We start from the raw sequence: 99,281 nt of genomic DNA, 5'->3' as shown, positions 1-99,281 counted from the left end.
GGCGCGCCTGGCGGACCCGCCATCTGCCGGAGCAGGACCCGCAGACACTGCTCGACGAGGCCACCCAACGCCAGCTGGATGCACGCCAGGCCGACCTCGACGCCAGACGTGAGGCCAACCGGCCGCGGCTGGAGGCCGCCCAGCAACGCCGCGATGGCGCCCTGCACGCCGTGCGCGACGATGATCGACGCCGGCAGCGCCAACGTGACGGCCTCGAGGCCCTGGAAAGGGCCAGGGCCGAGCATCATCGCTGGGGCCGCATCGCCGAGCTGATCGGCGCCACCGACGGCAAGACCTTCCGGCGCATCGCCCAGGCCTGGAACCTGGAGCGCCTGATCGACGAGGCCAATGTCCACCTGGCGGGCCTCAGCCGGCGCTACCGTCTGGTGAGAGGGGGCAGCCCGCTGGGGCTCCTGGTGATCGATCAGGACGTCGCCGACGAGCGTCGCTCGGTGCACTCGCTATCCGGCGGCGAGACCTTTCTGGTGTCACTGGCCATGGCGCTCGGGCTCGCTTCGCTGGCCTCGGGGGAGCTGGCCATCGAGTCGCTGTTCATCGACGAAGGCTTCGGCAGCCTCGACCCCCAGTCGCTGGCGCTGGCCATGGACGCCCTCGACGGCCTCCAGGCCCAGGGCCGACGGGTCGGGGTCATCTCCCACGTCCAGGAGATGCATGAGCGCATTCCGGTGCAGATCCAGGTGCATCCCGCCGGCAATGGCGAGAGTCGGGTCGCGCTGTCCGACTGAACCCGGTCCGCCCCGCACGTCGCTGTTGGGCGACCCAGTCTTGGGCGAACCAGTCTTGGGCGGTTCCTGTCTTGGGCGGACCAGTCTTGGGCGATCCGGGAGAGCGGCGTGCTCGGGCGGTAACCCGGGGCGATACGCTGGGGCGCGTCGCCTGGCCATGGTACATTGACGCTCCTTGTGACCTCAGTCGACGGAGCCTTCATGACCGCACACGACCTGCTCAAGACCCTGGTGGGCTTTGCCACCGTGTCTCGGGATTCCAACCTGGAATTGATCGCCTTCGTCGAAGAGTGGCTCGACCGCTACGGCGTCGATCACTGGCGGGTCGAGAGCGACGACGGTTCCAGGGCCAATCTGCTGGCGCGCATCGGCCCGGCGGTCGAGGGCGGTGTGGTGCTCTCGGGCCATACCGACGTGGTGCCGGTGGTGGGCCAGCCATGGACCAGCGATCCCTTCACCCTGACCGCCGGCGAGGGCGACAATGCCGGGCGCCTGTACGGTCGCGGCACCTGTGACATGAAAGGCTTCATCGCCTGCGCCCTGGCCGAAGTACCGCGCTGGAGCGAACTGGAGCTTGAGGTGCCGATCTGGCTGGCGCTGTCCTACGACGAGGAAATCGGCTGCGTCGGCGCCCCGCGCATGATCGAGACGCTGATGGCCGAACACCCCCGCCCTGCCGCCGTGGTGGTCGGCGAGCCGACCCTGATGGAGCCGGTGGTGGCCCACAAGGGGGCCAGCAACTTCCGTACCACGGTGATCGGACGCGAAGCCCACTCGAGCCAGGTGTATCAAGGGGTCTCGGCGATCCACGTCGCCGCCCGCCTGGTCACCCGCATCGAGGACGTGATGGCGGAGCTCAAGGAAGAGGGTCGGGTCGACGAGGCCTTCAGCGTGATCCACTCGAGCCTGCACGTGGGCAAGATCGAGGGTGGCACCGCCATCAACATCATGGCCAGGCGCTGCAGCTTCGAATGGGAAATTCGCCACCTGCCCACCGATGACGCCAAGGAGCTGCTGGCCCGGGTCGAGGCCACCGCCCGCGAACTCGAAGCCCGCATGCGCCAGCGCGCCCCCGAGGCCTCGATCACCACCGAGGCGCTCAACACCACCGTGCCGGCCCTGGCCGATCGTGACAACAGCGAGGCGCTGGGCCTGTGCCGCGAACTGCTCGGAGACAGCCCCGACGGTGCCGCCGTGGCCTACGCCACCGAGGCCGGTCAGTTCCAGCTCGCCGGCCTGCCCACGGTAATCTGCGGCCCCGGCAGCATCAGCCAGGCCCACCAGCCCGACGAATACATCGAGCGCGAACAGCTCGACGCCGGCAGCCGCTTCATGGTCGCCCTCGGTGATCGCCTCACGCGCGGCTGAATCTACACCTGCAAGCGCCCCTGGATTCCCCTTTTCGAGCCAAGACCGTGACCCACACTGCTTCAAGCCCGGCGAGGCCTGTTGAGCCGCCTCGCCTTGCCATCTTCAAGACCGGCGACAGCTTCGCCGATGTCGTCGCCGAGCACGGCGACTTCGAGGACCTGTTCAGCGCACGTCTCGACGGCTTTCGTCGTCGTGGCGGCGTCATCGAGGTGATCGACGTTCGCCGCCAGCCGCTGCCGGCAATCTCTGATCAGGACGGGGTGATGGTGACCGGGTCCCACGCCATGGTGTCCGACCGGGAAGCCTGGAGCGAAGCGCTGAAACCCTGGCTGAGGGAGGCACTCGACCACGGCCTGCCACTGTTTGGCGTGTGCTATGGCCACCAGCTGATGGCCGAAGCCTTCGGCGGCAGCGCCGGCTACCACCCCCGGGGGCGAGAATGCGGCTCGCGTACCCTCACGCTGACCGAGGCCGGTCGCGGGGACCCGCTGTTCGGTGCGCTGCCCGATGCTTTCGCCGCCCAGCTGACCCACGCCCAGAGCGCCCTGTCACGCCCCGAGACCGCCACGGTCCTGGCGGCCAACGACCATGACCCCAACCAGGCCCTGCGCTATGGCCCTGCCCAGTACAGCGTGCAGTTCCACCCGGAATTCACCGTCCAGGTGACCGCAGCCTACCTGGCACACCAGCGCGATATTCTTGTCGCTCAGGACGAGGACGTCGAGGCACTCGAGCGGTCTGTGGTCGAGACCCCCGAGGCCAGCAGCCTGCTGGACGCCTTCGCCCTGACCCTGTTCGATCGGCGAAGCTAGCCAGACGAGACATCTCCAGGCAAGCAGGTCGCCTGGCGCTGGGCGATACGCGGCGCGGCACCCTGGTGCGGCGTTGCCTCGCGTTGCGGCTCCAGTGTCAGGCGGCAGCGCTCCCGCGGGCTCGGCCCCCAGCGAAGCTGATAGCCGCGGTGTGCATCGATTCCCCTGACCACTGCCATGCGCCCCTGACCCAGCACCGCCAGCACGTCTCCATCGGCGTCGATCAACTGCGCGCCGAAAGGCGCCGGCGTGGTCACCCGCACCAGGGTCGGCGCCCCCACCAGGGTGTCGTAGGTCAGCCTGACGATAGCGCCTCGGCGAGGCGCTACTCGCCTGGCATTGCCCTTGATCTCGACGCCATCGGTCATGCCGGAGGGATCCAGCGCCACCCGGTTGTAGCGGTAAGGTGTCAGTCCGCTGATCGCCCCCTTGCCTCGCCCGTCCAGCAACACCTGGTCATGTTGAGAAATCGCCGCGCCCTTGGCGCCCGGCGCCTCGATGACCGCCATGGTCTCGCCTTGATCCCGTGTCAGCACCAGGCCACCCGCATAGGCAATGGCGGTGCCATCGGCGCTGGCGCTGTAGCTGCGGTAGTCATCTCCGGCGCTGAGGTTGAGGCCAAGACGTACCCTGGAGGTGTCCATCCCCAGGTTGCCGCCATAGCTTGAATCGTGCGACCGGTCATCACGGCTGTGATTGACGTAGACACCATAGTTCAGCGCGCCGCTGTCGCCGCTGAGGTTCAACTGGCCCGAGCGATGATCGCCCCGATGGGCCAGATTGGAGGTCAGTTGCAGGTGGCCTCCCAGCGGAACGCTGAGATTGAGGTAGAACTCGTTGGTGTAGTCGCCTTCGGTCTCGCTACGGCCTGCGGTGGCGCTCAGGGTGCCCCAGGAGAAGCCACGACTGACACCGACCTGATAGGTGGTCGCGTCCTCGCGATCCCAGTAGTCGGCGCTGATGCCAGAGGCAAAAAGCCTGGTGCCGCCGGCCAGGGTCTGGGTCAGATTGACCTCGAGACGTTGGCGTTCACGGTCCCGTGGTGAGGATGTCGTTGCATCATCGCGCAGCAGCGCAACGTCCGAAAGGCTCAGATAGTGCTGACTGGAAAAACGGTAGTTGACCACCGACAGCTCGGTGTCGGTGGGATCAAAACGGGTGTTGTAGCTCACACGAAAGCTCTCGCCACGCGGGCTCTCCGGCTCACCGCTCAGCGCCTCCAGGTGATTCGCCCGGGTCATGGTGGCATCCAGCGCGAAGGCGCCCAACAGGGTCGACACGGCGCCACCGGCAAGCCCCGCCATATAGTCCTCGGCCAGGATGGCGCCGGAGTATAGCGTCAGCCGATTGCTGACCCCGCGTCGGTATTCGGCCTGAACGAACCGGGGCAGGTCGACGAGGCCGTCATCCCGATACTCCCCCAGGGTCAGGTGGAAGCGATGGGCGCCGGGTCGCAGCAACTGTGCCACCGAGGTATAGGGCAGCACGAAGGCGCGCTCGCTGCCGTCGGCTTCGGTAATGGTGACCTCAAGGTCGTCAGCCACATTGGTGGCGTAAAGGTCGTCGATGGCAAAGGGGCCGGGCGTCACGCTGGTCTCGTAGATGACGTCCTCCCCCTGACGGACCGTCACCCTGGCGTTGGTGCGAGCGGTGCCTCGCACTACCGGGGCGTAGCCCCGCCGGGAAGGAGGCAGCATGGCATCGTCGCTGGCGAGCTGGACGCCGGTGAAGGGTATCGACTCGAATCCCATCCCGGAGGTCTGATACTCGCCGATGACCAGGTCGGCCTGCCAGGGCGTCACGTCGTGGCGCAGGTAGGTGTTGGTGACATGATAGTGGGCGGTCTCGCCACTGGCGTCATCGAGACTGGCATTGTGACGAAGCTGCCAACCGCCGAGGTTCACCCCGGCGTTGATCCCGAGTCGATAGTCCTCACGGGACTCCTGCCCGTCGCGCTCGCCACGGAAGGCATTGCTGTTGTAGCGAACAAAGGCGCCATTGATGCCGTCCTGCCACGCCTCGGCCGGCACCTTTCCCCTGACGCGATGCCGCAGATAGGCCTGGGGCACGCTCAGTTCAAGTCGCATGTTCGCCGAGTCGGTCGAGCTATCGACGTAGGGATAGCGAGCGGCCAGATCGACGCACTCGCGGCCTGAGTCGCCTCCCCCTGCCGCGGGCTTCAGCGGCAGGCGCTTTATCGCATCAAGCGACAGACACAGACGCGTCCCTTCCGGGTCCTCACCGATCGTCACCGTCTCGCGACCGAACGCCTGGCCATTGACCAGAACGTCGAGTTCATAGCGACCAGGGGGGACCGTCATACCCTGCTCGAAGCGGGTCAGGTCCATGCCCTGGAGTGATCCTTTCAGCAGCTTGGCGTTGAAGGCGTACTCGACCCGGCGCTCGGACGCACCGCCGGTCACCCTGCTACCGTCGTCGGCCCGGGCGGACAGACCGGCGTCGGTGACGAGGGACAGCCCCAGCGCAATGAGCACAGACAGGCCTCCGTGCCGCCGCAAGCCTCGAACCTTGCCGGCTGCTGTGCCAGACAGACGTTTCACAGCTCGAATCGGCGCCGCTGCGTCACCCCGTAGTCATTGATCCAATCGAAGAAACCCTGGGAGGTTGCCAGCGGTTCGATGCCGAAACGGCGGGAGCTCTGGGCCGGGATCAGGCTGCCACGAGCCGTGACCTGGTGCTCTTCGTTGCCTAGCCCGACCCGACGAAGCGACACACTGTAGGGGCTCTCATTACGGGCCACCAGCGTCCAGCGGCCTGGCCCCCGCTCAAGCTCCCAGTGAAGCTGCTCGGCGGCCTGCTCGGGGGAAGCGGCAAGCCCGACGGGTCGATAGAACAGCTTGATGCGGGTGCGGTATGCCAGCTGCAGCACGTTTCGGTCCGGCGCCGCCTGGGTGGCGGGCACCTCCAGCACGTTCAACCAGTAGACAGACTCGCGATCGACAGGCGCCACCTCGCCCAGATAGGCGATCCGAATCGCCTGTCCTCCATGGGCATTGATGCGTGTCACCGGCGGTGTCGTCAGAAACGGCACCTCGACACTCTCCGGCGTGGAGTCCGGGTCGCCACGATCGATCCACACCTGCACCAGCGACGGCGTATCGCCCGCATTGGTCAGCGCGACGCTCACATCCCTGGCATCGGCGGGGTAGATCACCCGGGTGCCCGAAACCACCACACTGGCATCGACACGACTGACAAGGCTGCAAAGCGCCACCAGCGCCAACAGCGCCACTCCCCTTCCCCACGACTCCCGTACACGCATGATCCCTATGCCTTTCTGTAGCCTTTATGAAGCCTTGCCAGACGCCCTACCTCCGCGCACTTCTGCCAGTGCGGGCGGACTGCGAGATCTATTGGTAGTTCAGGGTATACACCGCTGAGGTGCTGACGGTCCCCGCGACGGCGTCCGCGCCACTGGCGTAATAGCGCGCGGTGTAGCGAAGTTGAGTCGCCGTGGTGTCGTCGGCCAGATCCATCGCGGTGGCATCATTGGCGATCAGATTGATCACCTTGTTGGTATGGTCGAGCAGTTGTATCTCGACGTTCTTGGCGCCGCCGGTACCTGCGGTATTCACCAGATAGCCGGTGGCGGCATCGACATTGGTAGGCTCGAAGTACGGCTTCACATTGTCCACGGCAGCGGAGCAGTTCATGTCGATGGTGAAGGAGGTGTCACCCGCCGTCTCACCGCTCTTCAAATCGCTGACACTGACCGTGGGAAGCACCACAGTGCCATCCCCGGTTCCCGCATTGTTGACCTTTACCGTACAGGTCGTGGCAAGCACCTTCCCGGATATCGTGATGGTGCCGGTGGCGGCGTATCCATTGCCTGCCAGGGTAAAAAGCATGACGCCAAGCAGCCATCCCTTGCCTGTTTTCCGTTCCATGTCCCGTCGCTCTCCATTGCAATCATGCCTTCAGCCCGGCCGGGACAAGAGAGACCCTGTCACCGCACCTGGATGTTACACTTTGCAACATTATGTCGTGCTTCGACCATCAGGAGCGGCAGCATCGGGTCAGAGGTTGACGTAGGTCAGGCGGGGAGAAAGTCGACATGCAAGGGAATGGGATGAACATCGGGCCCGATCCCCGGGAGCCAACGCCCAGGAAGCCAGCGAAACATGCACACGCAAACGGGCCGGTGGATATCCACCGGCCCGTTCACGAAACTTGCCTTGTCGTGATCCGATGCGTCATCGGATCAACAGGGGCCTTGTACCAGCTGTCGGCTCAGGCCCCTGGCACCTCGATCAGGCGCGCGACTGGCGACGCACAGGCGCCTCGTCATCGCGACGACGACGGGGAGCACGCTCGCCGCTGCGCTCGCCACCACGCTCAGCGCGATCACCGCCACGGTCTTCGCTGATTTCCAGCGGACGACCGGCCACACGGGCACGTGCCATCTTGGCCAGGATGCTGGCCGGCAGACCATTGGGCAGCTCCACGGTGGAGAAGCCGTTACGGATGTCGATGCGGCCGATACGGGCGCCTTCGATACCACCTTCGTTGGCCAGGGCTCCGACCAGTTGGCCAGGCTTGACGCCATCCTTGTGGCCGACGGAGACGCGGTAGCGGGTCATGCCTTCGCTGGGTCCACGGCTCTCGCGGCGACGCTGCGGCTTGCCGTCACGCGGGGCGCGGTCATTGCGCTCCTTGCGCGGCGCCTGCAGGCGACCGATGGGTGCCTCGTCGGCGCGCGCCATGGCGGAGAAGGCACAGGCCAGCTCGATGGGATCGTAGCCTTCCTCGACCAGACGCTCGACCAGAGCACGCTGCTCTTCGGCACCCTTGGTGACGGAGGCGATCACGCGCTGATGGAAGACGTTGTCGCGGTGGGCACGAATGGCGGCCTCGTCGGGCAGCTCCATGACCGCCATCTTCTGGCCGGTGGCCTGCTCGAGCCAACCTACCTTGCGGCCTTCACGGAAGCCGGCGAAGGTGATCGCCACACCGTTGCGGCCGGCACGGCCGGTACGGCCGATGCGGTGGGTGTAAGCCTCGGCATCCTGGGGCAGGTCATAGTTGATGACGTGGGTGATGCGCGGCACGTCGAGACCACGAGCGGCCACGTCGGTGGCGATCAGCACATCGACCTTGGCGCGCTTGAGGCGAGTGATGGTGCGCTCGCGCAGGCTCTGGTCCAGATCACCGGACAGGCTGGCGACGTTGACGCCACGCGCAGACAGCTGCTCCATCAGAGTGGTACAGGCGGCACGGGTGCGCACGAACACGATGGCGGCGTCCACCGGCTCGACTTCAAGGATGCGCGACAGCGCTTCCAGCTTGGCGCCACCATCGACGCGCACCAGGCGCTGTTCGATGCTCTCGGCGGTGGTGGTACGCGCCTCGATGGCGACCTTGACCGGATCCACCAGGTAGCGATTGACGATGCGCTCGATCTCGGTGGGCAGGGTCGCCGAGAAGAACACACGCTGGGCGTTCTCGGGGGTATCGGCGACAACACGCTTGACGTCGTCGATGAAGCCCATGCGCAGCATCTCGTCGGCTTCGTCCAGCACCAGAGCGTTGAGGCCGGAAAGCTTGAGGCTGCCACGATCCAGGTGATCGATGACGCGGCCGGGGGTACCGACCACTACCTGGGCGCCACGACGCAGCGCGCTGAGCTGCTCACGGTATTCCTGGCCGCCGCACAGGGTGGCGACTTCCAGACCCTTGAGGTTCTGGCCGTACTTGCTGAAGGAGACGGCTACCTGCTGAGCCAGCTCGCGGGTCGGTGCCAGTACCAGCACCTGGGGCTCACGCCGATCGAGTTCAATACGAGACAAGATGGGGAGCGCGAAGGCAGCGGTCTTGCCGGTGCCGGTCTGGGCCTGGCCCAGCATGTCGCGGCCTTCCAGCAGGGCTGGAATGGTCTGCGCCTGAATGGGCGAGGGAGTCTCGTAGCCCAGGGTCTCGATGGCGGAGAGAACGGCAGGCAGCAGGGCCAGATCACCAAAAGACGGTGAAGCGACAGTCGTCGAGGTCATGAATCACACCTTGGTAGGCCGGGGTTACCGGCAAAATAACGTGGTTGGCGTCCCTGACGCGCCCGTATTCGGGGCGAACAGAAATACGTCGCTCTACTCGTGGTAGAGCAAGGTCAACAAGTCTGTTGTCAACATTCGGAGTCGGGGACGCCGGTCGCACCTGGCATCGGCTCACGCAACTGCGTGGAGCCATCGTGGCGACCGTTTGCACCGCGGGCGTCGGGATCGACGTCGGGTGCTCCATCTTCACAATTCGAACGCGTCTTGCGCGTTGCAGCATCTGTTTGAACTCTCGAGGCCGCTTGGGCGTCGGAGGTCGCTGCGTCATGATGGTGGGGTCAACACATGCGAGGAGGGCGCATGCTACCATCGACTCATGGCTCTGACCAGCCCTTTTATGATCGAGCCCCCTTTTTCTGCCCCGGAGACACCAATGCCCCAACTATGGGTCGACGCCGACGCCTGCCCCAGAGTCGCTCGCGACATCATCGTCCGCGCCGCCGAACGCACCACCACCCAGACCTGGTTCGTCGCCAACCACCAGATCCCGTTGCCCAGTTCGAAGTGGGTCAAGGCCATGGCGGTGAGCCATGGCTTCGACGCCGCCGACAACGAGATCGTCAGCCGCATCGCACCCGGTGACCTGCTGGTCACCGCCGATCTACCGCTGGCACTGGAGGCGCTGGACAAGGGGGCCATGGTAATGACCAACAGAGGCGAGACCCTGGATCGCAACAACATCAAGGCACGCGTACAGATGCGCGACTTCATGGAGACGCTGCGTGCCAGCGGCGAGCACACCGGCGGCCCCAAGGGCTACTCGGACAGTGATCGACGGGAGTTTGCCAACGCCCTCGATCGCTGGCTGGCCAGGCACGCACGCTGATCGAGCCGCCCGGACCGGCTCACGAGCCGGTCCCCTCCCCCACCCACGGCTCACCAGCGGATCCTCTCCGCCAGCGTCTGACTCAGCCCTGGTAGACGCCTTCTGAGGCCAGACGCTCTCTGTCGTGGTCCCGATCCAGTCTCAGCACAGGCCCCAACGGCACGATGGCGTTGGGATTGATGGTGTCGTGGCTCATATAGTAGTGGCGCTGGATATGATCCAGGTCCACGGTCTCGGCGACACCCGGCCACTGGTAGAGCTCGCGCAGGTAGTGCGACAGATTGGGATAGTCCTCGATGCGATAGAGGTTGCACTTGAAGTGGCCATGGTAGACGGCATCGAAACGCACCAGGGTGGTGAACAGACGAATATCGGCCTCGGTCAGCCAGGCTCCGGCCAGATAGCGATGATTGGCAAGCCTCGCCTCGAGCCTGTCGAGACAGGCGAACAGCGCCGAGACGTGACGTTCGTAAACCGCCTGATCGGAGGCAAAGCCCGCCTTGTAGACACCATTGTTGATGTTGTCGTAGACGTCGGCGTTGATCTCGTCGATGGTCTGGCGCAGGAACTCGGGATAGAAGTCGAGACGATTGCCGGTCAGCTCGTCGAAGGCCGAGTTGAACATTCTGACCAGTTCGGCCGACTCGTTGTTGACGATGCGCTTGCGCTGCTTGTCCCACAGCGCCGGGACGGTCACCCGACCGGTGTAGTGAGGGTCGGTCAGGGTGTAGAGCTCATGATGAAAGCTCACGCCGTTGATCGAGTCACCACTGGAGCCTTCGGCCTCGTTGTAGCTCCAGCCCTTGTCGCCCATCAGCGGACTGGTGTGGGAGACGTCGATCAGCGCGTCAAGCCCCTTGAGTCGGCGCATGATCAAGGTGCGATGGGCCCAGGGACAGGCCAGACACACGTACAGGTGAAAACGTCCCGCCTCGGCCTTGATGCCTGGCTGGCCATCGGGGCCCGGCGCGCCATCGGCGCTGACCCAGTCTCGCAACTGGGCGGACTCTCGCACGAACTCGCCGCCGGTACTCTCGGTGTCGTACCACTGGTCGTGCCAGACCCCATCGATTAACAGTCCCATACGGTCTCTCCCGTGAAGCGCCTTGGAGAGCCCAGCATACGGTGGAAAGAATCGACTACAAGCGCACATTTTGCCGCCAACCTTTCGATTCTTTCGAACCCATTGCCTCCGATGTGCCCAGACCTCAGCAACTGCAGTCCCGGACAGCCTGGCGCAGATGCTCCGCCATGGCCCTGGTGGCGGGTCCCGCCCGGTCGGCGTCGCGATGATACAGCTGGATGGGCACCTCACGCGTACCGCCGGCCTGCAGCGGCAATGGCTTGAGCCGGCCACTGGCCAGTTGGTCGCGAATGCGGGTCTTGGGCAACCAGGCAAACCCCAGCCCGTGCTCGAGCATCTCTACCGAGGTGGCGATATGGCTGACGGTCCAGCGCTGCTCGGCCTTGAGCCAGCCCGAATCGCGCGACGCCCTTTGCGACGAGTCCCTCACCACGACCTGGCGATGGTGCTCCAGATCCCTGAGGTCCAGCGGCCTGCTCATGGCATGCAGAGGGTGGTCCGGGTGAGCGACCGCGATAAAAGGCACGCTGACCAGGGGTTCGCCCAGGTAGCCCGATGTGGTCACCCCTGACACCACCAGGTCGGCTCGGCCATCCTCGAGCATTTCCACACCACCATTGAGTACCGACTCGTGCAATTGCAGCCTGACTTGCGGAAGAGCGCTGGAGAAAGCTTCCATCGCCTTGGCCAGTACGTTCGAGGGAAAGATCTGGTCGATGCTCAGCACCACCTCGGCCTCCAGGCCTTCCCGCAGTCGAGCGGCGATATCCACGAGCGCGTCGGAGCTCTCCAGCAGCTGGCGGGCACGGCGCAGCAGCAAGGCCCCTTCCTCGGTAAGCCGAACCTGGCGCCCCACCGGCTCCAGCACCTTGACCCCCAACTGCTCCTCCAGCTTGTGCACTGCATGGTTGAGGGTCGAAGGGCTCTTGTGAACGGCTTCGGCGGCCCTGGCAAAGCCACCGTGATCGACCACGGCGGCGAGCATCTGCCACTGTGCGAGCGTGACACGCGACATGCTTGAATCCTTTTGACGATATCCATTGAGCATGCCAGCCGACGGCGCCAATGGCACGACTTGCCATCGATGAAAGTCACGATACGCCCCTAGCGCGCGGGGCCTTCTACGGTGCCAGGCCAGTCATTGGACTTATATCAACAAAATGAGACTTATCGTCCTTCAGGGGGAGTAGAAAGCACTACGACTTACCGGGGGGTTGCATTTGTTCAACGCTAAGGGTCCAATGAAGAACAGTTAATAAACAGCGTTCGAACAAGGTTTTGTCACAGCTTCATCCATTCCTGGCGCCCCCGGTCACATAAACCACCGGGCGATGCGCCATCCGCTGTATGGCCATACAGTCTAGGCATACCATACTTCATGGGGTATGGTGCAATAGCCTATATATTTACCTTCATCAATTTTTCTATGGCCCTTTTACCATGATGCGAATCCTCCATTCGCTGCCCCGCACGCACAAGCTGCTGCTGTTACCCGTTGCCACCATGGTCACCGTGCTGGGCGCCCACAAGATTGTCACCACCTACGAAGACGTCCAGCGAGGCAATGAATCGCTGGAGTCAGTTCTGGTTCCGCTAGGAGAGTCTGCCTCGCCGGAACTGCCATCGCTGAACTTCGAGCGAACCCAGGTCGCCGAAGCCATCGACCTGGCGCTGGATGCCACCAGCCAGCACATCCCGATTTCCCAGCTCAAGGCCAGCGAAATCGTCGACATCGACTTCGTCGACGAGGCCCACGCCGACGTCAAGTTCGAGAACGCCATGCGTTCATCGTCGGGACTACCTCCTCTTACCTTACAATCCTCTCGCACGCTTCCTGGCGCCGCTGATTCATCCACCGCGGCGCCAGTTGCGTTGGACGGCAATCCGCAGCCGCCCGCCTTCAAGCTCGACGAAGGCTCCCTGCATATCGCCGTGGTGCTTGGCACCGTGGCCAGTGGGCTGCTGGAGCAGCAGTCACTGGACGTCGCCAGCGACGCCACTTCCTATGAGGATGTCAGCGAAGACGAGCTCGAACTGTTCGATGAAGGCCCGATCGTGCTCGAGGAAGAGATTGCGGCCAACGAGCCGTTCGTCCCGACCTGGCAGACCTATCGCGTCCAGCAGGGCGACACCTTTGCCGAAATGGCCGAAAAGACCCTGGGGCTGGGCTACAGCGAGGTCATGGCGCTGCTCGAGGACCTGCCCGACCAGAACGTGCTGACCCGCTGGCGCGTCGGTAACACCTTCGAGTATCAGCTTGGCGAGGACGGTCGACTGCTGGCGCTGCGCATCATGAAGAACGTGCGCGACGGCTACCTGATCGAACGCCAGGATTCAGGCTTTGACGTGGCGACCATCGAGCGTGCCGGCGAAGCCTCACAACGCCTTTACGCCGGCACCGTGAGCGGCAGCTTCGCTCGCTCCGCCGAGGCCGCAGGCCTGAGCCGTGCCGAAGTCTCGGAGATGGCGCGGGTGCTCGAGAAGAAGCTCGACTTTCGCCGCGACACCCGTCGCGGAGACAGCTTCCGGGTACTGGTCGAGTCCGACATCATCGACGGCCAGCGCCTGGACCCCCGCGTGCTGGCGGTGTCCTACGACGGCGAGCGCATGGACCTGACGCTGGTGCGCAATCCCGAGGACAACAACTTCTACACCCCCGAAGGCCAGAGCCTCGACCCGGCCTTCAACCGCTACCCGTTCTCCGGCAGCTACCGCATCAGCTCCAACTTCAACCTCAACCGCCGCCATCCGATCACCGGCCGCGTCAGCCCGCACAAGGGCACAGACTTCGCCATGCCGATCGGCACCGGCATCGAGACCCCGGCCAATGGTCGCGTGGAAAAGGTCGGCAACCACCCGGCGGCGGGTCGCTATATCGTGATTCGTCACGACAATGGCTACAAGACACGCTACCTGCACCTGTCGCGCCCGCTGGTCAGCACCGGACAGCGCGTGACCATGGGCGAACGGATCGCCCTGTCGGGTAACACCGGTCGCAGCACCGGACCTCACCTGCACTACGAGGTCATGGTCAACAACAATCAGGTCAATGCGATGCGCGTGGCCCTTCCGGAAAACCAGAGCCTGTCCGGTCAGGCGCTGGCCTCCTTCCAGCAGGAAACCGGCCCCACCCTGGCCGCGCTTCAGACCGCCAAGCCCGGCTCCGAAGTGGCGCTGGCCAACGACCTGGCCGCCGACAGCGACATCTGATGCTCCGCTGCGGTTGATCACGACAAGGCCCTGCGACAAGCCCCTGCAACAAGGCCCTGCTGCGACACAGCAGGGCCTTGTCGTTTCAGCCCAGGAGACTGGGGCAGAGGGGACAGCGGCACACGAGAGACAGGTGCAGAGAAGACAGGCTCGATCGGTTCGGCGTCAGGCGCGCCCGCGCCAATAGTCCATGCGCCGGACCAGCTGGTCCTTCCAGTGTTGCGCCAGGGCTTCGACGCCGTGCAATTCGGCCATGGTATCCAGGGGCGCCCTGCGGTCTTCCAGCACCCGCCAGCAGGCCTCCACGCTCCACCTTTCATCACCGCGCTCGACCACCTCGATGACAGGCCCCGGAGCAATCCATCCTTCCTCCAGCACGCGGTAGAGCCAGCCCATCCGGGCCTCCTGCATAAAGGCCCGCGCCAGTCCCGGCTGGCCGGTACGGGCATCGACCTTGGCACAGGGTTGCCTGGGCTGGGTCACCTGCACCAGCGCTTCGCCGATGCGATAGACGTCACCGATACGCACCTCACGCTCATCGGCCCCTTGGCTCGCAATATTCTCACCCAGCACGCCGGCCTCCAGCGCCACACCGGCGTCGGGATAGCGCTCGCTCCAGCGGGGATAGTGATCGGCGCAGTAGTGACACAGGGCGCGGTCCACCCCGCCGTGGTCGACCTGATTGGCCTGGCTGTCGTTGGAAAGCCCCAGTCGGGATAGCCATTGAGGCTCAGCGGCAGCGACCTTGTAGATACCACTCTTCTCACCGAAGCCCGGCAGCATCTGGGGCTCGCTGATATAGGGCCCCCTGACATTTGAAAATTCCATCCTTGCCCCCATCCTCCTTCTCTTGTCGCTATTCGCCGCCCATGCTTGAGCGCTTGTCGTGCTCCTTGCCCCTGCTTGCGAACGCCGCCTGGGAATCCTCCGGCTCCGCTGGACGCCCTGCATCAAGACGCACCGATATTCAGCCGCCACGTGCGCCTTCATACATGACCATCCAGGCGACGCCGAAGCGATCCTTCACCAGGGCAAAGCGCTCGGCCCAGAAGGTTTCCGACAGGGGCAACATGATCTCTCCACCTTCAGCAAGCCCGGAACAAAGCCGTTCGGCTTCTTCGCGTGAGTCCACTGAAAGCGCCAGAGAAAAGCCCTGAGGCGCCTCCCCAGAGGCGTCCGACCCCATCAGCACATGACCCGCCACCTCGATCTGCATATGCATGATGTGCTCTGGTGACGGTGTGCCCGCTTCCCCGCATCCAGCATCAGGTGCATCGGCGGGCATGTCCCTGTAGCGATGAAGCTCGCTCACTCGGCCGTTCATCAGCTCGGCATAGAACGCCAGGGCCTCTTCACACTGGCCGTCGAAAAACAGGTAAGGGTAGATTTGCATGAGCTTTTCCTGATGACTCAACGACGTTCTTTCGATGCTCGGGTCGGCGGTCCGAAGGACTGGCGCCGGACGTCATCAAGATAGCCCAGAAATCACTTCGACGAGGCGTAGTAGTCGTCCAGCAGCCGCATTCCCTGCTCGATGTCGGCGGTCACCGCGCGACAGAAGGCGTCCCTGTCCCCCCGGCGCAGCGCCTGGGTAATCTCACGATGGTGATCGTCGGCGATGGCGGAGCCGCCCCAACGCGTGCAGATAAAGCCCATGCTGGGACCGTATTGCTGCCATAGCTGCTCGACCAGCGGCAGCAATACCGTCGAGCCGCTCAGCCGGTAGATCAGAAAGTGAAAGGCGTGATTGCCACGCATATAGCTCTTGAGATCAGCAGCTTCGATGGCTCGATTGATGCCATCGTCCAGCGCCTCCAGGGCGTCGATGTGCTGGTGCTCGATCGCGATAAAGGCTTGCCGGGCCAGCTCGGTTTCCAGCCGCCTGCGGGCGAACAGCACCTCGGTGAAGCGCTCCCGGCTCAAGTGCGGCACGATGATCTTGCGGCTGTCGACAAACTGCAGAGCCCCCTCGCTCACCAGCCAGCGCAGCGCCTCCCGAGCAGGCATGGCGCTGGTGTCATAGCAGGCGGCGATGCCGCGGATCGAAAGCACCTCGCCCGGACTGAAGGCCCCTTCGCACAGACGACGCCTCAGGTCCTGGTGAATTCGGGTCGAGGCGGTATCCGGCAGGTAGGGCGGAGGCGATGGTTCCGTGCCGATCGGCGCGACCATGGCGTCATCGCTATTGTCAGTATGAACGTCGGTCATTGCGCTTCCTTGTCACTCCTCTGTCCATTCCTCTCAGCCATTCCGCTCTTTATTCCCTTCTCCATTCCGCTCTCCATTCCTTTCTGCCATTCCGCTCTCTATTCCCCTCGCCATTCCCCTCGCCATTCCTTTCTCCACTTCACTCCTCACGCCAACCCACTATAACTTTTCTATCACTCCCCTTTTGCTTCTTTTGCCGGCCGCCCGTCGACCGCTCGTCTGTCACCATCGGCGGAAAACCCGACAGGCCGCTGGCCTGCCACCATCACGGCGATATCTACCTGCGTCTGGCGTCAAGACTAGCCCATCGCGATGACGATAGCCCACGCCGAGACGCCGCAGCCTGGGCCGCCCAGGGTCGAATTCGCATCTTGTGCGCATCTGCAAGCCCTGCTAGTGTGATCACAACATGTGATCACACCAATAACAAGCTGCCATCGTTTAGGGAGTCGTCATGAGCGAACCGCGCTGCGCGTCCTACTACGCCGCGACCATCCACGAAGAAGCCGAATACCCCAGGCTCGAGGGCGAGCATCGGGTCGACGTTGCGGTGATCGGAGGCGGCTTCACCGGCGTCAACACCGCGCTGGAACTCGCCGAGCGTGGCTACCGGGTAGCGCTGGTCGAGGCCAACCGGATCGGCTGGGGGGCCAGCGGTCGCAATGGCGGTCAGGTCACCGGCAGCCTGTCGGGGCAGGATGCCATGCTCAAGCAGCTCTCCGGCCCGCTAGGGCGAGAGGCAGCCGAGAACTTCGTCTGGGATCTTCGCTGGCGAGGCCACCGCATTCTGCGTCAGCGTGTCGACAAGTACGCCATCGCCTGTGACCTGAAGTTCGGCCACCTGCACGCCGCCTACCGACCGAGCCACATGGCCGAGCTTAAGCGCGACGTCGAGGCGGCCCAGGGCCACGAGATCGCCCGGCACCTGAGTTTGCTGGACGCCGATCAGACACGCGAACTGGTGGGCACCGAGCTCTACCATGGCGCGGTGCGCAACGACTACAACATGCACCTGCACCCGCTGAACCTCTGTCTTGGCGAGGCCCGCGCCCTTGAGGACCTGGGCGGCTTGCTGTTCGAGGACACCCGGGTCACCGAGATTCGCCACGGCACTACCCCCTGTGTCGTCACCGAGCGTGGCCAGATCCACGCCGACAGCGTGGTGCTGGCCGGCAACGCCTATCACCGGCTGGAGCGCAAGGCGCTCAAGGGCAAGCTGTTCCCCGCCTCTCTCGGCATCGTCACCACCGCCCCGCTGAGCCGGGAGCAGCAGGCCGCGATCAATCCCCAGGACCTGGCGGTCTACGACACCCGCTTCGTGCTCGACTACTACCGCCTGACCGCCGACGGTCGCCTGCTGTTCGGTGGCGGCGCCAACTATTCCGGCCAGGACTCAGCGGATATCGGCGCCGAACTGCGCCCCCGGCTCGAACACACCTTCCCGCAGCTCAAGGGCATCGCGCTCGACTACCAGTGGCAGGGCAAGGCGGGCATCGTGATCAACCGCATCCCTCAGCTCGGCAAGCTGTCACCCAACGTCTTCTACGCCCAGGGCTACTCGGGCCACGGCATCGCCACCTCGCATATCGTTGGCAACATCATGGCCAGGGCGGTCAGCGGTCAGCTGGAGGAGTTCGACCTGTTCGCCGACATGCGCCACTGGCGCATCCCGGTCAGCGAGCGCCTCGGCAACGGCCTGTTGGCCGCGGGCATGTGGTACTACCAGTTGCGCGAAAAACTGCGCTGAGCGTCCGCCGCCGACTCGCCGTCGGCAGCTCGATATCGACCGGACCTTTCACCATCAACGACGCCAACATCAACGACAACCAATAGCTGTCACGCCACGCTCCTGATCGACGCGACCCACGGCCATCGCCAGGTCGCTTCACCAACAACAATGATCGTCCAGGAGGACATCCATGGAAGCGTTTTTCCCCGCAGGCGGCTGGCTGGTGCTGCTGCCCACCGCCGTTGTACTGCTGCTGGCACTGTGGAGCCGTCGCGCGCTCGAGCCGCTGGTGGCCGGCGCCTTCGTCGGCACCCTGTTGATCGAGCCGACCAGCGCCCTCTCGACCCTGTCGGAGAGCCTGCTCAACGTCCTGACCGACGAGGACGTGGCCTGGGTGATCGCGGTATGCGGGCTGATGGGCTCGATCATCGCGCTGCTGCTGAAGTCCGGCGCCTCGCGTTCCTTCGCCGAAAGCCTGTTGCGCTACATCACCAGCAAGCCCCGGGCGCTGCTCGGCTGCTGGTTCATGGGCATCGTGCTGTTCGTCGACGACTACCTCAACTCCCTGGCGGTCGGCACCTCGATGCGTCAGGTGACGGACCGCTTCAAGACGTCACGAGAGATGCTGGCCTACGTCATCGACTCCACCGCCGCACCGATCAGCGTACTGATCCCGATCTCGACCTGGGCGGTGTTCTTCGGCGCGCTGATCGAAAAGAACGGCCTGGCCGCCGACGGCCAGGGAGTCTGGACCTATATCCAGGCCATCCCCTTCATGTTCTATCCGTGGATCGCGGTGGCCATGGTGCCGCTGGTCGCCTACGGCAAGATTCCGCTGTTCGGTCCGATGAAGCGCGCCGAGCAGCGCGCCCAGCTCGAGGGTCGCTGCGTGCCGCCCGGCGCCGAGCACATCGATGAAGAGATCGCCCACCTGGCGGCCAAGGACCAGACACGCAGCAGCGTCTGGATGTTCCTGCTGCCGATGATGTCGCTGGCCTTCTTCACCTGGTACTTCGATCTCGATTTCCTGATGGGCATCTTCGTGACCCTGGCCGGCATGATCGTGGCCTTCATCGGCCTGAAGAAGCTGACCCCCGGCGAGACCTTCGACAACATTCTGGAGGGCTTCAAGTCGATGCTGGATGCCCTGGCGGTGCTGGTGGCGGCCTTCATGTTCAATGACGTCAACACCACCCTGGGACTCAACGAGTACATCATCACCACGGTCGAACCGCTGATCAACGCCCAGATCCTGCCCTTCATCATCTTTGCGCTGATGGGCTTCGTCTCCTTCGCCACCGGTTCCAACTGGGGCGTGTTCGTGATCATCCTGCCCATCGTCACCACCCTGGGCCACAATCTGGGCGCCGACATGACGCTGGTGATCGGTGCCACCCTCTCGGCCAGCACCTTCGGCAGCCACGCCTGCTTCTATTCGGACGCCACGGTGCTGACGGCCCAGGCCAGCGGCTGCACGCCCTTCCAGCACGCCTTTACCCAACTGCCCTACGCGGCCCTGGCCGGCTTGCTGGCCGCCGCCCTCTATCTGGTACTGGGATTCATGTGATGACGAAAGCGGAGTCCAACGACGCCATCTTCTGGTCACACCGAGACAACGGGCGAGTCCCACTCGCCCCCCTCTCCATTGCTGAACAGGCCATCGATGAACAGGCCATCGGTGAACAGACCGGGGATAAACAGGCCATCGATGAACAGACCGGGGATGAACAGGCAGACGTGGTCATTGTCGGCGGCGGCTTCACCGGCCTGTGGACCGCCTATCACCTCAAGCGTCTGGCCCCGGAGAAGGACATCCGGGTACTCGAGGCCAGGCGCTTCGGCCACGGAGCCTCCGGGCGAAACGGGGGCTGGGTGGTGGGCAACCTGGCGGGCCTCGAGCGGCACCTGAAGGGCCTGCCCCTGGCCCGGCGCCAGGCGCTGTGCGAGCTGCTGTCCGCCAATGTCGACGAGATCGGCGCGACCCTCTCGCAGGAAGCCATCGACGCCGACTTCCACAAGGGCGGGGCGCTCTACGCGGCGGCCCGCTACCCGGCCCAGGAGGCGCTCCAGCGGGACTACCTCGCACACCTGTTGGAACTCGGCCATCGCCAGCATGACTGCCGCTGGCTGTCCGCCGACGAACTCAGCGACCGGGCCCGCTTCCGCCGCCCCTTCGGTGGCATCTTTCATCGTCAGGTCGCCACGCTGCACCCGGGCAAGCTGATCGATGGGCTGGTCGCGCGACTCGCGGCCATGCAGGTCAGGCTTTACGAACAAAGCCCGGCGACGAGCATCGACGACGGCAAGGTGACCACGCCCCAGGGCAGCATCCGCGCGCCGATGATCGTGATGGCCACCGAAGGCTACAACACCCTGCCCCAGCTACGTCCCCATCTGGTGCCGGTCTCCAGCCTGGTGATCGCCACCGAGCCCTTGAGTCAGAGCCAGTGGGACGCCATTGGCCTGGCACAGCGACCGACCTTCGCCGACGCCAGCCGGTTGATCAACTACGGCCATCGCAGCCGCGATGGTCGCCTGATCTTCGGCGCCAGGGGTCGCTACCGCTTCAACGCCCGTCCGCGTCACCAGGCCTCCATCACCCAGGGCGACATCCAGATGCGCAAGGCGCTGCTCCAGGATCTGTTTCCCGACCTCGGCGAGGTCGATATCAGCCACGGCTGGGGCGGCACCCTGGGCCTCTCGCGCAGTTTTCGCCCCCACGCCCTCATCGATCGGCGAGCCGGCATCGCCACCGCCGGCGGCTATGCCGGCGAAGGCGTCGCCGCCAGCCACCTGATGGCACGCACCCTGGCAGAGATGCTCTGTGGACAGGACACACCGCTGACACGGGCCCCCTGGGCCTTCGATGGCTGTGCACTGGACCAGGTGGTTCGTCGCTGGGAGCCCGAACCCCTGCGCTGGCTGGGCGCCCAGACCATCACCCTGAGCTACGCCACCGAGGAGGCCCTGGCGTCGCGTGAGCGCCACCTGCCGCTGATCGGCCCGGCGCTGAGCCGACTCAACGACCGTTTTGCCGCCGTGATCGAGTAGACAGCGACAGCCGCGATGCAGGCCGCACACTCGTCACCTTGCCCCGGAACTGCCAAAGGAGACTCCGCCATGTTGATCGTTCATAGCGACGCCACCCGCGACCGTCGCACTCTCACCGAGCTGTTTGCCGGCCAACTGGTCGCGCCCTTCGAGTGTCCCGAGCGGGTGGACTACATCATCGAACGCGCCAGGACCGAGTCCATCGGCGAGATCCGCGGCCCCGACGAGCATGGACTGGAGCCGGTGCTGGCCATCCATGACGCGGACTACATCGACTTTCTGCGGGTTGCCTGGCGCGACTGGCAGGCGGCCGGCTACGAAGGCGAAGCGATTCCCAATATCTGGCCGACACGACGGATGCCCGGCGGCCCCATACCCCGCCATATCGAGGGCCGTCTTGGCTACTACGCCCTGGCCGGAGAAACCTCGCTGAACGCCGACACCTTCGAGGCGGCTCTACTCAGCAAGGACATCGCCCTGACCGCCCTGGACCAGGTACTCGACAGCGGCGCGCCGGCCTTCGCCCTGTGCCGACCGCCCGGCCATCACGCCGCGCGGGACCAGTACGGCGGTTACTGCTTCATCAACAATGTGGCGGTATCCGCCCAGCGGGCACTGGACCAGGGCCACCAGCGGGTCGCCATCCTCGACATCGACTTCCACCACGGCAACGGCACCCAGGACATCTTCTACGAGCGCAGCGACGTGCTCACTCTCTCGCTGCACGGCGACCCCATGGACGAGTTTCCCTACTTTCTCGGCTTCGCCAACGAGACCGGACGAGGTGACGGCGAGGGCTACAACGTCAACTACCCCCTGCCCAGCGGCACCGACTACGCCCGTTGGGCGCAGGCGCTGGATGACGCCATCGCGCGCGTCAGGGACTTCGCCCCGGACATGCTGATCATCGCCCTCGGGGTCGACACCTTCGAGAACGATCCGATCAGCTCCTTCACCCTGCAAAGCGACGACTATCTGGACATCGGCGCCCGCCTCAAGCGCATCGGACTGCCCACACTATTCGTGATGGAAGGCGGCTACGCGGTGGAAGAGATCGGGGTCAATGCGATCAACGTGCTCAAGGGCTTCGACAACGCCTGAGCCCCGGCACACGGCACAAGACACAAGGAACAAGGCTCAAGGCACGACCGATTCGACGAAAACGCTCGACGCCCCGTACGACATCAGTAGGTCGCTTGTCCCGGACGGGCGTCGGCGCCACGCGAGCACCGCCGGTTTTCCATACTGATTTGCCACGGGGACCGTGCACGGTTCGGCGAAACGTCTCCCCCGACGCAGCCGCCAGACCGCATCGACGACGGCAACCTGGAACGGGCGGTAAACCACGCCCTGAGCAGCGCTCAGAACAACAACAGCAACAACAGGAACCGACCCATGACACAACAACGACGTTCCAGCCTCCCCGAGGCCCCCGACGGCCAGGACAGCGGCCTCAAGCGCATCCTTGGCCTGCCTGCCCTGGTGTTCTTCGGCCTCGCCTACATGGTGCCCCTGACCGTATTCACCACCTACGGCGTGGTCACCGAAACCACCGGCGGCCATGTGCCCATGGCCTACGTGATCACCCTGGCGGCGATGTTCTTCACCGCCTACAGCTACGGCAAGATGGTCGAGCACTACCCTACCGCCGGCTCCGCCTACACCTACACACGCCGCGCCTTCGGTGGCCGTGTGGGCTTCATGGTGGGCTGGGCGCTGCTGCTCGACTACATCTTCCTGCCGATGATCAACTACCTGGTGATCGGGATCTACATGAAGGAGGTCTTCCCCGCCATCGATCAGGGCGTCTGGGTGGTAGGAGCCATCGTCGCCGTGACCGCACTGAACATCCTGGGCATCAAGCTGGTGGCCAAGATGAATCTGATCATCATCGGCTTTCAGTTCGTCTTTCTGGCCACTTTCATCGCCATCTCGCTGAAGGTCATCGCCGGTGGCGAAGCCCCCTCGCTGCTGGCGCCCTTCCACAGCGAAGGGCTCCAGTGGACCACCATCGTCGGTGGTGCCGCCATCCTGTGCCTGTCGTTTCTTGGCTTTGACGCCGTCTCTACCCTGTGCGAGGAAACCCGCGAGCCCAAGCGCGACATCCCCCGCGCCATCATGCTGTGCACCCTGATCGGCGGCGGCCTGTTCATTCTGGCCTCCTGGGTCGGGCATCTGGTGTTCCCCGACTATCACAACTTCGGCAGCGCCGACTCGGCCGCGGTGGACGTGATGCGCCGCGCCGGCGGGGGCTTTTTGGTCGCCTTCTTCACCGCTGCATATGTAGCAGGCTGCTTCGCCTCGGCCATGGCCGCCCAGGCCAGCGTCTCCCGGATCCTGTTCGCCATGGGCCGCGACCAGGTCCTGCCCAAGGTCTTCGGCAAGCTCAGCCAGCGCTACGGCACTCCGCTGGGGTCGACCCTGATCGTCGGCGCCATCTCGCTGATGGCGCTGGTCATCAGCCTGGAGCTGGCCGCCACCATGATCAGCTTCGGCGCCCTGGTCGCCTTCTCCTTCGTCAACCTTTCGGTGATCAAGCACTACCTGGTGGATGAGCACCTGATGCAACCCAAGAACCTGCTGCGCTACGGCGTCATGCCAAGCGTCGGCTTCCTGTTGACCATCTGGCTGTGGTCGAGTCTGTCGCTCAACACCTTCCAGGTGGGCCTCACCTGGGTCGCCGTCGGCTTTGCCTACCTGCTCTATCTGACCCGCCTGTTCAAGGTCGAAGTACCGGACCTGGAGCTCAAGGAAAACTGAGCGCTGACCGCGGCGCCTCCGATCAGAGCGTCGCGGTTTACAGCCCCTGCCCACAGCGCCGACATCCCGGGATGTCGGCGCTCTTCTTTGGCGCACCACAAACCTTGCAAGATCGCGCATCGAGGCATCGCATCGACCTTTTTTCCGGCCGTGTTGTGGCAAGGCACAGCCATGAAGAGCACCGCTGCAGGACTGCCCTAAGGTAAGAGACAGCTATCGAGAGTCCCTTCCCATGGAGAGCCCCGCCCATGACGCTACGCCTGCCCACCCTGATGCTGCTGACACTTGCCCCGCTGTCCACCTGCCTGGCGGCAGAAACGATCTACGTGGTCACCAACAAGACCGAAGGCAACTCGGTCGCCGCCTTCCATGCCGACGATGACGGCACGCTTTCCCTAGCCTCCGAGTATCCCACCGGGGGCCTTGGTACCGGTGATCTGGAGATTCCGGCTCTGGAGAAGAACCCTGACCACCCGCTGGCCAACGGCGATGACCCCCTGATCTCCGCCAACGCCATCGCGGCCTCCGCGGACGGCGGCTGGATGGTGGCGGTCAACCCAGGCGACGGTACCCTCAGCCTGATGAACCGCGCCCCCGACGGCAGCCTTCAGGCCGTCAACAGCGTGACGGCCTCGGACCGTTTCCCGATTTCTGTCGCCATCCACGGCCACCTGGTCGCCACCGCCAGCGTGGGTGACAGCAATCAGGCTGGCTCCATCGCGCTGTATCGCCACACCCCCGAAGGACTGATCGCGATCCAGGGCAGCCGGCGCGACCTGGGCGCCCGCCCCTCGACCATCGCCTTCTCGCGTTCCGGAGCCTTCGTCATCGTCAACGAGCTGGTGACCGGCAAGATTCACAGCTTTGCGGTCAGTGACGATGGTCTTTCCGCCGATCCGATCGCCAGCGTGGACAGCCCGCGTGCGCCGGCCGAACGCTTCCACGCCATACCGGTGGGCTTCGCCATCGGCCAGGGGGACCAGGGCGAGACCCTGCTGATGTCGGAGGCACGCTTCCTGACGCCGGAGTTCGGCCTGCGTGAGGAGGCCGACAAGGTACCCCAGAGCCCGCTCTACAGCTGGCAGACCAGCTCGGTCTCGAGCTATGTGCTGGATGATCAGGGCGGACTTACCCTGAAGACCGCCGACGCCCTGACCGGCGCCGCCATGGAAGGAGGCGAGTTCGCCAACTGCTGGGTCGCGCTGAACGCCGACGGCGATACCCTCTACACCGCCAACGCCCTGTCGAGTTCCATCAGCCGCTACAGCGTCAAACCGGACGGCAGCATCGCCCTCGAGGATGCCACCGCCTACAAGGACGACGGCGAATTGCTGTTCTTCTCGGACATGGCGCTGAGCCCCGACGGCGACACCCTCTATCAGCTGGTCGGCAACACCGGCCAGGTGATGGCCTTCGATGTCGCCGAGGACGGTGGTCTATCCCTGCGCACCAGTGCAGGCGGACTGCCGGAGCTCGGCAGCTACGGCCTGGTGGTGCTGGAAGACGGCTAGCCTTGTGGCACTGGAAGACGGCAGATACGGCGACGCCTGGAGCACTGCCCGAATAGTCGACGAGCGCAGGCACTTTTCAGACAAGCCCTAGCGAAAGTGCGGATTCAGCCTGCCAATTTCGTAGAGATCGTGAAGGTAGACGTCCAGCTTGTAGACCAGGTGGGTGGCGACGATCAACAGCGCGATCAACGAAAGCAGGATGGCGGGATCGTTGGCCCAGGCGAACGCCGGTGAGCCCAGTCGATAGCCGATGGTATAGACGCTGAGCCCACCCAGCCCCAGCACCGATAGGCACAGCGCGATGATCACGATGATCAGGGTGCCACGCAGGTCCCGGCTCGGCGGGCGGGTCGTCCAGCTGGCCAGATGGCGGACCATGATGCGCCCATTGGTGACGATCTGGCGACGGCGGCGTAGCAGCATGGCGGCATTGACCGGCTCGTCGTCCCGGGAAAAGGCCGCCAGCGCTACCCTGGGGTCGACGCGGCCATCGAAGCGCTCGTTCACCGCCCGGGCAAAGGCCTCGCGATCACCGGTATTCCTGGCCTGCTCGGCCAGCCGCGACAGCTCCTCAAGCGCCTCGGCGTCCATTCCGGGACGCTTTTCGAAGTCGGCAAAGTGCTGCTCGTAGTAGATGTAGTAGACCTGATAGATCGACAACAGCACGGCCGCGTAGATCATCACGTAGAGGGCGATATCTGACATGCGTTTCTCCCTGTCCCTGGCGGTAGGCCGTCGGGACACACGATCCCGAAGCGGCACAAAGATCCCCATTATCTGAATCTTTTATTATGGCCGGTAGCGGGTGTTTTGCCGCACCCTTGTCGGCCACCTTGTGACATAAGCAAGAGCCCCCGACGGGCATCCGACGGGGGCTCTTGCTGCAATGGCGTTGTTTCAGGGCAGGAGCCGAATGTTCGGCTCCCCTCCCTGCTCGCCTATTGTGACGCCTGATCCGGCAGCTTGTAGGCCATCACGTAGTCACCGATGGTGGTGCCGATCGAGCCATGCCCCCCGGCCACCAGCACGACCATCTGCTCGCCCTGGCTGTTGAGGTAGGTCATCGGCGTGGCCTGGCCGCCGGCTGGCAGCCGCGACTCCCACAGCTGCTCGCCGGTGGTCAGGTCGTAGGCACGGAAGTAGTCGTCCACGGACGCCGCCAGGAAGGCTACTCCTCCGTCGGTGATGATCGGACCGCCGATACCCGGCACCCCCATCTCGAAGGGCAGCGGCAGCGCTGTCATGTCTTCGATGGTACCGTTCTTGTGCTGCCAGGCGACCTCACCGGTACGCAGGTCGGTGCCGGCCACGTAGCCCCAGGGCGGCTGCTGGCAGGGAATGCCCAGCGGCGACAGGAACGGCTTCATCTCCACCGCGTAGTCGGCACCGGCGTTCTCGTTGAGCCCCTGCTCACCCTGGTTGGTCTCGCCGAGTTCGGCGCCGTCCTTGGGCACCAGAGTGCTGGTGAAGGCCAGATACAGCGGCATGCCGAACATCACCTGGCGCTTGGGGTCCACCGCCAGGCTACCCCAGTTGAAGACGCCGAAGTTGCCAGGGAAGACGATGGTGCCCTGCTCGGACGGCGGGGTGTACTGACCCTCGTAGCGCAGCGAGCGGAACTGGATACGGCAGACCATCTGGTCGATCAGGCTGCCTCCCCACATGTCGGCCTCGCGCAGCTTCGGCGGACGGAAGCTCAGGGCAGACCTGGGCTGGGTCGGTGCCGCGTAGTCGCCTTCGATGGTGCCCTGCGGTGCCGGCTCCTCGGTGATCGGGAAGATTGGCTCGCCGGTGGCGCGGTTGAGGACGTAGACGTCCCCCTGCTTGGTCGGCACCACCAGCGCGGGCTGCATGCCCTCGTCGGTCTCCAGGTCGACCAGACTCGGCTGCGCCGGGGTGTCCATGTCCCACAGGTCGTGGTGGACGAACTGCTGGACCCACTCCACCTGGCCGCTGTCCAGACGCAGCGCCACCACCGAGGTGGCGAACTTCTCTTCGGCCTCACTGCGGAAGTGGCCGAGCTGGTCCGGGGTCCGGTTGCCCATCGGGAAGTAGATCAGCCCCAGCTCTTCGTCGGCGCTGGCCACCGCCCAGCTGTTGGGGGAACTGGTGGCGTAGGTCTCGTCCTCGCCGATCGGCGCGGTCTCGTCCGGGTTGCCGGAATCCCAGTTCCAGCGCAGCTCGCCGGTCCTGGCGTCGTAGGCGCGGATCACGCCGGAGGGTGAATCGACGGCGTAGTTGTCATTGACCGCCCCGGCTACCACCACCAGGCCATTGGCCACCACGGGGGGCGAGGTCGAGTAGTAGAAGCCGGACTGGGTGAACGGCATGTTGTGCATCAGGTCCAGTTCGCCGTTGTCGGCGAAGTTGGCGCAGCGGGCACCGGTGGCCGGATCGACGGCCAGCAGGCGCGCATCGGAGGTCGGCATGAACAGCTGGGCGTCGCACTGGATCGGCTCCAGCGCCTCGGCCGGCTGGCTCGCCGCCGCGACGTCGAGGCTATCGCCATCGCCGGATGCCGGCGGCAGGTAGGAGACGCCACGACAGGTCTGGTGCTGGCGTGAGCTTTCCGCCGGCACCTTGGCGTCATACTGCCAAAGCTTCTCGCCGCTATCGGCGTCAAGCGTCACCAGCCAGTTGTGCGGCGTACACAGAAACAGCGCATTGCCCACCTTGAGTGGCGTGGCCTCGTAGGTGGTCTCCCCGACGTCGTCAGGGCCCTTCCTGTCACCGGTCTGATACTGCCAGGCCAGTTCCAGTTCGCCGACGTTATCCTGGGTGATCTGGTCCAGCGGCGAGTAGCGCTGACCCAGGTTGCTGCGACCGTAGGCGTGCCAGCTCGCCTCCGGCGAATCGCCAAGCTCGGGTGACTGGACGATCTCGTCCTCGTTGAGTCGCCCCTCGATGCGATGGGCATCCACCGCCAGACTACCCAGCAGGCCTACACCCAGCACCGCCCAGACCGGCAGCAGCACCGCCGTACCCAGGCGCTTGCCGGCACGCGACGGCCACAGCAGCGGAATGGCTAGCAGCATCAACAGGCCCATGCGGGTGGCCAGCGGCCACCAGTCGTAGCCGGATTCCCAGAGGGCCCAGGCGGCCGTGGCGATAAGCAGCCCGGCGTAAAGCAGCTGCGCCGGCACGCGACGGGAGCGCGCCATGGCGCCCACCGCGATCAGCACCAGACCGGCCAGGGCGTAGTACCAGCTTCCACCCAGGGTGACCAGCCATGCGCCGCCCCCCAATAGCGAAAGCCCCACCAACAACAAGATGAGGGAGTAGATGATCATGATCCAAGGTCCTTGCGCTGAATCGTTTAAGTGGCCGGCATGTTAATTGATTAGCATGAGAATTAACATGCCGGTGCACAGCTTCAGTGTAGGCCCTCTTCTTGTAATACAGGCAAGTTGCCTGCGTCTTTTCAGGGCACGGCCAAGGCGACCCGGAGTCACCCTGGAAGGCGACAGCGCCTCAGCAGAGGCTCTCGCAGCGCTGCGGACGATCCCCCATCCTGGCCAGTCCTTCGTGCAATGCCTCGAGCTCGGCCCGTCGCCCACGGGCGCCGGCTTCGAGACAGTCGAGCGCCCAGTCGGGCAGCTCGGCGCTCAGCCGGTAGTGGACCCACTGGCCATCGCGACGATCCTGGAGCAAACCACAGCGACGCAGCTCTGCCAGGTGGCGTGACACCTTGGGTTGCGACACCTCGAGCACCGCGGTCATTTCGCAGACGCAGAGCTCTCCTTCCCGCAGCAGCAACAGCATGATCGACAGGCGCGTCTCTTCCGACAGGCACTTGTAGAGGCGTAACGGGTCCAGCGACATCATCGGCGTTTCCTGTTCATCTTTGCCTGTTCATCTTTTTTCCCTGGGCAGCGGCTTTCTTCGTTCAGCGCCACGGGGTTCCTCCGCGGGCCGACTATCCTAGGCTCTGTCCGAAAAGTCGGCGAGCGAAGGTTAGACAAGGCAAAAATCGGTGAGACAGCGCAGTTTACGGGGTGTAAATGAGCATGTTGATCCGATTTTTAACGCCGTATTACCGAGCGTAGGCACTTTTCAGACAAGCCCTAAGCGGGCCTTGCCTCGTCGTCAGCGGCTGCGGGCTCAGGCTGACCATCGCCGGGCAAGGCCAGTGCCATCAGGGCGCTGGCCAGCACCAGCGCCGCCGACACCCACAGGCAGGCCGACAGCCCCTGGCTTTGATACAGCCAGCCCGACAGCAAGGTGCCGAGCAGGCGCCCCATGGCGTTGGCCATGTAATAGAAGCCCACGTCCATGGAGGCACCCTCGGCGCGGGCGTAGTGCACGATCAGGTAGCTGTGCCAGCTCGAATTGATGGCGAACAGCACCCCGAACAGCAACAGGCCTACCACCAGCCAGCCCACCTGAGCCAGCGGCAGCACCGCCAGCAGGGCTGGCAGCCCCGCCAGGGCCAGCGCCCAGAATACCGTCGTGCGTCGCTGGCTTCCTGCCATCAGCGAGGTCAGCCGGGGCGCCTGGGTCTGGACACCCCCGTAGCCGATCACCCAGATCGCCAGCAGCCCGCCCACCGTCCAGTGGCTCCAGCCATGCTGGTCATAGAGAAACACCGGCAAGGCCACCACGAACCAGACATCCCGGGAGGCAAACAGACACAGGCGCGCGGCCGACAGGACATTGATCGCGCGGGACTTGGAAAATATCTCGGAGAACTTGGGCTTGCGCTTCGCGCGCCCCAGATCGGCCTTGAGGCGAACCAGCGAGAGGACCAGCACCGCCAGCAGCATCACCGCCATGACGATGACCGCACCACGAAAGCCGATCAGCGTCAGCAGCAGGCCGCCGAGGAAGAAACCGGCTCCCTTCAGCGCGTTCTTGGAGCCGGTCAGGATCGCCACCCAGCGATACAGGGTGGAGTTTGCCGAGGCACTCTCGGCGGGCACCAGTACCTTGACCGCGCTCTTGGCACTCATCTTGTTGAGGTCCTTGGCGATGCCCGACAATGCCTGGGCCGCCATGACCCAGGCCACGCTCAGCGCCGAGGACGGCACCATCAGCATGGCCAGCGCCACGATCTGCAGAGCGAGTCCCAGGTTCATGGTGCGATTGAGCCCCAGCCGTGCCCCGAGCCAGCCCCCCACCAGGTTGGTGATCACCCCGAAGGCTTCGTAGAACAGGAACAGCATCGCCACCTCGAGGGGCGAATAGCCCAACTGGTGGAAGTGCAGCACCACCAGCATGCGCAGGGCGCCGTCGGTAACGGTAAAGGCCCAGTAGTTGCCGGTGATCAGCAGGTACTGGCGGATTTCGAAGGGCAGCGCCTTCACCCGCGCCATCAACGATTCAGCCACGACCCACCTTCAGCGCCAGCTCTGCGGTGCGGTTGGCGTAGCCCCACTCGTTGTCGTACCAGGCGTATAGCTTGAGCTGGGTGGCGTTGACCACCATGGTCGACAGCGCATCGATGATCGAGCTGCGCGGGTCGGTGCGGTAATCGATGGACACCAGCGGGCGCTCCTCGTAGCCGAGAATGCCGGCAAGCTCCCCTTCGGCGGCCTCGCGCAGGGCGGCGTTGACCTCATCCACCGTCACCTCGCGTTCAAGTTCGAAGACCATGTCGGTGAGCGAGGCATTGGCCAGCGGCACGCGTATGGCGTGGCCATTGAGCTTGCCCTCGAGCTCGGGAAAGATCGCGGTGATCGCCTTGGCCGACCCGGTCGTGGTCGGGATCAGGCTCATGCCACAGGCCCGCGCCCGACGCAGGTCCTTGTGAGGCGCGTCGAGGATGGTCTGGGTGTTGGTGATGTCATGCACCGTGGTCATGGAGCCATGACGGATACCGAAACGCTGTTGAATCACCTTGACCACCGGGGCCAGACAGTTGGTGGTGCAACTGGCGGCGGTGACGATGCGGTGACGCTCGGGCTCGTAGAGATCGTCGTTGACCCCCATGACCACGTTGAGCACGCCCTCCTCCTTGACCGGCGCGCTGACCACGACGCGCTGCACGCCCTGGTCGAGATAGGCCTGAAGCCTGTCCAGGGTCTTGTGCTTGCCAGAGCATTCGATCACCACGTCGCAGCCGGACCAGTCCGCGTCGGCCGGAACGCTTGCTCCGCTGAAGGCCACCGCGCGACCGTCGAGGTTCAGCTGCTCGCCCTCGCCATTGATCCCGCCCTCAGGCGAAAAGTGGCCGTGCACCGAATCGAACTCCAGCAGGTGGGCGAAGGTGGCGGCGTCACCACCGGGATCGTTGACGCGAACCAGGTCGACCTCCCCGGCGGCGATACGCGGCCACAGACTGCGAACCACCAGGCGGCCGATCCGTCCGAAACCATTGATACCGATACGTAGTGTCATGAAAGTCTCGCTTTAGAAAGTGAGTATCGCGCCTCGGCACCCGCCAGGCTCTGCCGACAGAGGGTTGCGCCATCAATCGTCGGCCAGGTGGCGGGCGCGATCACGATCCTTGATCTGCAGCCACAGCATCAGGCGCACGCGGATTTCCTGAAGCGCCTGGGCGTAGGCGTTGTCACGCTCGATGCCACGGGGATCGCGGATATCCCAATAGAGATGCTCGTCGCGACTGCCCTCCCAGTCGCGACAGGTTTCCTGGGCCTTGTCGCAAAGCACGATGACGGCATCGAAGTGCTGTCCCTCAAAGCTGTCGAGGGACTGACTGGCGAGCCCCTCGGTGCTGATGGACTGCTCCTTGAGCGCGGCCAGCGTCTTCTGATGCGGCTCGTCCGGCTCGGTACCGGCGCTGAAGGCATCGAAGCGATCACCGGCCAGGTGGCGCAGCAGCGCCTCGCCCATCAGCGAGCGAGCGGAATTGGCGTGACACAGAAACAGCACGCGTTGCTTGCGGGACTCTTGTGACATCGTCATCGGGGGCGCCTCAGGATATATGGAATTTCATATATACGAGACAAGGATGTCAATTCCGTGACCGTTTCGCGTCCACCACAAGGAATCGACGGCAGGCGCCAGTATCAGTGGGCGGCGACCGAGGCCTGGCGCCTCAGGCGCACGATGGTGATGATGTTGGTGGCGAAGATCAGCGTCTCGGCCAGAGTGCCACCCAGCGAACCTGCCAGCAGATTGCTGATGATCCAGCAGAAGGCGGCGCCGGCCAGTACCAGACGCATCGCCACCCCTCTGAGCATGAACATGGCAAAGGTGCCAAGCAGCCCTGCCGCCAGGGCAGGAAGATCACGCGCATCGCTCCAGGTCAGCGCCGCTACCAGCAAGGTGGCGAGCAACATGCCAAGCATGATCGCCAGATTGCCGGGAAAGCGTCGCGCCAGAGCGATGCGCAGGATGATCAGGGCCGAGATCGACGCGGCTACCCAGCTCCCCAGCAGGGCAAACTGGGTCGCGAAGGCCAGGTTGGCTCCCAGCAGCAATACCAACAGCTTGTCGTCATGCCGGCTGGCGAAGCCGATCACACAGAGCGTGAGCGCCACCAGGCTGACGGCCTGCCCGGCGAGCCATCGCAGCCCCATCTCCTCCATGCCAAGCCCCCAAGCGATCGAAAAAGGATCGGTCATCCTAGCACGGCTGTTGCGCTGTGCCGGGCAGGCAGGCAAGCGACCGAGCCTGTCCGCATGCGTGGTGACGACGCGCGAAGGCTGGCAAGGCCGCTGCCCTCGCACTAGGCTAAACCGAACTTTGCTACGCGTAACCGCCCATGCCCCTCTCGGACTTTCCCTGCGACCAATACCTTGAGCGTATCGGCCTTGTGCAACCCGTCGAGGTGTCTGCCGAGTGCTTGCGCGCGCTGCATCGCGCCCAGCTCACCTCGCTGCCCTTCGAGAACTTCGATATCTGCCTGGGCTGCGGCGTGGATGTCAGTGCTCAGGGCATTCTGGCCAAGCTCATCGGTCAACGCCGGGGCGGCTACTGCTTCGAGCTCAACGGCCTGTTGCTGATGGCACTTGAGGCCTTCGGATTCGAGGCCAGGGCCCTGTTGGGACGTGTGCATCTGTCGGGAACCCCCACCGGGCGCAGTCATCAGGTATCGCTGGTGACGCTGGACAAACGCCAATGGCTGGTCGACGCCGGCTTCGGCACCAATACGCCCCGGGCCCCGATCCCGCTGACCCCGGACACCCCGCTCCACATCGGAGACCAGACACTACGACTGGTGGAGAACGCTCGCTACGGGATCATGCTGCAATCATTGATGGGAGCCCAGTGGGTCGACCTCTATAGCGTCGATTTCACCACGGTCTGCGAAGGTGATATTCAGATGGCCAATCACTTCACCTCCACCTGGCCAGGCCTGCACTTCACCACCTCGCGCATGGCCGCGCTGGCCACCCCCGAAGGCCAGATCAGCCTTTCCGACTTCACGCTGAAGATCCGACGCGGGGACACGACAAGCGAACAGCTCCTGCCCCCGGGCGCGGCCTATCTGGCGGCGCTTGAAGAGCACTTCGGGATCGTGCTGGAGGCGAGCTACGAGGATCTCGCCCCACTCTAGGGCTTGTCTGAAAAGTGCCTGCGCTCGGTAATACGGCGTTAAAAATCGGATCAAAATGCTCATTTACACCCCGTAAACTGCGCTGTCTCACCGATTTTTGCCTTGTCTAACCTTCGCTCGTCGACTTTTCGGACAGCGCCTAGTCGATCCCGCTGTCGATCTCTCGATCGATCCCGCAGTCGCTCCTGCTTCCACGCTATCAGAGGTCGACCGGGTCTTGTGTAGGGTTGGGTTGGGTTGGGTTGGGTTGGGTTGGGTTGGGTTGGGTTGGGCTGGGCTGGGCTGGGCTGGGTTGGGCTGGGCTGGGAAAAAGAGAAAATCCGACATGGCGCCGTGGTCAGTGCCCTTAACCCCTCGCGACAGTCGCCAACAGGCCCCATTCCGTGTTGAACTATGCCCCGAGCCTTTGTCTGCCAATGGATTTGGAAAGGAGCCTGCCGTTTATGTTCAATCGCCTTGCGTCCGGCCTGCGTGCCGCCGGTGTGCTGAGCCTGCTGGCGCTGTCGCCGCTGACCTTCGCCCAGAGCACCGGTAATGCCGGACCCGCCGTCAACACCGAAACCTTCCAGTCCTGGGAGGTCAACTGCCCGGTCAACCCGTCCGACGGCTCCTGCTCCATGACCCAGCTGGTCAATGGTGCCGATGGCGAGCCGGTCCTTCGGGTCGTGGTCGGCAACCCTGCTCAGCTGGACGGTTCTGCCATGACCTTCCTGGTTCCGCTGGGCGTACGTCTGGCCCCAGGCCTGCAGCTCAAGGTCGATACCAATGAGCCGGTGGGCATGCCCTACCAGGTGTGTGTGCCCCAGGGCTGCCGTGCCGACATCCCGCTGCAGCCGCAACTGCTCAACCAGTTGAAGGCCGGCAGCACCGCCACCGTCAGCATCGTCAACCCGCGCGGCCAGCGTCAGGACCTCAACGTGTCGCTGATGGGCTTCAGCGCCGCCAAGGATCGCGTCGACCAGAACTGATCGATCCTTCACGCCACCCGCCTTCGGGTGGCGTGTCCCTAACCTCTTTCCCCTCCTGTCTCTTCTCCCCACCTGTCGATTTTCTGCCAGTCGCATTGTTACCGATCTTGCGCTCGCGCATTCCTTTGGCCCCTTCTCCCCGCTGGCGTTTTCGGTCGGCAGAGCCGAGGCCGTGCTACGGCACTCGTGCACCTAAGTACGCTTAGCCAAGGGCGCCGACTTCGGCCCAAAGTGGAACAATAAGTTGCAGGTAAATTGCCTATGATCAGCTGCAGGGGCAAAGCCTCGACCGTGACACGCTAAGGCAACGGCAAACATGGCGACAACGACCAGTGCGGCGCCAGTGAAGAGCGCAGCGATATCGCAAGCGCATCGACACTAAAGAGCGCAGCGCCAACAAAGAGCACAGCGCCAACAAAGAGCGCATCGACAACAACAAGCACCAGGAGGTGAACGGTGATAACCCTGACGATCAACGACCAGCAGCATGAACTGGACGTGCCCGAGCAGATGCCGCTGCTGTGGGCGCTGCGCGATGTGGTGAATCTGACCGGCACCAAGTTTGGCTGCGGCATGGGGCTGTGTGGCGCCTGCACCGTTCACCTGGACGGCGCCGCCGTGCGCTCCTGCGTCACGCCGGTAGCGGCGGCCGCGGGCAAGCGCGTGACCACCATCGAGGCCATGGCCACCGACGCTGTCGGCAGCAAGGTGCAGGAGGCATGGCTGGATGTCGGCGTGGCCCAGTGCGGCTACTGCCAGGCCGGCCAGATCATGAGCGCAACCGCCTTCCTCAAGGACAACGCCAACCCCAGCGACGATGACATCGCCAGCGCCATGGGGGGCAACATCTGCCGCTGCGGCACCTACAACCGGATCCGTACCGCGATCCATCGTGCAGCCGGACAGGAGGAGCAGGCATGAACCGTACCGTCGATACGCTGCTGCTGGCCAACGTCAGCCGCAGACGCTTTCTCCAGGGACTGGCCGCCGGAAGCGCGCTGGTGGTAGCCGCCCGCTGGGACCTGGCCGCCGCCGCCGAGGACAAGCAGTACGGCGCCGCCGGCATGGCCTACGGCTGGGTCGACAATCCCAACGTGTTCATCCAGATCGACGAGGACGGCAGCGTCACCGTGACCAACCATCGCGCCGAGATGGGCCAGGGCATCCGTACCAGCCTGGTGATGGTGGCCGCCGATGAGCTGGGTGCCGACTGGAGCAAGGTCAAGGCTACCCAGGCACCGGGGGATTCCGACACCTACGGCAACCAGGACACCGACGGCTCGCGCAGCATGCGCCACTGGTTCGATCCCATGCGGCGGGCCGCCGCGTCGGCCCGTCGGATGCTGGAACAGGCCGCCGCCCAGCGCTGGGACGTACCTGTAGACGAATGCCAGGCCGGCGTCCACGTCATCGTCCACACGCCTAGCGGGCGCGAACTCGGCTTCGGCGAGCTGGCGGCGGCGGCCAGGGAGCTCGATATCCCCTCTCGAGACACCCTCTCGCTCAAGCCAGAAAGCGAATGGCGACTGATCGGCAAGTCCCTCGGCCCCAGCCACGACAGTGATAACGGCAACCTCGAGCGCGCCCCTGCGGTGGATGGTGAGGACATCGTCAGCGGCAAGGCCGTCTACGGCGGCGACATGCGCCTGCCGAACATGGCCTACGCGGTGATCGCGCGCCCCGATGTGCTGGGTGCAAGCGTCGCCAGCGTCGATGACAGCGAGACGCTCAAGATTCCCGGGGTGATCAAGACCGTCAGGCTCGAGGGCACCTCCCAGCCGTCGTCCTTCCACCCGCTCGGCGGCGTGGGGGTGATCGCCGACAACACCTGGGCGGCCATCGAAGGACGCAAGGCGCTCAAGATCCAGTGGAATACCGAAGGGCTCGACGCCAACGCCGGCTACGACACCAAAAGCTACCGCGAGATGCTCGAGCAGCGCGCCGATTCCCCCGGCAAGGTGCTCAGAGCCAGCGGCGATATCGAGGCGGCGCTGGCCGACGCCGAGTCCCGCCACAGCGCCACCTACTACATGCCTCACCTGGCCCATGCCACCATGGAACCACCGGTGGCCATCGCCCGGGTAAGCGCAGACGGTGCCGAGACCTGGGCGCCGGTGCAGGACCCGCAGAGCGCCCGCGACCAGGTCGCCGAGCAGCTCGGCATCGACGGCGCCAGCGTCAAGGTCAACCAGACGCTGCTGGGCGGCGGCTTCGGGCGCAAGGCCAAGCCCGACTTCGTGGTGGAGGCGGCGCACCTGAGTCGTGCCCTCGACGGCCGCCCGGTGCAGCTTCAGTGGACCCGCGAGGACGACCTTCACCACACCTACTTCCACGCGCTGTCGGTGGACCGCCTGGAAGCCGGTCTTGGCAGCGACGGCAAGGTCCAGGGCTGGCGTCATCGCACCCTGGCGCCGACCATCATGTCGATCTTCCAGGACGACCCCAGGTACAAGGCGACCTACGAACTCGGCATGGGCCTGACGCCCCTGCCCTTCGACATTCCCGCGCTATCGCTGGAAAACGGCGAGGCCCCGGCGCACAAGCGCATCGGCTGGTTCCGCTCGGTGGTCAACCTGCCCCACGCCTTTGCCATCCAGAGCTTCGTTGCCGAACTCGCCGCAGCCGCCGGACGCGATCATCGCGACTACCTGCTGGAACTTCTGGGGCCGGCGCGCGAGATCGACCCGCTGGCCGTCGGCGCCACCTGGAACTACGGCGAGGACCCGGAGCGCTATACCATCGATGTCGGTCGCCTGCGTGGCGTCATCGAGCGGGCGACCGAGGAAGCCGACTGGGGCAAGTCGTTGCCAGAAGGCCGCGGCCAGGGCCTGGCGGTGCATCACAGCTTCTGCTCCTACACCGCCATCGTGCTGGACGTGGAGGTCAACGATCAGGGCAGTGTGATCGTCCACCAGGCGGACGTGGCCTTCGACTGCGGCCCCAGGGTCAACCCCGAGCGCATCCGTGCACAGATGGAGGGCTCGGTGGTGATGGGCATCGGCATCGGCCTGCTGAACGAGATCAGCGCAAGCGGCGGTCGCATCGAACAGGACAACTTCCACCAGTACCTGCTGCCACGCCAGGCCAACGCCCCGCGTGAGGTGCGTGTCCATCTGGTCGACAATCCCGATGCGCCGATGGGCGGCGTGGGTGAGCCAGGGCTTCCCCCGGTGGCGCCGGCCCTGACCAACGCCATCTTCGCCGCCTCCGGCAAGCGCATCCGGGAGCTGCCGGTGGGCAACCAGCTGAAGAGCTGACGTCCACCGAGGTGAGCCCCCTTGCGCGGTGACGTCCGCGCAAAAGCGAGCGGCCAGGCTACCCTGAAAGGGTCGCCTGGCCGCTTTTTTACCGCCATTCCTTGACCGGACGGCTACCTCAACGTGAACGCACCTCGGTCCATAGCTGCTGCAGCATGGTCAGCGATTCCCCCTCGATCAGCGGCGTGGTCACCAGGTGACCGCTGGTCTCGGGATCGAGCCTGGAGGCCTCTCGCAGCGCCTCGTCGACCATCGGCAGGGCGGCCTCGTTGGGGGTTCTGTAGTAGGCATAGTTCGCCGCCTTGGCGGCATTTTCCGGACGCATCATGAAGCTGATGAAGTCCTGGGCCAGCTGCGGATGAGGGGCTCTCGCCGGCACCACGAAGGTGTCCATGCCGAGCTGGGCGCCTTCCTCGGGGGCGAAGAAGGCCAGATCACCATAGATCTCGGGAGAATCGGCCTTGCGGTAGTCCACGTCGCCGCTGTAGGTCACCGCCACTGCGCTGACGCCTCGGGCCACCTGCTCCACCGCCGCGGTACTGTCGACGAAGCCGGTGAAGTTGCCCCGCTCCAGGGTCTGGCTGACCAGCTTGGCGGCGTTGATCCAGGCCTCCTGACCGACGCAGTCGAACCCAGCTCCCTGGTAGGCGCAGGCCATGCCGAGTGATACCTGGGGATCGCCACCCAGCAGCGCGAAGGGCTGGTCGGGATTGATCTCGGGGTCGAACAGCACGCTCCAGGAGTGCGGCAGCTCGTCGAAGGTGCTGGTGTCGTAGACGATACCGGTAACGCCCCACAGGTAGGGCACGCTGTAGCGCTCTTCGGGGTCATAGGGCGGCTGACGGAAGGCTTCCATCAGATCCTCTCGCCCCTGCTGGATGCGCGGGTCGTCGAGCTCCCTCACCAGGCCGGCGTCGATCAGTCGGGTGACGTAGTAGTCGGTGGGCACCACCACGTCGTATTGAGCGTCACCACCGGCGGCCAGCTTGGAGAACATCTCGGCGTTTGAGGTGAAGTAGTTCTGCACCACCTCCACCCCGAACTCCTGCTCGAAGGCCTCGACCAGCGCCGGGTCCATGTACTCGGTCCAGTTGAACAGAAACAGCTTGTCGTCATCCTGCGCCCAGACACCGGTACTGACCATGCCTAGTGCTGCCACCGCCATCCATCGTTGCATGACTTCGCCTCATTCCATGTCGTTGTTGTTTGATCTTGTCTGAAAAGCGCTTGGTTCGCAGGCAAATAATGCGCCAGCCAGACAGCGTTGTACAACGCGAAACTGACAGGCCCGCCCCTCCCCCTCACAAGGCACGACGCCGCTTGCGAGAGCGGCGTCGTGGATACTCCAGGCCTGTTACAGGATGACCGGGGCATCCAGCGCCGTTACCACCGCCTGGTCGCGGTCGTAGATATCGGGACGAAAGGCCAGGTGGCCGTCGGTCTCGGGTTGCACCGTCCAGTAGTTGAGCACCACCGGAATGCGCCGATCCAGACGCACGTTGCGGGTCTTGCCGTCGTTGATCAGGCGGCCGACGTTGGCGGAGGTGTCCGAGTCGTCGAACAACAGCTGGGCCAGCTCCGCCACCCCTTCCACGCGGATACAGCCTGAGCTCAGCGCACGCTGAGTACGGTTGAACAGCCCTCGCGACGGGGTGTCGTGCAGGTAGACCAGGTGGTCATTGGGAAAACGGATCACGACCCTCCCCAAGGGGTTGCGAGGCCCGGCCCCCTGGCGCAGCATCACCCCGCCGGGGCTCGACCAGTTGACCGAATAGGGATCAACGCGCTTGCCGGAGGGTGATAACGCCACCATGTCACGGCTGGCCAGATACCCCGGATCGCGCTTCACTCGAGGCAGAATGTCCTCACGATAGATCGTGGGCGGCACCGTCCAGGTGGGGTTGAGGGTCAGGTGGGTAATCTCCGAACGCAATGTCGGCGTGCGCCGGTAGGGTTGGCCGACGACGATACGTGAGCGCCAGACGTCGCCGTCGGGGCGGAAGTAGCTGAGCCGATAACCGGCGATATCGACCAGCACGAAAGAGTCCGGCAGGCCATGCAGCAGCCAGCGGGCACGCTCCAGGTTGGCGCGGATCTGATCGATGCGAAAGCCCACCGGAAGATTGAGGGCGGTCTGGGTATTGGGTCCGACCACCCCATCGTCGGCGAGCAGGTGGCGGCGCTGAAAACGGCGTACCGCCTCGGCCAGGGTGCTGTCGTACACCTCAGCTTCGGGGGCCTCGAGTTCCACGTGCGGGTAGTGGCCGGTGTCGGCGGACATCACTTCCAGTTCACCGATCATCGCCAGGCGCTGGCGCAACAGCGCGACGTCGGTGTCCTGATCGCCGGGACGCAGCGGCGTCTCGCGACTCGGCAGCAGTGGCCAGCCCCCCAGACGTTCGATGTTGCGATAGCGTGCCAGGGCGGCCCTTAGCTGACGATACGGCTCGAAAGGAGGCCGTGCCAGCGCCAGCGCAGCCTCGACATCGCCGTCGTCCAAGGCACGCGACAACGCCACCAGATCGAACGTCGGTGGCGCAATATCGACCTCCCAGTCACTGTCGATGCGGTGTGGATCCACCTTGCCACGTTGCAGGTGGGCCATGGCGGTCAGCAGCGTTTCGGTGGCCTCGAGCTCGAAGCCTCCGGGGGTCTCGAGATCGGCCCCCCTGGCCTGGCCAAGCAGCGCGTCGGGCGCATAGTCCGAGGGTGAGAGCCCATCGTCCTCGAGCGTCCTGAGTCCGTCGGCAAGGGCCTCCACGCGGCCCATGTCGGTCCACACCGGACGCTGGCCACGCAGACTGTAGAATCGCTGCGCCATCTCGGAGGCGCCGACCAACTCGTTGGCCAGGGGACCCGGCACGACCCCGTCGAGATCCTGAAGGTTCTGCTCGACGCTGGCATCGCTGGCAAGCCCCTGGCCGTTGGCGACCTCGCCACTGACGTCGCCTCCGTCGCTTGCCGTTGCCCCCCAGACCGGGGTAACCAGCAGACCATAACAAAGCGCTACAGCGACGCCCCTCCTTGGCATGAGTCGCAATAGAACATTTGGGCTAAACATGGCACCTACTCCCTGCAACATGACGTCAATACTGGCCATCCTGGGCGGTATTGTCATAATAGAGTCGTCGGTATCGGGTTCCGCCGAGCCGACCTGATTTTTCTAGCGTGCGCGAAGATCATGTTTCTCCGCTCTGTGTATTAGCGTATCGCGTTATTTGATCTTGCGTAACGCCTGTTCGCGTATCCGCGACATCACCGACAGGAAGCCTAGAGATGTCACGAAGCTCCTCTCATGACAATGCATCACCTCGTCTCTCGATTTTTCGTTACCTCTTATTATTGACCCTAAGTGCCTTTTTTGCGGCGCCTGTGCTCGCTCAGGACTTTCTCAGGACATCCGTCAGGGCGAATGCGCCGTCAGCCACATCGCTCGAACAGACCCTGGCCCGCCTCGCCCCCAAGGCCAACCCGGGGGTACTGCGCCTGGCCGCACGGGCGCTCAACTGCGCCGACCCCGGCGCCGAGCGCCTGGCGGTCATCGACTTTTCCCTGCCTTCAACCGAACGCCGCCTGTGGGTCTTCGACCTGCGCCAGCCCAGGCTGATGTTTCGCGAATGGGTGAGCCACGGCAAGAACTCCGGCGACGCCATGGCCACGCTGTTCTCCAACGTGCCCGAGAGCTACCAGTCGAGCATCGGACTGTTTCGCACCAAGAACAGCTATGTAGGCAGCAACGGCTATTCCCTGCGACTCGAGGGTCTTGAGCCGGGGGTCAACGACAACGCCTTCGATCGCGCCATCGTGATGCACGGTGCGGACTACGTCAGCCAGGAGTTCATCGACCGTACCGGACGCATCGGCCGCAGCCACGGCTGTCCGGCGGTACGTACCGAGGTGGCGGTACCCTTGATCAACAGCATTCGCGACAATCAGTACCTGTTCACCTACTACCCGGACCAGCGTTGGCTCAACAATTCGGCCTTTCTGCGCTGTCCGAACAGCAGTGAGCGCCTGGCCCTCAACGACTGAGTCCGTCGCTTGAAGTTCCAGCGTCGGCGTCACCCGCCAGCGGCGGGTGACCGCTCCTCCTTGTTCTCTTTTTGTTCGCATCTCTGTTCGCAGTTCTGTTCGCACATCTTCTTGAGTCGTTCTCCTTTCTCTTTCTCTCCCTTCTCTCTTCCTGTTCCTTCTCTCTTCCTGCTCCTTCTCTCTTCGCTGCGCTCCTCTACCTTCTCCCTTTGGCACCAAGTCGGCGCACTGGGGCGGTGTCGAGTGCACAATGATGCAGCGCAATGATGCGATCCTGCTGAAGTGCCATTCCGAATAAAAACCACAAGGTGTTGATATAACGAGGTTTCAATAAAAACAGGCATCCCGCTTGCTTAGTAGTGGTTAGCGAGAGCCAGACGTAGACCAGGCCCCAGCGGTACGAGTGCGTCGGACCCGACCTTCAATGGCGAAGGCCACACAAGTTCGAGTGTTCGTCCACCCAGCGAGGGCTGTGTTCATGAATCTGCGCAACAAGGCCAACAGGATTCGCCTGTTTTCCTTCTCGACTCCCCAGATGCGAGCCTTTCACTTCTCCTGGTTCGCCTTCCACCTGTGCTTCTTCGGCTGGTTCGGCATCGCGCCATTGATGGCCGTGGTCAGAGATGACCTCGGACTAACCAAGACCCAGATCGGCAACACCATCATCGCCTCGGTGGCCATCACGGTAATCGTGCGCCTGGCCATCGGCGTCCTGTGTGACCGTATCGGGCCGCGCCTGGCCTACACCTGGCTGCTGTGCCTGGGCGCCATCCCGGTGATGAGCATCGGTTTCGCCGACAGCTTCGAGTCCTTTCTGATGGCCCGCCTGGCCATCGGCGCGATCGGCGCCTCCTTCGTCATCACCCAGTACCACACCTCGGTGATGTTCGCGCCCAATGTGGTGGGTACAGCCAACGCCACCTCCGCCGGCTGGGGCAACCTGGGCGGTGGCACTACCCAGATCCTGATGCCGTTGATCTTTTCTGGCCTGTTGATGCTGGGCGTCAGCGAGACCCTGGGCTGGCGCCTGGCCATGGTGGTCCCAGGTGTGGTGATGTTCATTGCCGGTCTGTGCTACTACCGCTTCACCCAGGACGCGCCCGACGGCAACTTCAAGGACCTGCGCGCACGCGGCGAGCTGCCGGAAGCCTCCGGCGAAGGCTCCATGTCCAGCACCTTCGGCGCCGCCGCCCGGGATATCCGCGTGTGGGCGCTGTTCGTGGTCTATGCCGCCTGTTTCGGCGTCGAACTCACCATCAACAACATCGCTGCCATCTACTTCTTCGACAACTTCGACCTGACCCTGGCCACCGCCGGCATGATCGCCGGACTGTTCGGCCTGATGAACCTGTTCGCTCGCACCATGGGCGGGGTCTTCTCTGACCTGTTCGCCCGCAACGCCGGGCTCAAGGGTCGCGTACGCTGGCTGTTCATCGCCATGCTGTGTGAGGGCGTGGCACTGATGTTCTTCTCCCAGATGCACGTACTGGCGCTGGCCATCGGCCTGATGCTGGTGTTCAGTCTGTTCGTGCAAATGGCCGAAGGCGCCACCTTCGGCGTGGTGCCCTTCATCAACCGTCGCGCCCTCGGCGCGGTGGCCGGTATCGTCGGCGCCGGCGGCAACGCCGGTGCGGTGGCGGCGGGATTCCTGTTCCGTTCCGAATCGATCAGCTACCAGCAGGGGCTGTTCTACCTGGGCGCGGCGGTGATCCTGGCCTCGCTGTGCGCGCTGCTGGTGCGCTTCAGCCCCGAGGTCGAAGCCGAAGAAGCCGCCGCCTACGAACAGGCTGCCTCAGGCGAGACAAGGGGCGCGCTGTCGCTGCGCTGAGTCCGCTGTTGCGACCCCTGGCAAGACGACCTGGGCCCGGCATCCTGCCGGGCCTTCTCGTATCGGGCCCAGCCTGACGAGCCCCTCCCGTGCAGGTCCGTCCGCCAATATCCGACAGGACTCATCCTTTTCTGCTACCCGATATCCGGGAAAAGATGCCCCTTGAAAGTCGCAGACGCCGCCCGAAGGATTGCAACAAAGGCAATGGACGAGCATGCTGAATCAATCATACAGAGATAGCCCGTCAAGCCCCGTCACCGAGAGACCAGGAGGAAGCGATGCGAGAACGAGTGTTGCTGATCACCGGAGCGTCAAGCGGCATCGGGGCCGCCACGGCCAGGGCGGCCGCTCGAGAGGGCTATCACCTCGTCCTGGCGGCCCGTTCGAAGGACGGACTCGAGGCCCTGGCTCAGGAGCTGGGACCGGAGAACGTGCTGACGGTCGGCGTCGACGTGACCGACATCGAGGCCCAGAAGACCATGGTGGACGAGACCCTCGAGCGCTTTGGTCGTCTCGACGCGGTGTTCGCCAACGCCGGACGTGGTGGCTCTCCCGGCGGCTTCAGCGAGGCCGACCCGGAAAGCTGGAAGTCGATGCTGATGACCAACGTGTACGGGTTGGGGCTGACCATCCAGGCCTGCCTGCCAGAGCTCAGGCGTAGCCACGGACACATCCTGCTGACCGGCTCGGCAGCGGGGCGCACCACCATCCCCGGCTCCATGTACGGTGCCACCAAGTGGGCGGTCTCCGGCATCGGCTACAACCTGCGCGAGGAACTGCGCGGCAGCGGGATCCGAGTCACGCTCATCGAGCCCGGCATGGTCAACACCCCCTTCTTCGATGAACCACCGGAACATGCTCTGGAAGATCGCGACGTCGCCAACGCCGTGATGTACGCCATCTCCCAGCCTCACCATGTCGACGTCAACGAGATTCTGGTGCGTCCCACGCCACCGCTGGAAGAGTGAGCGTCTTCACTCTTCGGACACCACCATCACCGACGCGATTTCACCACACCCTGATGGAGACCTCATGACCATTGCTACCGGCGAACGCCTGCCCGACGTGACCCTCTTTACCAACGGCGACAAGGGTCCAGAGTCACTGACCACCGACGCCTTCTTTTCGGGACGCAAGGTGGTGCTGTTCGCTGTCCCCGGCGCCTTCACTCCAGGCTGTTCCAACACCCATATGCCCGGCTTCGTGGTCAACACCGACAAGCTGCTGGAAAAGGCTGACGCGGTCGCCTGTCTGGCGGTCAACGACGCCTTCGTCATGGGCGCCTGGCAGAAGGACCAGAACGCCGAAGCGATCACCATGCTGGCCGACGGTAACGCCGATTTCACCCGAGCCATCGGCATGGACAAGGATGCCAGTACCGCAGGCATGGGCGTGCGCAGCCTGCGCTACGCGATGATCGTCAACGACGGCGTGGTCGAGTATCTGGGCGTCGACACCGAACGCGGCGTGATCGAGGCGTCCAGTGCCGAGACGGTACTGGCCAGGCTCTAAGGCTTGTACGAAAAGTGCCTGCGCTCGGTAATACGGCGTTAAAAACCGGCTGGTGCGCCAGCCCGGTCAACATGCTCATTTACACCCGGTAAACTGCGCTTTCTCACCGATTTTTGCCTTGTCTAACCATCGCTCGCTGGCTCTTCGTATAAAGCCTGGCACTGCAAGCGGGGGCTGACGCCCCCGCCTTCAAGCCCCCGCCTTCACCCCCTTCTTCAAGGCGGTCATCCAGCACAGTTCTGCTAGTCTTGGGGAGTAGCCCCCACTGACGAGAGCACGGTCCATGAACGCGACAGCAGACCAAGCCATGCGCCTGAGCGGTACCTGCCTGTGCGGTGCGGTGACACTCAAGGTAGCACTTGAACAGCAGAGCGTCGGCGCCTGCCACTGCCAGATGTGTCGAACCTGGGGCGGCGGCCCGCTGTTGGCACTGGAGTCGGTCAGTCAGCTGACGCTCGAAGGCGAAGAGGCTGTCACCTTCTATTCATCGTCCGACTGGGCCGAGCGTGCCTTCTGTCGCCACTGCGGCACCCACCTGTTCTACCGATTGAAGAACGGCGAGCACACTTCGGTGCCCGTTGGCCTGATCGACAGCGGAGAAGCCTGGCGGTTCGACCTCCAGATCTTCATCGACGAGAAGCCCCACTGGTACCACTTCGGCAACGACACCCGCAATCTGACAGGCCAGGAACTGTTCGAGGCGTTTTCCAAGGACACCTGAGACTGGCTCCTGCCAGGCCCTTGGCCAGCGTTGGTGACTTTCGCCACTTGCATCAGAGCCCGTCCTGTTCCCCCAGATAACACCAGGACGGCCAGCGCAATGCTGGCCGTCCTGTCTTTGTATCGAGCCGTGTCGAGCCGAGTCTTGTCCTGGCATCTCGGCACTTGCCGCTCGGGACGCTAAAGCATCCACTCCACCGGCAGCACCGAGATCAAGGTTACCGCCGCCCGGCGGAAGATGCCCACGTTGGGCTCGCCGTCGTACTGCACTACCCCTTGCGGCGTGCGCTCCAGCCAGATCATGCTGCCGTCTTCGTCCAGCTTGACCTCGTAGGCGTTGTCGAGCACGTCGGTATTGAACACCCGCTGCATTTCCTGAGCGAGCTCCGGACTCTCGATGATAAAGCCGAGTTCGGTATTCAGTCGCGCTGAGCGTGGGTCGAAATTGAACGAGCCGACGAACAGCCGATCGCCGTCCACGGCGAAGGTCTTGGCGTGCAGGCTGGCACCCGAGCTGCCGAAGGGGCCGGCAGATTCGCTGCGCCCCGGCGCATCTGGCGCCCGCTTGAGCTCGAACAACCGGACGCCAGCCTCCAACAGCTCGCGTCGCCGCTTGGCGTAGCCGGCGTGCACCGCGGCCACATCGGTCGCCTCCAGTGCGTTGGTCAGAATGGTCACCTCCACGCCGCGCGCCTCTAGATCGGCGAACATGCGAGTGCCCTTCTCTACCGGCACAAAATACGGCGACACCAGATGCACGCTGTCCCGGGGCGGCCCCAGCAGGCCACGTATGCGTCCGGTCAGCAGGTCTTCATCGGCGGCCAGGCCCAGGCCCTTGGCCGGATCGTCGCTGACCATTCTGGTGTTGGCCCAGACCAGCTCAAGGCTACCGTCCTCGATCGACTCGATGAACTGGCTTTCATCCAGCGCCTGCCGGTACTCCAGCGAATCAGGGGTACGGACGATTTCCGCCGAGGCCTGCTCGAAGCGTGCCAGCCCCTGGCGCCCCGCCGAGTCGAGCACCCGACTGGCCGGGTAGGAGGACTGGCTGGCCCAGTACAGATCGAAGTCTTCAGAGACCTGCTCGACCACCGGCCCCACGGCGACGACATCGAGATCGGCGAACATCACGTTGTCGCCGGCGCCGAAATACTCGTCGCCGATATTGCGCCCGCCGATGATGGTGGCCTGGTTGTCCACCGTCAGTGACTTGTTGTGCATGCGCCGATTGGCCCGGGAAAAGTCGGTCAGGTAGCCGATAAACCGCGGTGAGCGCACCACGAAGGGATTGAACAGGCGTATCTCGATATTGGGGTGAGCATCCAGCGCCGCCAGCTTGTCATCGAGCCCTGCGGTGTTGGTGTCATCGAGCAGCATGCGGACGCGCACGCCACGATTGGCGGCGTCCAGCATGGCCTGATACAGCATCGAGCCGGTGATGTCGTCGTGCCAGATGTAATACTGGACATCGAGGGTCCGCTCTGCCGCTTCCGCCAGCAACAGTCGTGCGGCAAAGGCGTCGTGGGGATTGCGCAGTGTATGGATACCACTCTTGCCGGGATGGGCATCCACATAGGGTGCCAGCATCTCGCCGAGCGCCGTGTCGCGGGCCTGCTCCAGCGTCAGATGCTGTGTCTGGCTACGCCCTTCCAGGGAGGGCAGGCCGCTGCATCCAGTCAACAACACGGCCACCGATAGCCACAGGACAAGCATCAGCGGTTTTCCGATAACGGGCATTCGAGAGTTCCATTCGTCGCAGGGTTGGCCGTTACAGCATAGCGAAGTTGCAGAAGAACCACCGCAAGGCTTTTTCTCATCGCCGGCCCCCTCGACCGCCCCCTCGACCGCCCCCTCGATCAACCTCTCGATCAACCTCTCGATTGCCCTCTCGATGCCCCCCAACGCCGCCACCGTTGCCACCCGAACGCCATATTGACCACAACGAGCGCTTGCAGCCTTCGTTCGTCGCTGCACTGATTTACGTCAAATCTAATTTTACTTTTTCTAATAGCCTTTCCCCGATCCCCTCACACAGGCCTTCTCCACCGCCGTGAAAAGCCGACTGCCCCGAACAAGAGGAAACCACGATGCCCGTCCGTCACTTCTCCATCGCCCGGCTGAGCCTTGTCGCTCTGTTGCTTGCCGGCACCTCGGCCCAGGCCGCCGACGGCACCATCAGCTTCACCGGCGAAATCGTCGCGGCCAACTGCACCATACCGACGGCCGCCACTACCGTGACGCTACCCAAGGTGTCCACCAGCGCCTTCGGCGCCTCCGGCACCCGAGCAGGCCAGAAGGCCTTCCAGCTCGTGCTGAAATGCGCCGCCGGCACCACTGGCCGCAACAAGGTCTCGGTGCGCTTTACCGGAGATGACACCCAGGTGGATCCGGTCACCGGGCTATTCCTGCTCACCAGCGACAGCACTGCCAAGGACGTGGGGATCGCCGTCTACGACGCCAACGACGATTGGGTCAAGGCGGCCGACAACGACAGCACCCCGCCGGTGGACATCGTGGCAGGCGATGACACGACGGTCATTTCCCTGAGCGCCTGGTACCAGTCCACCGCCGCCACGGTAACCGCCGGCACCGTCAAGGCCAGCGGCAATATCGAGATTGTCTACCAATGACCGCGATAGAAGGCCCCGGCGCCTCGCCCTTTGCCATGCGGGCGTGGCAGCGACTGGTGATACACGCCCTCGGCCTGGGTCTGAGTCTGTGTCTTGCGCTCATGATCGCGGCGTTGCCAGGCCACAAGGCCGAGGCCAGCATCACCATCAATGGCACCCGCGTCATCTATCAGGAGGCCCAGCGGGAGCAGACGCTCCGGCTGGAAAACCAGGATAGTGTCCCGGTGCTGGTCCAGGCCTGGGCCGACCGCCACGCCGGAGGGCGCCCGGCGCGGGACGCCGAGTCGCCATTTCTGGTGACGCCATCGGTATTCCGTCTCGACCCCGGTGAGAGTCAGACCCTGCGTATCCTGCGCATTCGCGACGTGGAAAGGTCCGACCAGGAGTCGCTCTACTGGCTCAACATCAAGGAGGTGCCACCGCTACCCCAGGGGACCACCAACCGACTGCAGCTAGGCATCCTGACACGCCTGAAACTGTTCTATCGTCCGACGGGCCTCGCCGGTGAACCCGGCGACGCCATCGCCAATCTTCAGTGGCATCTGGCGCCTGGCCCCGACCTGCGCCTGGTGTGCGACAACCCCTCGAACTACCACGTGTCGTTGATCGGCGGTGCCTGGCGGCAGTTCAGCGACCACGATGATCTTTCCCTCGACATGCTGGCTCCGCACAGCGAGGCAAGCTGGTCACTGCAGACGAGGCCTGCGCCAGGGTCATCACTGTGGTACCGGGCGATCAACGACTACGGCGCCGTCGTGGTGCGCGAGGCCATCCCGGACACCGAATGAACCGACGACATGGCACTACCGTCTACCGAGTCGACGCCGCTGGCCGCTGCCAGACATCCTCCCCCCTGCCGGTGGTGCTTCACCGCCGGGCGCTACCGGTGGCGAGCGGCATTGGTGGTCGCGGCTGCTGTGGTGGCGACGGTAACTGGGCCACGGCCGGTCCAGGCCGACGAGGTGACCTTCGACCCAGCCTTCCTCGAAGACGCCAGTCTCGACATGCGTCGCTTCTCCCGACCGGACTACGTGCTACCAGGCGACTATCTGGTCGATCTGACCCTCAACCAGACGCCGCTAGGACGCTATCCGCTACGTGTCGAGGACATCCCGGACGGAACACAGCGACTTACCCTGCCCTTGGACGCCTGGTTGGCCGCACGCCTTGAGCCGGCCCTCGAACAGGAAGTGCGACATAGCTGCCGGCTGGACGCCAACTGCTTTCTGGGGGTGGACGCCGCCCTGCCCGGCGCCAGCCTGGATCTCGCCATCGGTGACCTGCGTGCCCACCTCAGCGTGCCCCAGGCGTTGCTTCATCGGCTGCCTCGTGGCCAGGTCGACAGCGCGCGCTGGGAGCCCGGCACCACCGCCCTGCTGGCCAACTATCAAGTGAACGGTTATCGCTCGAGCACCGACGAAGGGCACTATCAAAGTGCCTTTCTCGGCACGACGCTCGGCGCCAACCTTGGCCTGTGGCAGTTTCGCAGCAGCCTCAACGTTTCCCGCAGCGATGACGGCGACGTCGACTGGGACAGCCTTCATCACTACGTTCAGCGGCCCCTGCCGGACCAGGGCTTGCTGCTGCGGGCCGGCGAGATCAACACCCGAGGGGACTTCTTCGATTCGCTGGCGCTGCGCGGGGTCACGCTACGCACAGAGACCCGCATGCTGCCCGACAGTCGACGTGGCTACGCTCCCGTGGTCCGCGGCAGCGCCAGAACCCAGGCGCATGTCACCATCTCCCAGCAGGGGCGGCGTCTGCTCGAGACCAGCGTGCCTCCCGGCCCCTTCGAGATCGACGACCTCTATCCCACCGGCTACGGGGGTGATCTTGAGGTGAAAGTCACCGAGGCCGATGGACGCGTCGAGCGCTACAGCGTGCCCTACGCTGCCGTCCCGGGCCTGCTGAGACCGGGGCAATCGCGCCTCTCGCTGGCCGCCGGTCAGTACCATGCCAAAGGCCTCGATGACCCTCCCTCACTGCTGGAGGCCGGCTATCGACGGGGGCTCGGCAACGCCATCACCGCCTACGGCGGCGCCCAGCTCAGTGAACACTACTGGTCTCCACTGATCGGCGCCGCCTTCAATACCCCCGCGGGGGCGATTGCTGTCGATGCCCAGTACGCCCACGCCGACCTTCCCCAGGGAGGGCGCAACGGCTGGAGTCTCGAGGCCTCCTACAGCCGCCATCTGCGATCCACCGATACCGACATCAATCTGGCGGCGTATCGCTACTCGACCACAGGGTTCGTGTCGCTGGCCGACGCCGCCTGGATTGCCGACGCTGACGACGACGGCGCTCAGGCAGACGAAGGATACGTAGACGACAGCACGACCATCGATCAACGCAGTCGTCTGCAGCTCAATCTGAGCCAGCCCCTCGGGCCACGTACACGCATCTCCGCAACCGGCAGCCTGGCGGACTACTGGCATCGCGGCGGCACCGAGTCGTCCTACCAGCTAAGTCTGAGTCACCGCATCGGGCGCGTCAGCCTGGCCCTCAACCTGTCGCGCACCGACAACCGCGAAGGAGAGGCCGAGCACCGGGCGCTGGTATCGCTGACGCTGCCGCTGTCCAGCGCGTCCTTCGCCCCACGTCTGGGTGTCTCCGCCAGTCGTGACAGCCGCCATCATGACGATGCCCACCTCGACCTCACCGGCACCCTGGGCGACGAACGCGAGCTGTCCTACGGGCTATTCGCCAATCAGACCCGCGGCCCGAAGGAGCGCTACCGCTCCTATGGGCTCAACCTGTCGAGCGGAACCTCCGTCGGCCGCTTCACCGCGGCAGGCTCGAAAAGCGACGACTACCGACAACTTTCCATCGGCGCCAGCGGCGCCGTGCTGGTACACCGCCACGGCGTGACCTTCGGCCAGAGCACCGGCGATACCGTAGGCCTGGTCAGCGCCCCGGGGGGCGCCGGCGCCCGCGTCACCAACGCCGCCAACCTGACCCTCGACGATGACGGCGAGGCATTGGTCCCCTACCTGACGGCCTACCACGACAACGCGGTCCAGCTGGACCCGCGCGGCGCCGCCACCTCGGTGGAATTTCAGCGGACTTCGATCGATGTCGCGCCCTATGCCGGCGCGGTGGTGGCACTGCGCTTCGCCACTCGAACCGGGCTGCCGGTGGTGATCGTGCTGGAGCAGAACGGCCGGGGCGTACCGCTGGGCGCCGAAGTCAGCGCCACCGACGGACGCAAGCTGGGGGTGGTCGGCGCCGGCGGCATGCTGCTGCTGCGCGATCTGACGCCCGGTACCTCGCTCCAGGTGACGCTGGGGGGCGAACGACGCTGCTGGGCACGTCCTGTCTGGACGCCTCCGACGGACAGCGACGAGATACCGATCGTCACCAGCCCCTGCCAGCCGACGCCACCGAAAGACCTGCTGGAGACAACGTGAATGCGCACCATCGGCTTGAAGACCCGCAGCGCGAGCGCTCCGCTGCGTTTCGCTGTCAGACTTCTCGGCTTGCTGCTGTCGATCGCCGCGCTGCTGTCGGCGACCTCGGTGGAGGCCAGCTGCCGACGCATCAGCCGACCATGGAATGACCAGCCTCTGACGGTAAATTTTGGCGCCGAGATCGTGCTCGACGAAAACGTGGCCGTCGGCACGCCCATCGCCACGGCGGTCATCCCCGGAAGCCAACTCTATGCGATCAAAGGAGGCTGGGTCGCTACCTGCAACAATCAGGACGACGCGATCAAGTACTGGTGGCTCGAGCAGCACTACTCCCAGTCCAGCGGCTACTACCCGGTCCCCGGCATCAGCGTGGACAGCGCCGACGGGCGCGTCTACATCATGCAGGACAGCGGTAGCCGCAATCCCTACGGCGGCGGGGGCAGCGGCAGCGTCGGCTATACCACCGAATTGCTGGTCAACGGCAACGCCCATGCGTTCTCCTGGGTCTCCGCTTCCCCCAACAAGAACCTTCCGCCGATCGGCGAGGAGATCCACGGCATCCCCTGCCGCGACGCCCTGCTGGGGACGGGTGCCGCCGAGGGTTACCCGCCCTTGATAGAAATCAACTGCCCCATCGGCGACTACGCCGTCAACTGGCGCCAGCTTCCCCCCTTCCAGATCAAGGTCACGCTCTACCGCATGGCCGGTTCCCCCGGCACCAGCGGTGTACAACTTCAGAACAACAACAACGCCGGCTTCAGTCTGTTCTCGTTGATGAACCGCCGGAGCACGCCACCCTCTAACAATGGAGAGCTGTTCAATCTGGTCAGGCTGCAGCTGGCCCAGAGCACGCGGGTCCGCATCAATCCCTGCCATGGCATCAACAATGTCTCGGTGTCACTGGGAGAGGTGGGCAGCCATCGCTTCACCACCCTGGGCCAGCCCGCCACGGGCGTCGCCGACACCCCGGTGCACGTCACCGCCTGGTGTCACACCGACGGCGACATCAAGTGGGCCGTGCTGGGCAAGGCGGCGGCCTACGATCCCGGCGGGAATCAGGGCATTCTGGCCCTGGACAACGCGGAGGAAAGCGCCAGCGGCGTGGGTATCCAGCTGATCCACACGGGTAGCCTGGCGCCACTGCCGATCACCCCCGAAGGCAGCGCCTTCGATGCCTACCGCTGGATCGACACCAACCTTCATGCGCAGGGCGGCAACATCTTGATGCTCGACTTTCTGGCCCGCTACGTGAAGACCGACACCGTCACGCCAGGTACCGCCAACGGCCATGCCACCCTGGTGCTGTCGCCTAAATGAGTTTCCACCGTCTTCGCTCTACGACAGGCAGGCAGCCGGTTCAGCAACGCTCGCCCGGCTGCCGGCGACCCGCGACACCACGCCGCCGACGATGATCAGGCAGGGGGATGGTAGGGGGCTCTCCGCCAGGCGCTGGTCGATATCGCCAAGGGTGCCCACCAACGAGGCCATCTCGGGAAGACTGGCGTTGGCCACCAGCATCACCGGCCAGTCCTGTGGCAGGCCTGCACCACGCAGGCCACGGGTAATCGCGCCAAGCTTGTTGAGCCCCATGTAGAACACCAGGGTCTCGTCGCGGCGGGCCAGCGATGCCCAGTCCGGCTCGCCCCCCTCGCGACACTGCTGGGCGGTGATCAGACGAAGGCTCTGGGCGTGGCCGCGATCGGTCAGCGGAATCCCCATGGCGGCGCAGGCGCTGGCCGCCGCCGAGATGCCGGGCACGATCTCACGCGCTATGCCGGCCTCGTCGAGGGCGTCGAGTTCTTCCCCCAGGCGTCCAAAGATGCCCGGATCGCCGCCCTTGAGGCGCACCACCGCCTTGCCGTGGCGCGCCAGCGCCACCAGCAGGGTGCCGATCTGCGCCTGATCGACGCTGTGGTGGCCCCTGGCCTTGCCGACATAGTGGCGCTCGACACCGGCCGGAATCATCGCCAGCACCTCGGGCCCCACCAGGCGGTCGTAGACCACCGCGTCGGCATGTTCGATCCGATCCAGCGCCTTGAGCGTCAGCAACTCCCCCGCACCGCTGCCCGCCCCCACCAGCGCGACCCGGCCAACAGCGCCGCCTGACCGATGGCCAGCGCCGCTGGCAGCGGACCGGGACGCCAGCCGGTCGGCCCAATGCTGGCTTTGCCCTGCCAGTCGCCCCAGTAGCATCGACAGCCCGTCCAGACGACGTGCCAGCCAAGGCTTCGTCCCCGCTTCAGCAAGGTGACCCAGCCGGTCTCTAGGCCGACTGGGGTTGTGCGCGCTCGATGCGACCACGGCTCTTCTCCTCTTCCACCAGACTCTTCAATTCGGGAATACAACTGCCGCACTGGGTGCCACAGGCCAGCCGCGCGCCGAGCGCCTCGACGCTGTCGTCGCCGGCACGAATCGCCCGCTGGATCGGGGTACGCCCCACCTGATGGCAGCTACACACGATCGGCCCCTGGTCGGCGGCGCCGTCATGACAGGCCGCCAGCACTCGCCGCCGATGCTGCTGCCCCATGGCCTCGCCACGCGCGGCCTCGTCGAAGCGCTCGCACAGCCAGCCAAGCCCCGGCAGTTCGCTGACGGGGCCAACCATCAGCCACCAGCACAGGCGTCCTTGCTCGAACCCCGCCAGGCGCCAGCGACCGCTGGCCGGGTCCTGGGCCACCGGGCCCAGCTCCCCCGGCAACTGGCGTGCGGCCCAGTCGAGCCAGTCGCGGTCGACACCCGCTTTCTCGACACACCCTTTCTCAACATCCCCTGGCTCGATCGGCTCACCGGCCAGTTGCCAACGCTCCGCCGAGGCCAGCGGGACCCGCGTCCAGTAGTTCGTCCCCTCGACCACCCGCGCGGCCAGGCCCGAACCCTCGGGCGGTCCCTGCTGGGCCAGTGCCCGGGAAACCACCAGTGTCGCCTCCCAGGCGTGCTGCAGCGGCGTGACCGCCACCGCGCCATGCTTGGTCTCCGGCTGGCCAGAAAGCGGATCGACGTCCGGGGCGAACAGGCTCCCCGCCAGCGGTGAGTGACTGAAGCGCGGTGTCCAGTGGATCGGCACGAACACTTCCCCACGGCGCTGGGCGGCAGAGACCCTGACGCGGGCGCGCATCTCGCCGCTGCGCGAGCGGATCCTGGCGAGCCCCTGGTCACACAGCCCCAGGGCCTCGGCGTCATCCCGATGGACCTCGACGAAGGGCTCGGAGCGGTGATTCATCAGTCGGCTGGCCCTGGCGGTACGGGTCATGGTGTGCCACTGATCGCGCACCCGCCCCGAATTCAGCCGCAGCGGAAAGTCGGCATCAGTCGCCTGGCGCGGCGCCCGCGCGCTCACCGGCCACAGCCGGGCCCGGCCACTCTCGGTGTAGAAGCGGCCGCTTTCGAACAGCCGCGCGGTGCCTCGTGGTGCGCTTGCCGTCACCGGCCACTGGATCGGAGCCAGATCGTCGTACTCGACCCGGGACAGCCCCGCCAGCCCGGAAATATCGAAGGCCCGCCGTCCCTGGTTGTCGAGGCCCGACAGGCACGCATGCTCGTCGAAGATCTCGCAGGGGTGGTCATAGGCGAAGGCCTCGCCGAAGCCCAGGCGCTCGGCCACGCGGCACAGGATCCACCAGTCGTGGCGGGCCTCGCCAGGCGGCGGCAGGAGCCCGCGCTGGCGCGAGATACGCCGTTCGGAGTTGGTGACGGTACCGTCCTTTTCTGACCAGCCGCTGGCCGGCAGCACGATATCGGCGAGCTCCACCAGGTCGGTGTCGGCCATGCACTCCGACACGATCACCAGCGGACAGCGCTCGATGGCGCGGCGCACCCGGTCGGCATCCGGCAGGCTCACCAGGGGATTGGTGGCCATGATCCACAGCGCCTGGATGTCGCCGCGCTCAACGGCCTGAAACAGCTCGACCGCCTTGTGGCCAGGCTCCCGGGGAAGCCTTGGCACCAGCGCCTCGGTCGACCAGAAGCGCGTCAGCCGTTCGATGGCACCCGGGGTGTGATAGTCCATATGGGCGGCCAGCTGGTTGGCCAGCCCACCGACCTCGCGCCCGCCCATGGCGTTGGGCTGGCCGGTGATGGAAAAGGGTCCTGCGCCGGGCAGGCCAATCTTGCCGCCGGCCAGGTGGCAGTTGAGGATGGCCTGGCACTTGTCGGTGCCGCTGGTCGACTGGTTGACCCCCTGGGAGTAAAGCGTGACCACGTGCAGCTGGGTGGCAAACCAGTAGTAGAAGGTCTCGAGGCGCTCGGCGTCGAGATCGCAGGCCGCCGCCACCGCCTCGATGTCCGAGGCCTCGTCCAGGGCGGCGGCAATCGTCTCTTCGGCGCCGTCCACATGGCGCTTCAGATAGACCTCATCGAGCCGTTGGCGACGGGCCATCCAGGCCAGCAGGCCATTGAACAGCAAAGCGTCGCTGCCGGGACGCAGCCCCAGGTACAGATCGGCGATCTCGCAGCTGTCGGTGACCCGAGGATCGATGACCACGACCCGCATCAGCGGATTGCGGGTCTTGGCCAGACGCAGCCGCTGATACAGCACCGGATGGTTCCAGGCCAGATTGGACCCCACCAGCACCACCAGTTCGGCCTCTTCCAGGTCCTCGTAGTTGCAGGGGACGGCGTCGGCGCCCAGGGTGCGCTTGTAGGCTGCCACCGCCGACGCCATGCACAGCCGCGAGTTGGTATCCAGGTGCGGTGTCCCGAGAAATCCCTTGAACAGCTTGTTTGCGACGTAGTAGTCCTCGGTCAATAGCTGCCCGGACAGGTAGCCGGCGATGGCCTGTGGGCCGCTGCCCTCGGCAATCGCTCCCAGACGCTCGGCGACGGCGTCCAGCGCGCTGTCCCAGTCGGTCTCGCGACCGTCCACCCTGGGTCGCGTCAAGCGCCCCTGGCCGCCAAGGGTCTCCGCCAGGGCCGAACCCTTGACGCACAGGCGACCGAAGTTGGCCGGGTGATCCTGGTCGCCCTGGAGGGTGACCGACTCGCCATCGCGACGAAGCTCTACGCCACAGCCGACCCCGCAGTAGGGACAGGTGGTACCTGTGGCCTCGCCGCCTGCACCGCTGTCGATCTCCGTGCTGTCGCTATCCGTCCGGGTCATCGCGCTCTCCTGTCGGCCATCTTGCTGCCTTGGCATATCGTCGGCATCTCATCGGCAGATCATCGCTCCGCTAGCGGCCGGGCCTTGATCGGTCGGGCCTTGCTGCGGCCCAAACGCACAACGCCCATCCCGTCGAGCGAGGCTCGAGGAGATGGGCGTCGTTGCCGTATGAAATCCCGCGCTGGATTTCGTGTGTGCTAGCGCCCGTTGCAGACGAGTTGTCGGACCGGCCCACCCGCCACCAGCGTCGGGAAGCTTCCTGGCTCGGCCTAGCGATCTGGCTCGGCTTAGTCATCTGGCTCGGCTTAGTGATGCCCATGGCACCAACAACGGCACTAGCTTTGCCAGTAACCAAAGCAAACCCTGTGCCAGAACACCGCAATCGCCCCTTGCAGTGTGGAATGCCTGTGCCAGCCAATTGAAGCCACGACGTTTTTTTCTGCCGTTTACCCAGGCGATGGTGGCGAGAAGACGTCTGACAGCCCCCAGGCTCGCACCACAACGAACGATAAAGGCCACCGTTTACGCACCCTTTCGGTGCGCGAGTGCCTGCCCGGTATATCTGCGGGGGCTCGGCGGCGGCTTTGCAGGGGGTTATCTCCCTGACAGAAAACGACAAGATCGAAAATGGAACGCCTTTTGCGCTGACAGGTGCAGAGGCACCCAAGGTGCACCCCTCATCATGTCGACTCGAGCTCTATCGAGCGACAGCATCATCGAGCCACGCCCATGCCCGAACACGACACCTTGAAGGTCCTGCTGGTCGACGACGAGATAGTGCGCGCCGCCATGGTCGAAGAGGCGCTTGCGCTGGACGGACACCAGGTGGTCTGCCGACTGTCAAGCCCGGCCAGCCTCAACGACATGGTGCAGCAGCATCAACCCGACGTGGTCATCATCGACATGGAATCGCCTGACCGGGACACCCTGGAGAGCATGGCGCTGCTGCAGCGGGAAAACCCTCGACCGGTGGTGTTCTTCGCCGACCAGCACGACCCCGAATCGCTCAAGGCGGCGGTGAAGGCCGGCGTCAGCGCCTATGTGGTGGACGGTCTGGCGGCCAACCGCGTCAAGGCGGTCATCGATGTCGCCATCGCCCGCTTCGAAGCCTTTCAGGGAATGCGCCGCGACCTCGACAAGGCACGCAACCAGCTCGCCGACCGCAAGCGCATCGAACAGGCCAAGGGCCTGTTGATGAAGCATCAGAGCTGCGATGAGGAACAGGCCTACCGCATGCTGCGCAAGCTGGCCATGGACCGCGGCCAGCGCATCGCACAGGTCGCCCAGAACGTCATCGACATCCTCAAGCCACTGGAGAAGGGATCATGAGTCCATCGCTGTCTTCTGACGCGGCCAGCACGTCCAGAACTGGCGCGCCGCATCCACCCGAGCTCGCCAGCCTGACCCTGGGATTCGTGCCGCTGCTGGATGCTGCGCTGTTGATCATCGCCCGGGAAGGCGGCTTCTTCGCCGCCCAGGGGGTCGAGGTCAGCCTGTCACGCGAGAACGCCTGGTCCACCCTGCGCGACAAGGTCGCCGCCGGCCTGCTTGACGGCGCCCAGATGCTGGCGCCGATGCCGCTGGCCATGAGCCTGGGGCTGTCCCGCGCGCCTTGTGACACCCTGGCCGCCGCGGTGCTGAGCCGCCAGGGCAATACGCTGGTGCTGTCTCGCCGCCTGGCCGAGGCGGTCGGCGCTTCGGTCCACAGCGGGGAGCCCGGCGCCTTCGGCGCGGCCAGCGAACTGGCCCGACGCTTCAAGGCCTCGCTGAAAAAAGGCACCCGGCCACGCCTGGCCATGGTCTACCCCTACTCCTGCCAGCACCTGTTGCTGCGTGACTGGCTGGCTCGCGGCGACATCAACGTCGACAGCGAGGTCGAACTGGTCGCGCTGCCGCCCCCGCGCATGGTGGACGCACTGCGCGAAGGCGAGATCGATGGCTTCTGCGTCGGCGAGCCCTGGGGCAGCCTGGCCCAGCATCGTCAGGTGGGTCGAGTGGTGGCCAGCGGTGCGGAACTGATGCCGGCGCATCCCGAGAAGGTGCTGGGGGTGACGGCCTCCTGGGCTCGGCGCTACCCGAATACCCTGTCCGCGCTGCTGCGCGCCCTCCAGGCCGCCGCCCTGTGGCTGGACAAGGCGCCTGAGGCCAGACGCCAGACCCTGGCCTGGCTGGCACTGCCCCCCTACCTCGATGAAGCCGTAGGCCATCTCGACGAGCTGCCGCTGGAAGCCGCCCCGGGCTACCCCTGCATCGGTGAGCGACTGCGCCCCCTGACGGCCGACTTCGAGGGGCTGATCCAGCGGTTGTCGCCGCTGCTCGAGGCTCGCGGGCGACAGCTCGACACCGCCACCCTGGAGGAGTGCTACAGCGCTGTGCATTACGACGCCGCCACGCACCAGTACGGTGCCGACACGCCCTGAACCCTGCCTGACCGGTGCTGACGCCCGCCACCAGGGCCTGCACCAACAGGCTGTTTTACCTGCACAAAACGTAAAACAGGCATGAAACTTGGATAGCCTGTAGCAAGTGCCGGCGAATGCCGGCGGCGGTCAACGGCGATCGCACCGACACTAGACAAAGACGTCTCTTCACCCTCCGACGCCGGAGGTGTGAGAGACGTCTTTGGCGTTTTTGGAGCCCATGCGATGCCATATTCCACTGGTCCTTCTGACTCCAGGCCCCGCTCCTCTGGCCTGCCTGACTCAAGGTCCCGTTCCGAAATGACCCAGGCCGGCTCGTCTTCCCCGACGAGGTCTGATGACGCACGTCTTCCCCACCTGGTGATCGTCGGCAACGGCATGGCCGCGCATCGATTGATCGAGACCCTGGCGGCCCAGAGTGGTGCCCCACGACACATCACCGTGATCGGCGCCGAACCGCACGCGGCCTACAACCGCATTCTGCTGTCGAGCTGGCTGGCCGGCGATGTCGAGCAGGATGGATTGACGCTGACACCGCCGCATGACTCCGCCGTCACGGTCGATCAGCGCCTGGGCGCGCGGGTGGAACGGATCGATCGTACCCGGCGCCTGGTCGAGTGCGACGACGGCGAGGTGATCCCCTACGACCACCTGGTGCTGGCGCTGGGTTCGCGCAGCGCCATGCCACAGATCCCCGGCATCACGCTGACGGGCGTGTCGGGCTTTCGCGATCTGGACGATGCGGCGCGCCTGGCCGACGCAGCAAAGGCTGGCGGCGCGGCGGTGGTGGTCGGTGGTGGCCTGCTGGGCCTGGAGGCCGCCGCCGGCCTCGCCGCCAGAGGCATGCAGGTATGCGTGCTGCAACGCTCACCGCGCCTGATGAACCGGCAGCTGGACGCCACCGCCAGCACCATGCTGGCAAGCGAAATCGAAGGACGCGGCATCCATCTGAAGACCGGGGCGCGGCTGGCCGAGATCGTCGGCGATGAGCACGGCAAGGTGATCGGCGTACGCCTGGAAGACGACGAGCGCCTGCTGCCGGCGAACTGCGTGGTGATCGCCGCCGGCATCACCCCCAACGCCGAGCTGGGCAGGGATGCGGGGCTCGATTGCGATCGCGCCATCGTCGTCGACGACACCCTGGCCACCTCGGACCCCGACATTTCTGCCCTCGGCGAATGCTGCCAGTTCGAGGACACCACCTACGGTCTGGTGGAGCCGATCTGGCATCAGGTCGAGGTACTGGCCCGTCGCCTGTGCGGCGAGCCCTCGGCGCCTTACCACGAACGCGCCTGCGCCACCAAGCTCAAGGTTTCCGGCGTCTCGCTGTACGCCTTCGGCCCCACCGAGGCCGAGGACGGACATGAGGTCCTCAGCTACCGCGACCAGGGCGAATACCGCCGACTTCTGCTGCGCGACGGCCGACTCGAGGGCGCCGTGCTCTACGGCGATACCCGCATGGGCCCCTGGTTATTCCGGCTCGCCGAGCAAGGCCTGCGACTGGACCGAGTGCGTCACTCGCTGCTGCTGGGCCAGGCCGATACCGAGGCTCTGCTGGCGGACGACGCCACCACCGACACCGACCCATCGACCACCGAACAGGATGCCGCCTGATGTCCAGCACAAAGCACAATCTCGCCGCACACAATGCTCCCGACAGCAACGCCGCGGATACCCGCCCCACCCTGGTCGTGGTAGGCAACGGCATGGTCGGTCACCACCTGGTCGAGCAGCTGGTCGAACGTGATCAGCACCGCCGCTACCGCATCGTGGTGTTCGGCGAGGAACGTCATCTGGCCTACGACCGAGTGCACCTGTCGGAGTACTTCAGTGGCCGCGACGCCCAGTCCCTGGCGCTGTCCACCGCCGACTACTACGCCGAGCACGGCATCGAGCTCAAGTTGCACCAGGCTGTCACCGCCATCGATCGCGATGCACGGCGCGTTCACACCGACGCTGGCTACCTCGACTTCGACCGTCTGGTGCTGGCCACCGGATCCTTCCCCTTCGTCCCGCCGATTCCCGGCAATGATCGCGAGGGCTGCCTGGTCTACCGCACCCTGGACGATCTCGACGCTATTCGCGCCGCCGCCACCACCGCCAATACCGGCGTGGTGGTGGGGGGCGGACTGCTCGGACTGGAGGCCGCCAACGCCCTGCGCGGCCTCGACCTGGACACCGCGGTGGTCGAATTTGCCCCGCGTCTGATGCCGATGCAGGTGGACGAGCAAGGCGGTGAACTGCTCAAGGAAAAGATCGAGGGCCTGGGCGTCCAGGTGCTGACCGAAAGAGCGACCCGCGAGATCGTCCCCGGTGAAGCCAGCCGTCTGCGCATGGTATTTCAGGACGACAAGGTGCTGGAGACCGATCTGATCGTGTTCTCCGCCGGCATACGCCCCCGGGACGAGCTGGCCCGCGAGTGCGGGCTCGAGATCGGCGAACGTGGCGGCGTGGTCATCGATGACCACTGCCTGACCAGCGATCCCGCCATCCTCGCGGTGGGCGAGGTCGCGCTGTATAACAACAGCATCTTCGGTCTGGTCGCCCCCGGTTACCAGATGGCCAAGGCCGCGGCCGACACCCTGTGTGGTGGCGATTCGACCTTCACCGGGGCCGACATGAGCACCAAGCTCAAGCTGATGGGGGTCGACGTGGGGGCCATCGGCGACGCCCACGCCAACCGACATCCCGGCGCCAAGCAGTACCGATACTTCGACCAGATCCAGCAGGTCTATCGCAAGCTGGTGGTTTCCGGTGACGGCAAGCGCCTGCTCGGCGCCATGCTGGTGGGCGACAACTCCGCCTACGACAGCCTGATGCAGTACTACGCCAATGGCCTGGATCTGCCGGCGGACCCCGCCTCGTTGATCGTACCCTCCAGCGAACCGGCGCCGGCGCTGGGCCCGGACGCCCTGCCGGACAGTGCCACCATCTGCTCGTGCCACAACGTCACCAAGGGCGCCATCAGCGCCGCCATCGACGCCGGCTGCGAGGACCTCGGCGCGGTCAAGGGGACGACCAAGGCCAGTACCGGCTGCGGCGGCTGTGCGGCGCTGCTCAAGAACGTCTTCGACCATGAACTGGCGGCCCGCGGCATGGAGGTCGACACCTCCCTGTGCGAGCACTTTGCCCACACCCGCCAGCAGCTCTTCGATATCGTCCGGGTCGAGGGCATCAAGACCTTCAGCGAGTTGATGACCCGACACGGCACCATTCTGGACGACGGGGCGCCGAGTCTCGGCTGTGACATCTGCAAGCCGGCGGTGGCCTCGATCCTGGCCTCCTGCTTCAACGAGCCGATCACCGACGCGGCGCATATCCCGCTGCAGGATACCAATGACACCTTCATGGCCAACATGCAGAAGAACGGCACCTTTTCCGTGGTGCCGCGTATCGCCGGCGGTGAGATCACCCCGGACAAGCTGATCGTGCTGGGCCAGGTGGGCAAGAAGTACGGCCTCTACACCAAGATCACCGGTGGCCAGCGCATCGACCTGTTCGGCGCGCGCCTGGAAGACCTGCCGGCCATCTGGGAGGAGCTAATCGAGGCTGGCTTCGAGACCGGGCACGCCTACGGCAAGTCGCTGCGCACGGTGAAATCCTGCGTCGGCAGCAGCTGGTGCCGCTACGGCGTCCAGGACAGCGTCGGCATGGCGCTGCGACTGGAGCATCGCTACAAGGGGCTGCGCTCGCCGCACAAGCTCAAGTTTGCGGTGTCCGGCTGCACCCGCGAGTGCGCCGAGGCCCAGAGCAAGGACATCGGGGTCATCGCCACCGAGCATGGCTGGAACCTGTACGTCTGCGGCAACGGCGGCATGCGTCCGCGTCATGCGGAGCTGTTCGCCACCGACCTGGATGACCAGGCCCTGATCCAGGCCATCGACCGTCTGTTGATGTTCTACGTACGCACCGCCGATCGACTGCAGCGGACTTCTGTGTGGCGCGAAAACCTCGAGGGAGGCCTCGACTACCTCAAGGCGGTGGTGCTCGACGACAGTCTGGGCATCGGCGAGGAGCTCGAACGCCAGATGCAGCACGTCATCGATACCTACGAGTGCGAGTGGGCGGGCGCCCTGGCCGATCCGGACAAGCTCAAGCGCTTTCGCAGCTACGTCAACGACAGCCGTCCCGACCCGGACATCATCGTCACCGAGGAGCGCGGTCAGCTCCGCCCAGCCTGAGCAAGCCTCAGCCAACCACCGTTTCCGCCCTCGTGACCACACCTCGTCACGAGACGGGCCGCCAACAACGCCACAAGGAGTTTTCCATGACCGCTTCTTCCATCAGCCGTTCGCTGGACTGGATACCGCTGTGCCAGCGCAGTGACCTGGTGCCCTTCTCCGGTGTCGCCGCCTGGATCGACAGCGCCGAGGGCCCCGCCCAGGTGGCGCTGTTCTACCTGCCAGGGCATAGCCCGGAACTCTTCGCCATCGACCACCACGACCCCATCGCCAAGGCCAATGTGCTGGCCCGAGGCATCGTCGGCGACATCCAGGGAGAACCAGTGGTGGCCTCTCCCCTGTACAAGCAGCACTTTCGCCTCACGGACGGCCGTTGCGTGGAAGACGACAGCGTCTCGCTGCGCATCTGGGCGGTGGCCTTCGACCAGGACAGGGTAATGATCGCACCCTGAGCGCCGCAGCATTTCGGCCCGGGCCTGTGCGGCACGAAAGCTGGCGGGCTCGGTCCTGACCGTCATCTCGGGGGATATGGCCGTCGCGGCCGAATCGCAGAGGTCCGGCCTGGCGTGAGCGGGAAGGTTGACCGAAGAATTGACCTGATAGCGCAGCGTTGACACTTCGCCCTTGCAGCATTTTTGTCATCGTCCATGCTTGACTCAAGGGCACCGCTGGACCGAAACAGGGTCCAATGTAAAGAAGCGCCGTTGGCAGCACGTCTTGCGCCACAGCGGGACAAGCTGCAAGGAACGGCCAACCAGCCCAAGGGTTTGAGAACCGATTGAGAACCGGTTGAGAATCGGTTGAGAACCGTTTCATGGCCACAGGAGGAGCCTATCGTGTGCAATCCGACACCTTGGCGGCTGTCACATTCCTGACATCGCGCGCTGAGAGTGTCGACATCAAGGCGTCATGTTGACGCCCAAGGTGACAATCAGGAGAGCTGTGCCGATGGTACGCATCGACAAGAAGGCCACCCGACTGTACGTGCTGGATACCAACGTACTGATCCATGATCCCAGCGCCCTCTACCAGTTCGAAGAGCACGAAGTGGTTATCCCCATGACCGTGCTCGAGGAGCTCGACAAGCACAAGAATGGCATCCGCGAAATCGCCCGCACCGCCCGGCAAGTCAGCCGGACCCTCTCTGACCTGACCGCCAACGTCGACATCGACCAGATACGCCAAGGTATTCCTATCACCCGCGTCAGCGGACCAGATGGCCGACTGAGACTGCTCTGCTACTCCGACCTCACCCTGCCCGACAACCTGGAAGACAGCCCCGACAATCGTCTGCTCGGCGAGACCTGCCGACTGCGTCAGGAACGCCCCGACGCCTCGGTGATCCTGGTCACCAAGGACATCAACCTGCGGGTCAAGGCCGCCGCCCTCGGCGTGCCGGTCGAGGACTACCTGACCGATCGCGCCTTCGATGACTCCGACGCCATGACCGACGGTGTCGCTGTGTATGAGGACGCCGGCCGTGGCTTGTGGGACGCCATGGCGCTGGACGTCAAGGTCGAGCGCGACCATGACCGTGTCATCTATCGCCTGAGCGGCGAGATTCCCCAGCACTGGCACCTGGGCATGCTGGTGTCCGACGCCGACGGCGAGGCCAGCTTCGAGGCCATCGTGCGCGAACTCGCCCCCCACCAGGCCACCCTGGAGCTTCTGACCAACTATCGTCACGGCGCCAGCGTCTGGGGAGTACACGCCCACGACAGCCGGCAGAATTTCACCCTGAACCTGCTGATGGACGACGCCGTGGACCTGGTCACGGTGGCTGGTAGTGCCGGTACCGGCAAGACCTTCATGACCCTGGCCGCGGCCTTCCAGCAGACCCTCGATACCAAGCGCTTCGAACGGGTAGTGTTCACACGGGCGCCGATCTCCATGAGCGAGGACATCGGCTTTCTGCCCGGCACCGAAGAGGAAAAGATGTCGCCCTGGATGGGCGCCTTCCACGACAACATGGACAACCTGCTGCGCGACGAGCATGACGGAAGCTCAACCTGGAACCAGGACGCCACGCGCCAACTGCTGGGCTCACGCGTGCAGATCCGGGCGCCGGGCTTCATGCGTGGACGCACCCTCAACGACACCTTCCTGATCATCGACGAGGCCCAGAACTTTACGCCAAAGCAGTTGAAGAGCCTGATCACCCGAGCGGGACGCAACACCAAGATCGTCTGTCTGGGCAACGTCGGCCAGATCGACACCCCTTACCTCACCGCCAATACCTGCGGCATGGCCGCAGTGGTTCAGAACTTCAAGAACTGGCCCCATGCCGGCCATGTGACCTTGAAGAGCGTCGAGCGCTCGCGCCTGGCCCTGGCCGGCGAAGAGCTGTTGTAAGCGCCCCCAGCGAAACGAAAGCGCCCCCCAACGAAACCAAAGCGCCCCCGCCTACAAGGCGGGGGCGCTGGCGTTCGGCCCGGAGCTGACACTTTCACTTGTCCCGGTTCATGGCCTTCTCGATCAGTTCCTCGGACTCGCTCTTGGGTGTCTTCTCGATCATCTCCTCCGCTTCGGCGTAAAGGCAGACGTAGGTCTGGCAGGAAGCGCAGTGCACCTTTTCATCGGGATTCTTGGTGCTGGGGACTCGCATGTTGTAGCTGCCGCAGTTCGGGCAGGGCTTGGGGATCCGCAGATCTTCGCTCAACGCCATCTCGATCTCCTTGTAGATGGTGGATGATGCCAGGGCCTTGCCCAACGCGAGGTTATCGCGTTCATACTCAGGAAGGAGGCCCTTCAATTGGTTGCGACCGGCACGCTTGGCATCGTAGAGCGCTCCGTCCACACGCCGCATGGCCATGTCGAGACTTTCGTCCTGCCCGACACAGATGGCTCCCATGCTCACTGTTACCTTGAGGGCACGACGGTCGACCTTCAAGGTCGATGCTTCCACGTTGCTTCGAAGACGCTCCAGTATGTCCCAGGCGTCTTCGGCATGAACGTCACCGAGCAGTACCAGAAATTCTTCGCCCCCGATACGCGCCAGCAGGTCATAGGGGCGCAGGCTCAGACGACAGGTATCGGCGAAAGCCTTCAGCACCATGTCCCCGGCGGCGTGGCCGTAGGCATCGTTCAGTGACTTGAAATGGTCAAGATCCAGCATCGCCAGCACCGCTGGCTCGCCACGGCGCCGCAATCGGGCGAGTACCCGCGCTCCTGCCTCGAGGAAGGCACGGCGATTCATCACGCCGGTGAGGACATCGGTGCTGACCAGCTTGGCGACACGCGACTCCGCCTGCTTGCGCTGGGTCACATCCAGCAGCAGGCCATCCCAGACCACGGTGCCGTCATCGAATCGCTGGGGCGTGCCCCTGGCCTCGAACCAGCGCTGACCTTCCGCGACGGTCTCCTGAGCATCACCCAGGGTGATGTCCAGGTGCCAGGGTGTAAGGCTGACCAGGGACTGGGCGAGCGCCAGCATAAACTGCTCACGCGCATCTTCGTCCAGCCTGGAAAGCACGACCTCGACGTCTTCCAGGGCACTTTGACGAGAAAGCCCCGTCTGGGATTCGAAGCCAGGTCCCAGGTAGTCAAACGACAAGCCTCCCCCGGGCGACTGGCGCAGCCGGAACACCACTCCCGGGAGCCTCGCCATGCGGCTTTCAATGGTGCGGCTCAGTCGCTGAGCTGACGCCGCCTGCAGTTGCAGTCGGCTAACGTCGTGCTTCATCAGCATCCAGCGGGCAGCGCACCAAGACACCGGGTGGATGCTGGTACCAAGGTGACGTAGACGACCAACCCCGTCACAGGCCACCACGCCTTCCCAGCTCCCGCCTCCCTCGCGACAACGCGCAAGGGCCAGCTCCAGTGTCTCGGCTGCCGTACTGCAATGAACATCGGTCAGGCGCAGCCCCCTGATATCTGCCAGAGACTTGCCCAGTTCATTGCACTGACGAGCGTTCGCCCAGACGATGGTTCCTTCATGGTCAAGCAACAAGGCGGACCCCGGCGCGGCGCCCAGCAGGGCCTCGGCCCCCGACTCCCCGTCACTGACCGTCATGGTCTGTGGGGGTGTGCCACTTTTAGCCTTGACCTTGTCGCGACGGAAAAACCTCCATACAGACATCACCCTGCATCCCGTAAGCTTTTTCTTAATTTTTTGTACGAGAAAAGCTTAGAAGAACCAGACTTCCTTCGCAGGATGAAAAGTCTCATGTTCACAGGCTGAGCAAAGCAGCCTCAGGACTCACTGTCCCAGCAGCTCACTCATCCACTCGCCGATATCCCCGATCTGCTGCGGGCAGACCGCGTGAGCCATGGGATACTGACGATAGACGGTGTGATAACCAAGCTCCTCCAGACGAGCGAAGGCGGCTCGGCCCAGGGATTCGGGTACCACCGGATCCATGCTGCCGTGATGGATTTCCACCCTCAGGTCGCGATTGGCCTCGTTCAACTCGATCGAGTTCGCGGTGGCGAAGTAGGTGGACATCGCCAGCAGACCGCCTAGCGGCTTGTCAAAGCTGAAGGCGGCCTCATAGGCAACGGCCCCACCCTGGGAAAACCCGGCGAGCAGGATACGTCGGCTGTCGATACCGGCATCGATCTGGGACTGTATGACGCCCTTGACCCGCTCGGCCGACAGCCGCAGCTGCATCTCGTCCACCCGACGGTCCAGGCTCATCTCGAGAATGTCGTACCAGGCGGGCATGACCATGCCACCATTGATGGTGACCGGCAGGCGCGGTGCATGGGGCAGGATAAATCGGATCTGAGCGTAACCGGGCCTTGGCAGCATGGGCACCACCGGCTCGAAGTCACGTCCATCCGCTCCCAGGCCGTGAAGAATGATCATGCAGGCGTCCGCTTCGCCTCGGGGCTCGATGACCAGCTGGTCGTTGTCGCTCATGGGCAGATCTCAGTCTATGTTGCAAAGCACAACCTCCTAGCCTACCGCAATGCGCCAGAGGGGACGAGCCAAACAGGTGAAGTCACCCGGCTACCGAGAAGCACACAGGGCTTTTTAGAACGGCCAGAAAAAGGGGGTCAGCACCAGCACCACGACCGCAGTCAGCAGATTAAGGGGGCCGCCGAGCTTGAGGTAATCCTGAACCCGGTAGCCACCGGGGCCCATGACCATCAGATTGGTCTGATAGCCAATCGGGGTGAGAAAACTGGCCGATGCGGCAAACATCACCACCACCACGTAGGGCAAGGGATTGACGCCGAGACTCTCGGCCCCTGCCATGGCGATGGGGAAGGTAATGACCGCTGCGGCGTTGTTGGTCACTAGCGAGGTCAGCAGCGCTACCACACAGTAGGTGCCCACCAGCAGCGCCCAGGGACTGTCGCCGACGACACTCAGCAGCCCACGGGCCACCACATCTGCTGCCCCGGACGTCTGCAGTGCGGCGCCCAGGCCAAAGGATGCGGCGATGGTCAGTAACACCTGGGTGTCCATGCCGCGACGGGCACTGCGGACGCTGACACAGCCGCTCAACAGGGCTGCCGTGGCGCCCAGCATGGCGGCGTTCATCATGCTCATCAGCCCGGTGGAGGCCAGCACCACTACCGTCGCCAGGATCGCCCAGGCGCGTAGCGCTCGATCGAAGGCGGGCCTGGCCTGACCATTGACCTGGCTGATCAACAGGAAGTCCTGAGACTGTCGATGACGTTCGATAAAGGCCGGGCGCGCCTCGAGCAACAGCACATCGGAGGGTTGCAGACGAATCTGTCCGAGGCTACCCGCCACCCTGCGCCCGCCACGACAGACCGCCAGCACAGCGGCGCCATAGAGCGTGCGAAAATGGCCGTCGCGAATCTTCTGCCCGATGAACTGGCACTGGTCGGAGACTACCGCTTCCACCAGGCGGCGCTCGCGAAACTCCTTCTCAAGATGCGACTCCCCCAGGCGGGATGGCCTCAGACCGCGCATCTGCTGCAATTCCACTGCCCCCTCAGTGGTGCCGGCAAAGACCAGGTGATCCCCACCCTTGAGACGTTCACCCGGCCCCACCACGCTGACCACATTGCCACCGCGTTCGATTTCCACCAGGAAGAGCCCGGAAAGATGCCGCAGCCCGGCCTCTTCGACGGTGCGGTCGACCAGCGGCCCCTGCGGATCCACTTCCATTTCGATGGTGAACTCGCGCAGGTTGGCGAAGGCCTCCTCACTGCCGGGGCGCCTGGACAGCAGACGAGGCGTTACTACCAGCAGGTAGACGACCCCAACCAGTGCCATGGGCACGCCCACCCAGGCGATTTCGAACAGCCCCAGGTGGAGGTCCGGGAAGCGCTCCTGCATCAGCGAATGCACCACCAGATTGGTACTGGTGCCCATCAGGGTGACGGTGCCGCCGAGGATCGAAGCGAAGCTCAGCGGCATCAGCAACAACTGCGGGGCAATCGAGAAGCGACGCCCCCAGCTGATCACCGCAGGGATGAAGGTGGCCACCACCGGCGTGTTGTTGAGCAGCCCGCTGACGGCGGTGACGGGCCACACCAGGCGTGACAAGGCGTGACGTTCGCCGGAGGGGCGTCCCAGCACGTGACGAATGATCAGATCGATACCACCGGTATCACGCAGGCTGGCGACCAGGATGTAGAGGAAGGCGACCGTGAACAGGCCACTGTTGGAAAAGCCGCCCAACGCCTGCTCGGCGTCGATGACCCCAAGGCTCAGAAGCACCACAAGAGCCCCCATCAGCACCATGTCGGGGCCGAGGCGGGTCAGCGCCATCAACGGGAAGACGGCACAGGCAACGGAAAGGGCGATCCAGGCATCCAGCGACATGAGGTGGCCTTGCTGAAGAGAATCAGCCTATTGTGCCTCCCTCACCTTATTCTAAATAGTTACAATGTATTATTTTTTTATCTCTTTCAGGCATATAGACCCTTCACCCTATGCCACAGCGCCTTTGCGAGAGATTCACCTCGTTTACGGATGTCCTTCACCGGCACCCACCCGGGGCGCAGAACGACACATCAGAAACGCAAAAAGGCCCGCCGAAGCGAGCCTTTTCCATGCATCAAGTGCGATGCATCACGCCGCCTGAGCGGCCATCAAGCGATCGACTTAGTCGATGACCTTGATGTTGGAAGCCTGGAGGCCTTTCTTGCCCTGAGTCACCTCGAAGGAGACCTTCTGGCCATCCTGCAGGGACTTGAAGCCGTCGGCTTGAATCTCGGAGAAGTGAGCGAACAGGTCGTCACCGTTGTCGTCCGGAGAGATGAAGCCGTAGCCCTTAGTGTCGTTGAACCACTTGACGGTACCAGTTGCCATGATCGAATCCTCGACTAGCGTATATACATTACCGGGAGATACCCGAGTTGCAGTGGGTAAAACAAGAAACCTTCCCCCGGAACATCGTCGCCAGGATGCTTCGATGACCTCTGAGACGTTCAACTTGCTAACCAACTGCGAGCAGCATGCGCCGTCTTGGCGCTCAGGTCAAACACTATTTGCACTTGGTTACGAGACGATGACGCTTTGCAGTCACCTGCAGCAGCACCTCACGACTTGCCGGCTGCCGCCTTGAGCGCGGCCTCTCTCCCGAGCCATGCCTCCGCCTTTTGCTCCACTGTGCCTGGTCGTCACCCGGTGCCGCGTGCTCTATGCCGGTGACAGGTAATGTGCTTGCATGAGTAAAGAACACAAGAAAACCGTGACTCAGGGAGAACGACATGGCCTCGTACCTTTCACGCCACGCCTCGACCCGCTTCGGCGCCTACTACATCGCCGTCGCCGGCCTGATCGTCAGCCTGCTCGGGCTACTGGCGTCACTATGGTGGCTGACGGGGGTGCTGGCGTTTGGCGCGCTGACCGCGCTGGGCACCTATGACATCGTCCAGCGTCGCCGCACGGTCAGTCGCAACTACCCGATCCTGGCGCATATTCGCTACTTCCTGGAATCCATCGGGCCCGAGTTCCGCCAGTACTTCATCGAGGCGGACACCTTCGAGTCGCCCTTCTCCCGCGAGCAGCGCTCGCTGGTCTATCGACGGGCCAAGAGCACCATCGACAAGAAGCCCTTCGGCTCGCTCCGGGACATGAACGCCCCCGGCTACGAGTGGATGGGGCCATCACTGTCACCGGTGGAGATCACCGATCATGACTTCCGCGTGGTCGTCGGCGAGCATCGCGCCAAGCCCTACAAGGCCAGCGTGCTCAATATTTCCGCCATGAGCTTCGGTGCCCTGTCGCCCAATGCCATCAGCGCCCTCAACGAAGGTGCCAAGCTCGGGGGCTTCTACCACACCACCGGGGAAGGGGCGATATCGCCCTACCACCTGCGCGGCGGCGACCTGGTGTGGCAGATCGGTTCCGGCTACTTCGGCTGTCGTCGCGACGACGGTGGATTCGATCGCGACAAGTTCAAGGAGAATGCCCGTCGTGACGAAGTGAAGATGATCGAGATCAAGCTGTCCCAGGGCGCCAAGCCTGGCCATGGCGGCATCCTGCCGGGGGCCAAGGTGACCGCCGAGATAGCCTCGACTCGCGGCGTGCCCGAAGGCCAGGACGTACTTTCGCCGTCCAAGCACTCCGCCTTCTCGACCCCCTGCGAGATGATCCACTTCATCCAGGAGCTGCGCACCCTCTCCGGCGACAAGCCGGTGGGCATCAAGCTGGCCCTGGGCCATCCCTGGGAATGGTTCGCCATGGTCAAGGCCATGCTGGAATGCGGCGACCGCCCCGACTATATCGTGGTCGACGGTGGCCAGGGCGGCACCGGCGCCGCACCGCTGGAATTCATCAACCGCCTCGGCATGCCGCTCAACGACGCCCTGATCCTGGTCCACAACACCCTGGTCGGCGCCGGACTGCGCGACGAGATTCGCATCGGCGCCAGCGGCAAGATCATCAGCGCCTTCGACATCGCCCGTACGCTGGCGCTGGGCGCCGACTGGGTCAACATGGCCCGTGGCTTCATGTTCTCGCTGGGCTGCATCCAGGCCCAAAGCTGCCACAACGACCAGTGCCCCAGCGGGGTCGCCACCCAGGACAAGGCCCGCGGCAACCGCCTGGACGTCGAGGACAAGTCGGTGCGGGTGAAGAACTTCCACGCCAATACCAAGTTCGCCCTGTGCGAGATGCTGGAGGCGGCGGGGCTGCATCACCCCAGCGAACTTGGCCCCGAACACATCATCAGGCGCCTCTCCAATGGCAAGGCGCTGCCCTACATCAGCCTGATCGACAGCCTGGCACCCAAGGAGTTGCTGGAGGGCGGCGCCAAGAACCATCCGCTGTATCGTGAGTTCTGGGATCTGGCGGATGCGAACAGCTTCGATGCCCCCTGCGCCCTGCACAGTCTGCGACAGACCAAGCTTCTCTAGTCGCCGGCCATCCTCGCCCTCCCTGCCTCCAGGGGGGGCGGCCACCCGCTCTTCCCTATCGGCTTGCCTTGCGCCTGCCTGACCCCACGCAGTGGTGCTGCTCAGCGATGGTCGACGCAGTCCCCCACATCTTCCAGTTGCATCGTGACATGCTCGATATCGAACCCTTGGGTCAGCACCTCCCGCACTGCCACCAGAGTTGTCTGGTGGTCTTCTCCCGAGCGCACGCCGACGTGCATCGACACCAGATGCCGTCCGGGTGTCAGCGACCAGGCGTGAACATGATGAACGTCGCATACCGCCGGTACCGTCTCGACGACGGCCCGCTTCATGGCATCGATGTCCAGGGATTCCGGAACGCCTTCCAGCAGGATGTGCCCACTCTGGCGCGTCAGTGTCCAGGCATTCCTGAGGATCAATAGCGCCACCAGCACCGACAGCAGCGGGTCGATCGGCGTCCATCCGGTCGCCATGATCACCAGCGAGGCAACGATCGCCGCAACGGAACCGAGCAGATCGCCCAGCACGTGCAGCGCAGCACCGCGAATATTCAGATTGTCGCGATCGCCGCCGTGAAGAATCACGAAGACCACGATATTGACCAGCAGTCCCGCCACCGCCACCGTCAGCATGACAGGCCCCAGCACCTCGACCGGACTCAGCAGGCGGCGGACCGCTTCGATCGAGATCCAGACCACGATGGCGATCAGGGTCAAGCCGTTGACGAAGGCGGCGAGGATCTGCACCCGGTCATAGCCAAAACTGCGGGCGTCGTCGGCAGGTCGCTTGCTGAGGCGGGCGGCAAACCAGGCCAATATCAGGGCAGCGCTGTCGGTGAGCATATGGCCTGCGTCGGCCAGCAGCGCCAGCGATCCGGAGACAACACCTCCGATCACCTCGGCCACCATGAAGGACGCGGTCAGCAGGATGCCCCAGGCCAGCCGACGCTGGCTGTCGGTGTGCACATGGCCGATGCCATGGCCATGGCGGTGCGCGTCATGGCCGTGCGGATCGTGCCGATGCTGGTCTCGCTCAGCGTGCTGGTGAGCAGAGCCGTCCGCTGGGGCGCTTTCGGTCGTTCGATGTTCATGAACCATGGGAGTCTCCCGGGAAGACGCGTTCCTCATCCTTGATGCTAGCATTTGCCAGGTGCTGACCCGGACCACTCGCGCAGCCAGGGCAAGACCAGCGCTACCAGACCAGTCAGCGCAACGGCCACCTCGGGACAGTCGGCAAGGCATACGCCGACGCTCTGGCCTCCTTGCCGCTTACCGTTGATACTCTTGATGTATTCGCCATGCGCGAGGTCTCCCCCGGAACGGGGCTTACCGACAGCGAACCAACACAGGACCGCCATGACCGACACCGGAACGTCTCCCGACGACCTTCCCGCTATCCTCGCCGGCCCCATCCTGCGACGCTTGAGTCCCGAACGTCTGCGCATCTGGCTGGTGGCGAGCCGTCCGCTCAGCTTGACCCTCGAGCTGTCACCCAGCGGCGAGTCACCGCGCCGACAGCCGCTTGGTGAGGACGATTACCGGCTGGTGCCACTGGGCCGCCATGCCCTGCTCTACCTGATCGATGCACCGCTGGATGAGCCTCTGCCCCAGGACACCCGGATCGACTACGACCTCAAGGTGACGGACGAGCGCGAAACCTCACTCGGCGAGCTGGCGCCCCATCTGTGCCATGAAGGGCACGAGACGCCGGCATTCGTGCTGGCGTCGAGTCACCGACGCCTGCTGCATGGCTCCTGCCGTCGTCCTCACTACGATGGCCCGGACGGCCTGGCCCATCTGGACAGCTGGCTCGCCCAGCGTCTCGACTGTCCTGAACAGTGGCCGGCCTGGCTGTTGATGACCGGCGACCAGATCTACGCCGATGACGTCGCCGGCCCCTTGCTGGTGGCGATACACGCGCTGATCGAGCGCCTGGGGCTGTTCGACGAGACCCTCGAGGGCTCAACCATCGACGACAGCCAATCGCTCTACGCAAGCCCCTTCAGCTACTATCGACGCGAGGAGTTGCTGCCCGACGTCAAGAGCTCGGCTGCCCTCAAGGATCGCTTCTTCGGGGGCGTACGCAAGCCGGTGTTCACGTCGGCCAGCGCCGCCAATCACCTGATGACCTTCGCCGAGATGGTGGCCATGTACCTGCTGGTCTGGTCGCCGACGCCGTGGCGCCTCATCGAGTGCCAGCCTCCTGCGCTTGAAGAAGAGCGACGAGAGACCTACGACGACCAGGCCCGGATCATCGACGACTTCGTCGCTACCCTGCCTGCCGCCGCCCGCGTCATGGCCCAGTTGCCGAGCCTGATGATCTTCGATGACCACGACGTCACCGACGACTGGAACCTTACCGCGCAGTGGGAAAGCACGGCTTACGGCCATCCCTTCTCCAAGCGCATCATCGGCAATGCCTTGCTGGCCTATCTGCTGTGTCAGGGCTGGGGCAACGCCCCCGAGCGGTTGAAGGCACCGCTGGACGAAGCCCAGGCGCTGTTGAGCGACGCCAACGATAACCAAGGCTGGCTCGACAAGGATCAGCAGGATGCCTGTCTCGAGCGCCTCTTTCGCTTCGAGGGCTGGGAATTTCAGGTCGAGGGCAGTCCACGCCTGGTGGTGCTGGATACCCGCACCCGACGCTGGCGCAACGGGCGCAAGCCCGAACGGCCTTCCGGCCTGATGGACTGGGAGGCGTTATCGGAATTTCAGCAGGAGTTGATCGACGCGCCGTCGGCGGTCATCGTCTCTCCGGCGCCGATGTTCGGGGTCAAGCTGATCGAGACCATCCAGAAATTGTTCACCCTGGCGGGCAAGCCGCTGCTGGTGGATGCCGAGAACTGGATGGCCCATCGTGGCGCCGCCAGCGTGATGCTCAACATCTTCCGCCACGCGCGGACCCCGGGGCACTACGTCATCCTGTCCGGCGACGTGCACTACTCGTTCGTCTACGACGTGCGTATCCGTCACCGACACCAGGGCCCGATGATCTGGCAGATCACCTCCAGCGGTCTCAAGAACTGCTTTCCCGACACCCTGCTGGATACCTTCGACCGGCTCAATCGCTGGCTTTACTCGCCACGATCGCCGCTCAACTGGTTCACCCAGCGCCGGCCCATGGCGGTGGAGCCCAGGGACCCGGACCGCGCCAAGGCCGGAGAACGCCTGTGGAACGGGCCCGGCATCGGTCTGGTCACCCTGGCCGAGGACGGCAGCCCCGAGGACATCCGTCAGCTCGACGCCCGCGGCATGGAGGTGGTGTTCCCACCGCCCGAGAAGGCGCCATAACCCCGTCCTTGGCTCGCTTGCGTTCAGGTGGTCCATATCGCTGGCTTATGCGCCCGGTCGGTTTACTTGCGCTGGACCGATTCGACCTTGCGTTTCAGCTTGCTCATGCGAGCACGCTCGGCCAGTGGCCGGCTGGCGTCCTCCACCGGGCCACCCTTGGCCGGTCCCAGCAGGTGGGCCATCCAGCGGGTCTGGGGGTGGCTGTCGAGGGCGATCTTCAACGTCATCGTCAGCACCACCGACAGCAACATGCCGGTGACCCCGAAGATCCAGCCCCACACCACCAGCGACAGGAAGGCGACGAAGGTGGACAATCCCAGCGCCCGCCCCATGACCCGTGGTTCGACCAGATTGCCCATGACGAAGTTGATCGACAGATAGGCAAGGCTCAGCAGCAGAGCATCACCCATGCCCCCGTCCGGAGACACCAGCACCAGCAGCACCGCCGGCACCGCGGCGATGGCCGAACCGATGTTGGGGATATAGTTGAGCGCAAAGGCCAGCACCGCCCACAGCAGCGGGAAGTCGACCCCCACCAGCAGACAGGCCACCCACACCAGGGCCCCGGTGACCAGGCTGATCACGGTCTTGACCGCCAGGTAACGCTTGAGGGTGTGGCTGAACTCGTTGAAGCGCTCGAGGCTCGGGGCGGGGTTGGCCAGCGCCCGGGATATCTTGTCGCGGAAGTTCAGCGTCTCGAACAACATGAACATCACCAGCAGCGCCACCACGACACTCTGCATCATCAGATTGCCGAGCTGGCTGAGCAGTGCCGGAAGCCATTCGCCAAGCTTCTGGGTGTCGAGAAACCCGGCCAGCCGCTGAGTGTCGATGGCAAGCCCCATGCTGGCCAGTCCATCGAGCAGGCGCAGGTAGTATTCGTAGAGCTTTTCCTCGATCCCGGGCAAGGCCTCGGCAAAGGTACCGACACTATTGGCCAGCAACAGCGCCAGCAGGATCAGCATGCCGCCGATCACCACCAGCGTGACCCATACCGATAGTCTCAAGCCCAGCCCCCGCTCGTGCAGCCACTGCACCGGGGCGGTACACACCACCGCGATGAACAGCGACAGCAGCACCGGCACCAGCAGGTCTGCCCCCGCGCGCATGCCGGCGACGATGACCACCAGTGCAGCCAGGGCCAGCGTCAGGTTCAAGGGGAGCCTGCGCTCCTGCGCCTCGACTTCATCTTCCATGGACGGTAGCTCCTCTCGTTAACCAGCCGTCGGCTCGACGGCGTTATCGGCGCCATCATGCCCCGCCAATCGTTTCAGCACAAAGAATCATGACACATGGCGCAACATTGCCAATGTTCCGTGTATCACTCCGGCGACATTGGCCGGCCCAGGCTCAACCATGCAAGGATCGTGGAGACGCTTGAGATCCGGGAACGTCTCGCCGAGGACACCGTCCCAGTCAGTAGGCCCTGGCCGGTGCGGGTACCTGTCAGACTTGTCTGCGACGCGCCCCCTGTTGTTCGCCCTGTCGTTCATCCCCCACGTTACAAGGAGAATCCGATGTCACTCGCCACTCCCTCCGCCCGGTCACGGGCGATGCCGAGCCTTCGCCTGCGCCACCTCCACCGGCTGGCGACAGTGGGGCTCGGCCTGGCGCTGGCTTCTCTGGCCGCCACGCCCTCCCTGGCCGCCGAGTCACCCACGCCACGCTATCTGGATATCCAGGCCCAGTCAGAGCTCAAGGTCGCTCCGGACGAGGCGACCTTGAACGCCCGACTGTGGGAGCTGACACCGGCCATCGCCCAGGAAAAGGACAGTGGTGACCACGGCCAGGCCCTGGCTGAGGCCCGCCAACGCCTGGAGGATCGTGCCGCCGAGCTGATCTCGGCGCTGGAAGACGCGGGTCTTTCCCGCGAGGCGATCAACGCCGGATCGCTGCGGGTACAGCAGGAGATGCTGCATCAAACACGCCAGGGCAACGACAACCCCATCCCCATGGTACGTACTCGCCTGGAGCGTCCGGTGACCCTGGCGATCAGCGATCTCGATAGCCTTCCGACCCTGCTCGACGCCCTGACCGAAGCCGGCGTCAATGCACTGGACGGCGTCAGCTACGATCTTGCCGACCGCGACGCGGCCAGCGACCGCGCTCTGACCCAGGCTCTCGTGCGCGCCAGGGCCAAGGCCGAACTGATGGCGGACGCCCTGGGAGTGGAGCTCGGTGAGGTGATCCATGTCAGCGAGACCAACGCCCCGGTGTTTCAGCCACGCATGATGGCGATGCGCGCCGACATGGCCGAAAGCGGCGGCAACGCCGACTACAGCCCCGGCAGCCTCACCATCGACGCCGGTGTCCAGGTCCGCTGGGGGCTGGCCGAGGCAACCGCGGATATCGATCAGGATCGCCAGCAGGTCCCGGCTGCGCCGCAATGACGATAACGGCGACGTCAGCCCGACGGCCATGGCATCGGTGGCCAACGAGTCGCACCCGCCCAACGGAAAGCGGCCGGGGTCCGGTGCCATATCGCCTAAGCCCGTGACGTAAAAAGCCCGTGACGCAAAAGCCCCGGTGGTCTCGACCACCGGGGCTTTTGCTGAATCAAGGGCAAGCGCGCCTGCCCCTCTCGAGGGCGGATCAGACGTTGATGCGCTCGACCCCGCCCATATAGGGACGCAGCACCTCGGGAACGGTGATGGAGCCGTCCTCGTTCTGGTGGTTTTCCATCACCGCGATCAGGCAGCGGCCCACCGCCAGGCCGGAGCCGTTGAGGGTGTGCAGAAGCTGCGGCTTCTTTTCACCCTTGGCGCGGAAGCGCGCCTGCAGGCGGCGTGCCTGGAAGTCCTCGCAGTTGGACACCGAGGAGATCTCACGGTAGGTGTCCTGGCTCGGCAGCCAGACCTCGAGATCGTAGGTCTTGGCGGCGGAGAAGCCCATGTCGCCAGTGCACAGGGTCACCACCCGGTAAGGCAGCTCGAGCGCCTGAAGGATCGCCTCGGCGTGGCCGCGCATTTCCTCCAGCGCCTCGTAGCTCTTGGCCGGATCGACCAGCTGGACCATCTCGACCTTGTCGAACTGGTGCTGGCGGATCATGCCGCGGGTGTCGCGACCGTGGGAACCTGCCTCGCTGCGAAAGCAGGGAGTATGGGCGGTCAGCTTCAGCGGCAAGGCGCCAGCGTCGACGATCTCGCCACGCAGCAGGTTGGTCAGCGGCACCTCGGCAGTCGGGATCAGGTGGAATTCGCGCTCGTCATCGAGCTTGAACAGGTCCTCGCCGAACTTGGGCAACTGGCCGGTGCCGTAGAGCGAGTCACGGTTGACCATGTAGGGCACATAGCACTCTTCGTAGCCGTGCTCCAGGGTCTGCTTGTCGAGCATGAACTGGGTCAGGGCGCGGTGCAGACGGGCGATCGGCCCGCGCATCACGGCGAAGCGGGCGCCGGTCAGCTTGGCGGCAACCTCGAAGTCCAGATCGCCCTTCTTGGCTCCCAGATCAACGTGATCCCTGACCTCGAAGGCGTACTCGCCGGGGTTGCCCCAGCGCGACACCTCGACGTTGTCGTCTTCGCTTGCGCCTTCGGGCACGCTGGCGTGGGGCAGGTTGGGGATCCCCGCAGCGATGTCTTCCCACTGGCCCTGCACCTCGGCCAGCGCCACCTTGGCGGCGTCCAGGCGCTCGCCCAGGTCACTGACCTCGTCGAGCAGCGGCTGGATATCCTCGCCGGCGGCCTTGGCCTTGCCGATCGCCTTGGAGCGAGTGTTGCGCTCGTTCTGCAAACGCTCGGTCTCGGTCTGCAGCTCGCGACGGCGGGATTCCAGCGAGCCAAGCGCCTCGCTGTCGAGAGAGTAACCGCGGGTGGCCAGTCGTTGGGCGAGCGTATCGAGGTCGCCGCGCAGCAGTTTCGGATCGAGCATGGAGTCTGGTCCGTCGCCTGAGTGAAAAGAACATGTCGGATGCGGAAGGCGTCACCTGGGGGCGTGCGTCACCATCGCCAGCGTCGGACGCTGCTCTCGGGCCCCACCGTGAGGACAGCCGAAAAGCGCCCCGCTGGTGTGCCCTGGGACCACCCTCCGCGCAGGCGACACATTGTAGGCAAAAGCGAGAGGCGGCGCCATCGACCGGGGGCGAGCGCCGGCTTCTCTCGCGATCGGGATGCACCTACCCCCCGAGACGCGGTAAAGTGGACGCCCTCCCATTCTCCTGCCCTGTCGATAGCGCCAGCCGCGCCGCCGCGGGGCCTGTATCGACCGAGACCATGATCGCACCACTGCCCCTAGCTGATGCCGCGACCCCACTGGACCAGCACTACGTCGACTTTCTCAAGGCCCTGAAGGCGGAAGGTTTCGAGGGCGAAATCGCCCCGGACTACGCCAGCCGCACGGTGCTGGCCACCGACAACTCGCTTTACCAGCGTCTGCCCCAGGCGGCGGTGTTTCCGCGTCATGCAGGCGACCTCGAGCTGCTCGGCCGGCTCGCCGGGCGGGAAACCTTCCGCAAGTTGGCCCTGACACCACGTGGTGGCGGCACCGGCACCAACGGCCAGTCGCTGAGCGACGGCCTGGTGGTGGACGTGTCCCGGCACATGAACCAGATCCTCGAGATCGACGTCGACAACCGCCGGGTGCGGGTCCAGGCCGGGGTGGTCAAGGACCAGCTCAACGCCGCCTTGAGGCCCCATGGGCTGTTCTTCGCACCGGAATTGTCCACCTCCAACCGGGCGACCATCGGCGGCATGATCGCCACCGACGCCAGCGGCCAGGGCAGCTGCGAATACGGCAAGACCCGCCACCATGTGCTCGAGCTCGACAGCGTACTGATCGGCGGCGAGCGCCTGATCAGCGCCGCGGTCGACGAGGACGAACTCGAGACCCTGTGCGCCGAGGACTCGGCCCGGGGCCGCGCCTATCGCGCCGCCCGCAAGATCATCGAGCAGGAGCGCGAGCGCATCGAGGCGATCTTCCCGCCGCTCAACCGCTGCCTGACCGGCTATGACCTGGCCCACCTTCGCGACGACGACGGCCGCTTCAACCTCAACAGCGTGCTGTGCGGCGCCGAGGGCTCGCTGGCGCTGACCAACGAGGCGGTGCTCAACGTGCTGCCGATCCCGCGCCACTCGATCCTGGTCAATGTGCGCTACCCGAGCTTCATGGCGGCCCTCGCCGACGCCAAGGCGCTGATGGCCGGCGGCTCGTCACCAGAAAAGCCGCAGGCGCTTCGCCCCACCTCCATCGAGACCGTGGACGACAAGGTGTTGAAGCTCGCCATGGAGGACTTCGTGTGGGACTCGGTGGCCGAGTTCTTCCCGGTGGATGACGGCCCGGCCATCGAAGGCATCAACCTGGTGGAGTTCAACGACGACGACCCCGAGCGCCTCGAGGCCCGGGTCGACGCCTTCTGCCGGGGACTCGAAAGCGACACCAGCGTCACCCGCCTGGGCTTCACCCAGGCCATCGGCCGTGACGCCATCGGTCGGGTCTACGCCATGCGCAAGCGCTCGGTGGGCCTGCTCGGCAACGTCAAGGGCGAGAAGCGCCCGCTGCCCTTCGTCGAGGATACCGCGGTCCCCCCAGAGCACCTGGCCGACTACATCGCCGAGTTCCGCGCCCTGCTCGATGCCCGAGGGCTCGAGTACGGCATGTTCGGCCACGTCGACGCCGGAGTGTTGCATGTGCGCCCGGCACTGGACATGAAGGACCCGCGCCAGCAGGCGATGATCCGCGAAATCTCCGATGAGGTGGCGGCGCTGACCCAGCGCTACCACGGCCTGCTGTGGGGGGAGCACGGCAAGGGCGTGCGCTCGGAGTATGCCCCGGCCTTCTTCGGTGAGCTCTACCCCAGCCTGCGACGCCTCAAGGGTGCCTTCGACCCGCACAACCAGCTCAATCCCGGCAAGATCGCGACGCCGCTGGTGGAGACCGACGAAGCGGCCAACAGCCAGCCCGAGCCCGGCGCCAGCCTCAGCGACCCCGGCCTGCTGGCCATCGACGCGGTACCCATGCGCGGCGATTTCGATCGTCAGATCGACGAGCGGGTGTGGCAGGCCCACGCCGACGCCGTCTACTGCAACGGCAACGGCGCCTGCTACAACTATGATCCCGACGACGCCATGTGCCCGTCGTGGAAGGCCACCCGGGATCGTGTGCACTCGCCCAAGGGCCGCGCCAGCCTGATGCGCGAATGGCTGCGCCTGCAGGGGAAGGCCGGCATCGACGTGGTCGAGGAGTCACAGCGCAAGAAGGATGAGACCGCGCTCGGCTGGCTCGCCCACCTGCCCCGCCGCGCGCTCAACAGCCTGCGCGGCAAGGACGACTTTTCCCACGAGGTCTACGACGCCATGGCCGGCTGCCTGGCGTGCAAGTCCTGCGCCGGCCAGTGCCCGATCAAGGTCAATGTCCCGGCCTTCCGCTCCCAGTTCCTCGAGGTCTACCACGGACGCTACCTGCGACCGCTGCGCGACTACCTGATCGGCGGGCTCGAATTCCTGCTGCCGGCGCTGGCGCCACTGGCCCCGGCCTACAACGCGGCACTCGATAACCGCCTGGTGGACCGGCTGATGGCCCGCGGCCTCGGCATGGTCGACAGCCCCAGGCTGTCACGCGCCCGGCTCAAGAAGCAGCTCAAGGCCTGGGGCGTGGCCGAGGCCACTCCGCTGACGCTGGGACGCCTCAGCGAGCGCCAGAAGGCGCGCAGCGTGATCCTGGTGCAGGACGCCTTCACCAGCCACTTCGAAGCCAGACTGGTCGCCGACGTGGTGGAGCTGCTGTCGCGCCTCGATATCCGCGTCTTCGTCGCGCCCTACAAGCCCAACGGCAAGCCGCTCAACGTCCAGGGCTTTCTCGGCGCCTTCGAGCGCACCGCCCGCAAGCGTGCCCGAGAGCTCTCCACCCTGGCCGCCAGCGGCGTGCCGCTGGTGGGCATCGACCCGGCGATGACCCTGACCTATCGCCAGGAGTACGTGAAGGCACTGGGTGAGCAGGCGGTGCCTGAGGTGCTGATGCTGCAGGAGTGGCTTTTGAGTCTGGGCGCCTCGCTGGTGCCCTCGGGACTCGACCTGAGCGAGGAAGCCCCCTTCCAGCTGCTGTCCCACTGCACCGAGAAGACCCAGGCGCCGGGCAGCCCCAAGGCCTGGCAGCAATTGTTCGAACGTTTCGGGCTGCGCCTGGCGCCCCTGCCCTCGGGCTGCTGCGGCATGTCCGGCACCTACGGCCACGAGGCACGCAACCTTACGACCTCGCGCACCATCTACGCCCAGTCCTGGGAACCGGTGGTGCAGGAGCACGGCGACAGCGGTCGCCTGCTGGCCACAGGCTACTCCTGTCGCAGCCAGGCCCGACGTTTCTCCGACAGCCAGCTGCCGCATCCGCTACAGGCGCTGCTCGGCGCACTTCGTCGGGCGAGCTGAGTCAGACCATCGTTGACGCCTATGATGGCGATGGTTTGCATGATCGACGCCGCGTCAGTACGCTGCGCGGCTTTTCCCGTTTCGGAGTCGACCGACCATGGAGCATGCCGGACTCACCCTGGCGGCCGTTGGCCTGCTGGCGCTGGGCTCACAGTGGCTAGCCTGGCGCCTCAAGGTCCCCGCCATCCTGACGCTGTTGATCGCCGGCATTGCCGCAGGCCCGGTGACCGGCCTGCTCGACCCCGACGCCCTGTTCGGCGAGCTGCTGTTCCCGCTGGTGTCGCTGGCAGTGGCGGTGATCCTGTTCGAGGGTAGCCTCACCCTGAACTTTCGCGAGCTGGGAGGGCATGGCCGCACGGTGCGCCGCCTGGTCACCTGGGGAGCCCTGATCACCGCTCTGTGCGGAGCGCTGGCCGCCCGCTGGCTGCTGGGCCTGAGCTGGGAGATGGCGAGCCTGCTGGGGGCGCTGCTGGTGGTCACCGGCCCGACGGTGATCCTGCCGCTGCTGCAGACCCTGCGGGCCCGCGAGCACCTGACCCAGATCCTGCGCTGGGAGGGCATCCTGATCGACCCGGTGGGCGCCATCGGCGCGGTGCTGGTCTACGAATTCGTCGCCCTGGGCTCCGGCACCCAGGCACTGCCGCATACCCTGATGCTGTTCGCCCAGACCGCGTTGATCGGCTTCGGCTTCGGCGTCGCCGGCGGCTATCTATGGGGCCAGGTACTGCGCCAGCACCTGCTGCCGCAACGGCTGCACAGCTTCGGCACCCTGATGACCATGCTCGGTCTGTTCACCCTGTCCAACACCCTGTTTCACGAGTCCGGCCTGTTGACGGTGACGGTAATGGGCGCCTGGCTCGCCAATATGCGTGGCGTGCCCACCCGACCGATCATCGAGTTCAAGGAGACCCTGTCGATCCTTCTGATCTCGGGTCTGTTCATCCTGCTGGCGGCACGTCTGACGGTCGAGCAACTGGCACTGCTGGGCTGGCCGGCCTGGGCCTTTCTGGCGGTGCTGTTGCTGCTGGTGCGTCCGCTGGCGGTGTGGCTGTGCACCCTGGGCAGCGGCCTGGACTGGCGCGAGAAGAGTCTGCTGGCGTTCATCTCGCCCCGCGGCATCGTCGCCGCCGCGGTGGCCTCGCTGTTCGCGCTGCGGCTGGAAGAGATCGGTGTGCCCGGCGCCGACCGCCTGGTGCCGGTGACCTTTCTGGTGATCATCGCCACAGTCGTATCCCAGAGTCTGCTGGCCCGTCCGCTGGGCGACTGGCTGAAGGTGCGCCGTCCCTCGGCCCACGGCGTGCTGATCATCGGCGCCAACCCGGCGGCCCGGCAGATGGCCCACTGTCTGCGCCAGGCCCGGCTCGGCGTGCTGCTGACCGACTCGAGCTGGGACGCGGTGCAGGCCGCCCGCGCCGAGGGGCTCTCGGCCTACTACGGTGACCCGCTGTCCGAACACGCCGCCCAGCATATGGAGCTGAGCGGTATCGGCTACCTGATGCCGCTGTCGCCCTACCGAGAGCTCAATGATCTGGCCGCGCTGCACTTCGAGCATCTGCTGGGCCAGGGCCAGGTATTCCGCCTGGCGGTCAACCTGGGGCGCCAGGCCCGGCGCCAGCACGCCACCGCCATCGAGCATGTTCCCTACCTGTTCGGCCGCGAGATGACCTTTGCCCAGCTCTCGAGCCTGGTGGAGCGTGGGGCTCGCTTCGAGGTCGAAAGGCTCGACGAAGCACCCCGCTCACGGGCGCTGCTGCGCGCGAGCGGCGACAAGCGTGCAAGTGGAGAAAGGGGAGAAAGGGGAGAAAGACGCCCAGGTCACGTCCACAGCACAGACACCCGGCAAGCGCCCCTCCAGGCCAAGGACGTCGCCAGCGCGAGACGTCAGGGGGCTTTCCCCGGCGACACCGACTCGGCGCCGCTGATCTGTGTCGGCACTTCAGGGCGGCCGCGCATCGCCACCGCCGACGCGCCGCTGACACCACGCAAGGGCGATCATGTGATCCGCCTCGTCATGCCAGACCGGCAAAGTAGTCGGAAATAAAAACACCTCGGGCCGGTCGATGACCGGCCCGAGGTGTCTTCAGGCGAGTACAGGACTTAGAAGAACAGTCGCCGCAGGGCCTCGCCCGGATCTTCTTCGCGCATGAAGGCCTCGCCCACCAGGAAGCCGTGGACGTCGTTCTCGCGCATGCGCAGCACATCGTCTCGGCTGTGGATGCCGGACTCGGTGATCACCGTGACCTCGGGCGGAATCCGCGGCAGCAGTTCCAGGGTGGTCTCGAGTCGGGTATTGAAGGTATGCAGGTCGCGGTTGTTGATCCCGACCAGATCCAGATCGAGCGCCAGCGCCCGCTCCAGTTCCTGGGCGTCGTGGACCTCCACCAGCACGTCCATGCCAAGCTCGCCAGCCTGCTGGTGCAGGTCGCGCATCTGGGCGTCCTCCAGGGCGGCGACGATCAGCAGGATGCAGTCGGCGCCGATGGCCCGCGCCTCGCTGACCTGGTAGCCGTGGACGATGAAGTCCTTGCGGATCACCGGCAGGCTGCACGCCTCGCGGGCGGCAATCAGGTAGTCCTCATGGCCCTGGAAGAAGTCAGCGTCGGTCAGCACCGAGAGGCAGGCCGCCCCACCCCGGGCGTACTGAGCGGCGATGTCGGCCGGGCGAAAGTCCTCACGGATCAGCCCCTTCGAGGGTGACGCCTTCTTGACCTCGGCGATCACCGCGGCGTCGCCGTCGCGGATCCGCTCGGCCAGCGAGATGACGAAACCGCGCGGTGCATCCTGCTCTCGGGCACGCGCGAGCAGCGCCTGTTCGCTGACCTGGCGGCGTCGGCTGGCGACCTCCTCGTCCTTGCGCTCGAGGATTCGCTCGAGGATCGTCGGGGTGGCATTGGCCATGTTGTGATTCTCCTTGCGGCCCGTCGGGCTCTTTTCAGAAAGGTCCTACTGAGCGAACACCCGGGTAAAGTGGGCCAGTTCCTTCATCTTTTCCAGCGCCAGCCTGGTTCCCTGGGCGTCCTGGGCCATCAGCACGCCTTCCTTGAGGGAATCGGCCACGTCGGCGGCGTAGAGGGCGGCCCCGGCGTTGAGGGCGACGATATCCGCCGCAGGCCCCTCGCCGGAAAGCGCCTTCTCGACCAGGCGCAGGCTGTCTTCGGCGGTCTTGACCTTGAGCGGAGCGAGCGACTGACGCTCGATACCGACATCCTCGGGGGTCAGGGTATAGCGGTGGATCTCGCCATCCTTGAGTTCGGCGATGCGGGTCGGCGCCGCCAGCGAGATTTCGTCCAGGCCGTCTTCGGCGTGGGCCACCAGCACATGCCGACTGCCGAGCTGACGCAGCACTTCCACCATCAACTCCAGCAGGTCGGCGTGGTAGACGCCGAGCAGCTGATTGGGCGCACTGGCAGGGTTGGTCAACGGCCCCAGAATATTGAACAGGGTGCGCACGCCCATCTCGCGGCGCGGACCGATGGCGTGACGCATGGCCGGGTGGTGGTTGGGCGCGAACATGAAGCCGACGCCGACCTCCTCGATGCAGCGGCCTACCTGTTCGGCGTCCAGATCCAGGCCGATGCCGGCCACCTGGAACAGATCGGCGCTGCCCGAGGACGACGACACCCCTCTGTTGCCGTGCTTGGCCACATGGGCGCCGGCGGCGGCGGCGACAAAGCTCGAGGCGGTGGATACGTTAAACAGGTTGGCGCCGTCCCCACCGGTGCCGACGATATCCACGACGTTGTCGCAGGACAGCGTTACCGGCGTCATCAGGTCGCGCATCACCTGGGCGCAGCCACTGATTTCCTCGGCGGTCTCGCCCTTCATCGCCATCCCCATCAGAAAGGCGGCGACCTGGGCGTCACTGGCCTCGCCGGTCATGATGGTGCGCATCACCGCATAGGCCTGCTCTCGGCCCAGGTTCTCCCGGCGCATCACCGCCGCGATGGCATTGGTCATCTGCATGCAAGTCTCCTGATGGTAGTCAGTGGCGCTCGAGGAAATTGGCCAGCATCTCGTGTCCCTGTCGCGACAGGATCGATTCCGGGTGGAACTGCACCCCTTCGATGGGCAGCTCCTTGTGGCGCAGGCCCATGATCAGGCCGGGGGTGACGTCGTCGTCATCGGTCCAGGCGGTGATCTCGAGACACTCCGGCAGACTCTCGCGCTCCACCACCAGCGAATGGTAGCGGGTCACCGAGAGCGGATCATCGAGGCCCTTGAACACGCCCTGTCCGGCATGGCGAATGTCGGAGGTCTTGCCGTGCATGACCTGGGGCGCACGGACCACCTTGCCGCCGAACACCTGGCCGATGGCCTGGTGGCCGAGGCACACACCGAGCAGCGGCAGCTTGCCGGCGAAGTGGCGAATCAGCTCCAGCGAGATGCCGGCCTCGTTGGGCGTACAGGGGCCCGGCGACACCACGATGTGGCTGGGCGCCATGGCCTCGATCTCGTCGAGGCTGATGGTGTCGTTGCGTCGGGTCACCACCTCGGCGCCCAGTTCGCCTAGGTACTGGACGATGTTGTAGGTGAAGCTGTCGTAGTTATCGAGCATCAAGATCATGGTGGCTCCAGGATTCAATATTGGGCTTCACCCAGCGAGACGACCGACACACAAAAATGCCGCCTCGCGGGCGGCACTTTCGCTGTCCTGACCGTCGTTGTCCAGACCGTGGTCCGCGACACCCCGGCGCTCAGGGTTCCTCCGCCCGCTTCAGTCGAAGGGGCGCCACCACTGCTGGCGATCACGGGACGGTGCGGAGGTCATATTCATCATGGGCTTATAGTGTGTGTCGTGGTCATGGCTGTCAAGCGGATGTCAGGCCGAACTCAGCGCAGTCCCTGCTCGGCCATGGCCACGGCACGAAACAGCGCACGCCCCTTGTTCAGGGTCTCGTCCCACTCGGACTGGGGCACCGAGTCCGCCACCACGCCGGCGCCACACTGGACGTGCAGCTGACCGTCCTTGATCACCGCGGTGCGGATGGCGATGGCGGTGTCCATGTTGCCATGCCAGGACAGGTAGCCGACGGCCCCGGAGTAGACGCCGCGCTTGACCGGTTCGACCTCGTCGATGATCTCCATCGCGCGGATCTTGGGCGCTCCGGACAGGGTGCCCGCCGGGAAGGTGGCGCGCAGCACGTCCATGGCGCTGTAGCCCGGCTTCAGCTTGCCGGTGACGTTGGAGACGATGTGCATGACGTGGGAGTAGCGCTCGATGGCCATCTGATCGGTCACCTCGACGCTGCCGGTCTCGGAGATGCGGCCGACGTCGTTGCGGCCCAGGTCGATCAGCATCAGGTGCTCGGCGACCTCCTTGGGGTCGGCCAGCAGGTCCTCCTCCAGCGCCTTGTCCTCGGCCTCGGTCTTGCCGCGCACCCGGGTGCCGGCGATCGGACGCACCGTCACCATGCCATCCTCCAGGCGGGTCAGGATCTCCGGCGAGGCACCCACCACATGGTGGTCGTCAAGGTTGAAGAAGAACATGTAGGGCGACGGATTGAGGCTGCGAAGAGCCCGATACAGGTCCAGCGGCTCGGCCTGGAACTCGATCGACATGCGCTGGGACGGCACGCACTGCATCACGTCGCCCGCCAGCACGTACTCCTTGATCCTTTCCACCGCCGACTTGAAGCCCTCTTCGGTGAAGCCGGAGGTGAAGTGTCCCTCCTCCACCGCCGGGCGCGCGTCACCGGGCACTCGCGAGGCCACCGACAGCGGGCTGCGCAGGGCGTCTTCCAGGGCGCTCAGCCGGGCCTGGGCGGCGCTGAAGGCCGAGGGCGTGGAAGGATCGGCGTGGGTCCACAGGGTCAGACGCCCATAAAGGTTGTCGAACACCACCAGCTCATCGCACACCATCAACAGGATGTCCGGCACCCCGATGGGGTCGTCCTTCTCCACACCGGCCAGGCGCGGCTCGATATAGCGGATGGTGTCGTAGCCGAAGTAGCCCACCAGTCCGCCGTCGAAGATCGGCTGGTTGTCGAGCACCGGCACCTTGAAGCGACGCTGGAACTCCTCGATCCAGGCCAGCGGATCTTCCACTTCGGTGGCGCCGGTCACGTCACCATCGACAATATGCTGAACCTGATAGCCCCGCACCTCGATGCGTTCGCGACAGGGCAGACCGATGATCGAGTAACGCCCCCACTTCTCGCCGCCGGTCACCGACTCGAGCAGAAAGGTCCAGGGTTGATCGGCCAGTTTCAGATAGGTGGACAGCGGCGTGTCCAGGTCGGCCATCATCTCGCGGGTGATGGGAATACGGTTGTAGCCGGCCTGGGCCAGCTCATCGAAACGCTCGGGGGTCATCATGCCCAGATCCTCAATTCAAGAGACGAAAGTGACAACGACAAGAACGGAGAAACGGTCACCATCGCCAACCGCAGGACGTCGTAGGCAGCGACGCAGACAGATGCGGACAGGACATCGAGGAGAAGCAAGGCTGGGCCATGGGCAGTCCACCAGCGAAACGAATGAATGAAGCCAACGAGTGACAGACCGCTACCGCGAGACCCGTGCGCCGCGCTCGCGGATTCCACACGACGGGATTCCCTGTGACGGGCGCCTGGCAAGGCCTGCAATAGCGAGGATTTATCGGCATGACGCTAACGATAGTGTCATGCCAAAAAACCCTAAACGAGTTGTTCCAGCGATTCAACCACCAGATCCGGCTCGCTCAGGCTGATCGGTTCACCGTGATTGTAGCCGTAAGGCACCGCCACGGTACGGAAACCGGCGGCCTTGCCCGCCGCGACATCGTGACGGGAGTCGCCCACCATAAGACAGTACGAGGGACAGACGTCGAACTGCTGGGACAGGTGTCGCAGCGGCATGGGGTCAGGCTTGCGACGAGGCAGGGTGTCGCCACCGAGGCAGGCGGAAAAGAAGCCATCGATACCCAGATGCTCGAGGATCGGGTGGATGAAGGCCTCGGGCTTGTTGGTGACCAGACACAGGATCAGACCCCGCCCGAACAGCCGCTTCAAGGTCTCCGTCACCCCCGGATAGAGCCTCGTCCTGTCGCAGGGACGGCGATGGTAGTGCTCGAGGAAGCGCTCGTGGGCGGTCTTCAACAGCACCTCGCTGGGGGCCTCGCCCAGTGCATCGGTCAGGGCACGTTCCAGCAGCACCCAGGCACCATTGCCGACCCAGTCGCGCACCCTGGCTTCGCCTGCCGGCGCCAGTTCGACGTCGATCAAGGCGGAATCCACCGCCGCTGCCAGGTCCGGGACCGAATCGATCAGGGTGCCATCCAGATCGAAGGCCACCAACAGCACCCCCTCCAGGGCGTCACCCATAGGCCGTCTCCTCGACTATGCCGAAATTGGAATATCTATGCGCGGCGCACATTCTGGCGCAAGCGCCGTGGTCAGCCAAGCACTTATCTGTCTATGATGGCGCTCCACCTTTTTTCTGGAGCTCATCATGAGCAAACCCACCATCGTGGTTGTCGGCGGCGGCGCCGGCGGCCTTGAGCTGGTCACGCGCCTGGGACGACGGCTCGGCAAGAAGGACAAGGCCGACATCGTGCTGGTCGATCGCAATTCGACCCACATCTGGAAACCGCTGTTGCATGAGGTCGCCACCGGCGTCCTCGACTCGGGCCTCGACGAGATTTCCTATCAGGCCCACTCGGCGGCCAATGGCTACCGCTTCCAGCGCGGCACCCTGTGCGATCTGGATCGTGAGTCCCGCCAACTGACCCTGGCCCCCATCGTCGATGACGAGGGCAACGAGATCCTGCCGGCGCGGCGTCTCGACTACGATCACCTGGTACTGGCGGTCGGCAGCGTCAGCAACGACTTCGGCACGAAAGGCGTGGCGGACCACTGCCACTTCCTCGACAGTCCTGCCCAGGCCGAAGGCTTTCGACAGGCACTGCTCAATACCTTCATGCGCTACAGCACCCGGCTCGAGGATCAGGATCCCTGCATTACCGTGGGCATCATCGGGGCCGGGGCCACCGGCGTCGAACTGGCCGCCGAGTTGCACGACGCCTCGCGCATGCTCAAGAGCTACGGCTTTACCGCGCTGGGCCGCGAGCACCTGCGGGTCCACCTGATCGAGGCCGCGCCCAAGGTGCTGCCGGCGCTGCCGGACCGCATCAGCGGCGCGGTGCACAAGGAACTCGAGAACCTGGGGGTCAAGGTCCATGTGGACACCCGGGTGACCATGGTCGACGAGCGCGCCATCCACACCACCGACGATGACGCCATCGAAATCGACCTGGGGGTGTGGGCCGCCGGCATCAAGGCTCCGGCCTTCCTGGCAGAACTGGGGCTGGAGGTGGAGCGCAACAACAGGGTCAAGGTGGCCGCCACCATGCAGAGCATCGATGACCCGCACATCTTCGCCTTCGGCGACTGCGCCAGCTGCCCCCAGGAAGACGGCACGGTGGTGCCGCCCAGGGCCCAGGCCGCCCACCAGCAGGCCGGCGTGCTCTACCGTAACCTGTGTGCCGTGGTCGACGGCAAGCCGCTCAAGGAATTTGTCTTCCGCGACCGAGGCTCGCTGATTTCGCTGGCCCACTTCGACGCCATCGGCAGCCTGATGCGCGCCGCCTCGGCCCGTAGCCTGTTCATCGAGGGTAACCTGGCGCGCTTCTTCTACGCCTCGCTCTACCGCATGCACCAGCGCGCCATCCACGGCACGGTCAAGACCGCGATGATGGTGGTGGTCGATGGGCTTAACCGCTTCCTCAAGCCCAGGCTAAAGCTGCACTAGGGCTCGTCTGAAAAGTGCCTGCACTCGTCGACTTTTCGGACAGAGCCTAGTCCCTGCCCGCACTCCCCTGGCAGACATCGCACGCACGTTCACAGCAAGAGAAGCTGCCCCAGGGCAGCTTCTCTCGTTTGTCGTCATCGACAGCACCACATCCTGCTCAGGCGTTGGCCTGGGGCTCGTCCTTGGCGTGGTGATAGAGATGCACGTCGCGCTGGGGAAAGGGAATGCTGATACCTTCGCGATCGAAGCGACGCTTGATCTCCTCGGTCATCTCCCAGTAGACGTCCCAGTAGTCGGATGCCTGCACCCAGGGCCGCACGATCCATGTGATGGAGGAGTCGCCCATGGCATTCATGCGGATATTCGGCGCCGGTTCGCTGAGCACGCGAGGGTCGTCGGCGACCACGCTCTCCAGCACCCGACGCACGGTATCGATGTCGTCGTCATAGCCGACCCCCACCGTCAGATCGACCCGACGAGTGGCGTGGGCAGAATAGTTGACCACGGCACCGCTCATCATCTGGCCGTTGGGCACGATGATCTTGCGATTGTCCGGCGTGCTCAGCTCGGTGCTGATGATCTGCACATCCTCGACGGTGCCGCTGACCCCACCTGCCTCCACGTAGTCGCCGATCCGGTAGGGGCGGAAGATGATGACCATGACCCCGGCGGCGAAGTTGGCAAGCGACCCCTGCAGGGCCAGACCCACCGCCAGACCGGCGGCACCGATCACCGCGATCAACGAGGCGGTCTGGATACCGATCCGGCTGATGGCGGCCAGGATCACGAAGGTCAGCAGCAAGGCATACAGGATGTTGCCGAGGAACTTGACCAGCAGGGGTTCGACGTCGGCACGCTGCATGCCCTTGACCACCACCCGGTGTACCGCCTTGGCCACCCAGCGACCGATGATGAAGATCGCCGCCGCGGCGACCAGATTGATCAGAAACTGCAGCCCGGTGGTCGAGGCAAACTCGATCAGGGCCTCCACGTCCAGCTTTTGCAGGAACTCCATCTACCTCTCCTTGTATGTCGTTTTCGTTATCGAAGTACGATCCTGCTCGACCACCGCCCTCGCTTCGTCAGTGCTGATGCGCGCTGCCAGCCACTGGCGCTTGCGACGCACCGACATGCGCTTGACGGCGATTTCCAGCCGGCTGGCGTCACCTCGCGTGCCGACCGGCTCCTGATGGCGAAGCGTCAGCGGGCCCTTGCCACGCAGCGCCTTGGCGCCCTTGCCGCTGCGGTGTTGCTCGACACGTCTGGCGACATCGGTGGTAATGCCGGTATAAAGCGCCCCGGCCGCCGTCTCGACGATATACAGGTACCACGTCGTCGTTGCCGCCGCCGGCAGCTCGGGTACTGGCTCGCCTGAGACAGGCTCATCTGAGACAGGCTCATCTGAGACAGGCTCATCTGAGACAGGCTCATCTGAGACAGGCTCATCTGAGACAGGCTCGACTAAGCCCGGCTTGCCTGAGCCAGCATAGTCCGAATCGCCAATCACCGCGTAGAGGCCAGGCGCGAGCGAAAGTCGGCGATGATGCTGTCGTAGCCGTGGGGGTCCTCGTCGCGACGCGCGCCGAACACCGCGGAGCCCGCGACGAAGGTGTCCGCCCCGGCGCGCGCGATCTCGGCGATATTGTCTACCTTCACGCCACCATCCACCTGCAGACGAATGTCCCGTCCGCTGGCGTCGATGCGCGCACGCGCCTGGCGCAGCTTGTCGAGCGTCGCCGGGATGAACGACTGACCGCCGAAGCCCGGATTGACGCTCATCAGCAGCACCATGTCGACCTTGTCCATCACGTAGTCCAGGTAGGACAGTGGCGTCGCCGGGTTGAACACCAGCCCGGCCTTGCAGCCGCCGTCACGAATCAGCTGCAGCGAGCGATCGATATGTTCGGAGGCCTCGGGGTGGAAGGTGATGTAGCTGGCACCGGCATCGATGAAGTCACCGATCAGTCGATCCACCGGCTTGACCATCAGGTGGGCGTCGATGGGCGCGGTGACGCCATGCTTGCGCAGCGCCTCACAGACCATCGGCCCGATGGTCAGGTTAGGCACGTAGTGATTGTCCATCACGTCGAAGTGGACGATATCGGCACCCGATGCCAGCACGTTGTCGACCTCTTCTCCCAGGCGGGCGAAGTCAGCGGACAGGATCGAAGGCGCGATCAGGAAGTCGTTCATGGAGTCATCCGAGGAGAGAGTCATGGTGGAGGCCACAAGGGCTCGACGAAAAGCGGCATTCTAGCAGTTGGTCCCGCCCGCATCAGCGATCTTCCTCCACGTCTTCTGCCGATTCGTCCGGTTGCAGTCGTCTATAGTATGCGCGTTGCGACATCTTATATTCCAAACAGTTTTAACAAACAGGATTGTAATTCCTTAAAATTAGCCTTAGCCTTCGTTGCGATCCGCCGATTTCCCCGGCCCACCCCCGACGTCAAGGAACCCCGACATGAAGCTGCCCCCGATCCTTCGCCGTACCGCCCTGTCCCTGTCCCTGGCCGCCGGCCTCGGCGGTGCCATGGCCTCGCCGGTAATGGCCGAGGACAAGGAGCTGCTCAACTCGTCCTATGACATCGCCCGCGAGCTGTTCGCCGCCATCAACCCGGCGTTTCAGCAGCACTGGCAGGCAGAGAATGACGGTGAGCTGACCATCAAGCAGTCCCACGGCGGCTCTTCCGCCCAGGCCCGCGCCATCCTGCAGGGCCTGAAGGCCGACGTGGTGACCTACAACCAGGTCACAGACGTCCAGGTACTGGCCGATGCCGGCCTGGTCGCGGAAGACTGGCAGAGCCAGTTGCCCAACAATGCCTCGCCCTACTACTCCACCACCGCCTTCCTGGTGCGCAAGGGCAACCCCCAGGGCATCGAGAGCTGGGAAGACCTGGCCGCCGAGGGCGTCGAACTGGTGTTCCCCAACCCCAAGACGTCCGGTAACGGCCGCTATACCTACCTGGCCGCCTGGGGTGCCGCCGAGCGCAACTTCGATGGCGACGAGGACCAGGTGCGCGAGTTCATGAGCGACTTCCTCGGCAATGTGAAGGTCTTCGACACCGGCGGTCGCGGCGCCACCACCAGCTTCATCGAACGTGGCATCGGCGACGTGCTGATCAGCTTCGAGTCCGAGGTCAACAATATCCGTGACGAGTACGGCAGCGACGAATACGACGTCATCGTGCCGCCGGTCAGCATCCTCGCCGAGTTCCCGGTGGCGGTGGTCGAGGAGAACGCCGAGCGCAACGGCAACCTCGAGCTCGCCCGTGCCTACCTCGACTACCTCTACACCGAGGAGGCCCAGCGCCAGCTGGCAGGCTTCAACTACCGCGTCCACAACGAAGCGGTGAAGGAAGAGTTCGCCGATAGCTTCCCCGAGACCGAGCTGTTCGAGGTTCAGGACGTGTTCGGTGGCTGGGACAGCGCCATGGACACCCACTTCAAGAGCGGCGGCGAGCTGGACCAGCTGCAGCGTCGCTGATCGTCAAGGCAAGCGACCTATCCCATGCACAAGGCCATCTCCCTGCCCTTTGCCCGATCCGCCCGGCGCCGCGTGCTGCCGGGCTTCGGCCTGTCTCTGGGCATCAGCCTCACCTTCGTCTCGCTGGTACTGCTGCTGCCGCTGACCGGCCTGGTCGGCCAGCTCAAGGGGCTGTCGCTGTCCGAGTACTGGTTCATCATCAGTGAACCCCGCGTGGTGGCAAGCTACGTCACCACCATCGGTGGCGCCATGGTGGCGGCGCTGGTCAACGCCGTGTTCGGGCTGTTGATGGCCTGGGTGCTGGTGCGCTACGACTTCCCTGGCAAGCGCCTGCTCGACGCCCTGATGGACCTGCCCTTCGCGCTGCCCACGGCGGTCGCCGGCATCACCCTGGCAACGCTCTACTCGTCCAAGGGCTGGATGGGACAGCTGCTGGAACCGTTGGGCTGGCAGGTGTCCTACACCTGGGTCGGCATCGCCCTGGCCATGGCCTTCACCAGCATCCCCTTCGTCGTGCGCACGGTGCAGCCGGTGCTCGAGGACCTGCCCGCGGAAATCGACGAAGCCGCCATGAGTCTGGGCGCCCGCGACGGCGTGGCCTTTCGTCGGGTCATCCTGCCCCACCTGTGGCCGGCCCTGGTCACCGGCACCGGGCTCGCCTTCGTGCGCTCCCTGGGCGAATTCGGTGCGGTGATCTTCATCGCCGGCAACATGCCCTACGAGACCGAGATCACCTCGCTGATGATCTTCGTCAAGCTGCAGGAGTACGACTACGTGGGGGCCTCGGCCATCGCGTCGGTGGTGCTGGCGACCTCGCTGGCGCTGCTGCTGGCGATCAACCTGTGGCAGGGACGCTTTATCCGCCGACTGCACGGAGGACGCGGCTGATGCAACGAATCGGTGACGCCCCCTGGCTCAGGCGCAGCCTGATCGCGCTGGCGGTAACGCTCTCGGCACTGTTTCTGCTGCTACCGCTGCTGGCCATCTTCACACAGGCCCTGGCCGAGGGTGTCGGGCCCTTCATCGCCAATGTCACGGATCACTTCACCCTGGCGGCGATCGGCCTGACCCTGTTCATCACCCTGCTGACGATCCCGGTCAACCTGGTCTTCGGAGTCATGCTGGCCTGGCTGGTGACCCGCTTCGCCTTCCCCGGACGGCGCCTTCTGCAGACACTGATCGACATCCCCTTCGCCATCTCGCCGGTGGTGGCGGGCCTGGTCTACCTGCTGCTCTACGGCCGCAACGGCTGGATCGGCGGCTGGCTGGATGCCCACGACATCCAGTTGATGTTCGCCTGGCCCGGCATCCTGATGGTGACCATCTTCGTCACCTGCCCCTTCGTCGCCAGGGAGCTGATCCCGCTGATGCAGGCCCAGGGCTCCCGCGAGGAAGAAGCGGCGGTAACCCTCGGCGCACGCGGCTTTACGCTGTTTCGCCGGGTGACCCTGCCCAATATCCGCTGGGCCCTGCTCTACGGCGTGATCCTGACCAACGCCCGGGCGGTGGGTGAATTCGGCGCGGTCTCGGTGGTCTCCGGGGCCATCCGCGGCGAGACCAACACCCTGCCGCTGCACGTGGAGCTTCTGTATCAGGACTACAACACCGTCGGCGCCTTCGCCAGCGCCGCCCTGCTGGCGCTGATCGCCCTGCTTACCCTGGCCGCCAAGGCCACGCTCGAATGGCGCGCGACGCGCCGGGAGGCCCTGACATGAGCATTCGTCTCGACCATATCCAGAAGCACTTCGGACGCTCCCAGGCGCTGTCTCCCATCGACCTGGACATCAACAGCGGCGAGCTGATCGGCCTGCTGGGCCCGTCCGGTTCCGGCAAGACCACCCTGTTGCGGATCATCGCCGGGCTCGAGACACCGGACGACCACCCCGACTGCCGCATTCTGTTCGGCGAACGCGACGTGACCCATGTCCACGTACGTGACCGGCGTATCGGCTTCGTGTTCCAGCACTACGCGCTGTTCCGCCATATGAGCGTGTTCGACAATGTCGCCTTCGGCCTGACTGTGCTGCCCCGCCGCGAGCGTCCGTCCAGCGGTGAGATCCGCTCCCGGGTCATGCAGCTACTGGAGATGGTGCAGCTGTCTCACCTGGCCGAACGCTTCCCGGCGCAGCTCTCCGGCGGGCAGCAGCAGCGTGTCTCGCTGGCACGCGCCCTGGCCCTCAAGCCAGAGGTGCTGCTGCTCGATGAACCCTTCGGGGCGCTCGATGCCAAGGTCCGCCAGGAGCTGCGTCGCTGGCTCAGGCACCTGCACGACGAGCTGGGCTTCACCAGCGTGTTCGTGACCCACGACCAGGAGGAAGCGCTGGAGCTGTCTGACCGTGTGGTGGTGATGAGCAACGGCCGTATCGAGCAGATCGACACCCCGGAGACGCTGTACCGTCAACCGCGCAATCGCTTCGTGTTCGAATTCCTCGGCGACGTCAATCATCTGGAAGGCGAGGTTCGCGGCGGCGTGCTGACCTGCGGTGAGGCGCGCCTGACACTGGACCTGGACGACGGCCCTCAGGAAATCCTGCTGCGCCCCCACGAGGTACAGGTGGCCGCCGCCCCCAGTGCCGACGCTCACCTGCCCGCGGTGGTCACCGCGGTGGTCCCGGTGGGCGCCGAAGTGCGCATCGAGCTGAACGCCGACTGGATGGACGAGCCCTGGATGGCGACCCTGAGCCATGGCGACGCCGAACGCCTGGCACTTGGCCGTGGCTCCCGGGTCTACGCCCTGCCCCAGCACTGGCACCACTATCCAGACAGTCGGCCCGATAGCCAGCAACCGGACAGGCCTGGTGACCACGCCGCCAAGGATAGCGCCACGCGTCGCGAGTCCGGCGCCACTGTCTGAGCGCCGCCAAGGGTGGCGCCACTGTCCAAGCACCGCCAAGGGTGGCGCCACTGTCCAAGCGCCGCCAAGGGTGGCGCCCTGTCCAAGCACCGCGAGTGCGGCGCAGACGCCCACCTGGCGGGCCTTGTCCGCTTCGATCAGCCCAGGAACTTTTGCTGCACGCCCCCCTCTGATAGACGTACTATCGCCCGTCCAGGCAAAGCCTCGCCCGACGAGTGCGCACTACGGTGCGATTTCTACCGATAATACGACAAGGAGTTCCCCCTATGCTTCGTCGCCTTCTGTTGGGCGCCGCTGGTGTGACCGCGCTGCTCGCGCTCAGCGCCTGCTCGAGCCCCCACCATCTGCAGCCCGACCCCAAGCGCAGCGTGGCCGTGCCGGCCTCCGGCTCTAGAC

At 64.9% G+C, this 99,281-nt stretch carries 76 protein-coding genes and 1 pseudogene; 41 read left to right on the top strand and 36 right to left on the bottom strand.

The features are described 5' to 3' along the window. The 3 genes from NH448_RS08420 to NH448_RS08410 form a co-directional block, all read left to right on the top strand. Positions 1-746: SbcC/MukB-like Walker B domain-containing protein (locus tag NH448_RS08420; RefSeq protein WP_290442714.1), on the top strand; the 746-nt coding region annotated here is incomplete at its 5' end. A 201-nt stretch (positions 747-947) separates the two neighbouring features. Continuing rightward, positions 948-2,114, top strand: a complete 1,167-nt coding sequence (argE, locus tag NH448_RS08415; RefSeq protein ID WP_045991902.1) for an acetylornithine deacetylase — start codon at positions 948-950, stop codon at positions 2,112-2,114. 47 nt (positions 2,115-2,161) lie between these two features. Then, on the top strand, positions 2,162-2,929 hold the full coding sequence (locus NH448_RS08410; protein ID WP_045991901.1) for a glutamine amidotransferase: 768 nt from the start codon (positions 2,162-2,164) through the stop codon (positions 2,927-2,929). On the opposite strand, the gene NH448_RS08405 is transcribed toward NH448_RS08410, so the two are convergent. From NH448_RS08405 to NH448_RS08390, 4 genes are all read right to left on the bottom strand, one after another. Next, positions 2,926-5,424 (bottom strand): fimbria/pilus outer membrane usher protein, encoded by a 2,499-nt coding sequence (locus tag NH448_RS08405; RefSeq protein ID WP_052704281.1) that lies wholly within the window; start codon positions 5,422-5,424, stop codon positions 2,926-2,928. The genes NH448_RS08410 and NH448_RS08405 overlap by 4 nt on opposite strands. Before the next feature lie 62 nt (positions 5,425-5,486). Continuing rightward, positions 5,487-6,212, bottom strand: a complete 726-nt coding sequence (locus tag NH448_RS08400) for a fimbria/pilus periplasmic chaperone (RefSeq protein ID WP_045991900.1) — start codon at positions 6,210-6,212, stop codon at positions 5,487-5,489. Positions 6,213-6,300: 88 nt separating this feature from the next. Beyond that, positions 6,301-6,837, bottom strand: coding sequence for a fimbrial protein (locus NH448_RS08395; protein ID WP_052704279.1), 537 nt, complete (start codon positions 6,835-6,837; stop codon positions 6,301-6,303). Positions 6,838-7,200: 363 nt separating this feature from the next. Beyond that, entirely contained in the window at positions 7,201-8,937 is a 1,737-nt protein-coding gene (locus NH448_RS08390; protein ID WP_045991899.1) for a DEAD/DEAH box helicase, read from the bottom strand. 433 nt (positions 8,938-9,370) lie between these two features. Between NH448_RS08390 and NH448_RS08385 the strand changes: the two genes are divergently transcribed. Beyond that, positions 9,371-9,823, top strand: coding sequence for a YaiI/YqxD family protein (locus NH448_RS08385; RefSeq protein ID WP_045991898.1), 453 nt, complete (start codon positions 9,371-9,373; stop codon positions 9,821-9,823). Positions 9,824-9,905: 82 nt separating this feature from the next. Here NH448_RS08385 and NH448_RS08380 read toward each other — a convergent pair whose 3' ends face one another. Both NH448_RS08380 and NH448_RS08375 read right to left on the bottom strand, forming a co-directional pair. Continuing rightward, positions 9,906-10,907: a glutathione S-transferase family protein gene (locus tag NH448_RS08380; protein ID WP_045991897.1), complete on the bottom strand. Its 1,002-nt coding sequence runs from the start codon at positions 10,905-10,907 to the stop codon at positions 9,906-9,908. Positions 10,908-11,031: 124 nt separating this feature from the next. Beyond that, positions 11,032-11,922 (bottom strand): LysR family transcriptional regulator, encoded by an 891-nt coding sequence (locus NH448_RS08375; RefSeq protein ID WP_045991896.1) that lies wholly within the window; start codon positions 11,920-11,922, stop codon positions 11,032-11,034. 425 nt (positions 11,923-12,347) lie between these two features. Between NH448_RS08375 and NH448_RS08370 the strand changes: the two genes are divergently transcribed. After that, positions 12,348-14,117, top strand: coding sequence for a peptidoglycan DD-metalloendopeptidase family protein (locus NH448_RS08370; RefSeq protein ID WP_045991895.1), 1,770 nt, complete (start codon positions 12,348-12,350; stop codon positions 14,115-14,117). A gap of 165 nt (positions 14,118-14,282) precedes the next feature. Here the strand turns inward: NH448_RS08370 and NH448_RS08365 are convergent, their stop codons facing one another. From NH448_RS08365 to NH448_RS08355, 3 genes are all read right to left on the bottom strand, one after another. Beyond that, positions 14,283-14,945 (bottom strand): MOSC domain-containing protein, encoded by a 663-nt coding sequence (locus NH448_RS08365; RefSeq protein ID WP_045991894.1) that lies wholly within the window; start codon positions 14,943-14,945, stop codon positions 14,283-14,285. A gap of 139 nt (positions 14,946-15,084) precedes the next feature. Continuing rightward, positions 15,085-15,531, bottom strand: coding sequence for a VOC family protein (locus tag NH448_RS08360; RefSeq protein ID WP_204248925.1), 447 nt, complete (start codon positions 15,529-15,531; stop codon positions 15,085-15,087). 71 nt (positions 15,532-15,602) lie between these two features. Further along, complete coding sequence (locus NH448_RS08355; RefSeq protein ID WP_052704278.1) at positions 15,603-16,325, bottom strand: GntR family transcriptional regulator; 723 nt, start codon at positions 16,323-16,325, stop codon at positions 15,603-15,605. 454 nt (positions 16,326-16,779) lie between these two features. On the opposite strand from NH448_RS08355, the gene NH448_RS08350 reads away from it, so the two are divergent. The 6 genes from NH448_RS08350 (at position 16,780) to NH448_RS08325 (ending at position 25,376) form a co-directional block, all read left to right on the top strand. After that, complete coding sequence (locus NH448_RS08350; RefSeq protein ID WP_045991892.1) at positions 16,780-18,072, top strand: FAD-binding oxidoreductase; 1,293 nt, start codon at positions 16,780-16,782, stop codon at positions 18,070-18,072. Positions 18,073-18,244: 172 nt separating this feature from the next. Further along, positions 18,245-19,621 (top strand): Na+/H+ antiporter NhaC family protein, encoded by a 1,377-nt coding sequence (locus tag NH448_RS08345; protein WP_045991891.1) that lies wholly within the window; start codon positions 18,245-18,247, stop codon positions 19,619-19,621. Continuing rightward, complete coding sequence (locus NH448_RS08340) at positions 19,621-21,105, top strand: FAD-binding oxidoreductase (protein WP_052704277.1); 1,485 nt, start codon at positions 19,621-19,623, stop codon at positions 21,103-21,105. The genes NH448_RS08345 and NH448_RS08340 overlap by 1 nt, the downstream gene beginning before the upstream one ends. Before the next feature lie 69 nt (positions 21,106-21,174). After that, on the top strand, positions 21,175-22,206 hold the full coding sequence (locus NH448_RS08335) for a histone deacetylase family protein (protein ID WP_045991890.1): 1,032 nt from the start codon (positions 21,175-21,177) through the stop codon (positions 22,204-22,206). Between the two features lie 294 nt (positions 22,207-22,500). Then, positions 22,501-23,865: an APC family permease gene (locus NH448_RS08330; RefSeq protein ID WP_045991889.1), complete on the top strand. Its 1,365-nt coding sequence runs from the start codon at positions 22,501-22,503 to the stop codon at positions 23,863-23,865. A 248-nt stretch (positions 23,866-24,113) separates the two neighbouring features. Next, complete coding sequence (locus NH448_RS08325; RefSeq protein ID WP_253028665.1) at positions 24,114-25,376, top strand: lactonase family protein; 1,263 nt, start codon at positions 24,114-24,116, stop codon at positions 25,374-25,376. Positions 25,377-25,463: 87 nt separating this feature from the next. Here NH448_RS08325 and NH448_RS08320 read toward each other — a convergent pair whose 3' ends face one another. The 7 genes from NH448_RS08320 to NH448_RS08290 all read right to left on the bottom strand — a co-directional run bounded on the left by NH448_RS08320 (position 25,464) and on the right by NH448_RS08290 (position 32,902). Next, positions 25,464-26,081, bottom strand: coding sequence for a hypothetical protein (locus NH448_RS08320; RefSeq protein WP_045991887.1), 618 nt, complete (start codon positions 26,079-26,081; stop codon positions 25,464-25,466). Positions 26,082-26,314: 233 nt separating this feature from the next. Next, positions 26,315-28,666 carry a glucose/quinate/shikimate family membrane-bound PQQ-dependent dehydrogenase gene (locus NH448_RS08315; protein ID WP_045991886.1) on the bottom strand — a complete coding sequence of 784 codons (2,352 nt, stop codon included), beginning with the start codon at positions 28,664-28,666 and terminating at the stop codon, positions 26,315-26,317. A gap of 181 nt (positions 28,667-28,847) precedes the next feature. Further along, complete coding sequence (locus NH448_RS08310) at positions 28,848-29,201, bottom strand: metalloregulator ArsR/SmtB family transcription factor (protein ID WP_204248924.1); 354 nt, start codon at positions 29,199-29,201, stop codon at positions 28,848-28,850. 239 nt (positions 29,202-29,440) lie between these two features. Next, on the bottom strand, positions 29,441-30,703 hold the full coding sequence (gene arsJ, locus NH448_RS08305) for an organoarsenical effux MFS transporter ArsJ (protein WP_253028664.1): 1,263 nt from the start codon (positions 30,701-30,703) through the stop codon (positions 29,441-29,443). Beyond that, positions 30,696-31,712 carry an ArsJ-associated glyceraldehyde-3-phosphate dehydrogenase gene (locus NH448_RS08300; RefSeq protein ID WP_253028663.1) on the bottom strand — a complete coding sequence of 339 codons (1,017 nt, stop codon included), beginning with the start codon at positions 31,710-31,712 and terminating at the stop codon, positions 30,696-30,698. The genes arsJ and NH448_RS08300 overlap by 8 nt, the downstream gene beginning before the upstream one ends. A 72-nt stretch (positions 31,713-31,784) precedes the next feature. Then, complete coding sequence (locus tag NH448_RS08295; RefSeq protein ID WP_308812402.1) at positions 31,785-32,240, bottom strand: arsenate reductase ArsC; 456 nt, start codon at positions 32,238-32,240, stop codon at positions 31,785-31,787. A gap of 104 nt (positions 32,241-32,344) precedes the next feature. Beyond that, the gene (locus NH448_RS08290) at positions 32,345-32,902 is read right to left on the bottom strand and encodes a YgjV family protein (RefSeq protein ID WP_239452632.1); all 558 of its coding nucleotides are present in this window, start codon (positions 32,900-32,902) and stop codon (positions 32,345-32,347) included. 140 nt (positions 32,903-33,042) lie between these two features. On the opposite strand from NH448_RS08290, the gene NH448_RS08285 reads away from it, so the two are divergent. The 4 genes from NH448_RS08285 (at position 33,043) to NH448_RS08270 (ending at position 38,062) form a co-directional block, all read left to right on the top strand. After that, positions 33,043-33,837, top strand: coding sequence for an arylamine N-acetyltransferase (locus NH448_RS08285; RefSeq protein WP_045995109.1), 795 nt, complete (start codon positions 33,043-33,045; stop codon positions 33,835-33,837). A gap of 443 nt (positions 33,838-34,280) precedes the next feature. Beyond that, a complete protein-coding gene (locus NH448_RS08280; RefSeq protein ID WP_045992593.1) occupies positions 34,281-34,805 on the top strand; it encodes an invasion associated locus B family protein in 525 nt (174 codons plus the stop codon). Between the two features lie 456 nt (positions 34,806-35,261). Beyond that, positions 35,262-35,726 carry a (2Fe-2S)-binding protein gene (locus NH448_RS08275; RefSeq protein ID WP_045992594.1) on the top strand — a complete coding sequence of 155 codons (465 nt, stop codon included), beginning with the start codon at positions 35,262-35,264 and terminating at the stop codon, positions 35,724-35,726. Next, positions 35,723-38,062, top strand: coding sequence for a molybdopterin cofactor-binding domain-containing protein (locus NH448_RS08270; RefSeq protein WP_045992595.1), 2,340 nt, complete (start codon positions 35,723-35,725; stop codon positions 38,060-38,062). The genes NH448_RS08275 and NH448_RS08270 overlap by 4 nt, the downstream gene beginning before the upstream one ends. A gap of 118 nt (positions 38,063-38,180) precedes the next feature. On the opposite strand, the gene NH448_RS08265 is transcribed toward NH448_RS08270, so the two are convergent. Both NH448_RS08265 and NH448_RS08260 read right to left on the bottom strand, forming a co-directional pair. Beyond that, a complete protein-coding gene (locus NH448_RS08265) occupies positions 38,181-39,239 on the bottom strand; it encodes a spermidine/putrescine ABC transporter substrate-binding protein (RefSeq protein WP_045992596.1) in 1,059 nt (352 codons plus the stop codon). A 177-nt stretch (positions 39,240-39,416) separates the two neighbouring features. Next, positions 39,417-41,123 (bottom strand): L,D-transpeptidase family protein, encoded by a 1,707-nt coding sequence (locus NH448_RS08260; protein WP_045992597.1) that lies wholly within the window; start codon positions 41,121-41,123, stop codon positions 39,417-39,419. 311 nt (positions 41,124-41,434) lie between these two features. Here NH448_RS08260 and NH448_RS08255 point away from each other — a divergent pair, with 311 nt between their 5' ends. The 5 genes from NH448_RS08255 to NH448_RS08235 all read left to right on the top strand — a co-directional run bounded on the left by NH448_RS08255 (position 41,435) and on the right by NH448_RS08235 (position 46,155). Further along, positions 41,435-42,094, top strand: coding sequence for a murein L,D-transpeptidase catalytic domain family protein (locus NH448_RS08255; protein ID WP_342586432.1), 660 nt, complete (start codon positions 41,435-41,437; stop codon positions 42,092-42,094). Positions 42,095-42,572: 478 nt separating this feature from the next. Continuing rightward, positions 42,573-43,922, top strand: coding sequence for an MFS transporter (locus tag NH448_RS08250; RefSeq protein ID WP_045992599.1), 1,350 nt, complete (start codon positions 42,573-42,575; stop codon positions 43,920-43,922). 278 nt (positions 43,923-44,200) lie between these two features. Beyond that, positions 44,201-44,890, top strand: a complete 690-nt coding sequence (locus NH448_RS08245; protein ID WP_045992600.1) for an SDR family oxidoreductase — start codon at positions 44,201-44,203, stop codon at positions 44,888-44,890. Positions 44,891-44,954: 64 nt separating this feature from the next. Then, the gene (locus NH448_RS08240; protein WP_045992601.1) at positions 44,955-45,434 is read left to right on the top strand and encodes a peroxiredoxin; all 480 of its coding nucleotides are present in this window, start codon (positions 44,955-44,957) and stop codon (positions 45,432-45,434) included. Positions 45,435-45,717: 283 nt separating this feature from the next. Next, positions 45,718-46,155 carry a GFA family protein gene (locus NH448_RS08235; protein WP_045994383.1) on the top strand — a complete coding sequence of 146 codons (438 nt, stop codon included), beginning with the start codon at positions 45,718-45,720 and terminating at the stop codon, positions 46,153-46,155. 179 nt (positions 46,156-46,334) lie between these two features. Here the strand turns inward: NH448_RS08235 and NH448_RS08230 are convergent, their stop codons facing one another. Continuing rightward, positions 46,335-47,891 (bottom strand): phospholipase D family protein, encoded by a 1,557-nt coding sequence (locus NH448_RS08230; protein WP_231498483.1) that lies wholly within the window; start codon positions 47,889-47,891, stop codon positions 46,335-46,337. 350 nt (positions 47,892-48,241) lie between these two features. On the opposite strand from NH448_RS08230, the gene NH448_RS08225 reads away from it, so the two are divergent. From NH448_RS08225 to NH448_RS08210, 4 genes are read left to right on the top strand one after another with little or no spacing between them, the layout of a single operon-like run. Further along, a complete protein-coding gene (locus tag NH448_RS08225) occupies positions 48,242-48,784 on the top strand; it encodes a fimbrial protein (protein ID WP_045994382.1) in 543 nt (180 codons plus the stop codon). Next, positions 48,781-49,572: a molecular chaperone gene (locus NH448_RS08220; protein WP_052704486.1), complete on the top strand. Its 792-nt coding sequence runs from the start codon at positions 48,781-48,783 to the stop codon at positions 49,570-49,572. The genes NH448_RS08225 and NH448_RS08220 overlap by 4 nt, the downstream gene beginning before the upstream one ends. A gap of 9 nt (positions 49,573-49,581) precedes the next feature. Continuing rightward, the gene (locus NH448_RS08215) at positions 49,582-52,191 is read left to right on the top strand and encodes a fimbria/pilus outer membrane usher protein (protein WP_083970587.1); all 2,610 of its coding nucleotides are present in this window, start codon (positions 49,582-49,584) and stop codon (positions 52,189-52,191) included. Beyond that, positions 52,192-53,508, top strand: a complete 1,317-nt coding sequence (locus NH448_RS08210) for a fimbrial protein (protein WP_253028662.1) — start codon at positions 52,192-52,194, stop codon at positions 53,506-53,508. An 18-nt stretch (positions 53,509-53,526) separates the two neighbouring features. On the opposite strand, the gene cobA is transcribed toward NH448_RS08210, so the two are convergent. Together cobA and NH448_RS08200 are read right to left on the bottom strand one after the other, a co-directional pair. Next, positions 53,527-54,384: a uroporphyrinogen-III C-methyltransferase gene (cobA, locus tag NH448_RS08205; protein WP_083970586.1), complete on the bottom strand. Its 858-nt coding sequence runs from the start codon at positions 54,382-54,384 to the stop codon at positions 53,527-53,529. Between the two features lie 70 nt (positions 54,385-54,454). Next, a complete protein-coding gene (locus NH448_RS08200; RefSeq protein ID WP_083970585.1) occupies positions 54,455-57,286 on the bottom strand; it encodes a nitrate reductase in 2,832 nt (943 codons plus the stop codon). 729 nt (positions 57,287-58,015) lie between these two features. On the opposite strand from NH448_RS08200, the gene NH448_RS08195 reads away from it, so the two are divergent. The 6 genes from NH448_RS08195 to NH448_RS08170 all read left to right on the top strand — a co-directional run bounded on the left by NH448_RS08195 (position 58,016) and on the right by NH448_RS08170 (position 66,239). After that, a complete protein-coding gene (locus NH448_RS08195; protein ID WP_045994380.1) occupies positions 58,016-58,615 on the top strand; it encodes an ANTAR domain-containing protein in 600 nt (199 codons plus the stop codon). Continuing rightward, on the top strand, positions 58,612-59,706 hold the full coding sequence (locus NH448_RS08190) for a CmpA/NrtA family ABC transporter substrate-binding protein (RefSeq protein ID WP_052704484.1): 1,095 nt from the start codon (positions 58,612-58,614) through the stop codon (positions 59,704-59,706). The genes NH448_RS08195 and NH448_RS08190 overlap by 4 nt, the downstream gene beginning before the upstream one ends. A gap of 300 nt (positions 59,707-60,006) precedes the next feature. Next, on the top strand, positions 60,007-61,320 hold the full coding sequence (locus NH448_RS08185) for an FAD-dependent oxidoreductase (RefSeq protein WP_045994379.1): 1,314 nt from the start codon (positions 60,007-60,009) through the stop codon (positions 61,318-61,320). Then, complete coding sequence (nirB, locus tag NH448_RS08180; protein WP_083970584.1) at positions 61,320-63,887, top strand: nitrite reductase large subunit NirB; 2,568 nt, start codon at positions 61,320-61,322, stop codon at positions 63,885-63,887. The genes NH448_RS08185 and nirB overlap by 1 nt, the downstream gene beginning before the upstream one ends. An 86-nt stretch (positions 63,888-63,973) precedes the next feature. Then, on the top strand, positions 63,974-64,339 hold the full coding sequence (nirD, locus tag NH448_RS08175) for a nitrite reductase small subunit NirD (protein ID WP_045994378.1): 366 nt from the start codon (positions 63,974-63,976) through the stop codon (positions 64,337-64,339). 496 nt (positions 64,340-64,835) lie between these two features. Next, on the top strand, positions 64,836-66,239 hold the full coding sequence (locus NH448_RS08170) for a PhoH family protein (RefSeq protein WP_045994377.1): 1,404 nt from the start codon (positions 64,836-64,838) through the stop codon (positions 66,237-66,239). Positions 66,240-66,333: 94 nt separating this feature from the next. On the opposite strand, the gene NH448_RS08165 is transcribed toward NH448_RS08170, so the two are convergent. The 4 genes from NH448_RS08165 to NH448_RS08150 all read right to left on the bottom strand — a co-directional run bounded on the left by NH448_RS08165 (position 66,334) and on the right by NH448_RS08150 (position 71,121). After that, entirely contained in the window at positions 66,334-67,965 is a 1,632-nt protein-coding gene (locus tag NH448_RS08165) for a sensor domain-containing diguanylate cyclase (RefSeq protein WP_083970583.1), read from the bottom strand. A 120-nt stretch (positions 67,966-68,085) separates the two neighbouring features. Further along, positions 68,086-68,748 (bottom strand): carboxylesterase, encoded by a 663-nt coding sequence (locus tag NH448_RS08160; protein WP_045994375.1) that lies wholly within the window; start codon positions 68,746-68,748, stop codon positions 68,086-68,088. 114 nt (positions 68,749-68,862) lie between these two features. Further along, complete coding sequence (locus tag NH448_RS08155; RefSeq protein ID WP_045994374.1) at positions 68,863-70,632, bottom strand: SLC13 family permease; 1,770 nt, start codon at positions 70,630-70,632, stop codon at positions 68,863-68,865. 282 nt (positions 70,633-70,914) lie between these two features. Then, positions 70,915-71,121 carry a cold-shock protein gene (locus NH448_RS08150; protein ID WP_045994373.1) on the bottom strand — a complete coding sequence of 69 codons (207 nt, stop codon included), beginning with the start codon at positions 71,119-71,121 and terminating at the stop codon, positions 70,915-70,917. A gap of 401 nt (positions 71,122-71,522) precedes the next feature. Here NH448_RS08150 and NH448_RS08145 point away from each other — a divergent pair, with 401 nt between their 5' ends. Further along, positions 71,523-73,172 (top strand): FMN-binding glutamate synthase family protein, encoded by a 1,650-nt coding sequence (locus NH448_RS08145; RefSeq protein WP_045994372.1) that lies wholly within the window; start codon positions 71,523-71,525, stop codon positions 73,170-73,172. Positions 73,173-73,273: 101 nt separating this feature from the next. Here NH448_RS08145 and NH448_RS08140 read toward each other — a convergent pair whose 3' ends face one another. Further along, positions 73,274-74,269, bottom strand: coding sequence for a cation diffusion facilitator family transporter (locus NH448_RS08140; protein ID WP_083970582.1), 996 nt, complete (start codon positions 74,267-74,269; stop codon positions 73,274-73,276). Positions 74,270-74,527: 258 nt separating this feature from the next. Here NH448_RS08140 and NH448_RS08135 point away from each other — a divergent pair, with 258 nt between their 5' ends. Then, positions 74,528-76,462 carry an alkaline phosphatase D family protein gene (locus tag NH448_RS08135; RefSeq protein WP_045994371.1) on the top strand — a complete coding sequence of 645 codons (1,935 nt, stop codon included), beginning with the start codon at positions 74,528-74,530 and terminating at the stop codon, positions 76,460-76,462. 62 nt (positions 76,463-76,524) lie between these two features. Here the strand turns inward: NH448_RS08135 and NH448_RS08130 are convergent, their stop codons facing one another. Then, on the bottom strand, positions 76,525-77,658 hold the full coding sequence (locus tag NH448_RS08130; protein ID WP_045994370.1) for an AI-2E family transporter: 1,134 nt from the start codon (positions 77,656-77,658) through the stop codon (positions 76,525-76,527). Positions 77,659-77,979: 321 nt separating this feature from the next. Between NH448_RS08130 and NH448_RS08125 the strand changes: the two genes are divergently transcribed. After that, on the top strand, positions 77,980-78,852 hold the full coding sequence (locus tag NH448_RS08125; protein ID WP_239452603.1) for an SIMPL domain-containing protein: 873 nt from the start codon (positions 77,980-77,982) through the stop codon (positions 78,850-78,852). A 202-nt stretch (positions 78,853-79,054) separates the two neighbouring features. On the opposite strand, the gene serS is transcribed toward NH448_RS08125, so the two are convergent. Next, positions 79,055-80,332: a serine--tRNA ligase gene (serS, locus tag NH448_RS08120; protein ID WP_045994369.1), complete on the bottom strand. Its 1,278-nt coding sequence runs from the start codon at positions 80,330-80,332 to the stop codon at positions 79,055-79,057. A 341-nt stretch (positions 80,333-80,673) separates the two neighbouring features. Here serS and NH448_RS08115 point away from each other — a divergent pair, with 341 nt between their 5' ends. Together NH448_RS08115 and NH448_RS08110 are read left to right on the top strand one after the other, a co-directional pair. After that, the gene (locus NH448_RS08115; RefSeq protein ID WP_045994368.1) at positions 80,674-83,820 is read left to right on the top strand and encodes an FAD-binding and (Fe-S)-binding domain-containing protein; all 3,147 of its coding nucleotides are present in this window, start codon (positions 80,674-80,676) and stop codon (positions 83,818-83,820) included. A 97-nt stretch (positions 83,821-83,917) separates the two neighbouring features. Beyond that, entirely contained in the window at positions 83,918-85,861 is a 1,944-nt protein-coding gene (locus tag NH448_RS08110) for a sodium:proton antiporter (RefSeq protein ID WP_045994367.1), read from the top strand. A 56-nt stretch (positions 85,862-85,917) separates the two neighbouring features. Here the strand turns inward: NH448_RS08110 and trpC are convergent, their stop codons facing one another. From trpC to NH448_RS08085, 5 genes are all read right to left on the bottom strand, one after another. After that, positions 85,918-86,718 carry an indole-3-glycerol phosphate synthase TrpC gene (trpC, locus tag NH448_RS08105; RefSeq protein WP_045994366.1) on the bottom strand — a complete coding sequence of 267 codons (801 nt, stop codon included), beginning with the start codon at positions 86,716-86,718 and terminating at the stop codon, positions 85,918-85,920. Between the two features lie 45 nt (positions 86,719-86,763). After that, a complete protein-coding gene (gene trpD, locus NH448_RS08100; RefSeq protein ID WP_045994365.1) occupies positions 86,764-87,783 on the bottom strand; it encodes an anthranilate phosphoribosyltransferase in 1,020 nt (339 codons plus the stop codon). Between the two features lie 19 nt (positions 87,784-87,802). Next, positions 87,803-88,384 (bottom strand): aminodeoxychorismate/anthranilate synthase component II, encoded by a 582-nt coding sequence (locus NH448_RS08095; RefSeq protein WP_045994387.1) that lies wholly within the window; start codon positions 88,382-88,384, stop codon positions 87,803-87,805. 266 nt (positions 88,385-88,650) lie between these two features. Beyond that, positions 88,651-90,132: an anthranilate synthase component I gene (gene trpE, locus NH448_RS08090; RefSeq protein ID WP_045993597.1), complete on the bottom strand. Its 1,482-nt coding sequence runs from the start codon at positions 90,130-90,132 to the stop codon at positions 88,651-88,653. A gap of 323 nt (positions 90,133-90,455) precedes the next feature. Then, complete coding sequence (locus NH448_RS08085) at positions 90,456-91,121, bottom strand: phosphoglycolate phosphatase (protein WP_045993566.1); 666 nt, start codon at positions 91,119-91,121, stop codon at positions 90,456-90,458. 127 nt (positions 91,122-91,248) lie between these two features. Between NH448_RS08085 and NH448_RS08080 the strand changes: the two genes are divergently transcribed. Then, positions 91,249-92,547, top strand: coding sequence for an NAD(P)/FAD-dependent oxidoreductase (locus NH448_RS08080; RefSeq protein ID WP_045993565.1), 1,299 nt, complete (start codon positions 91,249-91,251; stop codon positions 92,545-92,547). A 157-nt stretch (positions 92,548-92,704) separates the two neighbouring features. Here the strand turns inward: NH448_RS08080 and NH448_RS08075 are convergent, their stop codons facing one another. Both NH448_RS08075 and NH448_RS08070 read right to left on the bottom strand, forming a co-directional pair. Beyond that, on the bottom strand, positions 92,705-93,562 hold the full coding sequence (locus tag NH448_RS08075; protein ID WP_045991780.1) for a mechanosensitive ion channel domain-containing protein: 858 nt from the start codon (positions 93,560-93,562) through the stop codon (positions 92,705-92,707). Continuing rightward, on the bottom strand, positions 93,563-93,865 hold the full coding sequence (locus NH448_RS08070; protein WP_045991819.1) for a GIY-YIG nuclease family protein: 303 nt from the start codon (positions 93,863-93,865) through the stop codon (positions 93,563-93,565). A 20-nt stretch (positions 93,866-93,885) separates the two neighbouring features. Between NH448_RS08070 and NH448_RS23655 the strand changes: the two are divergent. After that, positions 93,886-93,975, top strand: a pseudogene (locus tag NH448_RS23655) (pentapeptide repeat-containing protein); the annotation flags it as partial. 75 nt (positions 93,976-94,050) lie between these two features. On the opposite strand, the gene rpe reads toward NH448_RS23655, so the two are convergent. After that, positions 94,051-94,740, bottom strand: coding sequence for a ribulose-phosphate 3-epimerase (gene rpe / locus NH448_RS08065; protein WP_083970258.1), 690 nt, complete (start codon positions 94,738-94,740; stop codon positions 94,051-94,053). 268 nt (positions 94,741-95,008) lie between these two features. Between rpe and cysP the strand changes: the two genes are divergently transcribed. The 4 genes from cysP to NH448_RS08045 are packed head-to-tail and all read left to right on the top strand — an operon-like array spanning position 95,009 to position 98,885. After that, complete coding sequence (cysP, locus tag NH448_RS08060) at positions 95,009-96,031, top strand: thiosulfate ABC transporter substrate-binding protein CysP (RefSeq protein ID WP_045991781.1); 1,023 nt, start codon at positions 95,009-95,011, stop codon at positions 96,029-96,031. Positions 96,032-96,055: 24 nt separating this feature from the next. After that, positions 96,056-96,919, top strand: coding sequence for a sulfate ABC transporter permease subunit CysT (cysT, locus tag NH448_RS08055; protein ID WP_045991782.1), 864 nt, complete (start codon positions 96,056-96,058; stop codon positions 96,917-96,919). After that, complete coding sequence (gene cysW / locus NH448_RS08050) at positions 96,919-97,746, top strand: sulfate ABC transporter permease subunit CysW (RefSeq protein ID WP_045991783.1); 828 nt, start codon at positions 96,919-96,921, stop codon at positions 97,744-97,746. The genes cysT and cysW overlap by 1 nt, the downstream gene beginning before the upstream one ends. Then, complete coding sequence (locus NH448_RS08045) at positions 97,743-98,885, top strand: TOBE-like domain-containing protein (protein WP_083970260.1); 1,143 nt, start codon at positions 97,743-97,745, stop codon at positions 98,883-98,885. The genes cysW and NH448_RS08045 overlap by 4 nt, the downstream gene beginning before the upstream one ends. Positions 98,886-99,281 lie beyond the last annotated feature (396 nt).

Origin of the sequence: Halomonas sp. OfavH-34-E, assembly GCF_024124525.1 — a bacterium.
GTDB lineage: Bacteria > Pseudomonadota > Gammaproteobacteria > Pseudomonadales > Halomonadaceae > Halomonas > Halomonas litopenaei.
Note: the sequence above shows the minus strand (reverse complement) of the source record. Positions and strands in the feature narration are given on the sequence as shown.

Coding starts and splice junctions, on each gene's coding strand:
- NH448_RS08335 (WP_045991890.1), top strand. CDS start 21,175: ATGTTGATCGTTCATAGCGACGCCACCCGCGACCGTCGCACTCTCACC.
- NH448_RS08265 (WP_045992596.1), bottom strand. CDS start 39,239: ATGCAACGATGGATGGCGGTGGCAGCACTAGGCATGGTCAGTACCGGT.
- NH448_RS08085 (WP_045993566.1), bottom strand. CDS start 91,121: ATGGGTGACGCCCTGGAGGGGGTGCTGTTGGTGGCCTTCGATCTGGAT.
- NH448_RS08350 (WP_045991892.1), top strand. CDS start 16,780: ATGAGCGAACCGCGCTGCGCGTCCTACTACGCCGCGACCATCCACGAA.
- NH448_RS08210 (WP_253028662.1), top strand. CDS start 52,192: ATGCGCACCATCGGCTTGAAGACCCGCAGCGCGAGCGCTCCGCTGCGT.
- NH448_RS08160 (WP_045994375.1), bottom strand. CDS start 68,748: ATGAGCGACAACGACCAGCTGGTCATCGAGCCCCGAGGCGAAGCGGAC.
- NH448_RS08110 (WP_045994367.1), top strand. CDS start 83,918: ATGGAGCATGCCGGACTCACCCTGGCGGCCGTTGGCCTGCTGGCGCTG.
- NH448_RS08125 (WP_239452603.1), top strand. CDS start 77,980: ATGTCACTCGCCACTCCCTCCGCCCGGTCACGGGCGATGCCGAGCCTT.
- NH448_RS08400 (WP_045991900.1), bottom strand. CDS start 6,212: ATGCGTGTACGGGAGTCGTGGGGAAGGGGAGTGGCGCTGTTGGCGCTG.
- serS (WP_045994369.1), bottom strand. CDS start 80,332: ATGCTCGATCCGAAACTGCTGCGCGGCGACCTCGATACGCTCGCCCAA.
- nirB (WP_083970584.1), top strand. CDS start 61,320: ATGTCCAGCACAAAGCACAATCTCGCCGCACACAATGCTCCCGACAGC.
- NH448_RS08280 (WP_045992593.1), top strand. CDS start 34,281: ATGTTCAATCGCCTTGCGTCCGGCCTGCGTGCCGCCGGTGTGCTGAGC.
- trpE (WP_045993597.1), bottom strand. CDS start 90,132: ATGACCCCCGAGCGTTTCGATGAGCTGGCCCAGGCCGGCTACAACCGT.
- NH448_RS08270 (WP_045992595.1), top strand. CDS start 35,723: ATGAACCGTACCGTCGATACGCTGCTGCTGGCCAACGTCAGCCGCAGA.
- NH448_RS08330 (WP_045991889.1), top strand. CDS start 22,501: ATGACACAACAACGACGTTCCAGCCTCCCCGAGGCCCCCGACGGCCAG.
- argE (WP_045991902.1), top strand. CDS start 948: ATGACCGCACACGACCTGCTCAAGACCCTGGTGGGCTTTGCCACCGTG.
- NH448_RS08045 (WP_083970260.1), top strand. CDS start 97,743: ATGAGCATTCGTCTCGACCATATCCAGAAGCACTTCGGACGCTCCCAG.
- NH448_RS08145 (WP_045994372.1), top strand. CDS start 71,523: ATGGCCTCGTACCTTTCACGCCACGCCTCGACCCGCTTCGGCGCCTAC.
- NH448_RS08220 (WP_052704486.1), top strand. CDS start 48,781: ATGACCGCGATAGAAGGCCCCGGCGCCTCGCCCTTTGCCATGCGGGCG.
- NH448_RS08320 (WP_045991887.1), bottom strand. CDS start 26,081: ATGTCAGATATCGCCCTCTACGTGATGATCTACGCGGCCGTGCTGTTG.
- nirD (WP_045994378.1), top strand. CDS start 63,974: ATGACCGCTTCTTCCATCAGCCGTTCGCTGGACTGGATACCGCTGTGC.
- cobA (WP_083970586.1), bottom strand. CDS start 54,384: ATGCTACTGGGGCGACTGGCAGGGCAAAGCCAGCATTGGGCCGACCGG.
- NH448_RS08155 (WP_045994374.1), bottom strand. CDS start 70,632: ATGTCGCTGGATGCCTGGATCGCCCTTTCCGTTGCCTGTGCCGTCTTC.
- NH448_RS08245 (WP_045992600.1), top strand. CDS start 44,201: ATGCGAGAACGAGTGTTGCTGATCACCGGAGCGTCAAGCGGCATCGGG.
- NH448_RS08395 (WP_052704279.1), bottom strand. CDS start 6,837: ATGGAACGGAAAACAGGCAAGGGATGGCTGCTTGGCGTCATGCTTTTT.
- NH448_RS08190 (WP_052704484.1), top strand. CDS start 58,612: ATGAGTCCATCGCTGTCTTCTGACGCGGCCAGCACGTCCAGAACTGGC.
- NH448_RS08165 (WP_083970583.1), bottom strand. CDS start 67,965: ATGTCTGTATGGAGGTTTTTCCGTCGCGACAAGGTCAAGGCTAAAAGT.
- NH448_RS08375 (WP_045991896.1), bottom strand. CDS start 11,922: ATGTCGCGTGTCACGCTCGCACAGTGGCAGATGCTCGCCGCCGTGGTC.
- NH448_RS08370 (WP_045991895.1), top strand. CDS start 12,348: ATGATGCGAATCCTCCATTCGCTGCCCCGCACGCACAAGCTGCTGCTG.
- NH448_RS08200 (WP_083970585.1), bottom strand. CDS start 57,286: ATGACCCGGACGGATAGCGACAGCACGGAGATCGACAGCGGTGCAGGC.
- NH448_RS08325 (WP_253028665.1), top strand. CDS start 24,114: ATGACGCTACGCCTGCCCACCCTGATGCTGCTGACACTTGCCCCGCTG.
- NH448_RS08215 (WP_083970587.1), top strand. CDS start 49,582: ATGGCACTACCGTCTACCGAGTCGACGCCGCTGGCCGCTGCCAGACAT.
- NH448_RS08240 (WP_045992601.1), top strand. CDS start 44,955: ATGACCATTGCTACCGGCGAACGCCTGCCCGACGTGACCCTCTTTACC.
- NH448_RS08315 (WP_045991886.1), bottom strand. CDS start 28,666: ATGATCATCTACTCCCTCATCTTGTTGTTGGTGGGGCTTTCGCTATTG.
- NH448_RS08170 (WP_045994377.1), top strand. CDS start 64,836: ATGGTACGCATCGACAAGAAGGCCACCCGACTGTACGTGCTGGATACC.
- NH448_RS08285 (WP_045995109.1), top strand. CDS start 33,043: ATGCCCCTCTCGGACTTTCCCTGCGACCAATACCTTGAGCGTATCGGC.
- NH448_RS08115 (WP_045994368.1), top strand. CDS start 80,674: ATGATCGCACCACTGCCCCTAGCTGATGCCGCGACCCCACTGGACCAG.
- NH448_RS08075 (WP_045991780.1), bottom strand. CDS start 93,562: ATGGAGTTCCTGCAAAAGCTGGACGTGGAGGCCCTGATCGAGTTTGCC.
- NH448_RS08140 (WP_083970582.1), bottom strand. CDS start 74,269: ATGGTTCATGAACATCGAACGACCGAAAGCGCCCCAGCGGACGGCTCT.
- NH448_RS08230 (WP_231498483.1), bottom strand. CDS start 47,891: ATGCCCGTTATCGGAAAACCGCTGATGCTTGTCCTGTGGCTATCGGTG.
- NH448_RS08130 (WP_045994370.1), bottom strand. CDS start 77,658: ATGGAAGATGAAGTCGAGGCGCAGGAGCGCAGGCTCCCCTTGAACCTG.
- NH448_RS08295 (WP_308812402.1), bottom strand. CDS start 32,240: ATGACGATGTCACAAGAGTCCCGCAAGCAACGCGTGCTGTTTCTGTGT.
- NH448_RS08185 (WP_045994379.1), top strand. CDS start 60,007: ATGACCCAGGCCGGCTCGTCTTCCCCGACGAGGTCTGATGACGCACGT.
- NH448_RS08080 (WP_045993565.1), top strand. CDS start 91,249: ATGAGCAAACCCACCATCGTGGTTGTCGGCGGCGGCGCCGGCGGCCTT.
- NH448_RS08390 (WP_045991899.1), bottom strand. CDS start 8,937: ATGACCTCGACGACTGTCGCTTCACCGTCTTTTGGTGATCTGGCCCTG.
- cysT (WP_045991782.1), top strand. CDS start 96,056: ATGCACAAGGCCATCTCCCTGCCCTTTGCCCGATCCGCCCGGCGCCGC.
- NH448_RS08365 (WP_045991894.1), bottom strand. CDS start 14,945: ATGGAATTTTCAAATGTCAGGGGGCCCTATATCAGCGAGCCCCAGATG.
- cysW (WP_045991783.1), top strand. CDS start 96,919: ATGCAACGAATCGGTGACGCCCCCTGGCTCAGGCGCAGCCTGATCGCG.
- NH448_RS08235 (WP_045994383.1), top strand. CDS start 45,718: ATGAACGCGACAGCAGACCAAGCCATGCGCCTGAGCGGTACCTGCCTG.
- NH448_RS08250 (WP_045992599.1), top strand. CDS start 42,573: ATGAATCTGCGCAACAAGGCCAACAGGATTCGCCTGTTTTCCTTCTCG.
- trpD (WP_045994365.1), bottom strand. CDS start 87,783: ATGCAGATGACCAATGCCATCGCGGCGGTGATGCGCCGGGAGAACCTG.
- NH448_RS08195 (WP_045994380.1), top strand. CDS start 58,016: ATGCCCGAACACGACACCTTGAAGGTCCTGCTGGTCGACGACGAGATA.
- NH448_RS08290 (WP_239452632.1), bottom strand. CDS start 32,902: ATGACCGATCCTTTTTCGATCGCTTGGGGGCTTGGCATGGAGGAGATG.
- NH448_RS08225 (WP_045994382.1), top strand. CDS start 48,242: ATGCCCGTCCGTCACTTCTCCATCGCCCGGCTGAGCCTTGTCGCTCTG.
- rpe (WP_083970258.1), bottom strand. CDS start 94,740: ATGAACGACTTCCTGATCGCGCCTTCGATCCTGTCCGCTGACTTCGCC.
- cysP (WP_045991781.1), top strand. CDS start 95,009: ATGAAGCTGCCCCCGATCCTTCGCCGTACCGCCCTGTCCCTGTCCCTG.
- NH448_RS08385 (WP_045991898.1), top strand. CDS start 9,371: ATGCCCCAACTATGGGTCGACGCCGACGCCTGCCCCAGAGTCGCTCGC.
- NH448_RS08355 (WP_052704278.1), bottom strand. CDS start 16,325: ATGACCGACGTTCATACTGACAATAGCGATGACGCCATGGTCGCGCCG.
- NH448_RS08340 (WP_052704277.1), top strand. CDS start 19,621: ATGACGAAAGCGGAGTCCAACGACGCCATCTTCTGGTCACACCGAGAC.
- NH448_RS08300 (WP_253028663.1), bottom strand. CDS start 31,712: ATGACACTACGTATCGGTATCAATGGTTTCGGACGGATCGGCCGCCTG.
- NH448_RS08260 (WP_045992597.1), bottom strand. CDS start 41,123: ATGTTTAGCCCAAATGTTCTATTGCGACTCATGCCAAGGAGGGGCGTC.
- NH448_RS08310 (WP_204248924.1), bottom strand. CDS start 29,201: ATGATGTCGCTGGACCCGTTACGCCTCTACAAGTGCCTGTCGGAAGAG.
- NH448_RS08345 (WP_045991891.1), top strand. CDS start 18,245: ATGGAAGCGTTTTTCCCCGCAGGCGGCTGGCTGGTGCTGCTGCCCACC.
- NH448_RS08380 (WP_045991897.1), bottom strand. CDS start 10,907: ATGGGACTGTTAATCGATGGGGTCTGGCACGACCAGTGGTACGACACC.
- trpC (WP_045994366.1), bottom strand. CDS start 86,718: ATGGCCAATGCCACCCCGACGATCCTCGAGCGAATCCTCGAGCGCAAG.
- NH448_RS08150 (WP_045994373.1), bottom strand. CDS start 71,121: ATGGCAACTGGTACCGTCAAGTGGTTCAACGACACTAAGGGCTACGGC.
- NH448_RS08095 (WP_045994387.1), bottom strand. CDS start 88,384: ATGATCTTGATGCTCGATAACTACGACAGCTTCACCTACAACATCGTC.
- NH448_RS08135 (WP_045994371.1), top strand. CDS start 74,528: ATGACCGACACCGGAACGTCTCCCGACGACCTTCCCGCTATCCTCGCC.